The organism is Serratia rhizosphaerae (genome assembly GCF_009817885.1).
Lineage (GTDB): Bacteria > Pseudomonadota > Gammaproteobacteria > Enterobacterales > Enterobacteriaceae > Serratia_B > Serratia_B rhizosphaerae.
Window position 1 is genome coordinate 169,059 of sequence record NZ_CP041764.1, and the last position, 115,343, is coordinate 284,401.

Genomic DNA, 115,343 nt, shown 5'->3' on the forward strand with positions numbered 1-115,343 from the left:
ACTTCAATCTTGATGGCGTTTCCGAAGCGGAAAGGAAGCTGGCGGCGGAGTTAATCAAACGCGCCCTGCAATCCCTCGACCATTAATGCAGCACTAGCCACAAACCATTAAACCAGACTCAGGTTTAATGGTTTGGCCGTTCAGGCAGGGTTTGTTAGCAGCCTAGCTTCCCAATCATCTGATATAGTTATATAAAAGGTAGAATAACCACAGTTTCGGCTCGTTAAGCCGGCTTTTACTAAAAAAAAGCAATAATGTGCAAACAACCGTCAATCATCCTTAGCGTTTTACCCTGAAAACAGGCTATCATTAAGCTGCCGCACGCAGCCGCGTACCGCCATACCCCGCCAAAGGAGAACGTTATTTTGGATGCCAGCACGATCAACAACCTGTTTATCATTGGCGCTGTGTTGGTAGGAGCCAGTATCCTGCTCAGTTCATTCTCTTCACGCCTTGGCATCCCTATTCTGGTTATTTTCCTTGCGATTGGCATGCTGGCCGGCGTTGACGGCCTCGGCGGCATCCCTTTCGACAATTATCCGGTCGCTTATCTGGTCAGTAACCTGGCATTAGCCGTCATTCTGCTGGATGGCGGCATGCGTACCCGCGTCAGCTCCTTCCGCGTGGCCTTATGGCCCGCGCTGTCGCTGGCGACCGTCGGCGTGGTGATTACCGCCGGTCTGACCGGCCTGGCCGCCGCCTGGCTGTTTAACATCGATCTGATCCAAGGACTGCTGATTGGCGCCATTATCGGTTCGACCGATGCCGCCGCGGTGTTCTCACTGCTTGGCGGGAAAGGCCTGAACGAACGCGTCGGCTCCACGCTGGAAATTGAGTCCGGCAGTAACGATCCCATGGCCGTGTTCCTCACCATTACCCTGATCGCCATGATTTCCGCCGGCGAAACCATGATCAGCTGGAGCTTCCTGCTGCATCTGCTGCAACAGTTCGGCATGGGCATCGTCTTCGGTCTCGGCGGCGGCTGGCTGCTGCTGGGGTTGATCAACCGCATAAAGTTACCGGAGGGACTGTACCCTCTGCTGGCCGTCAGCGGCGGCATTCTGATTTTCGCCCTGACCACTGCGCTCAACGGCAGCGGCATTCTGGCGGTGTACCTCTGTGGGCTGATGCTGGGCAACCGCCCTATCCGCAACCGGCACGGCATTGTGCAAACATTCGACGGGCTGGCCTGGCTCAGCCAAATCGGCATGTTCCTGGTGCTGGGGCTACTGCTGACGCCGAGCAACCTGCTGCCGATCGCCATCCCCGCGCTGCTGCTCTCGCTGTGGATGATTCTGTTTGCCCGCCCGGTGTCGGTGTTTGTCGGTCTGCTGCCGTTTCGCAATTTCACCCTGCGTGAGCGCATCTTTATTTCCTGGGTGGGGCTGCGCGGCGCGGTGCCGGTGATTCTGGCGGTGTTCCCGATGATGGCCGGCTTGCCCAATGCGCATCTGTTCTTCAACGTGGCCTTTTTCGTTGTCCTGGTCTCGCTGCTGCTGCAGGGCACCACGCTGACGCTGGCGGCGAAAAAAGCCAAGGTGGTGGTTCCGCCGGCGCTGGCGCCAATCTCCCGCGTCGGGTTGGATATCCACCCTGAAAACCAATGGGAGCAGTTCGTTTACCAGCTCTCGGCAGAAAACTGGTGCGTCGGCGCCGCGCTGCGCGAGCTGAAAATGCCCCAGGGCACCCGCATCGCCGCTCTGTTCCGCGGCAAAGAACTGCTGCACCCCAGCGGCAGTACGCGACTGCGTGAACAGGACATTCTGTGCGTTATCGGCCATGAGCATGACTTACCGGCGCTGGGCAAACTGTTTAGCCAGGCACCGGCGGTGACGCTGGATGAACGCTTCTTCGGCGACTTCATTCTGCAGTCGGACGCGCGGTTAAGCGATATCTCTCAGGTTTACGGGCTGAATCTGCAGGATGATATCGATGAACAGCAAACGCTGGGCCAGTTCGTGATACAGATGATCGGCGGGGAGCCGGTGGTCGGCGACCAGGTGGAGTGGGACGGCTTAACCTGGACCATCGCGGAAATGGACGGCAATGCCGTCAGCAAGATCGGGGTAAAAATCGACGCCGATTAAATCCTTTCGCCGGTGGCACCCCCGTGCCACCGCTGCTCGCCCGTTAGCCTGAGCATGAGCACGCTTTCCCTATCGCCTTATCCGGCAAGCGCGCTGGGGAACTTCTACCCGTAAGTAAGTTCTTAATCAACAGCGGTCGGCCCGACCCTCCACGGCAAAGAATGATAAAACGATAGGATAGATATCGCGTGAATAACGGGAAAAAGTTCGTTTCTGCAATGCTGGTCTTGGCATTAGCATTGGTTGGTTTGAACCTGGGCGTTGCCGATTTGGTTCATAAACTTATAGTTGGATAATTTATCGTGGCACAGCACGGGAAAGACAAGGATATTTTAGGCAAGGTGTTGCTCAGCGTTTCGGCGCTCTGCCTCACCGCAGTGATTGCTTTTCTGGTCTGGGCGTTTGTCCTCGACTAAATCGCAGCCAATAAAAAAAACCGCCGCGGCGGTTTTTTTATTGGCAATGGCGATTAAATTTTGCAGCCTTCGCAATCTGCTTCATCCTCAAGGATATCAGGCACTTCACTGGCCTTCTCCGCCGCTTTTTTTTCTGCTTTCGCGAGTTCGGCGTCAATATCAAAATCAAAAATCTCGTCACTCATTGCAACTTCCTCATGCTTCTTTACAGGCTCAAACGCTGAGTATAATCGACCCCGGTGCCGACGCAACCCTTAGTTGGCCAACGCGACCGACGCGGCGGGCGTATGCAGCTTCTTACCGTAGGCCAAATCATACACATCGTAGAAATCGACCTCGCCCTTATGGGCTAAAATTTCGCGTATGCGCGCCTGCAACTGCGGGTTGATCGACGGTTCCGCCAGCAATTCAGCCACCGCATGGGACGGGAGTGCACGGGTAAAGTACCACTCGCCGTTATAACAGACGCGTAAATCAAGCACGCCGATATCTTCAAAGCGATACACGGGCTTGATCTCCATCAGCAGCATGGCAAACATAAACAGCACAAAGGCGGTAAAGCCAAGCAGCGCCCCAAGCCCCAAATAGGGCACCGGATACATCACGGCGATCACGGCGAAATAGCCGGCGAACATCGCCAGACACAGATAGCGGTGATTACGGGCAAATTCGCTGTTAAAACGCGGCTTGCCATCCCGCCCTTCCCGCTGGTTGATCAGCTCGATCTCTTTCACCAGAATGTGTTTTATCGCGTCCATCATTACCGCCTTAGCCTGAGAGCAAAATGGCTATCAATCGTTACCCTTCACGCTAACACAAGTACAGTTTTCCCGGGTATAGCAGTTAAGCAATTAAAAACCGGCAACTGTTATAGGCGGAGCTAACGCGGCTGCGAGGCTTTGCCCTGAGCAAACATAAACATCCGCTGCGCAACGTCATCCGCCTGTTTGATCCTGTCCTGTTGCGCGGCGTTGCCGCGTTGGATCGCGCGTGCATAGGCAATTTCATGGGCGCGATCGATCATGCCGATGACATTATCACGCAGCGATTTATCCAGATTGCCCAACAGGGTCGTCAGGATCGCCTGGTAAGCATTGGATTCCGCAGTCAGCGCCTTCTCCCGAGCTTCCAGCACAGCGATACGTTGCATCAGTTCTTGCAGTTGAGCGGATTCAGACATAGCGACCTCCGGTTATCAGACAGAAAGGCTGTCTTAATAACAGTCTAGCAAAGGATCGATACGTGAAAAAAATGGACGGACAGACAGGGTAAAGCACACCCGGAAATCCCAACGAGGAGTCGATAGTGCACATCAACCCGGGCATGCTTTACGCTGGCCACCAAAGGCCGGAGAGTTGGCGCGCTATGCAGGACTCGAACCCGCGTCTATCAATTTTGTAGCCAATTAAAGCATGTTAAAACCAATCACTCTGCCAACTGAGTTAATAGCGCACTCCCTTATGCTTGGGCGACATTATCCATAACGTCGCCATGGGTACAAGATAAATCACTGGCAGAAGATGATTTTACAGATAAATCTCAGCAAGACGGCGACGTTAGCACAACGATTCGCTTAGCAACCATCAAGGCTGTAACTAGCGCAAACGACGCTAGGCCTGGCGGGGTTTCGCCAGATACTGGCAGGTGGCAAACAGACAGAACGCATAGCCGACCAATTCACAGCCCTCTTCCACCATATTTTTTACTACCCGGTTATAGCCATCCAGCAGCAGCCCTTCCCATAACAGGTGCATGCCGAACAGGCGGGAAAACACCAGGATACACAGTAAGCCGGCGCACATCATGCCGTAGCTCGGATGGCTAAAGAAATGGGCCAGGCCATGCAGCGCCGAAGCCGCATGGCGGATCGCATATCCCAGGCACAGCACCGCAGTCAGCAGAGCAAACCACACCCAGGCGCCGTGGTGCAGATAATCAAATGCAAAATCCAGCTCGCGAATCAACATGCACAGGAAGAAACCGCCAATCAATAACCTGGCAGCACGATGCTCGGCATGACGGCGTGCGGAGACAAAGAAGCCCAGCGCAATGGCGGCAAGGAATATTTCCTGCATCAGCTCCGTCAACGACATTTCATAGACAAAGTTGTGTAGCCAATAAACATCAATAAAAATCAGCCCCATCAGCACGGCTAGCGTTGCTGAATAGAGCAGAAAGAAAGAGAGTTTTTTTACAATAATATTGAGGTTAGTACGGTACTGCATAGTCACTTCCGTTATTATATTCACGCGGTGTATGTTACCTGCCGTAACCTCTTTTACCTTGGCTATTCATGCGCTTGCTGCCGATGTTGCGTAATTATTTATACGTCCGTATTGATAAACAAAATTGCTAGATTTGATCCCCATCACATATAACGTTAAGCTATATATGGATTTTTATTAATCACACAAGTGACATATCAATGGGGAAAGTAGGTCAAATTTCAACAAAATAGTCAGTTTAATGATTGAGGGACTCCAAAGTGCCAATGGCACACTAAAATTAGAAGAGTTAATGTCTGGGCAGAAAAACGTGAACGGGAACGGTTGATTCACGTTCAACTCAATATTGTAAGGGATGATGCTATGAAGCTAAGAAGAAAACGACATAAACCGCTACATATTAACGACATAACCATTATTGACGACAGCAAGCTGAAAAAAGCCATTACCGCCGCCGCGCTCGGTAACGCGATGGAGTGGTTTGATTTCGGGGTTTACGGCTTTGTTGCCTATGCCCTTGGACAAGTGTTCTTTCCCGGCGCCTCTCCCGGCGTGCAGATGATCGCCGCGCTGGCGACCTTTTCGGTACCGTTCCTGGTACGTCCGTTGGGCGGCGTGTTCTTTGGCGCCATGGGCGATAAGTTCGGCCGCCAAAAGGTACTTTCCGTCACCATCATTATTATGGCGATCAGCACCTTCTGTATCGGGCTGATCCCGTCCTATGCCAGCATCGGCATCTGGGCGCCGATCCTGCTGCTGCTGGCCAAACTGGCACAGGGCTTCTCGGTGGGTGGTGAATATTCCGGCGCGGCCATCTTCGTCGCCGAATATTCACCGGACCGCAAACGCGGCTTTATGGGCAGCTGGCTCGATTTCGGCTCTATCGCCGGTTTCGTGCTTGGCGCCGGCGTCGTGGTGCTGATTTCCAGCATTGTCGGCGAAGCCAAGTTCCTCGACTGGGGCTGGCGTCTGCCCTTCTTCCTCGCGGCGCCGCTGGGCATCATCGGCCTGTACCTGCGTCATGCACTGGAAGAAACCCCGGCGTTCCAGCAGCACGTCGACAAAATGGAACAGGGCGACCGCGATGCGCTGCAGAATCCGCCGCGCGCTTCCTTTAAAGAGATCGCAACCAAGCAATGGCGCAGCCTGCTGGTGTGTGTGGGGCTGGTGATCGCCACCAACGTCACCTATTACATGCTGCTGACCTATATGCCGAGTTATCTGTCGCATAACCTGCACTATTCGGAAAGCCACGGCGTCCTGATTATCATCGCCATCATGATCGGCATGCTGTTTGTACAGCCGGTGATCGGCCTGACCAGCGACCGTATCGGCCGCAAACCGTTTGTTATCGGCGGCAGCATTGGCCTGATATTACTGGCCATCCCCTGCTTTATGCTGATCAACAGTAACGTGATTGGCCTGATTTTTGTCGGTCTGCTGGTTCTGGCGGTGCTGCTTAACTCCTTTACCGGGGTAATGGCCTCAACCTTGCCGGCGATGTTCCCGACGCATATCCGCTACAGCGCACTGGCCATTTCGTTCAACATCTCCGTCTTGGTGGCCGGCGCAACGCCAACCATTGCTGCCTGGCTGGTAGAATCCAGCGGCAATCTGTATATGCCGGCCTACTACCTGATGGTGGTGGCCGTTATCGGCCTGCTGACCGGTCTGTATATGAAAGAAACCGCCAACAAACCGCTGCGCGGCGCCACGCCGGCCGCTTCTGACCGCTCCGAGGCCAAAGAGCTGTTGCAGGAAACCTACGATAATATCGAGCAAAAGGTGGAAAACATCAGCGATGAGATTGACGATCTGGAAGAGCAGATCAAAGCGCTGGAGAAAAGGAAACAGGCGTTGATCGATCAGCATCCAAAGCTGGACTAATTAAAGCCAACAAAAAACCACCCCATCCGGGGTGGTTTTTTTACGTCAGTCGTCGCCCATCACCAAACAAAAAAAATAGACTCCGCCGAGCGTGTAAAATAAGGAAAAAAATATTCTTTCTTTGCAATGCTTATTGCACTTTAACGCGCATGAACACCAACGGTCTCCAGAGCAACACGGTAATATTTTTGAATATCTTCCGGCTGCCGCTCAATTTCACGCACCAGATACTTCATGATGTTATCTTTATTTACCGTGCGTTGTGACGAAATTAAATGCAACACGCTTTCACCGTAAATAACCATCAATTTATCCCGGTAGATCTTTGCATTATCTTGTGGCATTCCGTACAGACTGTAATCAACCATTGTTAAATATTCTCTCAAACCAAGCGCTGCTGAACTATCCTGCAATAGGTAGTATTATCCAGCAATTACAACAGGATAATAAAGGGCAATATTTCACTCACATAGTCGAACAATAAGAGTTTTCCTAGCAAACGGCAAGTCTATAAACCCCGGAGGCTTATGTTTAAGATTTTTCGCACCCTTGTGCTTGGCCATTATATTTAACCACAATAAAAACAATGAATTTTAATTATTACGGCAATCGCACTCCCCTATGCGCAAGCTTCATGCCAATGTTTCGCATTTTAAATATTATAAATGAGACAAAGTTCACGTTTTTTTAGCAGATTAGTCATTTTATCTTGCCTATGGACATCCAGAAAGCTAGCTTGCTACTGCCGACTTGGTAAACCATTACTTTTAACAATATGAAATAAAAGGTTATTATGTCGATTACCGTTAAAAGCAAGAAAGAAGCTAAAGTTGCCATCTCGACAGGGAAAGCAAAACGCATCAAACTCGATTATGCGGTCAGCGCTGACGATGTGTCAGAACTGACGATGATATGCCGTGAAAAAGGCGCTAATATCATCAAAGACAATGATAATTTTATCATTGCCATGAGCAACCCTAGCATGCCTAAAGTGGCCAGCTTTCCGTTCTGAGCCCTTTTATCCCTTCGCCCCGCCCGGGGCGTTGTTCCTTTCCGATCGCCTTCCTGATAATTCCCCAGCAGCAGCGTGAAACAGTCAAAAAATGCGGCCTGACTTGAAAAATTGAAGCGCTTCATTTATTTTCCCACCATCATCACCGCATGCTTCCTGCATGTGATAAAGCGCTTCACAAAGAGGTTATTATGAATTCCCTGCCAACCCGCCTGCGCCGCCTGAGAAGTTCCGAGGCGCGCCGTTCCCTGTTCCAGGAAGATGAACTGCGTCTGTCCGACCTGGTGTTACCTATCTTCGTTGAGGAAGATACCTCGGAATATCTGGAGCTGAACGCGCTGCCGGGTATCAAACGCATTCCTGAATCCAGGCTGGCTTTCGAGCTGGAGAAATACGCAAAAAGCGGCATTCGCAGCATCATGACGTTTGGGGTATCTCACCATAAAGACGACACCGGCAGCGATACCTGGCACGAAAATGGCCTGGTGTCACGTATGGCGCGTATCTGCAAAGATACCGTGCCGGAAATGATCCTGATGTCAGACACCTGTTTTTGTGAATACACCACCCACGGTCACTGTGGCGTAGTCCACAACCACACCGTCGACAATGATGCAACGCTGCTGAATCTGCAAAAACAGGCGGTGGCCGCAGCGCAGGCCGGCGCGGACTTTATCGCCCCTTCTGCCGCCGCCGACGGCCAGGTTCAGGCCATCCGTCAGGCGTTGGACGCAGCCGGCTTCAGCAATACCGGCATTATCTCCTACTCCACCAAGTTCGCCTCTTCCCTGTACGGACCGTTCCGCGAAGCCGGCGGCAGCGAACTGAAAGGCGACCGTAAAACCTACCAGATGAACCCGATGAACCGTCGGGAAGCGCTGCGCGAGTCGCTGATTGACGAGGCCGAAGGCGCTGACGCGCTGATGGTCAAACCGGCCAGCTATTATCTCGATGTTATCCGCGATATCCGCAACGCCAGCACGCTGCCGGTTGCGGCCTATCAGGTCAGCGGGGAGTACGCGATGATTAAATTCGCCGCCGCCGCGGGTGCGATCGATGAAGCCCAGGTGGTGCGCGAGTCGCTGTCGTCCATCAAACGTGCCGGCGCAGACTTTATCTTCTCTTACTTCGCCGCCGATTTAGCCCAGCAGGGCCTGTAAGCCTGATAACGGCGCGGCCCCCGGCCCCGCCGTTATTCTCCCGTTCTCGGTACGCCGAGACTCTGGCGAAAAACCAGGGAGCACGCCAGTTCGGCACTTTCGGTAAACGTCGTTTGCTCTACCATACTGATGATGCGCCGGGCGGCCAGCGCGCCGATATCGCGCGACGGTACGTCAATGGTCGTTAATGCGGGCTGCGCCAACGCAGAAAACTCAATGTTATCCATCCCGGTGACCGAAACGTCCTGCGGCACGCGCCAGCCCGCCCGCTCCAGCTCATCAAGGACGCCCAGCGCCTGCACATCTGTCATGCACAGAATAGCCGTCGGCGGTTTGCCATCGGCCAATAGCCGCCGGGCAGCCTCTCGTCCGCCGTCAATAGTGAACGGAGCTTCAACTATCCGCGACTCGTCTAACCGTAACCGGCGCTCTTTCATCGCCTGAACAATACCGTCAACGCGCTGGCGGCTTCTGTTATTGTTCGCCTGGCTGCCGCAGACCACGGCAATCTTCCTGTGACCAAGGGCGATCACCTCCTGCGCCATCCGATACGTCGCACACCAGTTATCAAAACCGATGCTGACGCCATAGGGCGGCTCATCGCGCTGCCAGGTGAGAACCAGCGGCAGCTGGCGCTGGCGCAACAGCTCATAAACCCGTTCTTCATGCGTAGAGCCCACGAGAACGATACCCTCAACGCCACGTTCCACTAATGTTTTGATTACATCAAACTCATGCTCGGCCTGATATTCATGCGTCGCTAAAATAACCTGATAATTCATCGACCACAGCGTTGACTGCAAGGTCTGTAAGGCATCGACAAAGGCCTGGTTGTACATCGTCGGGAATACGGCGCCGATGGTATAGGTGCGTCGGGAAGCCAGCGCCCGTGCAGCCCCGTTGCTCACGTAACCCAATTGCTCGACGGCGGCACGAACGCGCTGCAGCGTCGCAGGTTTAACCCTGTCGGGAATCGACAGGGCCCGTGAGGCACTGCCCAGCGAAACGCCGGCCAATTCAGCGACGTCGGAAAGTGTCGGACGCTTGACGCTGTTTTTAATTGAAGAAGACATGAAACCACTTGAACCCATGGCAGGAAGCGAAAATTATACCTCATCGGCTAAAGTGATGACCAGCCGATGAGTTCATGCCGCCGGGCATGTTATTCTCAAGGCTGCTTGGGAAAGGTAAACCATTTTTGACGGGAATAATTAAATCGTCGTACAAAGAACCAATGGAGTAAGGTTGCTGACATTCCCTGTCATACTTTGTACGACGAACGGTAACATAACATCACTCATTACAAATTGATATATAAAATCAATGGGAATTATCCCAATATTTGATCACAAGCAACCCCAACCCGTCGTACGCTATGTTCCATGCCCCCCGGCAAAAAGGACTGCGTCCCTGAAGAGCGGAATCCCGAAAGGCGGGTCACATCAAACGTATATATATCGGCTCAGTGATCAATGCTGGCAGCCCTTAATTGTTATGCATCATGTCACTACGTTGAGCATCTCCCTCATTTTCTAACTGAGCCAGTTGCCTCATTACCGTCCGTAGCCGAGCGATAAATTCACTGTCTCGCCCTGCTGTTTTTTTACTTTGCTCAAGGAAGTGATTGATCTCATCCGTTAGCGCCGGGTATTGACGGATAAACCTTATCGCATGCTCTTCAAGCGTATCCGACCAGTCGCTATCACGCTCACCGCGAAACAAACTTGTGGCGCGGATCAGTTTCTTCGCCGCCGACTGCCGTAAGCGTGCGCGTTGATTAACATCCCCCTCATGTTCAATACGTGCGATATAGTCGTTCAACACGTTGATATAGTCCCCGTTCAACGCCACGGCGATGGCCCGTGAAGGCTTAAAACGAGGAAATTGCCCGGCCAGATCCGCACCATACACACAACAACAATGATGTTTTAGCCAGTAACCCCAACTGTGCCGGTACTCTGCCGCCAATACCTCTGACAGGATACCGCAGTCAAAATCCACCTTGCTGACAACGGGATGCGCCTTCTCAAGCCTTGCACGAACAGACGCCAACGTGACGTTCTGCACCGACAACAGCGGACGATGAAAAATGATGCAAAGATCCAGATCGGACGTCCCCACTGCCGCCTCTCCCCGTGCAACACTGCCATATACGTAGATGCTATGGATAACGCCGTCCAGCGTCTCCGTCAACTGGCGTACAGCATCATCAACCACACAGGTAAATTCAGGTTGAACACTGAACGCGCCGAGCGTGGCGATATATCCGTTATGATCGACAGCCATCATCATCTTCCGGAGAGGCACTCTGCCTCAGTGAGAGAAAACCCGTGGTAACCATAACTGTATTACAGGAAAGGTAAACCGGAAGCAAAAAATGCCGTCGGCGTTCACGCGCCTGCATCTGTTGCGTGGTCTGTCCAGAACAAACGCACAGCATGATATAGACTCAGGGAGCCTTTATCATGAAGTTCGTTATTTCTTATTGATTTTTATATCCTTTATCCAATAACCGACAATACAGAAGGATTTTCGGCCATGCCGCGTAGCAAAACGACGCTGATACTCACCTGCATCTTTCTCTCCTCCGCACTCTCTGCCTGCGCCAGGGAGGAAAGCGCCCCCTTCACGCCCGATCCCCAATGCCAGTTCACCCGCTTGACGGGCAAACATATCACGGCCGTTCAACTATGTGCTGATGAAAAAACGGGGAACACGGTTACCGTGATCAAAGATGGGCAAGCCTATGATATTGAGCGCCTGGCCTATACCCGGTTTCAACGCTTCAAGTTCAGTGTCGATCCCGATGCCTTCTTCAGCAAAGTGATTGAGCCCAACCATACGGTGACGCCTTATCAGAGAGATGCGCATCCACACGGCTGATCCTGCATGCCGCCACGCAATTCTTTAGTTTATCCCGGAGGAAACGTGTTAAAAACAGCGAATGTCATCATGGCTTGCCTGATTTATATACTGCAGCCCTCTTCGGGGCATGCCGCCAGCGTATTACGTCTGAACTGCCCAGAACGGGCCATGATGACCGTCACACGCTTTAACTATGGCCTGACTACGCTGGAATGGGCTGAGCGCCACTTCCAGGTCGCTGCGGGCGTGAAGCGCAATAAAACCGCAGAAGGCTCGCCTTTTCGGGCGATCAGTTTCCGCAATGGCGACGATCTTGTCTACTTGCCGGAGAAGCACCTGCATATCTTTTTTTATGCCAACCGCGATAAACCCGTCGTCTGCGAAGATATAGACACGTTTACGACCCATGCCATCAAATTGCCGCGCTATCACTAGCGTGCCGTAGTTCAGGAACACCACATATTCAACACGTTATGATGCATAAAACTTCATTATGCCAATGCATTTTCGCAACGAATTCATTGATATAAATCAAATTTGAAAATATAGACTCTCGTATCATCGTCAGTGAAAGATTTTCCCTGGTATTGATGCCTTCCCCTCCGATTGCGAGGGGATTTTTTTCGCCCATACCCACGCTGATGATATGGTTAACGGCACCCATCTCGAAACCATGTCTACCCATGCTCATTTCACGAACGGGAAAATAATAGCCATCATTTAAGGCGGGCATCTAAAACGTCATATATTCACAGCTATTATTTATTTTTCCACCTCATAAAATAATCTCAATAAAAATAAGAGTAATCTAAAAAATAAAAAGATAAATCATTTTATCAACGATAAAACATTAATGTGTTGACATATGACACCCCGACTATAATGTGTAATCTTTAACCACATGGTTAACTAGAATCAATTAAAACCAACAAAGCCATTTGAAGTGATTTATTTATAGGGAATTATTATGAAAAAAATCACATTATGTCTCTTAACCGCAGCAATTATAGGAATATCGGGATTTTCCAGTGCGGCCAAATGGTCCGCCGCTCCCGCCGCCCCGGCAGTTAAAACCCGCCTGGCATATATAAGCTCAAATGCGTCTTTTGTGTACTGCCATTACCAAACCTATAATATAAAAACTGGTTACATTCATAATACTTATAATAGAATGTATATTGCCAGACTATTTAAAGAGTGCCCTACGCGCTAACGCTCGCAAGAACATAATATTTTTTGCAGGGGGGGATGTCCCTATCCTCCTTAATGAAAAACGCTAAATCATTTCATCCTATTCTTCTTCTCCGGCCAGGAATAATTAACCTGTCCGATCCTCCCCAACCCGGGACCTTTCATGTAAAATGAGGCCTCAGAGAACAAAACAACCAAAATTATAGTTGTTACAACCCAACCAATCGCTCAAAATCTCCATAATCCAACTTGGAGTATCAGCAATGACTGGCACCCTACTCGGGTTTGTTCTGTTGGTCAGCCCTTGCGGCTATGATGCGTGCGACGCGCTATTGGCTTCTGAAACGGTTTACCCGACCAGATCGGAATGCGTGAAAGTCAAAGACGCTATCCAGCGGCGTCTTCCTGATGTTGTGCTGTTTTGTAGCGCAGCCTATCGATATGAAAACAGATGACAGCAAGATAAGTTGACAATCCCGTCAAATATGACAGGTTGAGCAGCACTGCACTCGCTAATCTAAGGGACCACATGACCAGGCTTTACTACTCCCTGTGCTGCATCGTGTTTATCATCGGGCTCGGCATGTCTATTCTCAGCGTGGAGTTCCCCAGCAGCACGGATAGTGGCGAGATGCCATTAGCTTTTGGTGCTGGCCTGTATATCGCATTTATCGGCATTCTCGGCTTTGCCGCAAGCTTGGTAGCACAGTGCCTCTCGGCGCTGATAAGAAAGATAAACCGATAACTGTACTGCCAATGCTGTAACGTCCTACATACTTTTTAAGTGCCCTGCCCATAAAAGGTGTGGGGAGGTATCAATGCGAATGGAACGGCCATGTCGGATACTTACATGAGTCCTTCAACCTGAACGGCGGCAATATGTCAATGGCTCGCAACGTTCGGCCCCCTGCATAAGGAGAGGAGTCAACACAACGCCTGATGCCAATACGAAAATCATTTGTTGAACCGGCTAACTCTTTTCGTTCCGCATCCTGCCATCGTTCGACGTTTTTCAGGCACAAAAAAACCGCCTTTCGGCGGCTTACGACACTGCTTATTGCTTTGATTATTCTGATGTTTCCCATGGTACCCGGGGCGGGACTTGAACCCGCACAGCCATAAGCCGAGGGATTTTAAACCCCGCGTGTAGGCATGGAACTTCAAACATTTGTGGTACTTTATCCTAATAAGCCCCAAATGGTTAAGCTAGGCGCTGTGCGGGGTTGCTGAACCAATATTAGGAAAAGAAACAGACAAATTGACAACGTGAATAAAATTTCTAATACTCGCGCTGCACCAGCAAAATCTGGTGCCGGGATTAGCCTCCTGCCGATTACACCGCGACAAAATGACACGCCGCGAGCGTGTTTTTTATGTCGCACGTCTGAACACGCCTATGGCGGCTCAGGCGGAGGGGATCGAAAGATCCGCCGGTGGTGTACCGGTAAGGTTAACCTCTGTCTAGGTCGCCACCCCGAATCAGTCAACAAAGATTGACAAATGCTGAATGACTACCGGATACTGTTCGCACTAGAACACAAAAGCGGTCATTCCGCACCCGATAGCTTTGCGGCTTTTTTATGCCTGCAATACGGCGTAAATACATCCGAACAAAGGCCGGGTGGAGAGGCGTTAATACAACACCCGCAAGGGGAATATGCCCGGAGCGTCTTTTGTGGCTCTAGTTGACACCCGGTCACCATCTACTAAATGGTGACTGTAAACTAAAACACAAAAGGAATATCCCATGGTAACTCAAGTTTCTGCAGAAACCATTTCATTGACCGTTCATCAAAACATACCTGTGATCACAACAGAATTGTTAGCACAGCTGTATGGTACAGACCCTGTGCGTGTCCGCCAAAACCATAATGAGAATAAAGCCCGTTTCGTTGAAGGTAAGCACTTCTTCAAAGTGGTCGGTGATGAGCTAAAAAGTTTGCGAGTAGCTTTAAACTACTCACAAAATCCCGTATCCTCCAAAACACGCTCCCTCATCCTCTGGACAGAACGCGGCGCCGCCCGACACGCAAAAATGCTCGAAACCGATCAGGCATGGGAGGTTTTCGAAAAACTCGAGGATCATTACTTCAACCAACAAAAAAATCCTCCAGCCCCCCTCTCCCCAAAACCCTATGCCACCATCACTTATTTCGAAAACAACCTACCAGTCAACAGCCGCCTTCTCGTTCCTGGCGAAATCGTCATAACGCCCGACTCCTGCCTTGAACACGTCAGACGCGCTGGCTATGTCGTCGTTTCCGGCGATGACGTCGGCAAACTCACTCTCAATGAACTGCAGGAAATGGCCACACAGACGAGAAAAGGACGCGAACACTGGCAGAAGCAATATCAGAATTTGAAAAAGAGATCCGACAGGCTGTAAGCTTTTCACCAATAATTGACAACGTGAAAAAAATTTCTGATACTCGCCCGGCACCAGCAAAATCTGGTGCCGGGATTGGAACCCCGGATTTTCACCGCGACATAGACACGCCGCGAGCGTGTTTTTTATTGTCGTTTGCATTGCTACATCTACGCATCAATGGTGGGGCGTGCAGGGGAGCCGAAAGGCTCGCCGGTCGGTGATCCGGTAGTTCCAACCCTGTACGTCTCACCACCCAATGATTGGAACCTGACGGTGGTGATCAAAAACCTAATCACCTGAGGGCGTCATTATGACAACTCAAATCTCCGCAGAAACAATTTCGTTGACCGTTCATCAAAACACACCTGTGATCACAACCGAACTATTAGCATGTTTATACGGTGCTGAGCCGCTGCGTCTTCGTAATAATTTCAGCCGCAACAAAAATCGCTTCATCGAAGGTAAACACTATTTTTTGGTAAAAGGCGAAGAACTTGCAAAGTTGAGAGTATCTTTAAGAGACTCTCAAAATCCGATCGCTGGTAATGTTCGCGCCTTAACGCTCTGGACAGAACGCGGCGCCGCCCGACACGCAAAAATGCTCGAAACCGATCAGGCATGGGAGGTTTTCGAAAAACTCGAGGATCATTACTTCAACCAACAAAAAAATCCTCCAGCACCACCCTCCCCAAAACCCTACGCCACCATCACTTATTTCGAAAACGACCTACCAGTCAACAGCCGCCTTCTCGTTCCTGGCGAAATCGTCATAACGCCCGACTCCTGCCTTGAACACGTCAGACGCGCTGGTTATGTCGTCGTTTCCTGCGATGACGTCGGCAAACTCACTCTCAATGAGCTACAGGAGATGGCCACACAGACGAGAAAAGCACACGAACACTGGCAGAAGCAATATCAGAATTTGAAAAAGAGATCCGACTGACTGTAAGCCTTTCGCGAACAGTACAAAATTAAACCAATCAAGAAGTGAAAATAATCTCCTAAAAGTTTAATGTTGCTCTTAACAAATCAGTGTGTGGTTTGTTAATCCTGTGGATAGTATCAACACAAGTGCAGAATGCTTGTGAGTCATAGTAAATCCCTAACTTTTCCGCCTCGCTATCTCCGTGAGGCGGCTTTTTTTTTGCAATGCGTCACCACCGTTTGGTTAACGGTGTCACATTTGGTAACCCGTTCACCCGATGAGTGCAGTCCATTACCGTTCTCAGGTCAAAAAACAGACAGCCTAAACAATTATGGTTATTTTATAAAACAGAAAAATCATACATAGAAAGAAGACAAAGAAAGATAAAACCGCCAATACAAGAGAGTATTTTTTCATATCAACCTCCTTTTAATAAGTTCAACATGCTTAATCAAAAAATCAGCCAACGCAATCAATCACTAATGTAAAAAAAAACCAAAGATAAGTGGTAGCGCACCGCTTATAAAACATGATGATGTTACTCAACCCAAGAAAATCCAAAAATAAACACAAAAGCAGCTGAAATCCCCCCCCATAAAAACTACTATTCCACTGCACATACCCCGATTTGTGCACGATGTATTCACAACCCGTTGTTTCGCCCTCGGCTTCCGTAGGGCGCTTTTTTTTCGAACCGATAGTAGGATGAAGCCGTGTTGCCTTCATTTCTTATATATTGTAAATACGCTAATTGTTACAGCGGTCTTGCTTTTCATGTTCGGCCTCCCTCCACCCACCCACACAATGACGATGAATTGAATAAAAAACCCAAACATGCAATTTAAGATCACTTACTGTGAAAGTCACAAAGAGAAAATTATGCCTTCAATCTCCGTATGCATCTTGACCCACAACTCTGAACGCTTACTGCGAAAGGTGCTCCCGCCAGCATTACAAATTGCAGATGAGCTGATTATTGTTGACTCCGGAAGCACTGACTCTACATTATCAATTTGTCGAGATTTTTCTATCCATCCTAAATCACACCCCTTCGAAACTCATGGGAGACAAATGAACTTTGCAATAGGACTGGCCCGACATGATTGGATTCTATGTTTAGATAGCGACGAAATAATGGATGAGACAACGGTAAAAGCCATTACCAAATTTAAATTATCATCCCCATTGGAAAACCAAGCGTACAGGATAAAGAGAATCTGGTTTGTTTTAGGCAAACCAGTTAGGACTATCTACCCCGTATCTTCACCCGACTATCCAATCCGCCTTTTCAATCGCACTGTCGCGCGCTTTAATGATTCACCAGTAGATGATGCAGTCGAGGGTAGTATAGCTGAAACAGCCTTGATTCCAGGGAGTGTCCATCACGATACCTTTCATTCGATAGATGAGGTTTTTAACAAGTTGAATAATTACACACGTCGAGCCGTGAAATACAGACAGTTTCGTCCATCTATCGCTCGGGGAATAGCAAGCGCCATCGGTGCTTTTTTTAAATGGTATCTATTTAGTGGTTCTTGGAAGGAAGGCTGGGTTGGTATCATCACTGGTTTTTATGCAACAGCATACAGTTTCTTGAAATACTTCAGAGCATGGTGCAGCGAGCAGCAGAATAAATCAGCCAGTGAATACACCATGAAAAAACGAACAATCAGGCGAAAAAATCATTTTGAAAGTTAATTTAATTCTAATATATATTTTCCCTCACCCTGTCACTCATACAGTGACGGGTACATCACGGAAACGGGCAGTGGCAACTAGCCGAGTGGCTTACGCCACCCAATTATGAGATAAAGAGAAATAATGAGTTATCGCGGTAAGGCTTGGTTAACTGTTTTTGGAGCATGCTTTCTTTTTTGGTGGGGGGTAGTGGCTATAACCATTCTCTAACTAGCCTCACTCGAAAAATCCAAAATTAAACACAAAAATAGCTGAAATCCTCCCCCAAAAAAACCACTATGTCGCTGCACATTCCCAGATGTTTGCATGATGTATCTCCATATCCGTTTTTTCGCCCTCGGTTTCCGTAGGGCGTTTTTTTCGAATTATGGCGAGGTGAGGTTCAAGCGCGAGAACATGGTTGCAGTCGTGCCCTGCTTCATGTTCGTCCTCACCCTGCCACCCAAATCAATGACGAAGGCATCACGGTAAAGCGGCAGTGGCATGAACGAGACCGTGTTGCTTTCGTCACCCAATATGGCGGGGTAGCTTTTCAGGGAGTGAATGTTCCAGCACCCCGCCTTCCTCACTCTGTTTCCTGATACGGCATAATCTCACCGTACATCCCCGCCTCCGCGTTCCGATAAATAATCGGCCCATACGAGGTGCGGTCTGATGCCATGGCAGTAAATGGATGCCACTGGCCATTGACTAATATCTCGCAATCAAAAGCTGCCGTTACGCCCGGATAGCAGTACTGGCAATTTCGCACATTCGCTGCCAGCCTGGCGCTCTCAAGCATTACCGTGGGTGTCAGTAAGGTGGTGCCGTCAGTACGGGCCATGACTGTAACCGTTGTCTCCGCAACTTCAGCTGACGCTAAAATCCCCCATATAGCCCAGGTACCAGCGACTTGTATGCCCGATACATAGACTGAGCCATCAGGCAACAATCCCGCGTAAGACAACCTGGAGCCAGCCCACGTACCACCGGCCTCCGCGGAGTTTTCACCATTAATGACCTGCATCAGCGCTGTAGAGCCCGGGTCGCCTACATGGGGAAGTCCAACAGCACCGTCATTGCCTTGCGGAATGCCAAAATTAATCGTTTGGTTGGGGGCATCACCAGTAATCTCTACGGTGGCATCTTCGCCAGGACCCAGCGTGCTCACCGTACCGACCGTCAGCGTGTTAGGTGGTGCACCAGAGGGACCTTGAGGTCCGATTTCCCCCTGGATCCCCTGCTCTCCCTGCGGCCCTGGCGGACCTTCCGGCCCGGTGTCACCCTTCGGCCCCTGAGGGCCAGTGTCACCCTGGGGACCGGCAGGCCCTACAGCACCTGTTTCACCCGTCTCACCGACATCGCCTTTGGGTCCCTGCGCACCGGTACCACCTTTCGGACCTGGCGGTCCCCTCTCACCCTGCAGACTGGCCAGATAGTCATCTTCCGTGCCCACGTTCCCAGCATCCAGCCATACCTGGTATGCCGAGTCACCGGTTGCTCCCGTGGACCCGGTATCGCCCTTCGACCCCTGTGGACCTGTGTCACCCTGAGGCCCGACCGGCCCCACGGCGCCCCGTTCCCCTGTCGGGCCGGTTTCCCCAGTTTCTCCCTGTGGGCCCGTCGCTCCCGTATCGCCCTTGGGTCCCTGCGGTCCTGTTTCCCCTTGTGGTCCGGTACTGCCGGTATCGCCTTTGGGGCCCTGCGGACCAGTATCCCCCTGCGCACCACACTCACCCTCAGCCCCTGCCGAGAGAAACAACTGCCATGGCACCGCCGGCGGCTCGATGCCCTCTACATCCTCCGTGGCCAGGTATTCACTGCCGGCATATTCGACCAGGTCATTTTTCTGGTAAGTCACATCACCACAAAATGCCCCGCGGGGAATGAGCGCATATTCCGCCGCCGTTTTCGCTGACGCCCTCGCGCTGGCCGCCGCCAGCTCCGCTTCCAGCAACAGCAACTGCATCTCGCGCAGCGCTTGCGGTGTCGCATCGTCCGGATTGAATTCCGCCAGGTACTGATTGAGCGTGCCGTCCGGGCTGTCGGCGTAAACCTGGATAATACCCAGGTAGTCCGGGGCATTGTTTATTGTGGCGGCAACCGCATAAACGCCCGGCATCACCGACATGGCATAGCTTCCGTCCGTCGCCGTCACCGCGGCCGCGTTTGTACCGGTAATGCTCACTGACGTGGTTTTTCTTGCCGTCAGCTGGATGACCACATCCGGCAGCGGCATGCCGAACGGATCGTTAAAAATTCCCGTGATAATGGCCATTCACTCAAGCTCCACACTGATAATCAATCCTTTCGACTGCAGCCGGAACTCAACACGGCTGATTTTCCAGTCCCGATCTTCAACACTGCCAAATCCTTCCGTGGTGATTTTTCCCTCCGCCGTCATCCCCATCAGCGCCGGGGTACCCGTCAGGGTCAGGGACATGCCCCTGAGCTTTTTTTCCACATGTTTGGTGCTGCCGCCGGCAACATACTGTGCATCCTTCAGGGAGGGCTGCGGAGCGGGATAATGAAAGACAGGCTCTCCACTTCCCACCGTCAACGTCTTCTGCTTCCCGCCATCGGCACTATCGATGTACGGGATGATCATGGTGCCGCTCCCCTTCGCACTGACATCAGGGTGATCGCTGTTGTCGTGATAACGCCATTGCTCACACATGTCGGGGGTGAGGGTTCGGACCGGCAAGGGTTTGCCGCTGATGGTGGTGTCTGAATCGCGGGGGGACAGTACCCAATAGTCGTGGGTGATTTTACTGACGGCGCCACATTCGCCGGCAATGCGCGTAACAAGATTCATGTCGCTCTCACCCAGCTGATCGATATGCTCCACCGGGACATTCACCAGCCGGCTGTCGACCCGCGCTGTCAGTCCGTGCTCAGAGGCAACAGTGAGCATGAAATCGCCCAGGGTGATACCGGAAAACGAGCGGGTTTTCTGCGACTGCAGCGTGCTGTGCCCGCGTTCGTTGGTCTTCGAAAATGCCCTGGCGGTGATTTCCACAATACGTTGCCCGCCGGACGCCTGCCCGGAGCTGCGCGCATCCACCACGAATGTCCCCTTGTTCACCAGCTCACCACCAAACCCCAGCGCCACTGAAATCTTGACGCCTTTAGCCGGCAGCTTCAGGGTGGCAGAGACCACGCTGAAAGTGATTTCATCACTTTTTTTCGAGCCGGCGCCATGATCCTTCAGGGTCAGGTTGACCAGGTTCTCACGTACGATGTCGGTAATATCCTCGCCTTCAACAGACAGGGAGAAGTTGGGCTGCCAGGGCATATTGCCGGAATCGATATAGGCCATGACCTACTCCCAGAGTGAGTATTCGTTTTTTTTCTGCTGCGGCTTAACCACAGGCAGCGTGAATGTCACGCCGGCGTCAAACACCTCCGTCGTGGCCAGATCGTAATTCTGAGGGTCATAGAGCACGGCTTCGACAGTGTTGTTTACCGTGCCGTAATGGCGGACGCAGAGGGGATCCAGGCGGTCACCGTCTTTGGTTGTATATTTCATAAATCACTCATATTTAATTATAAACCTTATGGTCATCGCTAAGTTTCTTGTTCCAGGTATATTATTAATAATTTGATAACATCAACCTGAGGGCATGACATGCATTCTTTAATAAAAATTTGGGTTTTACTGGCCTTTTCTTCAACTGTAGGATTCTTTATTTTTTTCGCACTTGAGGCTTGGTTCACCGAAAACCCTTGGGAAGTTCGCAAACTCACATTAGACCTTCTTTTTAAGCTCCCCAAAGAAATGACTCGATGGATATTATTTAACACCAAAAACATTGACCAGCTATATCACTATTTAATCACTGCCGCCTCCTGCATTGCATCTACCATAATATTTTTTTTCGAAGCCATGCTTTCCATTCCCTTGGCTAAAAATAGAACTATCTCATAACCGTATTTATCACCTAACGGAGTATCCAGATGAACAAAATGTATTTATCTCTCATTATTTTATTTAGTTCTCAGCTCGCATTTGCAGATATTAACATCTCTGCTCCCCAAATAAGTCAGGATTTCAACAACAACTCCATTGCTGCCCAAAAAAGATATAAAGGGCAGACCATGAAAATCACAGGCAACGTAAGTAATATATGGGTAGACTATGATGACCAGCCAATAGTTGATCTGTACGGTAAAAACCTGTTCGAAGGCGTTGAACTTATGGTTAGTAAAGATGACGGTTATTTATTAAACATATCAAAGGATGACTATATCGAGGCGGTATGCCACTCCGCTAACAGAGGCATTATCTCAGTAAAACTCCAAGATTGTATAATAATCCATTATAGCAAGCCTGAAGTTACTCATATGCAAAAATAGTTTCTATATCAATCCCACGGCTTATCAAAGGTATTGCTGAAGGTGATTTCATCACTTTTTTCGAGCCGGCGCCATGATCCTTCAGGGTCAGGTTGACCAGGTTCTCACGTACGATGTCGGTAATATCCTCGCCTTCAACAGACAGGGAGAAGTTGGGCTGCCAGGGCATATTGCCGGAATCGATATAGGCCATGACCTACTCCCAGAGTGAGTATTCGTTTTTTTTCTGCTGCGGCTTAACCACAGGCAGCGTGAATGTCACGCCGGCGTCAAACACCTCCGTCGTGGCCAGATCGTAATTCTGAGGGTCATAGAGCACGGCTTCGACAGTGTTGTTTACCGTGCCGTAATGGCGGACGCAGAGGGTATCCAGGCGGTCGCCGTCTTTGGTTGTGTATTGCATGAGGTCACCATTTAAATTTAAATCAATGCCTGCTTATTTCACTATCACGACAAGCGGTATATTGCACAGTCCGTTCCAAACTATGCAGGGATTGTGAAATGTCAGGGTACGAAATTTTAGGTTGGTTTGTAGGCATATACATCTGGCTTTTTGCCAACCCCATCATTGCGCTAGCTCTCTACCTGCTCCCTATTATTATCGCCTTCATCAGGCTGCACAGAAACCTGCCAATAATAATGATTATCAGCCTGCTATTTGGTTGGATATTTCTTCTGTGGCTTATTCTTGTTATATGGGCTGCATTTGGTGGACAGGATGATATCCGCAGGCAGCAATAGCTCCAGATTATGGAGCCATGATATTGGCGGAGTCAAAAGTATCAGATGATCCTCCAGCATCACCAGTAAGCTCTTTAAATTTGTCGTACAACTCCTGTGCTCCAGCCTCTGAAGCCCCGCCGTCGATTACAATATTGAAATGATATTGATTGTTATGGGTGTTGTTGACATTGGCATTAGCGGACCTTGAAAATACTGGAACAACTTCACCGTCAGACATTGGTTGGTTATCCGCTTTTACTCCATTCAGTGCGTTGCGATAATAATCAAGTTGATTTTCGAACCCTTCATTGTCATCATAAAAAAAGCCTCTCGATGCAACATAGGTATTTATTAGCTTGGCCTGTAACTCTTTATTTCCCTTTACATTCTTTTTAAACCAATCATCAAGACCTTCGTTATGGGCGGTTTCCTGGGCCAACTCCATCGAGCCTGTTTGTGCCAGCTCCTGAAGCACTCGCCGCTGCCGCGCCTCGTCCGAATTGTCAGGTAAAAACCAGCCAATCATATTTGAAACAGCTGAAACCGCCCGGCCAAAATTCTCCAGGCTATCAACGACACGTTTGGGCCCACCGCCGTCCACCCAGTCGACGATCGTATTGGTGATCATTGCCTTGTTATTCTTCACCCACGTCTCGAACTGCCCTTCCCACTCTTTCAATTGGGGCCGTAGTGCGTAACCAATATCACCGGCGACACCGGCCAGTGCTGTTTCTGCCGACGTCCACATATTGCTGAGCATCTGGCTGGTATCCATCGCCGCGCGCGCCTCATCCTCAGTTATGTTGTTCAGTTCCGACGCGTTTTTCATCACCTCTTTATAGGTTAGGCCTGTGCTGATAATGTAAGTCATCAGCTTGTTAGCTTCCCCACCCATCAGTTGGTCAGCGAGCGACTCTCCCTGTTGAGCCGTCAGTTTTCCACTCTTCACCTTTTCACTGATAGTCTGCATCACCTTATCGAATTGCTGCTGTTTGGTGCCTTTCATCAGATGCTTGTTCAGCCCGATCATGGCCAGCATCGGATTTACGGTTTTATCGTTGCCTTCCTCGCCCAGTTTGTTGCTAAGCTCTTCCGTCAGGTCGCCGTAATTCTCCCCGTTCAGACCAGCCTGCTCGGCCATAATACTGCCGGCCTTATAATGCCTGTAGGACATGCCGTATTGCTTTGCACGTCGGTATTCTTCGGCAGTTTTGCGGTTGAGGGCCAGTACACCACCGCCCAATGCTGCACTGGCGCCGGCAATAGCAACGGGTGCCATGATGGCTGCTCCCGCTGCAGCAAACGGCAACCCGCCAGCCATACGCAATCCTGACTCCATCATGTTGCCCGGCGCCGCCTTCGTTTTCGCCCAGGCGTTGCGCGGTGAAGAAAGAAACGCATCTTTGTAACGGCCGCGGCGTGCTTCGCTTTGCTGCTGCTTGTGAGCCAGTTTCGTTTCCCGTTCTTGCTGGGCGTTCAGCCGTTCCAGCTCCTTACGCGCACGCTCGATGCCGGCGCCGACCTTCTTATAATCCTCAACAAGAAAAGCCATACCGGCACGGCCAGACTTCACGCCGTCCCGGATTTCCTTCTCCAGCACCTCCTGCTTGTTAATTAGCGCCTGTGTCGCACGCTCCATGTGCTTTATCTGATTGACCGTGCTGGCTGAACCCGACTTCATCTGACGCTGCCACGCCGTCTGGGTTTTCATTACCTGCGCGGTTTCGGTACCGATGCGATCAATGCCCGTCGTCATGCGGTTCAACGTGCGGGTCATCGACGGATCCACTGATGCCCCGAAGTTGATCGAGGCGTTGTATTTTTGGGATTTACCTGCCATTGGTTTTCCTGCCCTGGTCCAGTGCGCGTTTAAAGTAATGCCGCCAGGTGCTCAGCGGCAGCATCAACTGCTCACTGAAAGTCAGGCGGCACCAGTGGGTAATGCCTGGCTGGTTATTCAGGAACTGCTCTTCGGACGGTCCGCCGGCGGCAACAAAAAACGGTTAAACGCCCCCACCAGCTGGTCGTAATCGTACGCCGGCAACAACAGCAAATCGGCCTGATTTAACCCGCACAGGCTCGCAATCATGAGTGATTCCTTTTCCATCGTGCCCCCCGCTGACTTCTCGTACATCAGCTTGTCGCGTACGGTAGGCTCACGCAGGGCGATTTCGGTGACCGCTTTCCCATTAATCTCGAATGGGCGGGACAGAGTAACCACGGTGGTATTGGCTGGATAATCCATCTTGTTTTCCTCATATAAAAATGGCGCCACAGGGGCGCCGTTATTGATTACTACGTTTTTAAAGCTATAAAAACTCGCATTCCTAAAGGTATAACGGAAATCGGTATACCTTCTGCTGGTGGTGAGCAATCAAGGCGAAAAATACGGGTGTTGTTATATCGCAACACCTTCAAAAGGCGGCATCCAGAAGATGCTCTGCTTATTAGTAAATTTTGTGATTAGAAGAACTTGCCGAGTTACTCCACCCGCTTGACACTTCGTCCAGCACTGGCGTATAGTCCGCTGCGTGAGAACTCAAAACCTCTTAGCACGGATAGAACCAACCCCGTCAGTGTTGGATTTTTTATGCCTGTCATTTAGTGATGGCACAATGTGCGGCCACACACCCCGATCAAGGTCGGGAGGGCGACGAATACAATACCCGTAAGGGGAATAAGTCCGCGGTTTTGCTAAGCCGTTTTGAGCCTCCCGGCACCCCCCATAACCATAGAGATATATCTACAGGCGAACTTTTCTCTTTGAGTTCTGAGCGTTACTGATTGACCTGTCTACACTCCTAACATTTGACAAATCAGCAATATTTATCGTACGATTTACTCCGGTGCTCAAAACACCTTCTCAGAGCGGCTACCGCGCCCGAAAGATTTGCGGTTTTTTTGTGTCCAGATTTTTTGAATTATGATCGGGCGTGCGGCTAATATAATACCAGAAATGGGAATACGCCCGCCGTCTCTGAGCGGTTTTGAGCGCCCGATCACCTCAAACTCAAAATATCTCAGAGGACATACCATGATTGATCCCATCTCAGCTGTTATTCCTGAAATCATCATTCACAACGACCACGCTGTAACTACGTCTATTGCGGTTGCCAACTTCTTCGGAAAACAACACAAGCATGTTCTGGAAAAGATCAGGGCGCTAGATTGCCCCCCTTCTTTCACGACAGCCAATTTTTCGGCCATCGTTGTCACAACCCAAGCTGGCTTCGACAAACGCGAAATCGAAGCCTTCGAAATGACCAAAAACGGCTTCATCTTCCTAGTCATGGGATTCACAGGTAAAAAGGCTGCAGCATTCAAAGAGGCATATATTGCGGAGTTCGACCGCATGGAAGCCGAACTGGCCAAACGTTCCCAGCCGCCAGCACCCGTGATACCTGTTTTTCCCGCCGGCAAAGAGTTCAGTTACGTGACAAATGTTGGTGCTAATGGCGCTCCCACCTCAATAACAATCCTGCGCAATGATCAGCTCATCACTTCCATGTCAGATTGCGTTGAGATGTTGCGTCGAACAGGATTCGTGGTTATTACATGGGAAGTCATGAGCAAACTGACGACCGCCGAAACCGCACAACTCTGGATGGATGCTAAAAAACAGTACGTGAGAAATAGCCCGTTCTGATTTTGAGAATATCCCCCGGCACAAACTCATGCTTGGGTGTGAAATCCAAAATTAAACCAATAATAAGGTGAAATAATCACCAGGAAGTTTAATGTTGTTCCTGACAAGCGTGAGCGCGTTTGTCAATCCCAGTCTGACATTAAACAAGCGCGGGATGCTTGTGAGTGTTCATTATAGTTCCTGAGTTTTCCGCCTTACTCTCCGTGAGGCGGTTTTTTTTTTGCAAAAAATCATTTTACTCTACTGACAAACCCACACAAATCCAAAATTAAACACAAAAAAACTAAAATCTGCCCTTGGAATACTATATTAATACTGTGGAACACCTGAACTTCACCTGGTGACTTGAGATACTACGCATTTGAGCAAAAACCTTTTTGAATGAGGAGTGATCATAGGGGGAATGTCTGAGGAAACACTGCTTACCTTGGGAGTTTTTATCATAGTCTCCCTTATCATCCCTCTTTATTTTATCTGTCGATTTTTTATCGCCATAGCTAAACATTTTGAAAAGGAGCGTTAATATGACACCTATACCAGGCGAACCACTTATCTTTATTCTGTGCTTTGTTGTTTTTTTCTGGTTTCATATTTCCGCTCTAATTATTTTTCTTTGGTTTATTAATATAATTTAGACAGATAGTAGAAGCATTATGTTTCTTTCTTGACACGCACTCAACGAAACCTCCACCGGTTAAGCTATATCAAGATTAACAAGCCAACCCAGTAAATTTAAAACATATATGGCATTAAAATAGAACCAAATAGATACATACCCTACCCTCCAGAACCTCATCATATTCTCTCGCCATAATCATTACCCCCTCTGACAACGCTCCATCAATAGACATCCAAAAATATTTAATCTTTATTGCCAAATTTCAAAAAAAATACTATACATTACCTTGTGAGTTCAGAACCTCTAATCATTTGGAGAGATAATGAGCAAAGAAATTATTTTGAGAAAAGAAGACGTGCCAGGTCAAGATGTTCGCGTTTTCCTTGAGCTGAAAGATGGAGAGACATCTATTACTGCCGCAATGGCAACTGATGCGGACCGAGATAATGTGGTTGATAGAGTATCTATTGTCGGAGATCTTGATGGTGATAACGATCTGGATGAAGATGATAAAGCATTGCTACGCGATATGGTTAATCTATTTTTGAAAATCAAATGGTAGAACGCCATTTGAACAGTAAAATTTACTGCTGCAGTCGAAAATTTTTATGTTAACCATCCTGAATGGCACTTGTTATTCTAATAATGGCGGTGACAGAACGCCCTAGCACTGAGGTGCAGGTTAGCTTCATGATTCTGCCACCGCCACCACGTAATGACCGAGTGTTAATACATATATTTGGCCTTACATTAAAGAATTTCAAGACCCGGTATCGACTTAGTCCAGCAGCAGTGCATCCCGTACGCCGGCCATCTCGTCGACGCCGTTGATGATGCGCTTGCAGTTCAGCGTGTCGATTTCGTACATCACCGTGTTATCGACCGTCAGCTTGTAGTAGCTGAGGTTCATCACCACCGCCATCCCCACCGACTCCTGCCCGCTGTTACCATGCTCGTCAGGCGTGATACTGCCGACAATCCCCTCCAGTTCGTCCACCCAGACCGACTCCGTTGTATCTGCGTTCAGGTACACCCGACGGATTTGCGCTCGTACCTTGCGCCCCTGTGCAAAACCAAACATGGCCAGCACATCAACATCCGCCCCCACCTTAAAATCCGCCTGCATGGCCTCCATGCCGGTATCTACCGGCGCCGGCGCATCCATCCAGGTCGTACGGTAATTGCCGACCGTCACCACCACCGCCGGCGGTGTCATCGACATAACATTGGCCACGCGGATGTTGTTCTGCACCCACAAGGCTGATTTTGCGTAAATAAAACCGGTATTCATGTGTACTCCTGTCAGGCGGCCAGAGAGACCTGCCCGGTGTTTTTGTTGATGGCATATTTGATGACTATCTGCTCTGCCGGGGATTTCGGCGTCACGGCGACGTTGATATACACAATCCCCGCCGCCAGCGACTCGGCCGTATTCAGCTCCTCATCCAGCCAGGCACTGCCGCCGATAATCACGCCGCCCGTCACCTGCTGGCGCAGATAGCTGTTGATGGAGCCCAGCATCGAGACGCCCAGCGATTTGCTGATCGGCGCGTCAAGGTACTCTTTTGTCACCGACAGCTGGATAGAGTCTTCTATCGCGTCCATCGTGCGACGCACCGCCTCAAAGCGCCACTGCGGATCATCGGTGCACAGGCGGTTCCCCCAGTGCCGAAACCCGTCCAGCTGCACAAGGGTGCTGACATTTGCCTGATTGAGCTGGTTGGCCACACAGGTCTCGTCACCAATCATGAAGCTGTCAACCTGTTCAAGGCCAGTAAAGCCCAGCACCATCTGGTTGGACTTCGACCACCAGTACCCCCTGGTGCTGTCAATGCGGACCCGGTGGCCTGCCGCCGCGGCAGAATACGGGCGCGTCCGTGTCTTGCCGGTCAGGTCGCTGACCACGTTGATGCGCGGGCGCAGCAGCTCCACGCGGGCGCCGTACATCTGCCCGCGGCGCACCACCGCTTCCGGCGTGGCCATCGAGGGAGAGTCAAGGTAGGCGATGGCCCGGCAGCGCGCCGCCATGCTCTCCAGCGCCCTGCCGACACCGTCGTCCGTGCTCCATTCCGGGGCAATCAGGATGCGCGGTTGGTAATTGAGGGTCGACTGCCCCAGCTGCAACGACGCGATACCCTGCAGGATGTTGGCGCGCTGCGCCTCTTCATCCTCATCGGTATCCACACGTACCACGATGACCAGGGCACCAATCTGGTTCAGAATGTCGTTCATGTCGTCATACAGCGTACCGCCGTACCCCAGCTTTTTGGCCTGGTTACGACTGCCGGCAATCAGTGCCGGGGTATACAGCGGGAAAGGTTCATCCTCGCCGCCCTGCAGTGCCATCAGACCAAAGGGTGCCACCACGCCGGCCCCCGCCATACCATCGGGTAACGCGGCGTCAATCCCCATATCTTCGGCATCGAACATCAACGCGTTGACCGCCGCCACGACATCGGCCGCATTCGCGTCCACGACGCCTTCGGCATCGGTGCCGAGCGTGATGGTCAGTACGCCGTCCTCAAAATCGGCGCCTGTCTCGGCGCCTGCAGACGAGTCAGCCTCGCCGGCAACCGCGCGGACCTGCAGCTGATTGCCGGCGGTGCCGGCAGCGGTGGCCGTGAAAACAACCTGGTTATCGAGCAGGCTGCTGCCCGTCGACAACGTTGCCGCCGTCCCCGACTCCGCGTCGGGCGCCGTGCCGACCAGGCCAATGACCGACATATTGACGGTGGTTATCTGTTTGGGTGCGCTGTCGTCCTCAAGGGTACGAACGCCATGAAGTTCCATAAGGGTCTCCGGATATAAAAAAGCCGCACAGTGGCGGACAGGGATGATGAGGTGGGAGCGTTATTTCGAAATTGGCTGAACGTTACAGATACTGTCGCGCTTGAGGGCCTTGTCGCTGCTGCACTGGACAGACTCGTCGTGCCGGATGTACGTCAGAACGTTGGAGCAGGCGGCAATGCCGGCACTCAGCGCCAGTGCCCCCAGGATAAAAGCCGCTTTTTTCATTCACCGGCCACCTTGCATGCCGTACTGTCTGTCACCGTGACGCTGCTGCCGAGACTCTGCACGCTGACCATCGGTGGACAAGCGTTGCCGCTGTCCGACCGGTAGCTAACCAGGGTGGCACTGCAGCCGGTGAGCAGTGCAACAATCAAAGGGATTGCATATCTCATATTCACCACCAGCGGATAGCGGAAACCAGATGTGCGACACCGTACAGCACTACGTACACTGCCACAGCGCGCAGCACCCAGCCAATCGCGCTGGACATCTCTTTTGTGACAGGCGCATCTAACATCAGGCCATTTTTCATAGTCAACCTCATGAGTATTCGTTTATAATTTCTCATGCAGAATTAATATTCCTTTGCTCCAAATAAAAACCCCGCACTGCGTCAACAGTCGGGGTTTTGTCTTTTTGTATCCCTGGTGGATTATCAGCTGATACCGTAAATCTCCCGGTCGAGTACCGCCCACGTCTGCGCCCCGCACATGCCGTCAGCATCGAGGCCGTGACGCCGCTGAAAGTCGGTCAGCGCACCGATTGTCGCATTGCCGGCCACGCCGTCGGCGTCGCAGCCCAGCATCAGCTGCAGTTCCCGCACGTCGCCTCCCTGGCTGCCCATCTGAACCAGGCTACGGGCGATGCCTTCCCCGCGAGCAAGCCGCAACGCCGCTTCCGCTTCTTCGGCATACGCCGCGATGGTCTGTGCCTTGTCGGTACCGTTGATGATGTGCCGGGCGTTGACGTAATCGGTCTGGGTATCGGTCAGGTAGTCGGCGAGCTTCTTGCCGGTAAACCAGCCGTTGGCCATACCGTTAATCGCCACCTGCGCCGCCACCCACGGCGTCAGCGCAAGGTCAGGCTGCCCCACCAGCGGAACGTCATATGCCAGCGTGTTGAGGTTGACCACCACATCCTGAGCCTTTTCGTAATTATCCCGCCAGGTCAGTTGTACATAGCCCCGACCGTAATAGGTCTTCCCTGTCTCCGGGTCCGGATCGCCATAAGGATGTCCCGCGCCCTTGCCGTACTCTTCGATGGGCTGCATCGTGAAGGCGGTCTCGTGGTACGTGGTGGCCAGCACATACGCCAGCCAGCTCACCGGGATGTGGCGGCCGAGTACCGTGTTGTAAACCGCGTACGCTGCAGTGAATCCAGCCAGACAGTCGGTCTGTGCATGATTGATTTTGCCACTGAACCACACGGCACTCATACGCATACGGAGCGCTATTTCGGAAAAAACACCTTCCCGGCTTTGATATTGATCACAGTTACACATCGGCAAGTTCTCACAAAGTTGGTTTATTTGTAAAAAAACCTTCAATCCCCTAAAGATATAATTTTCAAACACAAAGTGAAATACAAAATCATTATAGCCATCACACAAAACGCCCCCAAATATTAACACCTAACCATGAAAAAACATAAATCACGCCTGCCAAATGTCATTATAAATCACAAACCAACCACATGATAAAAATCACTCACAATGACAAGCAAGCCACCAGCCACATACAATAAAAACACTTAAGCAATACATTATAAAAACATTAAAAAGGCATCTCACTTACTTTTATCTTTCGACAAAAAACAACAAAAGAAAACATCAATGAAGAAATAAAACCCACGCTATAATTAAACTTGAAACATCGAACTCAACGGTTGCCAACTCAACTAACTCGTCAATGTTATAGAAAACCATCAAGGAATACTTTTATGTCAAATAACCCTAACGCAATCATCAAGTCACTGGAGATCACAAATAATTACGCACTGGCCGACGGCATAGAAAAAAACACCATTCTTGCTCTAGTCTGCGATGACAATGACACCCCTTTACCCGGCCAGGTTGTAACTTTTGAAGTCGGCCCAGGAGCCAATATTACAAGCCAAGTGTCAACCAACGTACTAGGGCAAGCCCTTACATCATTGACCAGCACCACGGCAGGCGGTTACACAGTGACAGCCTCTGTTAACCCTGGCTACATCTGGGCTGTAGGGCCAATTATTTTTGTTGAAAGCAGGGGAAAATAACCTAATTACCTCAATAATTTTTCTTAAAATGATACCGGTGGCTGGCAGTTCAGGGTAATACCGTGACAGCCACCGTCACTGACAATAATGAAAAAATACTGTTCTGGAAAAACTTGAATGGCGTTTACGGCATTGATGATATTTCAGCATAAGCTCTCCTTAATGTGCGGAATGCACGGACAAAGGCCAGACCGGATATTCCTCATCCAGATCGTCACGTAGAATATCGAGATACTCCCTGAGATCATGGGCCTTCTCCGCATCGCCAGGGCGAGGTGTACTGTGCTCGTACATTAGAATTTCACTGGTGATAATACGGATTTCACGGACCAGAATGCTTCTGGCCCGGTTAGCGAGCAGCGTCGCATCTCGGCTGACTGTGCCGTCAGACCAAACCCAGGTACCGTCTATGGAACAATCATCCGGGAGTGAATCCAGCCCGCGCACTGACAATTTCCATGGCCACATATTGACTGGAGTCGAGTCAATCAGACGGATGATGCCGGTGTCAGGTTCGTACGCAATAAACACGGCACCAGTCAGCAGGAAGCGGGCCTGATACCAATCCACACCGTTTTCATCCCGCAGACAGATGATAGGCTTACCATCAACGTTCCCCGCATCTGTATTATAGTAGGGCTGGCAGTTGGCTAACTCTGTGAGATCCCTATGCGGCAAATCAGCAAAGATATTCACGCTGGCGACAGGCAAAGTTTGCATCTGTAGTGTTGATGCATACGGCGCCGTGTACGGTGCCCCGTTGATGATGTACTGCAGGGGGCGATAAAGCGCAAAACCGACCTGATGCCCCTCGTTCCCGTTACCACCGGTGAGAACACACCCCCATGGTGCTTCAACCAGCCCCCCATCCATGGTTAATGACCCTTGCGTTCCGAGCTGGGTCCCTGTAACAAAATTACCAGCCACCCAGTCACTGGTAGCATAAGGCGACAAATCGATGGGCTGGGGATTATTCGGGCTATACACCCGCTGACCGGCCTCATTGATCACGTCGGCATTCATCGTGCCGTTGACCTGCAGGGAGACGCTGCCGTCGGCAATGTTTCGCCAGAGCGATATCAGCCATCCCTGCGTGTCGGCATAATCGAGTTTTTGATGCGTGCCATCTGAAAATACGGACATCGACACATCATTACCGGCAGAGTCCTGAACATCCAGCGACAGCGTCTTGCCCGTCGTGGCATTGCGTACGGCGAGCCACGTCGCCGTCAGCGCCCCTGTCGCATTGCCCCCGGTAATGGAGATGAAATCCCCGGTGCTTGCCGTGGCGGCCGACCCCAGTCCAAGGTTGTCACGCGCCGCCTGCTGTGCGGTATCACCCGTCTTCGCAATTTCATCCAGATTCTTATCCTGCCGCAGGTAGAGCGTGTCGGCCTGTTTTTCGGTCAGATAGGCCGTATCCGTCACCACCAGCGTGACATCCGTGGTGGCAGAAAGCGCCAGCACGACCAGGATCTCCAGCGACACCGCAAAACCGCTGTCCGGCGCGGGTTTATCCTGGGCGGCATAATTCCCCACCGCATAGAGCGTCCCGTCTGACGCATAAATGGCCACGCCGCGGAGGGTGTAGCCGCCACTGTCCGCCGGGATGATGCACTGGGCAACAATCTCCGACGGGTCGTCAGCGCTGACCTCCAGCGCGCTGATGGCGCCGCGGTACACTTCATTCACAAAAGCGGTCAGCGCCGGATCCGGCGTAAAATCGACGCCGCCGTCACACACACCAAATTCGGACAGTTCAACCGATTCGCCTGCGGCATGCGCCGCTGCCTCCAGCTCGGCGCCGGCATCGGTCACCAGGACATAATAATCACTCATCGCGTCTCTTCGCCTTTATCGTGACAGACTGGCGGGTGAATATGCTCCCGCCGATATAACAGTTGCCATACACCTTTTCCGGGGTAACCCGGATATCGCCCAGAAAACTCCGGGCATTCTTGGCATCGCTGATGTGGCTGAATATCTTCTGCAGCTCGTCGGTACTGACGCTGTTGCCGTGAACCACCACCCGAAAGGTGTACGGCTCGCCCTGCGGGGTGTCCCCGAACCACTCGATGACATCAATCAGGCGATCGACAGACGCCAGCGCCTGCCTGACCGCGCCCGGGGTCCCGCGTTTTTTATTGACCGAGGCGGCACTTTTAATCACATCCCGTTTTTGCTGCTCCGTCCATTCGTCGTCCCACCAGGTCACACCAAACTCCCACGCCAGCCAGGGCAATAGATCGGCGGGACATTTGTCGGGATTTTTGACGTCGCGAATATCAAAAAGGACATCGCCGACGTGGCTCATGACGATTTCCAGCGCCTGCTCCGGCTGCGTGGCATTGGGCGGGAGCAGCGTGCGAAATGTCATAACCCCTCCGGGCGTATGCCCTGGGTCGACGCGGTGGATGCGGTCAGGGTAATGGCAGTACAGTACGTTGCCTCGCCGGTGCCGGCATCGAGGGTCTCCAGCGGTTCCGTCAGCGTCACGTCCTCAACACCCGGCTGCTTCAGGGCCTTATAGACCCCGGCAATCGACAGCGGCACGCCAATCCGGTGAACGCTGTCGGCATAACGCTGCATGGCCTGCTTCGCCGCCGCCATCACCGTCTGTGCATCCGGTCCGCTGCCGGTTATCAGGGTCGCCGTCACGGCATACTCTATGAGGGTGGCCGCCTTCACCACGACATAATCCGTCAGCGGACGGATAAAATCGGCGTTGAGCGCAGCACCAACGGTATCAAGCAGCGCCTGGCCGGGTACCCCGCCACCGTCATTACTCAGCACATACACCTCGACGTGGCCGGGAGAAATCGCCTTATCTTCCTGTGGCCCGTAGGCTTTGGCATCCCGCACCGCGCCGTCGGCAGACAGCGCAAAATACTCATAGGCCTGTATCGAGCCTGCCGTATTGCGTGCGTACCAGCTGAGCCGGATACGCAGGCGAAACGCGTCGTCCCCTTCCATCACCGCATCGGTCGGTGGGACAGGGGTATCGTCCGCCGGGGTGATCACCAGCCGGTAAATGCCAAAATTGGCGCCCAGCTGGTCGAGGTCTGCGCCCCTGGCATAGGCCAGCAACGTAGCCAGCACCCCGGCGTTCGTGCGGGCAACATTGACCATCTCGCGATAGCAGCTGATTTGCAGCAGTTTGACCGCCGGGTCACTGTCCAGCAGCGCAGTAAATACCGGGTCAAGGGCCTGCAGCTCGGCCAGCCGCTGTGCCAGCAGATCCTCGAAGGCCGGCATCTCGATGACGGAAGGCGGCGGTAATTGACTCAGATCGATAACGTCACTCATAGTTCGATATTCTCCAGCAGAACGGCGCGCTGCGTTTCAACGTCCGTGGCATGAATGCTGAGCCGGATGACCCCATTGCCGACCTGCAGCACGTCAATGCTGTTAATCACAATGCGCGGCTCCCAGCGGGCCAGCGCGCCGGCGGCAGCCATCACGACCCGCATGGTGGTGGTGCGATCGGCAGGATGGTCAACCAGGTCAATCAGGTTGCTGCCGTAGCCGGGCCGCATCACGCGGGTGCCGACGGGCGTGCTCAGAATGTCCTGGACGGACTGGCGGATATGGTCGAGACCGGACAGTGGCTTGCCGGTCAACCGGCTCATTCCCTGCATAACATCACCATTAAAAAGCCCGGCTCACTGGCCGGGCTTCTCCTCTGACTGCATGGTCTGGTTCGGCGGATCGGTGACACCGCCACCGTCGCCGTTTTCATTGTGGGTATGCCCATTGTGGGTGTCGCGCATCTGCTGCAGGGTGCCGTTTTTATCACTCACCTCGCCGGTCACTTCCAGATCGCCGGTCAGCACCAGCCTGCCGCCCTCGGGCAGGCTGACGTTCAGGGTATTGGCCCCCGTGCTGTACCCGACCGCGGCGCCGTTGCCGAAACGGACAAGATAATCGCCGGAGTTGTCCGACGGCGGCGCCCGATCGTCGGTAAATCCGGCCGGAAACACCAGACCGGCACGCGTTTCACCGCCGGGGCTCAGCACCAGCACCGAGGCCCCCACCGCCGGCAGCGCCCAGACGCTGACCCCGTCATCGGCCAGGCCGGCCAGCCGCAGCCAGCCGCTTTGATGAAGCTGACCGGAGACCGGGTCGCTGCCGAATGTCACCCGGCAACGCGGCGGGCTGATCTGCACCGCCACCACATTGCCGAACCGGATCATGCGCGCCACGCGCCGTGATAAATCTGCCAGTGCATAATCAGCCATCGAACACCCCGCCGATCACCTTTTTCATCGTCTTCAAAGCCTCGCGGAGTCTGGTGTCCTTGTCCCGGAATCCCAGTGACAGGGTTTCCGGCACGGTCTGCCCGTCCGCCAGCCTTTCACCGTAATACTGCAGGCTCAGGGTGATGGTCTGGTGCTTCGCCTGGCTGTTCGGGCGAAACTCATCCATCACCTGGCTGAGCTCCGTCATGACCCAAAACCCCATCACCTTGCCCGTGCCCGCCACCAGCATCAGCGGGGTTTTCGTGCTCGCCTGCAGGCGCAACTGCTCGACCGGATCATCGGAAACGTCGTTAATCAGTCCGTATTTTGTCAGCGCCATCGTCAGCAATGAGGGGTTGATCAGTGTCGCGTAGAGCTCGCAGTCGAATTTGAGCGTCGGCCTCTTTTTACCGGTGTATTGCAGCAGATCGGGCTTGCCGATACGCCCCTGGGCCGCCCAGGTCCACGAATCGCTCAGGCTCAGCTTGCTGTAGGCCAGGGTGCTGAGCTGGAAAATAAAGTCGCCCCACATCATCAGCGGCGGCAGCTGATCCAGATAGTTTTCGACCTGCTCGCGGGCATTTGCCCTGAGCACGGACAGCACATTCGTGTTCATAATATAAGGCTCGTCACGTCATCAGGGATGTTCAGCACGTTAATGCCCATGATTTTTCGCAGTCCGAGGAGCGGGTTTATCTCAAGCAGCGGCATGATACCGTCCGCCGCCACCCGGTAGTAGTTCACCGTGACCGTCATGGTGTGCCCCGTATCGGCCTTGTTATCCGTGCCCGAGTCATCCGGGCGGATGGTGTCGATGTACCCTTCGACCTCATCCTCAAGGTAATCAATGCCCCCGTCCCCCTGGTACGCCCGGCGGACGGTCAGCCTGGCTTTGATACCAGGAATAAAGCCAAAAAATAAAAAGGACGAGTAACCGTGCCCGACAAACTTGTAGGTGGCCGTCATCGGTTTGGTGCCGCGGTCTATCCCTACCGGGGCATTCATGGCGCCCGTTTTAAACCACGTCCGCTCGACCGCGATTTCAGGCGGGGTATAGGTCACCGTATCGGACAGCGCAATACCGTTCATAAAGAGACTGCAGCCGCGATAAATCGACATTTATGCCTCCTCGTCAGGCCCGCGCCGGGCCAGCAGGGTGTAATCATCCTTATGGGCGCCCCCCACGTCAGGGGAGATACCCATCCATACTTCTTTCAGCGTTGGTGCACCGGTATCATCGAACAGATCCATGCCGACGGCCACGCACTGCTCAATCGTCACACACCAGGCGTGATGCGAAGCCAGCGCCTTTTCATCCAGATAGATATTGCCGCTTTCCGCCGAGACGAACTGCGCCGGCCCCGTTCCCGGGCCGAACTGCCGCTGATGGATCCAGCCGGTAAACAGCAGTGCCGCATTTCTGATTTTTCGGTTGTAGCCCTCTGCGGCCAGTTCCCGGACAATATAAAAATTGCAGGTCAGGTTCACCGTGAGCTTTCCTCCCAGGCAGGCCTCGCTTTCCTCCCAGCGCTCTATATCAAAAAACACCGCCGGGGTCTCATAGCCATCGCCCATCTCGCTGTAGATCCCGACCGTTTTAAAGATATCCAGACTCCGGAGCGCGGCCTCTACGGCCGATATGTAGTCTTCAAAATTCAGTAATCCGTTCATCTGCGCCTCCCGGTTTTCAGATCAAAATGAACATTGCCCGCCACGCGCGCATTGAGATCCTGTTCGAAGTAACGCCAGAAGACCGGCCCGATATTGTTAAAAATATGGTCGTCGATGGCATCTTCCATTCCTTCCGCCACCGGGATGCGGGCTTCCCTGATGCGTCCGTCGTCACCGCGGATCCAGACGCTGCGATAGCCGTAACGTTTCCCGATAAAAGCCCTGTCGAACGTCGTGGGGGACAGCCCTTTCCCGGCGGGGAGAAAGGTGACTTTCCCGGTTTTTTGGGCCGCCCCCTTGTTTTTCCGCCGACTGTCGCCCATGCCGCTGAGTTTGCCCTTCAGTTCATGGAGTCGGAACGGGTTCAGCCCGTACCAGATTTTTGCTCCCCGGATCTGCAGGCCCGAAAGACTGCGCCCCTCCCGGCCGGCATTGCGCTGTTTTTTAAACGGCCTGACGCGCCGCCGGGCGATGGATTTTTTCCTGACTCCGGCCTGCGTCATCATCAGCATGACAGAATCGCGATACAGCTTGCTGACTGTCCGGGTCAGTGCGCGGTTATAAGCGCCGACGTACTGGGCCTGGGTGGCATTCAGGGCCTGTTTGAGGCTTTCCATGGCCGAAACATCGATATCAAAAACCTGGGCGTTGACCATGACACCTCCCTCAGGCCCATTCAGTAAACGCTGTACGCGCTATTATCGCTGTCGGTGACCGGATCGAGATAAACCACCAGCAATCCGGCCCCATCCGGCTGAACCTCCCTGACAGAAAAATCCGTCCAGCCGTCCCACGTGATAGCGCCGTCCGGCGTCAGCGCCTTGCCTCGCGGCACGCTCACGACATCACGCGAAGACAGGCCGTCGGCGTCAGTGGCCATGAGCGTCAGGGTTATCACCTTGCCCTGCACAAAGCCGCCATCGGGCAGATCCGTACGGGTATACGGCTCGTCAAACACGGCAAGAACGCTCCCGCCCTTGGGCAGTCTGACCGGCCGGCCAAACGTCGCTATCATCTGCCGGTCGCCGTGACGCAAATCGTCATCGTAGTTCATACCGCATCCGCGTAATTTTCATCAATGAGTGCCTCGGCCTCATCGGCATCCACCACAATCACCTGGCCGGCCGGCACCACTTCACAAACACGTTTCACCACCTCCGGACGACGCTTGTTTACGCCTTCCTTGTAGTGCCAGATGTCTACGGTCGCTTTCAGAAGAATGTGGCGAAGCGGCGCCCCGCCTTTTTCTCGTATTTCCGGCTGCAATTCAGCAGGTATTGTGGCCGCGGTAATCGGCTCGCCGACGGCGGCAATGTCCCCTTCGCCATCGTCATCATCCAGCATGCTGAGCTCCAGCCTTGCCTCACTCAGGCGAGCCTCAAGTTCGGGTTTACTGCCCTCAATACTGAGCTGGCGGCCCAACTGGCCACTCAACGCATTGAGTTCCGCGATCAGTTCTGGTTTGTTCATCATCACCTCGGACAGATGGCGGGAAACCCGCCATATAAGGAAAAAACGGCGTTACGCCAGCTGCACAACCACAAATGCGTCCGGATCCGGCAGGAACATCGCCGGCGCAGATTGCGTCATGGTCATGGTGACACCCGGGTCGCCAGTGATGGTCCAGGTTTTGGGAAAGCGAGTCCCTTCCACCAGTCCCTCACGGATCGCGTCTTCATCCATGATGGCGCCGTAGGTACGCAACCCTCGGGTCAGGGTGTTGCCCAGCACCAGGGTGTTTTCCGGCATAAAGCGCGTTTTCTCACCGGTATCCGGATCGATGTACTGTCCCTTGTAAACGACAATCATCACGTCGCCATAAAACCCCTTGTAGCTGACCACATCCCCCAAATCCTTCAGGGCCGTCTCGAGGCGGCTTCTGGAGCCGCGACGCGTATCCAGTTTCTCGCGAAACCGCTTAAAGCCGTTGAGGGTTTTCCAGGCCAAACCGTCCAGCACAATAATATCGACGGCACCGGACGCATTGTCGGCATACCGGTCGATATCGTCCGTCGGATCGAACGTGTCCGGATCCTGCGCGGACCACGCGGTACTGCCGGACTGGATGATGTTGTTTTCCGGGCTGCGCTGCATATCGATTTCCTGCGTCGGGAACCGATCGCTGGTCAGCGTATACTTGCCATACAGCACCGCCTGCACACCCTGGTACTCCTCGAGCTGCAAGATGGACATCTCTTCATCCCTGAGGTTCTGCGCAATGATGGCGGCGCGGCGCTCTGTCAGTGACAGCGGCTGCGACGGATCTTCACCCGGACGGCGCTTGATGCTCTGGCCGGAATTAACCGTATGTTTGGATTTGACATACCCCGGCTTGAAGCTGCTGGTTGTCGACCCCCGGGAGTGATCGACCTTGCCCGTCACCATCGGTGCGCAATACACCGCCATCGGCACTTCGCCCGGGATTTTATCCAGGTAGACCTCCTCGGTCTGAAAGGTGAAGGTGTCAGGGAAAAACAGCTCGAGAAAAAGCTGCCTGAATTTGAATTTCTGAGTCACCGCGCCCAGCAACTCACGCATGGTGTAGTAGGAGGTAACTGCTGTATTTTCGGACATACAAAATTCCTGTATAAAAACCGCCACAGGGGCGGTTGGAGTCGTTGACACGTGCCGGCAGGGGCCGTGACGTCTGCTGCTCAGCCAATGCTGATGGCCGTACCGACAAACGCGGTCTGTTTCTGGCCTTCCGTCAGATCCTCCGGCCAGTTAATGGCCGTCGAACGAAAAGAGCCCTTGTTGTAGTAGCTGAACCCTGTCACACCCAGCGTGCTGCTCTCGGCAAAGCAGGTCAGCCCCACGGCAGTGCCGGGGGTACCGTCCCACGCCACGAACTCGTCCCCCGAGGAGCCCGAGGAATCCACCATCACCGGTGTCAGGCGGGGAACATCCACGCCCTGCGCCAGCGTACCCACCACCGACAAGGGCAGGTCGGGGCCGAGAATAAAATCATCCTGTTCAAACGTTTCTGTCTGGCTCATGCTTATTCTCCGGTTAAACGCTCAACGGCGGCATTGAGCACGCCCATACGCGTATCGGCGTCAGTTTTTTTCGGCTCCCCGCCGCTGACCGCGTCGGGGGACTCTTTTTCCATTAGCGCATCGAGCGCCGTTTCAGTTTTCGCCTGAGCGCTGAGTGGCGAGGCTGACAGCACGGCCTTTGCTGCATCCAGCGTCATCCCCGGTACTTTTGCCAGCGCTTTAGCCTGCGGCTCCCGCCCCTTCGCCTCATCACATTCCAGAATGGACATGATGCGATGCATTTCATCGCTGGCCACCACCGCGGCATCGACCGACGCGGCCGGGGACACGGGGATATCAACCTGCGTCGATGCCTCCGCCTGCAGTCCTTCCGGCAGCTGTACTTTCTTTTCTGGTTCAGACATATACACTCCTTTCGGTTTCATCGATGCCGCCATGACCGAGACAGCATCTGCATAATTCACCACCCGGCCGGCAAGCCCGGCCTCGATGGCCGCCTCACCTTCATAGGTGTCCGCCTCGGTGGCCAGCACCGCCTCTTTCGTCAGCCCGGTGTACTCCGCCACTTTCGCGGCAAACATCTCGCGGTTCTCATCCACCCGCATCTGAATGTCCGCCCGCACGTCGTCGGGTAACTGCTGATACGGATTGCCGTCGACCTTGTGGGAGCCGGCGTAAATCAGCGTGATATCCACGCCAGCCTGCTCCAGCGCCCTTTCCAAACTGCGGTGCGCCACGACGACGCCTATCGAGCCCACCACGCCGGTCTGTGTGATCAGTCGTTGACTGCAGGCGGAGGCCAGCAGGTATCCCGCCGAGCAGGCCATGTCATTGGCCAGCGACCAGACCGGCTTTTTATCCCGGGCCCGGGCAATCAGGTCGGCGGTATCAAACGCCCCCGCCACCTCACCGCCCGGTGAGTCAATGTCCAGCAGGATCCCTTTCACCGCCGGATCATCCAGCGCCAGCTGCAGGCGGGTAATGATGCCGTCATACCCCGTCATGCCGGAAAACGGCTGCACATACCCAAATTTGTGCACCAGCGTTCCCGTGACGGGCAGTACGGCGATACCGTTTTCCACCCGGTACGATTTGGTGCGGCGCCCGCCCTCATCGTCATCCCAGCCGAACGCCAGTTTTTTCAGCGCGTCGCCGGCATAAGCCTGCCCGGTGACGGCATCCACCAGCCGGCTGGCGCCAAGACGCTCGCCGAGCACAGAAAAGAAAACCCGCGCATAGGCGGGTTCAAGTAGCAGCGGCTGATTGAAGACTCTGGCGGCCAGATGTTGGTAACTAGGCCATTGCATGTTGTTCTCCCGGTTCATCATCCGTTTGTGACGGCAGCCTGACAGCCCAGTCCGGATCGGCCAGCCCCGATTCGCGCCGACGCTCAATCTCAAACTGCTGCTGTTCGAATACGTCTTCGTAGTCCATCCCCTGCAGCGCCAGTTCATGCTGGTAGGTGCTGAGACCGGTGGTGATGCGCATCGCGCTCTCCTGCACCTCCTTCAGTCCGTCAATGGCCATGCGCCCGGCGCCAATCCACAGGGCATGGGTCCAGGAATTACGCGCTTCGTAAAAACCATACCGGGCCCTGGCCGGCAACGTGATCACGCCGCGCGCCACCGCTTCTTCAAACCAGCAGCCAAACATCAGTGACGCCTGGCGGCCGGCAATGAAGCGGCGACGGCCCATGTAGTAGCGCCAGCTGACGTTCGCACTGGCCCGTGCACTGGAGTAGCTGGTTTTGCTGTAGTCTCGCGACAGCTCCTCATACGACACGCCGGCACCGGCGGCAATGTTGCGGATAATGGAGCTTTCCAGCTCGGCAAAACCGTTGTCCGCATTCTGCGCCGTCTGCAAATCCAACTCATCCCCCAGCATCAGGTGGGGGATTTTGACCCCGCCCAGCTTGATATTGGCCCCCTGGTAATAATCAATGATGGTCTTCATCATCACGCTGATGGGGTTCTCCTCCCCCACCTGCCCGCCCGCCAGATATTCAAACGCTTTTTCGGAATCCAGCGGCGAACGAATGGTGGCGGCATACATGGCCCCTATGAAATGTCCAGAAACGAATGTTTTTATGAATCATTGGGTTGTGAGACAAACGGAGGGGGGGGACGTATGAGCTTGCAATACACATTGCAATACACAAAAAATCGCTAGATTTGGTATGGTCACCGGCTCCGGGGGAGAAAGGGCTAAACCATCGGCCTGCAGCTATGAAAAGCGCTGGAGCTTGATAAAAACGAACAAAAAAACCATGTCCGGTTATTTAATAAGTGCAATCGATATATATCAATGAGTTAACACCAATCCTAACCGGACATCACTTCAGAGAAAATCTCATAAATAGCGAGAATGTGCGCGTCGTCCGCCCGGCAGGCTTTTGAGCGCGGGAAAGGACCCGTGAAATCAAAATGGGCATCGATATCATTTGACCGGTGCCCCAGGATGCAGCCGCCAGGCCACCCGGCGTTCGCGCCCCAGCGCATTATTCCATGGGCGCTCGACCGACAGTCCGTCCTCGGCCAGGCATCATCGTCCCACAAAAAGAGATGTTCGCAGCCGGCATCCATCAGCATCTGCAGGCTGGCATTTTTCAATCCCCAAAGACTGTTCATGACGAATAACCTGCACACCGGCCGGAACGACCGCTGCCGGTATCGAACCGTCATCAACCACCACCAGCAGCGCGCCGGCCGGCAAATGCTTTATTTGCTGCTCAAGTGTGTTTTTAATACCTTTGCGCGGCTATGTGTAGCAACAGCAATGCCGATTTTGGCTGACGCTCCACACGCCGACGCGTACGGGACACCATCAATAGTGACCTGCATATATGCTCCCTGAATTTAGAAACGCTGCATATTTTGGTCGGCCCCGCCACAAACGCCAGCACGCATCACTGAATAATATGACACCGGAGGAGTATCACCAACTACATTACCAGACTGGTGTCTAAAAAGTGCATGGAACTATAACAGGATTATTTACAACACAGTCAATAAAAAATAAATTCAAAACTAAACCAATAACCAGAAAAAACATCCCCCCTGACTATTTATCTCTCCTGAAAGATCAGCTATTACAAGGTATAAAGTTTATTTCGCCTTATATTTAACACACCGAAAACCTAAAAATCAGGAGAAACATGATGAGAATGAGTGATTATTATTACATAGCTATCGTGGCTAACGGAAAAAATCAGCATACCATCCATGCTGGCAGGTGCAAGGATATACCTGATATCATATATAGGCGTGTTCTTGGGTTGTTTGATGATCCTGAGCTCGCAATACTAGAGGCCAAGCGAAAAGGATACATCCATGTCAAGGTTTGCCCCTGTCAATACTGCGCTACAAAACCATGTAATTTACAGGGCTAATATTGATACCGTCCGCACCATATAGAAGGACGCACGTAGTAACTCCCCACCAAGGGATTGATACTAAATGCGCCCTTCTCCCTACGATTCTTAGTAGGGCTTCGAAATCATTAGCTTTGACAATCAAAACATGGCATTACCGCCAGCATTGATCTCATGACTGAATTACGTATTGCAGCGCCCAGCGACCTTCCGTTTCATTCTGTTAGCAAGTAGTGTAGTGGTCAAGAAAAACTGGTCATGACCTTAGAGTTTCTCCAGAAAAAAGTTCTGATTCATTTGGCGTCAAACCACCATTACCTTGATAATGGTCTGAGTTGGCTGTAATGTTCCGTGATGTAATTCGTTATCGCTGTGCTGGCTTCGCTAGAATTAGCGTATCTATTATTCGGCACCCACTCCGTTTTCAGACTTCTAAAAAAACGCTCCATGGGGCTGTTATCCCAGCAATCCCTCCGGCGACTCAGGCTTTTCTGATCTTCCCCAGCAATAGTGGACACGCGACTAAGGACTAAGTGAGTAAACTCTCAAGCAAGAGGTGACTCACATGACAAAACCAGCATCAACCACCAAAAAGCCACGCAAGCAACATACACCTGAATTCCGCGACGAAGCCCTGAAACTGGCTGAACGCATTGGTGTGGCCGCAACCGCCCACGAACTCAGCCTTTATGAGTCGCAAATTTACACCTGGCGTAGCAAGCGGCATCAACAGGCAACGTCCTCTGAACGTGAGAGCGAACTCGCCGCTGAGAATGCCCGCCTCAAACGCCAACTGGCTGAACGGGACGAGGAGCTGGCCATTCTCCAAAAGGCCGCGACATACTTCGCCAGGCGCCTGAAATGAAGTATGTCTTTATCGAAAAGCATCAGGCTGAGTTCAGTATCAAAACCATGTGCCGGGTACTGCACGTCGCCCGCAGTGGCTGGTATGCCTGGCGTCAGCGTCGTCACCAGATAAACCGGCGTCAACAGTTCCGACTTGTCTGCGATGATGCGGTTAGACAGACCTTTGCCAAGGCAAAACAGCGTTATGGAGCGCCTCGTCTTGCTGATGAACTGCCGGAGTACAACATCAAGACTATCGCCGCCAGTCTGCGTCGTCAGGGGCTGCGGGCGAAAGCCTCGCGCCGGTTCAGCCCGGTCAGTTACCGTGAGCATGGTCTGCCACTATCCGAGAATCTGTTGAAGCAGGACTTTTACGCCAGCGGCCCGAGTCAGAAGTGGGTGGGTGACATCACGTATCTGCGCACCGATGAAGGCTGGCTGTATCTGGCGGTGGTGATTGACCTGTGGTCGCAGTCAGTCATTGGCTGGTCGATGTCCTCACGGATGACGGCACAGCTTGCCTGCGATGCACTGCAGATGGCGTTATGGCGGCGTAAACGCCCGTAAAATGTCATCGTGCACACAGACCGAGGTGGTCAGTACTGTTCAACGGATTACCAGAGCTTACTGAAACGGCATAATCTGCAGGGCAGTATGAACGCTAAAGGCTGTTGTTACGACAATGCCTGTGCGGAAAGCTTCTTTCACTCACTGAAGGTGGAATGTATCCACGGGGAGGACTTTGCCAGCCGGGAAATAATGCGAACGGCAGTGTTTAATTATATCGAGTGCGATTACAATCGCTGGCGTCGTCACAGTGCCTGTGGCGGTCTTAGCCCGAAACAGTTTGAAAACCAAAACCTCGCTTAGGGCCGTGTCCACATTACGTGGGTAGGATCATTCTTCATCTGACAGCTTCATAATAACTGCCTGAAATTCCTGCTGGTATAGTGGCTACCTTGATCCGAATGATACAGTAAATTAGCCGGTTTCCCTCGCGCTTCCCAGACCATGGACGGCGCTTTACCTGTCCGTGCAGAATCCGGGGAAAATGACATGGCACAGCAAACCGGTTTACGGGAAAGCAGTTCAAGCACAACGGCTAAATAAGCCCAGCCTAAAGGGGAAAAAATCCACTTCGCTGGGCTTCTCCACGACAATCAATATTTACTTTCAATCAAACGTGACTGTTGTCGTCGCCCGGGTACGATTTAGTTCAGCCTGAACTTCTGATGAACCTGCAGTTGTACTGGTCAGCATGGCGATAGCAGTACCACTGGCGTCAGTCACTACCGGTGTAGTGATTGTACCATTTGAACTTGAGAAGTTCACACTTTGCCCCGAAACAAGGGTGCCATCAGTCAGGCGAGCAACCAACGCCACAACTTTATTAGTATCAACACCATCAGCCTTTGCATGATTTTTAATACATGTGAGACTAACAACTACTGCATTAGGATCACTTTGTAATTTCTTTGACATAACAAGCCCCTTTTTGCTTTTCAAACAACCAGATTAGTAAAACACCTTATTAAAAGCAGCATTAACGCCCATGACCACATGAGAATATTTCAACACCACTCATCTTTGAAGCCTCCCTACCTTCCGACACTATCAATTAGCCACTGTGCACTTATTAGAAAACATCAATTAATAAAACACCCATGCAATTTAATGCAGTACAAGTGGAGCACATTTCAACAAAGCAATAAAACAAACTCAAATTCATTACCAATGAATTATAAATGGCCTTTGAATATAACAATTAACAATCAAAAACAGCCGCATCCCAGAGATAGCATTACCATGGCGGCCTACCATCCAGGCAGGCCGCACCAGAGAGACTTACCGTCAGGACTCCGTCAGGGTAAATTTATAGTTGGCGTCAGACTCACCTTCATCAGAGTAATGTGTATATGCGGTATATTCGCCATAACCATCAAAATAAAAGTGCCGCGTTATTTTCAGGACGCCGCTGTCCGGCACGGTGACGCTACCGTAGGCTACATTACTGACCTCCCCCGCGGGATTACGCAATCCCAATAGCACTCTTCTCCCCGGTTCACCCCAGGCATAATAAGTAATACTCCCTTCGGTGTAGACCTTGCTCCCGCCGTTATCAAGAAATACACCGTTTTGCGCCATCGCCCCCACTATCGGCGTACTGGCATGGGGATTGGCAATGGTCAACACAAACTCATCCGAGACTGTATGCGTTTCATCATCCGCCGTCGTCACCGTGTAATGATAAACACCGTCATAGCGGATAGGCACGGTGTAACGCCACTGCCCGGTGCCGTCTGCCTGTATGGTCGCGAGGGACGTGCCATCCCGATAAAGCCTGACCTCACTGCCCACCTCCGCAGTCCCCCTCAGAGTGGGCGCCATATCGTCCGTGGTCCCGTAGTTCTGGATATCCTGCTGCGTTTCGCCCACATCATCATAAGCACCGGTAATGCGCGGGGTTTCCAGAATGCTTATCTTGAGCTCTTTATAAGAATCATTACCGAGCGTGGCCACAACAACACAGTCTCCCCTGTCACCGACATCCGTCAATGTCACACTGGTTTGCCCATCGGCCCCCGTCACTGTCGATGCCTCGCTCAAGGCTCCCGAGGACGATTGCCAGGTCACCGTTTCGCCACCAACGGGCTCTCCCTGATTCATGACCGTCGCCGTCAGCGTCGCGCTGTCCACGCCGTTGTTCATGATGGCGTTTTTGTCCGTCGTCAGCGCAGAAAGGCTCAACGTGGCATTCTTATCGACGATTTCAACAACAAACGTTACCTGATTCTTGTTATCCAAACGCGCGGTAACAACCGCGATTCCAACATCACCCAGGTCAGTAAGCTCGTTCTCTGCCAGCCCTGAGTGATTCGTTTGTGTCGTCGCGGCACGCAGCGCGCCCAGCGTGGTTTCCCAGTAAACCGGGATGACCTTATCAGAAAGTGTATTGCCATTCCGGTCAAGAACAAGCGCGCTCAGGTCGGCAGAATCAACCCCGTCATTCACCAGAACACTATCTTGAGCGAAGTTAACAATCGTATAGGTCTCTGCAACATCCTGTACGCTTATCGTCGACGTGGCCTTGTCTCCGTTATCCAGTGCTGCAGTGACAACCGCGCTGCCAATATCTCCGTCAGCCGTCAGCGTGACCTGCGCCTGTCCGTTCACGTCCGTTTCAGAAGTGGCACTCTCCAGGGTCCCCAGCGTCGTGCTCCAGGTGACCGTTACCCCCGCCACCATCTCATTGTTCGCATCAAGAACACTGGCTGTCAGGGTCGCCGTATCCTTGCCGTCATTGTAAATAATGCCTTTGTCACTGACGAGGATATCGATGACATCTGTCGAATGCTCATCGGTGAAGTTGACTACCACACTGTCGCTACTGTCATTAATGCTCGCCGTCACCGTACTGTGGCCGGCAGTGGTGCTCGTCAACGTCGTCGTTGCCTTCCCTGTCGTGTCTGTCCTTGCCGACGCTTGAATGACCGCACCATTATCCGCCTCAAAGCGAACCTCCTGCGCAGCCAACGCCAGGTTATCTCCGTCAACCACCGTCACCGTGACCTCATTACTCTCAATACCATCCGCCCAGGCATTATCCTTGGCAACAAGCAATCCGCCGATGACGGCTTCCGGGTCGTTACCGCCCCACTCGACAAAGTTAATCGTCGTGCTCTCGGCGCTGTCATTGATGCTCGCCGTCACCTGGCATGCCCCCGCCGTCAGACTGCTCACTGAGGCTGTCGCCTTGCCGTGTTCATCCGTAATTACCGGGGTAACCTGAATGACCGCACCGTTGTCCGCCTCAAAGCGCACGCTCTGGTTCGCCAGCAACCGGTTATCGCCGTCCACCACTTCGGCCACCACCGTGTTGACGGCCACACCGTCCGCCACCGCATTATTGATGCCGATATAAACCCCGGCAATCACCGCATCCGGGTTGATGATGTCCCCTTCGCTAAAGGTGACATCGGTACTTCGGGTACTCGCATTGATGGCTGCGGTTACCGTCACGGCCCCCTCGACAGTGCTGGTCAGCGTCGTCGTTGCCTTACCATGCTCATCCGTCAGCACCGGACTGACAATCACCGCATCGTTCGTCGCCGTGAACGTCACGCTCTGATTGGCCAGCAGGACATTATTACTGTCAACCACCTCAACCATCACGCTGTTGGTCGCCTGCCCATCAGCGGCCGCCAGGTCATCCAGCGTGCGCAAGGAGGAAATCTCCGCTGTCGGGTCGTTGCCTTCGGGCTCGGTAAATACCACGCTCAACGACTCTTTACTGCTGTTTATTAACGCGGTCACCGTGGAGAGGCCCGGCCTCAGACTGGTCAGCGTCGCCACCGCCTTGCCCTGTGTATTTGTCACTACCGGAGAGTCAACAACAGCTCCGTTCGTGGCCTGAAAATCGACACTCTGCCCTGCCAACAAACGATTATCACCACTCACAATCTCGGCGGTCACTGCATTGGCATCAACGCCATTCGCGACAGCATCATCTTCGGTAACCATCAAGAAACTGATAAAAGCGGTCGGGTCATTACCTCCGTCTTCAACAAAATTCACCTCAGTTTCCAGGCTGGAGTCGTTAATACGGGCGGTGACGGTCGCCTTGCCCGGGGTCAGACTTGTCAGGGTTGTCGTGGCTTTCCCCGACATATCGGTAATCCCCGGACTGATAATCTCGGCGCCATTATCCACCGTGAAGGTCACGCTCTGGTCCGCCAGCAGCTTTCCGCCTTCCCCCACCACCTCTGCGGTGACCTTGTTCGTTGTCGTACCATCAGCGACCGCATTATTATCAGTGGTATGCAAAAACGCGAGATAGGCCGTCGGGTCATTGCCGTCGCTCTCATCGAACACCACCTCCACATCGCTGCTGCTGGCGTTGATAGTGGCCGTCACAGTGACAACCCCCGCTTCAGTGCTGGTCAGCGGCGCACTGGCCTTGCCCAGCTCATCGGTCAGGACCGGGCTCTGGATGAGGGCGCCATTATCCGCCTCAAATGTCACGCTTTGGTTCGCCAGCAGCCCGCCATCCCCGTCGGTGACCTCAGCCGTCACCTCGTTGGTTGACGCGCCATCAGCCTGGGCATTGTTCTGGGAGACGTACAAATCCTCAATCACCGCATTCGGGTTGTTGCCATCACCATCATCATTGGAGACAAAGGTCGACTCCACGGTCTTCTGGCTGTTATTGATGCTGGCTGTGACCACGTAAACACCCGCCGTTGTGCTGGTCAGTGTCGCCGTGGCTATTCCCTGCTCGTTGCTTTCTGCCTGGCCTTGAATACTGGCACCCTCCTCAACGACAAAGGTCACCATCTGGCCGGACAGAGGAACCGTATCACCGTCATTCACCTGAGCAACAACGGAATTCGTCGTCTGTCCGTCAGCAGGTGAGTTATCATTCTTAATCAGTAACGAGTGAATGGTGGCATTAGGGTTATTAATAGTAGGCATAGTCCCACTCCCGATGTGTTATTTTATTTGGCGCGCAACAAAAAGCAGCAATAGTGCTGATAACGGCCAACACGATAAATACAACCTAGCTCAGCAATGAAATTTAGCAATGGTATTTCACCAAAAAAACAAAAAAAAGGAAGACAGGGAAACAAAAATGAATACAAAAAGAATTAAAAAAACCACAAATAAGACTTTAAAGAGCATTATAAAAACAACAAAAAAAACACCAAAGCGCGCACCAATAATAACCTCACGCGCCAATATTGGGGGGGTTATTTTCACATCAACAGGTATCGCGGAGGTAAAAACTCATCATAGTAACAGAGAGCGTCGGAAATCGCCCCGAGAGCCAAACAAGCATAACCCTCCAGACGCCATTCCATATTGATAACCCCCCAACACAACCACCTGCTCCAATATTTCATTATGTTTACCTGCCAAGTAGCCACTTGTAAAAACAGCGAACCAAAACGACAGAAAACATCGATAAATCAGAAGGTTTTATCGTAAAAAACACTCACCAGACAGATATACTGATGAACTACACCGGACTAATTTTCATGCTTAACGCTTGGGTAAGGACGAGTCACCATAACGGGAACTGCCTGAGTACCACCGTGGCACAACATCAGCATCGATACCATTCCTGACCAACAAATCTCGAAGTTCAGCAATCTCTTTCAGCATCAAGCGATAATTGGTGGATATATCTTCATAGAGGTAATCATAAGCACATGAGTCATCGGATTTATTTTTCCTAAGAAACATAGCATCCCTCAACTTAAAACAGAGCATTGATAATTTAAATTGTAGCATGGCATTAGCCATTAAATGTGATAATGGACAGGTTAATTAATAACGACAACAAAAAAAACAACCAAGCCCACAAAAGCAAGCAAAAAAAACACCAACATTACCGACAGTGGAAATACCCCGCATCGCAAATCAATCACTAAAAAAAGAGATGTCATCATCAATCCATTTTTTATACTTTAACGTTCATCAACTCTAGCCGAGTAATATTTTAGGTTATAAGTTCACTTCATATCGAAGAGCGCACCTGGCAACTCCCCACCAAGGGATTGATAATGCGTATCTAAAACCAAGTGCACCCTTCGTTATGCCCCCAAGGCCATAAGGCCTGGGGGGGGGGAGCTACAGCGAAATTGATGTTACAAAAAACATACACAACATCCCTGTCATGTCACTTCGCAGTTTAAAACAATTAATTATGACATATATCATAAACCTCAGAAACCGTGGAACCATTCTGCAAAGATGCCTGATACGGGGCAGTCACATCATGACGCGAGCCGCCGGCACTGTCCCAATACCAATCGGCTGTATTGGCAATACTCGCCTTCCCGTCAGAGTCGGTGTAGACCGAACTCACCCCATTACTACCAATATATCCCCCTTTAAATGTAACCAGCCGCCCTTCCACAGGATTGCCTTGTGCATCTTTTACAATAACCCATGGCATTCCATAGACACCCGGCGCAACACACGCGGATGAATGAGTACCATCCCAGTATTCGACGATTCTCGCCGAATCGCCGAAATGAACATCTACAGTATCGACGCTATCAGCAATGCCAAATTCCGCCGTCACTGTCGACACTCCCGACGTGAAGCTTGTCAGCGTCGTACTGGCTCTACCATTCGAGTCTGTCGCCACCCTTTCGGAGGTAACTTTCGCGCCATTAGTTGCTGAAAAATATATATATTGACCGACAAGCGGATGGCCCTGGTCGCCGGGCAATACAGCAGTTACTTTGTTGAACTGCTTACCGTCTGGCATAGCATTATCTTGATCTACCACTAAATCAACCGATAAATTACCAACAAAATGTATTTTCACCTGAGCACTTTCTTTGCGAGTGGTATCCAGGGTTGCCGTGACAATTGATTCCCCCCCTACACTACTATAAATTTTTGTGGCATACCGACCATTGCTAAGAAAACCTCTATCAGGAGATGCTTTCGCACCATTAGTCGCTGCTACTTGAATGCCAACGCCCTCGGCTGGATTTCCCTCTTCGTCCGTTACATCAAAGGTAACTCCAATGCCATAATCATCAATTACTGGTGCATAATCTTCACTTATTGACGCCGTCACTGTATAAGACTTCTCCGCCACGAACGTCGTGTTTTTGCTCGTGCCCTTGCCGTTCACTTCCGCCGTCACCGAGTAAGTGCCCGCCTTCAGACTCGTCACCGTCGCCGTCGCTTTACCGTCAGCGCCCGTCGTGCCCTGCACCGTCGTGATATCGGCACCTTCCGCCACGCTGAACTTCACTTCCTGGCCACTGACCGGGTTGCTGTTCGCGTCCGTTACGATGGCCGTCACCGCATTGGTGTCACTGCCGTTCGCAACCGCTCCCGTCCCCACACTCAGGTTCGTGTCTGTGATTTCAGCCGTGCCGTCATCCGCCACGAAGTTCACGTCAACCTTCTGCTCGCTGTCACCCACACTTGCCGTCACGCTGGACGTGCCCGCCTTCGTGCTGGTCAGGGTGGTCTTCGCTACACCATCCGCCTCGGTAGAGACCTTCTCCGTCACCACCGTCGCACCGTTGCTTGCCGAGAAGCTCACCTCAACACCCGCAACCGGGTTGTTGTTCCTGTCGGTGACTTTCGCCTGCACGCTGTCCGTGGCCGTGCCGTTGGCCACAGCACCGTTATCCACCACCGTCAGGTTACCTTCCGTGATTTCAGCCGTACTCTCGTCCGCCACGAACGTCGTGTTTTTGCTCGTGCCCTTGCCGTTCACTTCCGCCGTCACCGAGTAAGTGCCCGCCTTCAGACTCGTCACCGTCGCCGTCGCTTTACCGTCAGCGCCCGTCGTGCCCTGCACCGTCGTGATATCGGCACCTTCCGCCACACTGAACTTCACTTCCTGGCCACTGACCGGGTTGCTGTTCGCGTCCGTTACGATGGCCGTCACCGCATTGGTGTCACTGCCGTTCGCAACCGCTCCCGTCCCCACACTCAGGTTCGTGTCTGTGATTTCAGCCGTGCCGTCATCCGCCACGAAGTTCACGTCAACCTTCTGCTCGCTGTCACCCACACTTGCCGTCACGCTGGACGTGCCCGCCTTCGTGCTGGTCAGGGTGGTCTTCGCTACACCATCCGCCTCGGTAGAGACCTTCTCCGTCACCACCGTCGCACCGTTGCTTGCCGAGAAGCTCACCTCAACACCCGCAACCGGGTTGTTGTTCCTGTCGGTGACTTTCGCCTGCACGCTGTCCGTGGCCGTGCCGTTGGCCACAGCACCGTTATCCACCACCGTCAGGTTACCTTCCGTGATTTCAGCCGTACTCTCGTCCGCCACGAACGTCGTGTTTTTGCTCGTGCCCTTGCCGTTCACTTCCGCCGTCACCGAGTAAGTGCCCGCCTTCAGACTCGTCACCGTCGCCGTCGCTTTACCGTCAGCGCCCGTCGTGCCCTGCACCGTCGTGATATCGGCACCTTCCGCCACACTGAACTTCACTTCCTGGCCACTGACCGGGTTGCTGTTCGCGTCCGTTACGATGGCCGTCACCGCATTGGTGTCACTGCCGTTCGCAACCGCTCCCGTCCCCACACTCAGGTTCGTGTCTGTGATTTCAGCCGTGCCGTCATCCGCCACGAAGTTCACGTCAACCTTCTGCTCGCTGTCACCCACACTTGCCGTCACGCTGGACGTGCCCGCCTTCGTGCTGGTCAGGGTGGTCTTCGCTACACCATCCGCCTCGGTAGAGACCTTCTCCGTCACCACCGTCGCACCGTTGCTTGCCGAGAAGCTCACCTCAACACCCGCAACCGGGTTGTTGTTCCTGTCGGTGACTTTCGCCTGCACGCTGTCCGTGGCCGTGCCGTTGGCCACAGCACCGTTATCCACCACCGTCAGGTTACCTTCCGTGATTTCAGCCGTACTCTCGTCCGCCACGAACGTCGTGTTTTTGCTCGTGCCCTTGCCGTTCACTTCCGCCGTCACCGAGTAAGTGCCCGCCTTCAGACTCGTCACCGTCGCCGTCGCTTTACCGTCAGCGCCCGTCGTGCCCTGCACCGTCGTGATATCGGCACCTTCCGCCACGCTGAACTTCACTTCCTGGCCACTGACCGGGTTGCTGTTCGCGTCCGTTACGATGGCCGTCACCGCATTGGTGTCACTGCCGTTCGCAACCGCTCCCGTCCCCACACTCAGGTTCGTGTCTGTGATTTCAGCCGTGCCGTCATCCGCCACGAAGTTCACGTCAACCTTCTGCTCGCTGTCACCCACACTTGCCGTCACGCTGGACGTGCCCGCCTTCGTGCTGGTCAGGGTGGTCTTCGCTACACCATCCGCCTCGGTAGAGACCTTCTCCGTCACCACCGTCGCACCGTTGCTTGCCGAGAAGCTCACCTCAACACCCGCAACCGGGTTGTTGTTCCTGTCGGTGACTTTCGCCTGCACGCTGTCCGTGGCCGTGCCGTTGGCCACAGCACCGTTATCCACCACCGTCAGGTTACCTTCCGTGATTTCAGCCGTACTCTCGTCCGCCACGAACGTCGTGTTTTTGCTCGTGCCCTTGCCGTTCACTTCCGCCGTCACCGAGTAAGTGCCCGCCTTCAGACTCGTCACCGTCGCCGTCGCTTTACCGTCAGCGCCCGTCGTGCCCTGCACCGTCGTGATATCGGCACCTTCCGCCACGCTGAACTTCACTTCCTGGCCACTGACCGGGTTGCTGTTCGCGTCCGTTACGATGGCCGTCACCGCATTGGTGTCACTGCCGTTCGCAACCGCTCCCGTCCCCACACTCAGGTTCGTGTCTGTGATTTCAGCCGTGCCGTCATCCGCCACGAAGTTCACGTCAACCTTCTGCTCGCTGTCACCCACACTTGCCGTCACGCTGGACGTGCCCGCCTTCGTGCTGGTCAGGGTGGTCTTCGCTACACCATCCGCCTCGGTAGAGACCTTCTCCGTCACCACCGTCGCACCGTTGCTTGCCGAGAAGCTCACCTCAACACCCGCAACCGGGTTGTTGTTCCTGTCGGTGACTTTCGCCTGCACGCTGTCCGTGGCCGTGCCGTTGGCCACAGCACCGTTATCCACCACCGTCAGGTTACCTTCCGTGATTTCAGCCGTACTCTCGTCCGCCACGAACGTCGTGTTTTTGCTCGTGCCCTTGCCGTTCACTTCCGCCGTCACCGAGTAAGTGCCCGCCTTCAGACTCGTCACCGTCGCCGTCGCTTTACCGTCAGCGCCCGTCGTGCCCTGCACCGTCGTGATATCGGCACCTTCCGCCACACTGAACTTCACTTCCTGGCCACTGACCGGGTTGCTGTTCGCGTCCGTTACGATGGCCGTCACCGCATTGGTGTCACTGCCGTTCGCAACCGCTCCCGTCCCCACACTCAGGTTCGTGTCTGTGATTTCAGCCGTGCCGTCATCCGCCACGAAGTTCACGTCAACCTTCTGCTCGCTGTCACCCACACTTGCCGTCACGCTGGACGTGCCCGCCTTCGTGCTGGTCAGGGTGGTCTTCGCTACACCATCCGCCTCGGTAGAGACCTTCTCCGTCACCACCGTCGCACCGTTGCTTGCCGAGAAGCTCACCTCAACACCCGCAACCGGGTTGTTGTTCCTGTCGGTGACTTTCGCCTGCACGCTGTCCGTGGCCGTGCCGTTGGCCACAGCACCGTTATCCACCACCGTCAGGTTACCTTCCGTGATTTCAGCCGTACTCTCGTCCGCCACGAAGTGGGCAGCCTTCTCGGCTGCACTATCATTAACCTTCGCGGTTACTGTATAAGCCCCTGCCTTGGCACTGGTCACCACTGCCGCCGCCTTACCTTTAGCCCCGGTGGTTCCTTTCACCGTAGTGATGTTCGCCCCCTCAGTCACAGTAAAGATAACCTCCTGATCGGCAACCGGATTACCATTTTTATCAGTCACCGTTGCCGTGGCGGTCACACCATCAGTTACCTTGCCGCTCGCAACCGTGTTGTCATGACCGATTATCAGGTTCTCATCAGTAATGGTCGCCGTGCTGTCATCCGCCACAAATGTCGTGTCCTTGCTCGCGCCCTTGCCATTCACTTCCGCCGTCACCGCATACGTGCCTGCCGTCGTGCTGCTGACTGCAGCCATCGCCTTGCCGTTGTCGCCAGTCGTGCCCTGCGTGAGGGTAATAATGGCGCCTTCGGCCACGTGAAACGTCACTACTTGGCCAGCAACCAGATTGCCATAGGCATCCGTGACTGTTGCCATAATGCCGTTTTTGGCCGTGCCATTTGCTACAGCGTTGTCTCTGAATACAACCAAGTTCTCATCCGTGATTTCCGCCGAGCTCTCGTCCGCCACGAAGCTCACGTCAACCTTCGGCTCGCTGTCACCGGCCTTCGCCGTCACCGTCGAGACGCCCGCCTTCGTGCTGGTCAGCGTCGTCTTCGCTACACCATTCGCATCGGTAGGGACCTTCTCTGTCACCACCTTGGCGTCGTTGCTTGCCGAGAAGCTCACCTCAACGCCTGCGACCGGGTTGCCGCTCGCATCCGTCACCTTCGCCTGCACGCTGTCTGTGTGCGAACCATCCGCTACAGCATTGTTATCCACCACTATCAGGTTGCCTTCCGTGATTTCAGCCGTACCGTCATCGGCCACGAAGCTCACATCAACCGTCCGCTCGCTGTCGCCCGCCTTTGCCGTCACCGTCGAGACGCCCGCCTTCGTGCTGGTCAGCGTCGTCTTCGCCACACCATCCGCATCGGTAGGGACTTTCTCTGTCACCACCTTGGCGCCATTGCCTGCCGAGAAGCTCACCTCAACGCCTGCGACCGGGTTGCCGCTCGCATCCGTCACCTTCGCCTGCACGCTGTCTGTGTGCGAACCATCCGCTACAGCATTGTTATCCACCACCGTCAGGTTGCCTTCCGTGATTTCAGCGGTGCTGTCGTCTGCCACGAACGTCGTGTTTTTGCTCGTGCCCTTGCCATTCACTTCCGCCGTCACCGTATAGGTGCCCGCCTTCAGGCTCGTCACCGTCGCCGTTGCCTTGCCTCCCTCATCGGTTGTGCCCTGCACGGTCGTGATATCGGCACCTTCCGACACGCTGAACGTCACTTCCTGGTTCGCAACCGGGTTACCGTTCGCGTCCGTTACGATGGCCGTCACCGCATTGGTGTCACTGCCGTTCGCTACCGCTCCCGTCCCCACATCCAGGTTAGCGGCCGTGATTTCGATCGTATCGCCATCAGCTTCCGATACCTTGACTTCGGTCGTACCATTATTGGATTTATTGCCATGCTTATCGTAGGCAACTGCACTGATATGATAAATATTCGCGTCCGCAGTATCGGTATAGTGGAATGAAGGGTACGTGATATTTAATGATTCTCCGTTAACACCTGCCGCTTCCGCCTTGCCCCCCGCAGCAACGAATTCCTGAGTATTCCATTCAACATGGTCAGTGCCATACTTGGCACTCACTGTAGCTCTCAGCACATCCGTGTTACCCGCTTTACCAGACATCGAATCAGGCACACCAAGCTGTATAAGGTCCTGTTTTTTATAATCAAGAACAATATCGTTGTTACGTTCGACCAGATCATACCGGTTACCTGCCAACGTGCGGCTGAAGTCAACCATAGCCGGATCGACCTGTTTTTCCCACGGCACGCCCAGACGGTAATTCAACTCAAAGTTAAATGTGGTTTCGTCATCGCCGCCTTCCCCCTGTTGATGCTCAACCCCCAGGGTGACCAACGGTATCGGGGTGTAGTTAACCCCGACAGTCACCGCCACGGGATTGTGCTTCAGCGTATTCTTGTCAATCAGGGCAACATTGTTGCCATAATATTTTTCATAAATAAGCTTACCGCCCAGTTGTGGATAAACAGGTAACCAGCCCTCAGCGCGAAGGTCAAAACCATCGGCAGGCCGTTCGTCATAATCAGCAAAGTCACGAGACTGGTGCCAATCGGTAAGCCCACGGTAACCGTTAGCAGACAGTTTCAGATAATCAGTCCACGCCTCCACACCCACACCAACACGACGGTTTCCCCCCGTCACGTCATCATCGTAAAAAGAGTTGACGCCGTACATCCAGCTCCCCTGAAAACGGCGATACCCGATGCCCAGGTTTACCGTATTACGGTCGTCTTTATGGCGGTATCCAAGTTGGGTAAACAACAAATTGGCAGACGCATCATAAATCGGAATAAGAAAATCAACGGAAGAGTCATCAAGGTGAAACTTGTCATCTACGTTTAAATCCACCTGCGCAGTACCAAACTGCGACAACCAGTCCTCGACGGCTGATGATGCCGCTCCAGCCACCATACTGCCGGCAACGTTTGCCGCGCTTTGCTTCGGGTCATCACTGCTAAGTGCGGTACCAAACGTTGATGCCGTGTTGGCCAGAAACTTTGCATCCATATCACCCACGTTTGAGGAAAGCGCCGTCCCGCTCGATATCGGTGACAAGGCACTCTGTGGTGTGGGAACATCCAGTTCATCGCCAGCGCCCAACTGTTCAAAGGGTTTACTGAATGTGCGGAATTCATTAATTTTTTTCAGTTCAGCAACACTCAAATTAAACTTTTTGGCAACAGAGGTCACAGTTTCGCCATTCTGGAGAACGTAGAGCGCAGTCTGGGATGCAAATAATTGTCTCGGTGCCGACGCCTCCGTTTTTGCCAAAGCCAGAGCAGGCGCCAAAGTACCTGTAGATATTCCGAACAGCTGAAGGCACAGGCATGCCCGAGCTGTCATTTTCAGCAGCTTTTTATTCATGCGAATTTATCATCACTATTTTGTTTAATTTATGAGGTTCGCATTCTAAATAAAACCAAAGCAAACGCGCCCGGAATGTTGTTTATTTATAAACAAACATAACAACCCACAGCATAAGGAACTGATAAATAAAATAAATACCAGATTTACCAAAAACAAAGAAATCATTGAGAGACGACAAAAAGGAGAGTATGAAATAAAATATATAAATTAACACTTACGCCACAGTGAACATAAAAGAATGGTACCTTATCTTTTACATCTTAGGGCTCTGCACACATGCTTTTTGGGACGTTATTCTTTATTTATTTGCTGGGCAGCAATCTGTACCAACTCGACTTCCCTTGAGCCTTTTCCATTAGCCGGCACTTTTCATGCCCTAAAAATCCAAAATTAAACATAAAAACAACTGAAATATACATTCTCAAAGACTATCTTAACGGCCATACAAACCCGTACAGCGGTTTGTTGCGCATTAGAGTCACTCTTTCTTGTATCCCTTAGCCCTCGCCAAGAGGGCTTTTTTTGTATTACGGCAGGGTGGGGTTCCCAAGGTACAGGTGCCTAAAACTTCACCACTTCACCCTGCCACTACACAATGATGGAGAATACCCCGATTAAGTCATATAGACACAACACCAAGCGGAGTACTGTTTTTCAATTCGCTCAAGGTTAAAACCGCCACAGGCACCACGGAAGCGCCACCAATTGTAATCCTACCTATATGTAATTTGACACTTAAAAACTCATTATTTGTAAGACTTGTACAAACAACGTCTATTTTCACATTGCTATCAACTCACCTCAACTACCTGTACTAGCGCTAATAGTTTATATCAGTAATCGATTGATAATATGCGCAACGTCTTCTGGTATATAATTAATGAAAAAGTGATCCGACGAAACGGTATGCAGAACGATATGCGCACTTGTATAGCAATCCCAAGCCTCCATGTCCGTCTTTGAAACGGTGCTGTCGTGGCTGCCGTGGATCAACACCAAAGGATAATCGATAGTCTTATCCCTCAATGCCCGTTTCATACGAAAATTAATCGACAGCTCGTTGCGTATAATAGGAAAAAATAAGCTTCTGAAATCAACGTCATCCAAAACATCGGGTTGAGTTCCGCCATAACGACGCAATACTTCGGCCATTTCATCATCATCTGAATGCATCGGATCATGCTTAAAATCCGTAATGTGCGGCGGTGCTTCTGCGGCGATAAAAATTCGCGCCGGCGGTTTATCCTGAGCGATAAAACGACTCGCCAATTCAAAGGCGAATAATCCACCATTGCTGTGACCAAGAAATGAGTACTGTTTTCCCGACATCAGGCTCGTGGCTTCTCGTTCAACCTCATCCAGAATTTTGCAGACATCATTGCACAACGCCTCTGAAAAGCGGCGCCCATTGCCGGGCAGTTGCATGGCGTACACGGACGTATTGCTATTGACGTAGTGAGAGAATGGCACGAATACCTCGGCATTTCCGGCGGCATAAGGGAAACAAAATAAAATATGCTCATCATCCCCACCGGTCCCCCTTTTTATTTGCTCAAACCACATACTGCTTCCTCTGCTTTGTAAGAATATGACTCTATCCGCCACCGCGGAGAACGGGAGCGGCGTAATCAAAATCAATACCGTAGCGGGATCAGCGGGATAGTTTATCCCGCTGATTTTCCCTCAGGTATAGCGAACACGCTGCGCCATCAAGCCAGCGTCCAATGCCCTAACCACGAAGTCATTTTTTCCGCCATCATTGCCGCGCCTTCTCCCGCGTTCATCGTCAGGTGGTTCCCCGGAATTACCTGCACCTCGAAGCGGCCCAACACCCAGGGATGCCAGAACTTGCTTTGATTTTCAGGAAAATCTGCAATCACCTCACGGTGAGAGAAAAACAGCACATCACTCATCAACGCATGCGGGTGGTAACGCTGCATCATCACGTTATGCCGTTGCCAGGTGCTCAAGTAACGAGGTAAGAACGCCGAGGAAAAGAGCGTTTCGGCCGCGGTTCCTTTGGTGATCTCAGATAAATAATGGATTTTATCCGCCATTTGGGTCATCGCCTTCCAGGCATCCCAATCAATGTCCAGCGACACCAGGCCAAATGAAAGCAGGTAGTCCAAAATCTGTTCATCCGTCATGGCCGCAGGCAGATTTCCCTGTCCTGGGGAATCAATCATCACTACCGGCAGAGACACATGTTTTTCCTCTTGGTACTGCCGCGCCATTTCAAACGCGATAATACCGCCGAACGAAGAACCGGCCAGGCAACATTCACCTCGCTCAAGATGCGGCTCCAGCAAAGCCAGATACTCTCCCGCCAATTGTTCGATGCTCTCGAAGGCGCCCGAGCCATTGAGCAGAGGTGAACGTATGGCATAAATCGTTCTGCTGCTCCCCAAGCATTGAGCCAACTCCCGGTAGAAATAGATGTCGCCGCCGATGGGGTGGATCAACACAAGTGGCATCACCCCCTCCTCCTCACCGTCGCGCAGCTTCACCAAACCGCTTTCGCCCTGAGGCTTCGCTGTCGCATGAGCCTCCAGCGATTGCGCTATTTGCACAACGCTCGGCTGTTCCATGGCCATAAGCTCAAGACGTATACCGGTCATTTTTTGCAGGCGGCCAATCAATTGCAATGCGCTCAGCGAGTCGCCACCCAGTTCGAAGAACCCGCGCTGTGGATCGACCGACTCACACCCCAGAACCTCTTTGAACAACATTGCCACCCGTTGTTGCATATCCCCTTGGTGCCCGGCTGCCTCCGCCGGAACCGGGGCCGGCCGCGAATGAGCGGGTGAATTCATCACACCGAACCAATGCCGCTGAGGCGCGAAAGGATATGCCGGTAGACGCAAAGACGTTTGCCCCGTACACCGCCAGAAACGTTCCTGGTTGATTTCCACACCTGACATATGCAGCACGCCAATGGAACGCCACAGCATCTGCGCAGTCTGCCGCTCATCCGTAGCGTTGCGCGGTGAAGAAACGACAACGACCGCATTACCCAATGCCGGATGGCGCGACGCCAGCGTACTCAGAATTTGACGCGGCCCTACTTCCAGCAATACCCAGTTGTCATCGGCACGGCGGTCAAGCAAGGTGCGCAGGCCGGCGTCATATTGCACCGTATGCCGCAGGTGCCGCACCCAATATTCGGGCTGACAAACCTGTTCCGCCGTTGCCCACTGGCCGGTCAAATTGGAGATAAACGGTAACTGCGGCTCGTTGAAGGCAATTTCTTGCAGAGCGGTCTTAAACTCTGCCAACACAGGCTCCAATAAACGCGAATGAAACGCGTGCGAAACCTTAACCGGATGGCAAGATACCCCTCGGGCGATCAAGCTCGCCTGCAAAGAGGCGATTGCCGACGCCGCGCCGGAAATGACACAGCTTCCCGAGTCATTAACGACGGCGATATCGACGCCCAACGCGGCAGCCTGTTCGCTTACGCCCTCCGCCGACTGTTTGATAGCCAGCATCGCCCCCGGTGCGGTGTGCGCCAATAGCGCACCGCGTTTGAGCATCAACTTGAGCGCATCCTCCAGTGAAAATACGCCGGCGATACATGCGGCAACATATTCTCCCAGGCTATGGCCAATCATCACCGTCGGCTTAACACCGAAGAAGCGATACCACTGCGCCAACGCATATTCATACACAAACAGCGCCACTTGAGTGACTGCGGTGTGGTGTACGCTCTCCCCGTTCGCCAATACGTCTTCCCGCGTTATTTCACCGCCCATCATCGGCTCGAGCAATGCGAGGCAACGATCGACCTCCGCTCGGAATTGCGGTTCAGCGTCATATAACGCCTGTGTCATGCCGACGAATTGTGCGCCCTGGCCCGGGAACATAAAGGCCACCTGCGCATCGAACGCAGGTCGGGCCATCGTTTCGCCCTTCTCGCGCAACCGCGCGACGACCGCTTCCCGTGAATCTTCGGATACCCACCGTTGGCATGCATAGCGGTGTCGCTGCGCCATCAGGGCATAGCCAACCGCCTCCATCGAATGCTCAGGATGCGTTGCCAAATGATCGGCCAAAGCCTCACTCATCCGTCCGAGAGCTGCGTCATCCGCCGCAGAAACGCACAGTATATTGCGCTGAGCGGACCGAGGCGCGGTTGTCGGCGTGTTCGGCGCCTGCTGAAGGATAACGTGCGCGTTGGTGCCGCCAATGCCGAAAGCGCTGACGCCGGCGGTGCGGAGCCCTGTGACGCTTTCCCAGTCGCGGGTTTCAACATTCACATAAAACGGCCCTTCAGCCAGTTTTAATGCCGGATTCTCACGCTGCATATGTAGCGTGGGAACTAACGTGCGATGCTGCAGGCACAACGCCGTTTTAATCAAGCCGGCGATGCCTGCCGCGACATCCAAATGCCCCAGGTTACTTTTCACCGAGCCTATTGCGCAGGCGTGTTCCGCCTGTTGTCCGGCGAAGGCCGCTTTCAACCCGGCAATTTCAATAGGGTCGCCCAATGGCGTGCCGGTGCCGTGTGCTTCGACATAGGAAATGTCCGCCGGCGTGACATCGGCATCGGCCAATGCCTTGGCAATCACCGCCTGTTGACGGCTCTCGCTTGGCGCAGTGAATCCCATTTTATCCCGCCCGTCATTATTTACGGCCGACCCTTTCACAACGGCATACACAGCATCACCGTCCGCCAGCGCTTGCGCCAAAGGTTTCAGCACGACAATACCTACCCCTTGTCCTTCAATGGTTCCCGACGCTTGCGCATCAAACGGACGGCAGTGACCATCAGGTGAGAAGATCATCCCTGGCTGGTACAGATAACCACCGCGCGCTAATTGGCCAATAGAGATACCGCCAGCTAATGCGACCTGACAGTCGCCCGCCTGCAAGGCGCGACAAGCCTGATGAACAGCGACCAGCGAGGATGAACAAGCCGTTTGGATCGTCATCGCCGGCCCGGTCAAATTCAACTTGTACGCCGTTTTTGTCGCCAAGAAGTGGGATTGGTTATGAATCATCAACTGGTAATGATCGATCAAATCAGACTGCGGCATGTTCGGTAGAACAACGTCTCTTTCGTAGTTGCTGTTGCCGATGGCCGCATAGACGCCGATATCACCGGCAAAGCGCTGCGGATCGCAGTTCGCATCTTCCAAAGCATGCCAGGCGCATTCCAGGAAAATTCGCTGCTGCGGATCCATCAGACGCGCTTCCTGAGCCGTACAGCCGAAGAAATCGGCGTCAAAGCGATCGATATCGTCGAGCATCCCCTGGGCGCGAACATAATGCGGATGATCCAGCAGTTCGGGGTCAACCGATGCCGCCAGCGCCTCGCGCGAGTAATGCGTAATAAACGCCTCGCCATCGCATAACCGTTGCCAGAATGCCGCCAGCGTTTGCGCGCCAGGGAAGCGGCCCGCCATCCCCACAATGGCGATATCGTCCCGGACATTGATCGGTCCAGTCGTCGGTGCCGGCGCCGCTTCATGTTGGCGACCTTCGATATGCGCGGCAATGCGGGCAATGGTCGGCAGACGGAAGAGATCTATCAGACCGATTTTTTGCTGAACCTGGTCGGGTAACATGCCATAGAGCCGGGTCAACATGATGGAGTTCCCACCCAGTTCAAAGAACGAGGTATTGACGCCCACCGCCTCGCAACCGAGCAATTCTTGCCAGATAACCTGCAACTGCTTCACCAGCGGCGTAGCGATTTCGCTCTGCGCCGCTGGAGATGCCTCACCGGCGTCAACCGACGGCAACGCACGAACATCCAGCTTGCCGTTAGCGTTCAGCGGCAAGGCAGACAACGCAATCCAATAGGCAGGCACCATATAACCCGGCAGTTGTCGACCGACGTGTTCATTCAACTGCCCGGAGTCAATTTCGCCCTGCGCCACATAATAGGCAACCAACGCCTGACCGACGTTCCCATCCCCCGCCACTTGGCATATTTGCACGGTGACCTGCAAGATCGAATCGTGCTGCAATATAACCTGCTCAATCTCGCCCTTCTCAATACGATGGCCGTGCAACTTGACTTGCTGATCCTGCCGCCCAAGGAATGCTATTTCACGATTTGGCAAAATGCGCGCGCGATCACCGCTGCGATACCATATCCCCTCAGCGAACGACAGTGAGACAAAGCGTGAGGCAGTCAGCTCAGGCTGGTTGTGATAACCCTCGGCCACGCCGCTGCCCCCGATATAGAGCTCGCCGATGGCCCCGACAGGCAAAGGTCTGCCGGCCGGATCCAACACCAGACAACGTTCTCCCGGCAGAGGGTGGCCTATCGTTAAAACGCGATCCGTCGCGGCACGCCGATAATGTTTACCGGTTGACCAAATGCAGGTTTCCGTCGGACCGTAGACATTGACGAGCGCCGTGAAAACAGCCTGGGCCTTCTGTGCCAAATGCGGCTCAAGTTTTTCACCGCCAACCAGAAGTAAACATTCCTCGTCCCCCTGCAATACCGGTAGGACAATTTCCAGCATGCTGGGCGTTGACTGGATGAAATCGAACTTACGGCAATCCAGCGCAGTGACATGATGAGTTCCCAAGGTAACGCAGCCGCCGCTCAATAACGGCAAACCGTATTCAAGACCGAAAATGTCGAAAACGGGGTTGGTCATGCTGTACGTTTTCAGTGCTTCTCTGCCCTGGAAGTACTGCTGCCAGAAACCTCGCAATGTGGCGAGCAACGCCCCATGCCCCACGCTAACCCCTTTCGGTTTACCCGTCGTGCCGGACGTGTAAAGTATGTAGGCGGTCTTCTCCGCCGCAGGTGCGAACGTCGGCATCGTGGCCTGTTTGCGCCACAGCGCTTCTCCCGCGGTGCCGAACAAGGGAATAGACGGAATACCGTACTCGGCCCCTTCATCCCCAGACATCGTCAATACGGCGATAGCCTGGCTGTCACGTAGAATGAAATCAATACGCTCCTGCGGATAGTCTTTGTCCAGCGGCACATAAGCTGCGCCCAGTCGCCCTATCGCCAACAAGGCCATGACCGTCAAGACTTTGCTGTGCAGTCGCAAGGCAATAGGCGCGTGCAGCGTCTTCTCAAGGCGGCCGGCGATGAGATTGGCGAGTTGCGTCACTTCTACGTCAAGCTGGGCGTAGCTCCAGCTGCGCTCGCCGTCACTCAGCGCCGGAGCGTCTGCCCGGCTGCATGCGTAGTGCGCCAACACCTGCGATAAGGTGGCGGCATTCCCCGGCGCAGGAAGCCACAATGGTTGCTCCGGCTCACAATAAACCGGAGCTATCGCCACCGTCTCCGCACTCGCGTCTTTCGCCATGTGGCCGACGATGTCCTTTAACAGTGCCATCGCTTGCCGCATCATCGCCGCATCAAAGTACTCCGCCGCATATTCCAGCTTAATCAGCAGAACGTCCGGCTCCTCCTCCACGCTGACGACCAATGGATAATCCCTCTGCTCATTGCGACCGACGAATTGATGACGCAGTTCGCGGTGGCGGTCTTCATCAGGCTGCGGGTAATTTTCATAAATGAACAACGAGTCAAACAGGCGCTGGCCCGCAGGCTGCAGATGAGCCAGATCGACCAGGCATCGGGTATTGGCTTCATTAATATCTTGCTGCAGCCGATGTGCCTGCTGAATCAGAGGCACATCGCTTTGATGCTCCACCTTCAACGGCAGCGTATTGAGGAACATGCCCAGCGTGTTTTCGATACCATTCAACGGCAGCATCCTTCCCGCCACCACGGTGCCCACCACGGTCACGGCAGCACCGGAGTAGAGTGCGAGCACCTTGTGCCAGGCGTATTGCAACAAGGCGTTCAGGGTCATGCCTTGGCGCTGGGCAGCTTCGAGCGCGCACCGGCGCTCTTCGGCGCTCAGTTCACAGCGGCAAATCCCCGCAGCGGAGACGCTCTTGATGGCTGCTAACGCCGATGACTCCGCATCCGGACGGCACCATCCGCTCAGATCCGGCGAGGTGTCTACCAATCTCAGGTAGTCGCGCCAGAAATCCGTGTCCCTATCGCGATACCGTTGAATGTAGCGCTGAACTGAAGCAAAGAGATCCGGTCTGTCCGCCGGCTCACGTCCGTGAGAAAACGTCAGGTAAGCGTCATGCAGCGCCCCCACCAGCAGCGGACTGCTCCAGCCATCGAGGATGGCGTGATGTACACAGAACAGGCAAGCGAAGTGGTCATCCGCCAGTTTGACCAGGCAGACACGGTACAGTCCGCTTTGTTGGAGATCGAAGCTGGCCTGCTGCTCACTTTCCTGCAGCCTGTGCAAGGCGTGTTCCCGTTCTTCAGGCGACAGATGGCTGATGTCATGGACGCGCCAAGGGAAACGCCCTTCATGATCCACGACCTGCACGATTTCACCGCGCCAATCGAACCGCAACCTCAGGCAGGAGAACTGTTGTTGCACCCATTGCCACGCCCGCTTGAACGTCTCGGGTTCGATCGCACAGTGGTAATCCCAGCGCGTAGCCACGCGATACACCCGATCGGCGTCGCCAAAGGCCAGCGAATGGTGCAACATCCCTTGCTGCAGACTATTGGCCATGAAGACCGCATCAACCGCCTGCGCATGTTGCAGCCGATCCAGATGGGGTTGCGGGAGGACGAAATCGACATCCGATTCGGTTAACCAACGCCAGGATGGCCAATTCATCGATACCAGGCCATCTTCCAACTCTCGAATAAGTCGCTGCGTCAACCAGGCCGCGTCATGCTCCCGCAGCCGGCTTTCGACCCGCAATTCAAGACGATCGCCAACGTTCAACACGACGATATCGATCAGATGCGTCCCTTCCTGGGAAGCATGGCGATGCAGCCCCACAAAGTGGTGATCCAGCGCCCAGTCTCCCGCCGCCTCCATCTTGCCCAGGTAGTTGATGCTGATGCCGTCCTCTCTCACCACGGGCAAACCACACAGGACACCGAAGTTTTCCGCCCGCTGCGACCAACGTCTCAGATTATTTTTCACCGCGAGCAAATGTTCCCTGGCATCGCATTGATAGCTAAAACGCACGGGATAACGACTGGTGAACCAGCCCATCGTCCTAGAGATATCCAGCGTTCGCTCATCCGCTTGCCGACCGTGCCCCTCAAACCATAGGCTAAAGGCGGTTTGTCCGGTCAAATCATGCAAAACGCGACCAACCGCCCAGGCCACCATGTCCTGCGGCTGCATGCCGAACATGGCGAGGTGCTGCATCAAGCGACAGGATGGCCCTTCTCCCCACGCAAGGGCATGACGCGTCGTCGCGGTTCCGCCCAGCGCTTGCAACGCATGAACTTCGCTGCCCGGCAATTGCCCCAGCCACTCTTCACGTTCATGAGAGGTAATTTGCGCACGTTGCCGCAGATGGTTCACCCATTGGCGATAGCTGCTGGCCTTCTCCGGCAGCGTTTCCTCTTGGCTCAGGCGTCGTAAATCGTCGACGATCACCTGCAGACTGACCGCATCGACAATCAGGTGATGGCAAGCGACGAACACCCTGGCCTTGCCGTCCGCGTACCCTTCAAGAACGGCGAATACGGCCAAAGGCCCGCTCTGCAGATCGAACGCCTGCTGCCAGTCGGCAAAACGCTGCAATAGCGCGGCGTCAAAATCCGGGTGGTCTTCCGGCAGCGACAATGCGCGAATGTCCAAAGCGTGGCATGGCGGCAGCGCAGCCTGCGGCTGGTAGCATTGACGCCATTCTCCCTGGGTATCTTTTTCGAAGCGCAGATTGAACGCGTCATGCTGCGCCACGAGGTGCGGCAACAGGCATTGCAGACGGGCCATTGTCATGCCAGGCGCCACCAACAGCCCGTACTGGTTCCACTGCTGCGGATGCGGCATATCATGTGCCAGGAACCATTGCTGGATGGGCAGTAGCGGAACTGCGCAGCTCAAGGCCCCCGTTTCGCGCTGAACGGTCTGGATGCCGCCAACGGTTTGACGGCCGAGCAGAGTGTCGTAGAACGATGCGATGGTGCGATACGTCAGCAACTCTTTCAGCGTGACATCCAGCTGCAATTCGCGCCTTAACCGCCCCGCCATTTGGATACTGGCGATACTGTCGATGCCCAACTGGAACAAATCCGCCTGGGTACTGAGTTCATCCGCCGGCACGTGCAGGATCTCGCCCCACAGCAGACACAGTTGATTTTCACGGTCGTCACGCGGCGGGCAGTAAGTCGTCTGCTCTTCGGCTGCGGGTAGCGGCAAGGCGTTGCGATCCAGTTTGCCATTCGCCGTCAGCGGCAAGGCATCCAAAGCGATAAGATGCGCCGGTACCATATATTCCGGCAATTGTTCAGCCAGTCGCGAACGGAGCATTTTCTCGTCAGCGTTCGCTTCGCCGACGTAATAAGCCACCAGCATCGGTGCCGGCTGCGCCATCACCAGCGCCACGGCCTGGTGGATCCCGCCGCATTGCAGAAGCCGGCTTTCAATCTCCCCGAGCTCAATGCGATGCCCGCGCAGCTTGACCTGGAAGTCGTTGCGCCCCAGGAATTCGACATAACCTGCCGCATGCCAGCGCCCTAAATCGCCCGTCTTGTATAGGCGTCCGTGACGAGGGTGCGAAATGAAACGCTCCGCCGTGAGCTGTGGATTTCGCCAATAATTTAATGCCACCCCCATCCCGCCAAGATAGAGCTCACCGGTCACGCCAACCGGACACATCTGTCCCTGCGGATCCAAAACATAAAGCGTCTGATGAGGCATCGCGGTGCCATAAGGGATGGAACGCCAGGCCGGATCGATCGCCTCTATCGGGTACCAAACGGACCAAATGCTGCCCTCGGTCGCCCCGCCCAGGCTGATGCAGTCAGCGTGCGGCCAAAGTGTGCGCAACGTCTCCGGCAGATTCAGCGGGATCCAATCACCGCTCATTAAAAACGCGCGCAGCCTTGGCAGTGAGCATCCCTGCCGTGCCACGGCATCGGCCAGCAGCCCGGCAAGCTGTGGAACGCTATTCCAGACGGTGACTTCACGCTCAGCAAGCAGCGGCAACCACCTCTCCGGATCTTTTACGCTCTCTTGAGCCGGTAAGACGATCTCCGCACCGACGCTAAGCGCGCCGAAGATGTCATAGACGGAGAGATCGAAGCTCAATTCAGACAGCGCGAACAGGGCATCTTCAGCGGTCAGCGAGAGGCGTCGATTTACCGCTTGCAGCGTATTCACTGCGCCACGGTGATCGATGGTGACCCCTTTTGGCCGCCCGGTGGAACCGGAAGTGAAAATGACATAGGCCACATCGGCGGCGCTGACGTGCGGCAAGCCGAAACACTGTGGCAAAGCGGTCGCCTCATCCAGCATATCCTCGATGACCAAAAGTTGATAACCCGCCTCGCTCAGTGTCCGGATATCCACACGCGCCGACTGTGCCCGGGTCAGCCAGAGCTGTTCTACACCGGCCTGTTGTAAAATATCGGCGATGCGCCCCGCCGGCCACTCCACATGCAACGGTAGATAGCCCTTGCCGGCCTTCATGATCGCCAGACAGGCACAGACCTGGGCGTAGCTTTTTTCCGCCAATACGGCAATCAGCGGTGCAGATGAGCCCATCCCCTGCTGTGCCAAAGCATCGCTATCTTGTTTCAATTGGCCATAGGTCATGCCGATCGCCGCTTCCCCGTCATACACCGCGATCGTTTCTCGATGCCGTGCTTGCGCCGCCAACAGATCGAACGCGCTGAACAGGGTTTCTTCACTGAGAGGCTGAGTGACGGCATGTGCCCGATGCATCATTTCTCTTTGCGCTTCAGGCAAATAGTTTTCGCATCCCACCCGTGTTTCCCAAGACTGCTGCGCTAATAGCGAGATCAGACGGCAATAGGTGCGATTCAGATGCGCAATGGTTTCTTCATCAAACAGCTGTTCGACATAAAGCCACTTGCTCATAAAGCGGCCATCGACTTCAATAGCCTGCAGGTCGATCCAAGCCTGAGAGGTTTGCGCACACCAATATCGCTGCTCGCGCGCCTCGCTGTCTTCCAGATACGCCTGTTTATCCCAATCGCCGGTTTGTTGCCCTACGACGCCAGTGAAGACCAACGGCGACACCGCCGAATGGCGATCCAGGCCGTGCAGTTTCACCAGATCGCGCTGCACATCCAACCCGCTGTACAACGCATGTTGAATGTCGTCCCACATGCGCTTATGCGTCGTCTCGATGGTGGTGAACAGGTCCTCGCCGGCATCGCGAAAGTGGAACAGGTTGGTCGAGGTAAAATCACCAAAAATGTCGTTTACGTCCTCGCAAACCGCGTAGCGGTTGAACAGCGTCATGGTAATGAGAAACTCGCTGTTGCCGGAATATCGCGCGATGAGGTAGCCATAGAGGCTCAGCAATACCGACGAGTATGAGACCTGATAATGCTGCGCTTGCCGTTTGAAATCCTGCCAAATTTGTTTGTCTATATATAGCGTATGCTCTGCAAAGCGCGGGTGTTCAACCGTGGCCGACGGCACCTTGAGCGGTAAGTTTGGCCGCAGCGGCATATCGGCCAGCTTGTCCTGCCAATAAGCGCAATCTCGTTGATACCAACGGGAGGCCTTCAGATGGGCCAGATGCTCCTGGTAGTCTTTGAAGTTCACGGTTGCCAGTGGCGGCAAGACATTTCCCCGATAAAGCGCATTAAGCAGTTGATACAGCGCCAGACGGCTTTGCACATCCAGCAAAATCAGATCGAGACTGATATGCAGCACGTCGCGATCGCGCAGCCGGCTGATTTCAAAAGTGAACAACGGGAAACGGTCGACCTGATAGACCTGATGGGACAGACGCTTGCGCACGCACGCCAGCACGGTAGCCTCATCGTCGAGGCGCAGGTCATTCACCGCCAAGGCATAATGGCCGGCCTGCGACACCGAAATGAAGCGCTGAGTCATGCTTTCCGCGTCATACACGGTGCGAAGCACCGGACAGAGGGCGATCAATCGGTTAATCGCCAGCTCCAGACGTTCGTCATCAAGACGCGGATAAACGAACTCGTTGTAGATGTGGTTGGCGACGTTACCGATCTCATAGTTTTCAAAGCGCCCAACCAGATAGGCTTTCTGAATCTCGGTCATGGCAAAGCAGTCGCCGTTTTCGACACCGCCCTGCAGAGGTAAATGCTGTAAGTCGCGTTCATCCGCAACATTGATGAAATCGCCAAGGCCGTATTGGGTTCTTCCCTGCCGTTCACAGCACGCTATCAGCGTGTCTATAGCCGCCGCCCAGGCCTCCAGCAACTGTTGATTTTGCTCGCCGGACAGACCGCTGACAACTTCGAGCTGCAACCTACCTTGCTCTATGTAGCTAAAGAGCGTAATACCGAAAGGCAAGCCGTTGTCAGGATGGCGCGTCTCACCGACCGGCGACATGACCAGCGCCCAATCCTTTTCATCCGGCGAAGTCAGCTGTCCCAGGTAGTTGAAACAAACATTGGGCAGCGGCAACCCTAGCTCACGGGCAAACGCGCCAAATCCTACGCCCTGATGAGGCACGCCGCGCAGTTGCGCTTTGGCCGCCTGTAAGCGCATTGCCGGATCGGGAGAGGATGAGAGCGCACAGGGATAAAGTGACGTGAACCACCCGACGCAACGATGAACGTCCAGAGCGGCATCAATCTCTTCGCGTCCGTGTCCTTCAACGGTTACATGGGTCAGCTCCCCGTTAAACCAGTGAGCGAGCATGCCGTCTGCACACGCTAGCAAACATTCGTCGACTTTCGCATTGAAGGCACGTAAACCCTCGGTTTGCAGCGCCTGCGTCACTTTTATTGATAACGCGAGGCGGCTGCATGCCATCGTAGCGCCGCGCTCAGCCGGCAACGCAACGGGGCGGTAATCCGCCATCCTGTCCCGCCAGTAAGACGCCTCTTCCGCGTGATTGGCACAATATTGCTCGAAGTGCTCAGTCCACTGACGATAACTCGTTCCCTTATCTCCAAGGCTTTCACCGTGGTAGGCGTTCGCCAGATCGCGGGCCAGAATGCCCCAACTGACGCTATCGAGCACCAAATGGTGGCAAGCGCAGAAAATACGGGCTCGCCCCTCGTCAAACCCCGTGACATAACCAAAACGATAAAGCGGCCCCTCGACCAGATCGATATCGCTTTGCCATTCGGTCAGCACGGCGGACAGGGCTTCTTGCCATTCCGGTTCCGAGCGTTCGGCATGATGACACCGCAGTTCGATGGCGTCCGTCATCGGTTGATAGCCTTGGCGCCAATGCGACGAATCCTCAGACGTAAACGTCAGGCGTAGCGCATCGTGATGTTGAATCAATGCGTGCAGCGCTTCGCGCAGGCGTTCGACGTCCAGCGCCGGCACATCCAGCAGAAACGCCTGGTTCCAATAACTCGGATAAGGGAATGCGCAGTCAAAGAACCAGCGTTGGACAGGCAGCAGCGGCAGCTCGCCAACCAATACGCCCTGCTCCCGTTTACCTTCAATCATCACCTGCTGCTGATGCTGAGCAAGCCGTAAATGGAGTGCATGCACAGTTTTGCTGGCGAACACGTCTTTCACCCGGATCGATACGCCCATCGCCTGGCGCAATTTGCTCACCAGCTTGATCGCCATGATACTATCCAGCCCCAACTGATACAGGTTAGCCTCACAGCTGAAATGCGCTTCATCGATCCCCATAATTTCCGCAACAATGGCGGCGATCTGCGCTTCCCTCTCCGACTGCGGTGCGACACGTTCCTGTACGACCGGCAGAGACGGTTCAGGAAGCGCACGCCGATCCAGTTTGCCATTCACCGTGATGGGCCATTCTTTCAACCAAATAAAGGTCTCCGGCACCATGTACTCGGGCAAGGCGGCGGCAAGAAAGTGTTGTAGCGTCGCCTCCGGCAACGGTGCCTGCGCCGTGTAATAGGCCACGAGGCGAGGATGGGGCTGTTGATAAACCAGCGCCACCGCCTGGCGCACCAAGTCAAACGCTTCGAGACGCTGGGCGATTTCACCCAACTCAATGCGATATCCGCGTATTTTCACCTGAAAATCATTGCGGCCAACATAAACGATTTGCCCATCATTCCGCTGATACACCAAATCACCGGTTTTATACAAACAGGCATAGTCATCCGCCCGCTCATCCCACTCGGTGCAATACGGATTGACGATGAATTTCTCCGCCGTCAGCGCCGCTTTATTCAAATAGCCGTGCGCCAGTCCAACGCCGGAAAGGTAGAGTTCACCCACCGCACCGGGCGGCAAAAGCCGCTGCCCTTTGTCCAGGACCAACACTTTCATGTTATCAATCGGCCGCCCGATCAGGACGTTATCTATATCCGGATCGTTACAGTCGAAATACAGCACATCGATGGAGGCTTCGGTTGGCCCATAAAGATTGTGCAGGGCGATATGAGGCAAACACTGCTTAATCCCTTTGACCTGGGTCAGTTTGAGCTCTTCACCGCTGCAGAACACGTAGCGCAAGCTCGGCAAGCTGACGTTTCGATCGCGTTGAATGCCCTGTAACGTCTCGGTAAAAGCCGCCAACATTGATGGCACAAAATGCAGTACGGTGATGGTTTCGCGCTCGATCAGTTCAATCAGATAATCCGCGTCCTTGTGGCCGTCCGGATCGGCAAAAACGATGTTGGCGCCGTAAAGAGAGGCCCAAATCAGTTCCCATACGGAGACGTCAAAAATGTACGGCGTTTTTTGTAACACCCGATCGGCGGCCGTCAGCGGATAGGATTTATTCATCCATTGGATACGGTTGATCAAACCGCGGTGCGTGCACATCACGCCCTTGGGCTGACCTGTGGTCCCGGAGGTATAGATGACATAGGCCAGATCGTTCGGTGATATCTGACGCGCCATGTTTTCATCGCTCAACAGCTCAAGCTCGTGGCGCAGCGATTCATCATCCAACACCACCAGCCGCCGCCCTGGCGCCGCCACCCGGTGTCGGTAGGCCTGATGGCAGATAATCACGTCGGCCCGGCTATCCTGTAGAATGTAATCGAGACGATCGTCGGGGAATGCCGGGTCGACAGGCAAATAGGCGGCCCCCAATTTCAGGATCGCCCAAATACCGACCAACAGCTCGACGCTGCGATCCAGACACAGCGCAACGCATGCGCCATGCCCCACCCCGCGTGACGATAAGGCGGCCGCCAATTGATTGGCTTGTAGATTCAACTGGCGATACGTCAATTGCCGATGCCGATCCGCACAGGCGATATTGTCCGGCGTCAGCGCTACCTGCGCTTCCAATAAAGCCGCGATATGCTCATCTTCTGAATAATCGCAGCGCGTGTCATTCCATTCAGACAGCACCTGCCGACGCTGGGCTGGCGTGATTAAATCGATTTGTTCGAGCGGCGTCTCCCAGGATAGCCGATCAAACTGGCCCAGCGCATAAACCAAAGCCTCGAGAATATTGCGAACGTAGTCCTCTTCGTAACGATTCTCCGCCGCGGTTAACGTGAAATCGATTTGACCGTCTCGTTGAGCGGCAAATAAGGACATGCCAAACTTTTCCGACAGATCGGGATAAGGCTCCAGACGATATTCCACGCCGGGGACGGCGATATCGCCGTTTTCAAAGTTATGGAAGGTAAATAGCAGCTGAACCAGTTCATTGATGCGCACCGCGCCACCGTCGATCTCCGGCGCCAAGTGCCCAATGTTCACCCACGGATGTTCCTGCAACTGCAAAATATCGTGCTGAATGCTTTTGACATTGCTCAACACGCTTTGGTCTGCGCGCAATGCGGCGATGACCGGCAGAGTGCTGATAAACGGCCCAATGGCGCGGCTGAACGCCTCGGGGCGATTCATCACTGTCAGTCCAATAGGGAAATCGCTGTCCTGGCCGCTAAAGGTCCGTAATACATGGGCGAACGTCGTAAACAACAGAGAATAGAGCGTCAGTCCCCGTTCGCCGCATGCCTGAGTCAAACGCGCGACAACCTCCGACGTCAATCCTGCCTGCACGGCAAAGGCACGATTCTCCACGCCAGAGAGATGGCGCTGTCGCAATGCCGGCGGTTCCGCCTGATTCAAACGGGCGGCCAACGATGCTCTGAACGTCTGAACATCATCTTGCCGCACCCGCCACTGTTGATATGCGGAGTAATCCAGGTACCCCGCTTCAGGCTGCGCCGATACAGACGGTGTGGCGTACGCACTCAACAGTTGATGAGCAAAATGCTGGACGGAAGGGGCATCAGACAGCATATGATGGTGAACGCACGCTAAAACGGCCTCTTGCGTCTCAGCCCGCACCAGCAGCACAAAGCGCGCAAACTGCCCTTCCGGCATAGGGAAGGTTTGTTGTGCCAACGCCCGTTTCTTACTTTCCAGCTCGGACCAGGAAATCCTTTCTACTTCCAGTGCAAACTGCTCTGGCGCCAGAAAAACGCGCTTCATATTGCTATCAATCGACTGACGCAACAGGGGCTGATGCCGTAAAAAGTTTTGCAGCGCGTTCCGCAACCGCGTGATATCCACCTGCGGCAATCCAATGAACAAGGGTACCGTATAGGTGTACGGCAAGCCGTCGATGTCGCTTTGCAGATACATGCCTTGCTGAATTGAGTCCAGCGCAAGTGGCCAGCTACTTGGCGGCAGCCTCAGAAAAGACGTTTCCTTCGCGAGCTGTTCGCTGGTCACGCCATTGTCCTGTAACAGCGTCAACAATTCGTCTTTGCGTGCCGCCACTTCAGCCTTCAGATCGGCATCAAAGCCGATATCCTTGTCGACAGAAAAACCCAACCGATCGTCCGCTTTAGCCCACAATAAAATGTTATTTTTTTTCAGGTTGTTCAATAAATCCGTCAACATCATTACAGCGCCCCTTCTTCTCTGCCGTTGCCACAAGGTTGCCCAGCGACCCACGCCGCCATTTCCTGAATCGTATTGTTGTTGTAGAGGTCTTCCAGACGCATCTCGGTTCCCGTCGCGAGGTTGATCTTGCGTACCAGTCGCATAGCCAGAAGCGAATTCCCCCCTTGAGTGAAGAAGCTTTGGTCACAACCGATTCGCTCTTCACGCTTGTCCAGAAGCTCCGCCCAAAGTCGGCGCATCCGTATCTCATCATCGCTGCGCGGAGTCAGACATTCGCTGTGCTTGACGACTTTCGGCAAGCGTGATGTATCGACCTTACCGTTGTTAGACAAGGGGATTTCCGGGATCAAAGTAACGTGCTGCGGCAACATATAGTCCGGCAAACGACGCGCCAAATGCCGTCTGATCGCCTGGGTCATCGAGACAGTGAGCGCAGGAACATCAAAGGCCGGTTCATCCTCGGCCCGCGCATACCCTATCGCCATGCTGCACAACGTGTCCTCGGCCGGCGTGACGCCAAGAATGCAGCCGCCAATTCGCCTCTGGGCGGCGAGCGCACCAAATCGCTGCATCATCCAGCCGCTGGCCTGATAATGGCACGCGTTCTTAGCACCATGGACCTGCAACAACACCTGAGACGACTGCAACACCCCGTACACGTCTGATGATTCGGCCAGCACGGAGGTCTCACCGAGGCAATAGTGTCGCCCTGACGCGCGAGCGACATAGGTGCCCCCCTCGTGTTCCATCACGCTGAAATCGACGCTGACTTGCGGTGGTGAAGTGACGGCGCAAACGCCGAGGTGGATCCGACACGCTAATGCACCCTCGTCAGGTGAAACGGCGTCAGCGGGCTTGACGTAATAAGCGACGCCCAAAGACTGGAGATGCTCAGTCAGCAAGGCCAACATGTGGCCGACTTCTATCTGCGCCAAAGCGAATGCGCGCTCGGCATATAACGCGGTGATGGTTTCCCACCGAACCACCAAGTCCAGATAAGGCCCGGTGTGTTCTCCCGACGCTTCTGCCTGGTACAAATGCTGTTCCAGCGGATGGTAGTAGTAATAACCCGCGGCATATTCTCCCATCGCCGCCGGGAGCCCGAGATACACTTGCACCGCATAGAGGCTGCTGGCCGAAGGATAGCGATATTTTGGCAACGCGCGCTGCGGCGAACGGAAAGCGGCGCATACGGCCAACAGCCCGGCCAAAGACGCAGGCGGCAGCGCGCTTCCCTCTTTCGCCATCTGTTGCGTCAACCACCCCGGCAGCGCTTCGTACAGACTGCTGATGGTTTCGGCGGATAACGCCTCCGCGGTAAACTGGCGAGTGCTCTTGCGGGCACGGTAAACCGTTTCATCCAGCGGATAGGGTATCGCTCGCGAAGGTTGCAGATCTTGACGTAACGCCGGCAGAGAAAGCACGAATGCGTCGCGGTTAGCAAAATAGAGCGGCACCGGCTGTTGCGCTTCGGGAACAACGTAAGCCATGAGGTCACCCTCGCTGAGCCGCACGATCGTCTGCCGGATCCCAGGTAATTGGCTCAAGTTATTCTCGATATCCTCCAGTTCCACGCGATAACCGTTAAGCTTGACCTGGGCATCTCTTCGGCCGAGGAACTCGATATAGCCTTCCGCCGACCAGCGGCCCAGATCGCCAGTTTTGTACAGGCGTCCATAGGTTGGATGATAAATGAAGCGTTCTCGAGTCAGCGTTTCAGCCTGCCAATATCCCTGAGCAACGCCGAGCCCACCGATATGTATTTCTCCGGTTACGCCGAAAGGACAAGCACTCCCCCACTCATCCAGCACCCACATCTGTTGATTCGGCATGGCGACGCCATAAGGAATGCTTTTCCACCTCGCGTCTACCCGATCGATTTCATGCCAAATGGACCAGATGCTGCCCTCCGTCGCGCCCCCCAGGCTCACCATCTTGCCGTCTGGTGATTGGGTTTTCAGGCGATGAGGCAAATTGAGCGGCAACCAATCGCCGCTCAACAGGAACAGCCGTAACCGGGTTAGCGCCTGCGTCGCAGGTTCGACTTCGTCAACCAGCAGGCCAGCTAATTGCGGCACCGAGTTCCAGAGGGTCACGTCATGTAGGCGCAGCGCGGCCACCCAAGCTTGCGGCGCTTTGGTCTCACGCTGGGAAGGGATCACCACACCGCCCCCCACAGCCAACAAACCAAACAGATCGTAAACGGACAGATCAAAGCTCAGCTCGGACAGCGCCAGTATCCGGTCTTCCCGGCCGACCGACCAACGTTGGTTAACAGCCAGGATGGTATTGACCGCCCCCTGGTGATCGATCGCTACCCCTTTCGCTTTACCGGTAGAGCCAGAGGTAAAAATAATGTAGGCCAGATCGTCAGCCCTGACGATCGGCCAGGCAACCTCCGTCGACGCACGTTCCTGCGCCGGCGCCACTATCTCGTCGAACACTAAAATCGTGATATCCGAAGGCAACGCCGACAGCTCATGTGCCAGGTCATGACGTTGCTGAGCAGAGAGCAGCAAGATATCGCACCGGGCTTGCTGCAGAATGTCGCGTATGCGCTCCCATGGCCATTCGATGTGCAACGGCAAATAAGCGCCGCCGCTTCTCATTATCCCAAGGGTTGAGACGGCCTGCGCATACCCTTTCTCCAGCAGAATAGCGGTAATACGTCCCTTTTCGCCCTTGGTATGCCGCAATAGCGCACGCCCCAGCGTGTTGCTGTCCTGTTCCAGCCTGGCGTAGGTAAAGTGGCGTTCGCCTTCGGTTTCGATCACCGCAATGCGCTCGGCCGTTTGCGGCGTTTCCAGACTGGAAAGGAACAACCCGTGCAGCGTTTGCTCCGACACCGTACTTTGCGTGGCATTCCAGCGCATGACCGCTTCCGCATGTTCCGCCGGCAGTTCAGGCTGCGGGAATGACATGGTTTCCCAATCGTGTTCTGCCACCCATCGAATCAGAGAACAATAGCCTTCGTGCATGGCCTTGATGGTTTTCTCATCAAACAATTGTTCGACATAATCCCACTCGGCAACGAACCCTTCATCGTTTTCGTAGGCTTTATGGTCGAGCCACACCTGAGACGTTTGGGAGATTGCGTATTGAACGCCGCGATATCCTTCATTAAGCGGCAATTCAAACATGCTCGCTTTATTGTTCATGCCAAGCACGCTGGTCAGCACCACCGGCGCGATAACCGTATTGGCGGGCAGATTCCGCCGCTGTTTCAACAAACGCTGTACGTCAATGCCGTCAAATAAATTATTATCGACGTCATTAAGCAAGGTGCGGTGGATAGCCGATAGCTGCTCGCTCATCGCAACGCCATTTTGACGTTGGTAATTGAACAGGCTTAAAACGGTAAAATCGCCAATAATTTGCTCGACCTGAGAATGTAACGGCAAACGGTTGAACAGCGTTAAATTAAGGCAAAGGCTCTCTTGACCAGACCAATAACATAACGTTCTGCTGTAGAGCTCAAGGATCAGAGCGGTCGGACTAATATTGAAGCGCTGGCATTTGTCGACGATCTTTTGCCAGCTCGACATAGGTATCGTCGCAGACAAACGCCGGAAGCTCGGCTTATCGATCCTGGCGGGATGCGCGGCCAGCGGCAATCCGGCCTCCAGCGTATAATCATCGATTTTCTGCAGCCAATATTGCTGCGCCCGCTCAAATAATGCGCTGCCGCGCAGGCGCTCGTACTGCAGCTGATAATCGCGGTAGCTGATGTCCAGCGGCGGCAGCGCCAGATTTTCGTCGTGATATAACGCAATCCACTCGCCGAATAATATTTCAAAACTGGTCATATCAATGATAATGGCATCAAAGCTGACATGCAGAAGGTATTTCCCTTGATACTCGCTCAGGAAAATATCGAATAGCGGATAACAATCTGGTTTGTAAACCTTGTGCGAGTACTCGGCGCGCAAAGCCAATAGCTCGTCTTCATTTTTCAGGGGGTGGTAGCCTATTTTGTAATGCGCTGCCGCACTTAAAAATCGCTGTTCTCCCTCTTCAAATACGGTGCGCAACGCAGGATGGCGTGCAATAAGTTGATTATAGGCACGCTCCAATTTGTCGTGATCAATATGGTCGAAAACAAATTCATTATAAATATGGGTAGAGACCTCGCTGAGATCGAAACTTTTCATTCGTCCCAGATAATAAGATTGCTGAACATTATTCAGCGGGAAAGGATGGTACAGATGGGTCTCATCACATTGTGCAATCTGGTAGTCTTGGTAAAGAAAACTGCCGCGCCCGGCGGCCACCAATGGCGTTAACCTGGCCACATTTTTTCTTTCGAAAATATCTTTAACTTTCAGATCGCACTGAAGCGTACCGTTTATGCGATTTACCAAGCGAATGGCCGACAGGCTGTTGCCTCCCAAAGCAAAAAAGTCGTCGGTAATGCCGATTCGTCCGCTTTCGCTCCCCAATACATCCTGGAATAGCTTGCACAGGCATCGCTGGAACTCGTTTCCCGGCGCTACGTAATGCGCTTTATCTTGCGCTTGTACCTGCGGCAAGGCTTTACGATCCACTTTGCCATTCATATTCAAGGGGATCTCAGGCAGGTACATATAAGCGCTGGGGAGCATGTAGTCCGGAAGCAGCGTCACCAGATAATCCTGCAGTTGCTGGCGTGCCACCGGCGATTTGGCCTGATAATAGGCAACCAGGGACGCCTGTTGTTCTTCCTTGGCCGGCTGTAAATTTACAACAACCTGCTGCATCCCGGGGTAGGTTCGCAAAACCGACTCTATTTCACCCAGTTCGATCCGATGTCCCCGCAATTTTATCTGGTTATCCCATCGGCTGAGGTATTCAAATCTGCCGTCGGGCAAACAACGCACGCGATCGCCCGTCTTGTACATGATGCGACCGAACCAGGCTGACGGCGTGCTGGAACATATGTTCGGCAAAAAGCTTGCTTGCGTCTGACGTGCATTGCCGTAGTAACCGCGCGCAACGCCCAACCCCGAAATATACATTTCCCCGATCACGCCGGGAGGAAGTAAACGCCGCCGTTCGTCCAAGATAAAGCACTGGGTATTCGCTAGCGGGCGCCCAATGGTGACGCTATCAACCCCAGGCAACAGTTCATCCGCGGTAGACCAAACCGTCGTTTCGGTTGGCCCATACACATTCCACGCACGCTCGGTGTTTTCTGACAACCAACGCGCCACCGCATGCGGCACCGCTTCCCCACCGCACAATGCCCGAACGGGTAGCGTTGTCTCGGCATATTGCTGCGCGACCTGATGCCAAAAAGAAGGCGTCCCCTGCATCAGGCTCACGGAATGACTCGCGATAAAGTGCGGCAAGTCATTATTCGCCAACAACGTCTTCTGGTCGGTTAATACCACCGTGGCGCCAAACATGAGCGGCATAAATATTTCCAGAGTTGAAATATCAAATGCCAACGTAGTGATCGCCAGAAAACGATCCTGATGCGTCACAGACATGCGTCGAGAAATATCGCTGGCGATATTCACAAAGCTGCGATGTTCTACGGCAACCCCTTTAGGCTTACCTGTCGTTCCCGAGGTGTAAATAATATAGGCCAATGCTGAAGCCTCAGCCTGGGAGGGGAATTCGTTGCAACCGTCGGCCCCAGCGAAAGGAGAAGCGGCATATTCACGCCAATCCAAATAACTCAGCCCTTGCGGCAGGCTGCCGGCTGACTGAGCATGCGCACCGATGATTAACGCCGGCTGGGCATCGGCCAAAATAGAATAGGTCCTCACTACGGGCGCATTTTTGTCGATCGGAATATAGGCGCACCCCAGCTTAAGCACGGCCATCAGGCATACTGCCAACTCCGCCTCACGCGGCATCATCAAGGCAATTTTGTCGCCTGCCGCTACCCCATATTGCCGTTGCAGATAGTCGGCCAGGCGACTGGCCTGTTGCTGCAGCATTCGATAACTGAGCGTTTCATTTTTCGTTATCACTGCAGGGTGATCGTTAAGCGCCCGTGCCTGTTGTTCAAACATCCCGACGATAGTCTGTCTCGGATATTCACATTGCGTGGCATTAATTTTCGCATAATAACGTTGGTAGCTATTTTCAGACACGCCGGTCAACGCATCTATATCCCCTTCATTACGCATGAATGTGGCGAGCGCCGCCATAAACTCATCGATATTTGCGGCTACAACGTCGAAAAATGGGTTTTCGCCGTAAAATTGCAAACTGAGCGTACAGCGCGTGCTGTTCCATACGATCCTGATCGGGGCCGCTGCCGTGTCGACATCCCCCTCATCCATGATGACATCCACGCCAACCACAGATACAAAACGGCCGTCATGATGGGATTCGTAGAATGGGTTCGCCGAGTCCCCCTGCAGTACCCGCACTAACCAAGGAGAGAGCTCGGCGTATGTTTCCGTTCCGTTGAGTAACCGTAATACTTTGCTGCTGCGTTGCCTATCTTGCAATTGCAGTACATAAAGCCCAGGCCGCCGTGCGTTGAGCAGAAACTGCAACTGGAAAGCCAACAGCAAAGCCTGTTGCGGCTGCGCAACGCCATCGATGGTCCGTTGAACCACTGCAGCATCGTTAACGGCAGACACTTCATCCCTCAGGTTGAAGCAGCCATAACGCGGTTCATCGTTTTCCAGCGCTCGCTGCTCTTGCTGTACCCTCTGCTGGGCAACCAGCCAATCCGTAACTCGGTTTGGCCCTTCGGGCAGAGCAATATCCAGATCTTTCGCCTCACGGCTGAGCATGACCGCGCCATCGATGAACAACTCGCCCAACACCGTCTGCGACAACGCTCGGCGGGCTTCCCGCCACGGCAGCTCACGCTGAGCTAACGCCCTGATATTCCCGCCTTCTTCAGCATGAATCTGGAACAACACATTTTGTCGATCGGCGAAAACGGCTAACCGGACGATGGGGCCCCTCACCGAGGCGCTTTCTTCGAGACAGAGCTCATAGTCGATACGCTGATCGCCAACGTCGGAATAGCAAAAGAGGTTGTGCTGTGAACCTGTCCAGTGCGTTCGCTCAGCGTCGCTCAGACCGATTAAGTAGACAAAGTGGCCGGCATCCAGCAAGTAACGGACAATATGGCTGCGCAACGATTCTACGGTATGGTTGACAAGAATGTTCAGAATCTTCATGGATATTACTCTTTTGGGTTATCAGGGTTTTACCGCCACGAGGATCGGCAACACGCCGCGTGAGCTGTAGTTGATATCTTTAACCGTGAACCCTGCCTGGGTTATCTGTTGTCTGATCTCTGCTTCTGAAGTGAAATTAAGGTAGGTAGCCTGAATAATGTCGCCAAAGATCGCAAACTCCTGCAAAAGGTCCGCCATTGGCGTTTCATATTTATCCCACTCACCGGTGGGCGCGTTCTTTTCCGGCGGTGGCGTGAGGAAACTGAGCAACAAGGTTCCCCCTGGTTTTAATGCCTCGAAGAACCGACGATACAAAGCCACCAGCCTGTCCGGGTCAGACTCATACATATTCAGGCCGTTACTGGTAATCACATCGAAAGCGTTTTTTTCTTTTAACTCCCAGGCATTCTGCTGCGAGAATCGGCAACGGTTCGCCATGCCAACGCGTTTGGCCTTTTCGTTGGCGTGATAAAGTGACTCCGGGTCAAGATCAATGCCGGTCAATTGCACCGCGCCATGGCCGCTGTAATCCAAATCCAATAAATCATCCATCACGCCGCACGGGATTGAAGCCAGGGTCTCCGCCTGCGTAATCAACTCAGCCAGCAAGGTCTGATAACGGTAGTAACGCTCGCGCGCCCGGCACAGCAACGAGCGATTCAGAAGCCAGTCTTCCAAAACATGTTCGGCGGGTTTTCCGGCGGGATGCTGGAAAATGTAAGACGTCCAGTAGCCATTGAGGCCGCGGTTATGCAGGAGGAAACGACCAAGCTCAAACTCCGTCAATTGATCGACCAGTTCAAGATTTCTCTCTAATGGAAGAATAAGCGAATTGCTATTTCGTAAACGCGCTTTTATTTCATCGGCCAACATTTTTGTTTCAGTCAAATAGGCCAATTTAGAATGTGTTTTATGCGAGGCGAAACTATCCATACCCATCTCCATGATTAAATTATCCAACCAATATTTTCGAATCCCTGGCGCACTATCGGCGAATTCAGAATGCCGGTGCGTTTCAAAGCCATTAGCACGTTTTTAACAATGGGGACATCAGGCGTCACTTCAAAACCGCGATAAACCTTATTGATTGACTCCCGGCTGGCTTCGCAATCATGAGTTATCTTCGATAACAGCTCAATGTTAAACTGTTTCTCTGATTCAACATTCAAATACATTTTTACGAAATCAGCGATCTGCCCGCCGATCATCGCCTGATCGTTTTCATCCAACCTCGTCCAGATATAGCCAAGTAATTCGAGAAAGAAAATATAGTGTCTGGACTCATCGTTCATATGGTCATTAACATAGTATTTAATCGATGGATGAACGCCGTCACTATTAAAGAACTCCACCAGCTCTCTCACCAGGGTCGTTTCGAAAATGCACACCGCAATGATCTCGAAAATGTCATGGCAGCGCTCAGGTAACCGTTTCATCACCTCTGTAACGGCCACATAGGCGTCAGAATCCGGGTAACTCAGCGCACCGAGATCGGCATCATGCTCTCTAAGTTGATTGATCATATGTCTGGCGATATAAACATGGTAATACTCATCGATGATGACGGTATAGGCATTCAATTTAATCTGTTCGTCGAATTTGACAGCGAGATCGCCGTAGATAATTTTATTGCATGCTGAGTTAATGAGTTTGATCTCAAGATTAACGATATCATTGAGGTATTTAAACAATGACTGAGTAAGTATTTTCGACTTCCTCTCATTGTCCATGCCGCTCATCATGTCAGCCAAAAATATCGGCTGATTCTCCTCGGGGAAAAATGCGCCAGGAATAGTAAAGTCGATAAATTTACCGGGGCGGGTTCTTATTGATGCGCGCTGTTCCCATTTATCAGTATAGGCGGCAGACAAACCGCCCTTCGAAACCATGGTTTCATTTTCCATAGATATTCTCCAGATGAAGGAATACATGTATTTAAAAAAGTCATGCCGAGCCCGGCCAAATATAAATATTTAGCCGGGGGGCACGCGAAAACGATTATTTATTCTTCAGCTTTGCTTGGGGATGCCACGATACTCAACATAGACAACAACACGACAACGCCTATCACACTCGCCATCACATAGCTCATTTCCTCCGGCCGCCCGATAAAGACGTAGCTGGCCATCCCCGTGATAGCCACAACCAGCAGCGAGCGCATGCTCATGATATAGGAGGCCGCCACACCATAAATTTCCGGGTAGACACTCATGGAACGTGCGAACAGCGTCGGATAGCAGATAGAAAAACCAAAGCAGAACAGGCTCATCAGCAGGGTGATCGCCCAAGGCGTTGTCGCCGTCAGTAGAGCTAGAATGCTGACGATGGCTAACGCCATACCGATTTTCTCAGCGCGCCGATCGCCACCAAACGCGGCGATAATACGGGCGGAAAAGAGGCTGGGGATTGAAAATGACGCCACGATAATAAAAAAGTGAACGACAAATGCCGACAGCGAGAACGCAAAGGTTTCACGGTAAAGAAAAGCACTGGAAGCGATGAATACCATATAAGCAGCGAAGAAAAGTGAAGGAATCAACGATAATCGCATGAATTGGAAACTCGCCGTCAGCCGGGCATAGCTTCCCACAATGGCTTTGAGATCGAATGGCGTTTTTTCTTTCTTCGTTTCCGGCAGGAACAACAATTCCAGCAGTACCGCCGCTGCGGTGATCACCGCGACAACCGCATAGTTTCCTCTCCACCCCCAATGCTCATTAATCCAACCACCGGCGATCGGCGCTAGCGACATGAAAATCGAGATACAGGCATTAACCAGACCGATCATGCTGTACATGGCCGCCCCTTGATAACGGTCTGCGATGATCGCGTAAGCCACTACCACCGGCGTGCAAGCCCCCAACCCCTGAATAAAGCGGGACAACATCAAAAGATCGATTGAAGTGGCGTAGGTACATCCCAGAGCACCTAACAGCATGATAGCCCCACCGATCAACATGGTTTTGCGTCGACCAATCGACTCTGACAGTGGGCCATAAATCAACGCGCCAAACACAAATCCCAAGAAGTTATAGGTGATCGTACGCTGAATATGCCCTTCAGAAACACCAAAACTGGCGGCCATATCCGGAAAGCTGGGAACAGACATATCCACTTCAATACACCCAGCCAACAAGGAAACTACAAGGATAAAAGGTAAAGGTACCCATCTTCCTGCCAACATATCCATACTCCAACAGAAGATTAAGCCAAACACTAAAAACCATGTAAAAACTAGGTGCTCGCTCGTTATATGTAAATAGCTTTAATGAATAAAGAGCGTAAAATGATGCGTTATGTGATGAATGTCGCATAAAGCGAGATCTGATAGACAGCACAACCTTAGTACCGTGTAGCTAAAATTATAAAAACGCATAATTGGTATGTAGAGCCCCAAAAAAACTAAAAGCAAAGTATTAAAAATGCTCAATGAGTTGCATCGCAGCAGTGAAAATTTCGGCGTGCTATTTAAGGTGTGATTTATTAATAAACAAGAAACTAATGAAACCTAAGGAGTCAAAATAAAAAGTTTCAATTTCTGTTCTGGATTATCACGGAAAATTATCAATACTTTAAAAACTGATTATGAATTTAATATTAGGTTCCTAACCAATAAATCCATATACTCATTGAAAATAATTTGTAACGAGTAGCCATAGTGAACTCTTAATTAACATCCATAATTGATTTAGTGGTCAACAAAAATGACCCTGACCCCGCATATGATCCAGTCATAATCAGGAATAACCGGCTTCATTCTGGCTGCATATTCTGGCAACCTGCAGATTTTTCGGCAAACTCGGAGGGCGTCATCTAGCCCAGCGCTGAATGGGGACGTCTCTGGTTATATGCCTCTATTTTGCACCTTGCATCCTCCAGAGACATGAACCAGTTCTCGTTCAGGCATTCCTGCCGCAACCTGCCGTTGAAGGACTCGACGAGAGATTGTTTTATCTTGAACCGCCTTATTGACAAACCTCTGGATATAGTATCCCTTTTAAGCTTGATGAATACATTCGCATGGCCGGATTAGCCCGAAGCATAAAGGGAAAATTTTTAATCTCGATAAACGATATATCAGACATGCAGGAATGCTTCTCAGGGCTTCATATGAGAAGTGTCAGTCTGACATATTCGCTGGGTAAAGGTGCTAAAAAAGCGAGTGAGTTACTGATCGCAAATTTTCCCATTTAATTAGATGTAATCAATTCTGGATAGTCAGAGGTCTATCTTTTACAGCTCAAAAATTAGTCCATAATTGATTGCAAAAAAGTCCGGAAAATTTCGCGGCGGCACACCTCGGGAATCAGGCATTACCTCCACCAGAACGCCATTATGTTATCAGCCCCTACAACAGTGCAGGGGCTTTGTTTTTGGGCGTAATGACGGCGTATTTCATTACGGGTACAGCTCCGGTGGGCTGGCTTTCCATCCGGGGTACCACTCTCCCCGAATCCACGCCTGAACCTCAGATAGCCGCCATCCGGCTGAGCGTGGCCCCAATTTTACGCGCCTAGGGAACTCGCCATCTTTTTCGAGTTTCCAGCGAGATGAGTTCGCAAGCGTGGTTAACCGTCGGCACTCTTTATCACGTATCATCCGGTCAATATTCGGGATGTATGCAAAATCTTTTTCCTCAACTATCGATAGCATTTTCATTTCAAACCACCTCTTTATTTAATTCCGCTACATTATTATTAAAGCCTGCAAGCGCATTAAGATAACTCACCCACATATTAAGCACCTTTAGTTTCTTATTCAAATGTCGGCTTTTATTATAAACACCAGCCACACCTTTAATTTTATGTCCTAACAGCAATTCAATAATATAAGGATCTGCCCCCATATCATTAAGCGTCGTAGAAAATGTTCTCCTGAAATCGTGAATACACCATAAACCGCTTTTATCATGCCCCAGGCGCTTGCATATACGATTTGCGGCGCTTGTAACACCTGCCCGCGAAAACTCAACACCAATGATAAAATCGCTCCGCTTTGTCGCTGCATGAAGGTTTGTTATCCACTGGCGGATGCCTACGGGAACAGGCCTTACAATTGCCTCACCATTCTTGCTGTGCTCTTTTGGCACCGTCCAGATCCAGTTTTCGAAATCCCACTCCGACCACGTAGAAAGCCTTGCCTCACGCTGGCGACAACCAAAAGCCATACATAATACAAACATTCGCTGATTAACTGCCGATGCAATATTGAGCAGATTATTACCAAAGGAAAATGACCACACATCAGCAGTTTCTTTCACATCAAGAACCCTGTCGCGTATACCAGATGAACGGCCAACATAATTTACACCAATATCCCCTAGCGGGTCGCATGATATATATTGTCTTACCCGGCAAAAACGCAATGCCTGTTTGACATCTAAAAATATTGCACCTGACATTACAGGCGCTTTTTTCTTTATTCTGTCAAAGCATGTCAGCCAGTCATGTAATTTTGATTCTTCAATCGACATGTTACCGATATATGGAAATATATGTTTATCGAAGCGTTTAATCAAATATTCATGCTCTTTTCTCGCTGTTATCGCGTGATTGTCGTACCAGTACATAATTGCATCTTTAATGGTAACGGGCCGCATGCTTCGTTTTGCTTCAATTTTTATCTGGTTGCGCGGATCCAGATGCATAGCCAGCCACTCACGGCACTGGTCACGCACCTTTCTTGCATTCGCCAGCGACATATCCGGGTATCGCCCCAGCGTCAGCCAGACCGGGGGACTGGTCCTTCCACCTGTCCTGTAATAAAAAACGAAACTCACCCCACCGGCTTTGCTCACCCTAATAGACAAGCCCCGACCATCGGCCATGATCAACTGCTTTTCCGATGGCTTGCCAGACAGGCTTTTCAGTAATTTGTCGCTCAATTTGTTTTCTGTCGCCACAGTAAAACCCTCACCGCTTACTTTTCAGTCAAGTTGCAATACACACCCGGCCCTCACCACAAAAAGCAATACACATTGCAATACACAAAAGCAGGAAAAACACGAATTATGATGAATACTCATTAAGCATTCAGGAAACGACGTGCCTTTACTGTCATGGCTTGCGGGGGAAAATGGAAAGAAACCGGACAACCCTCGAACGGCCATCATTATAAATGGCCCTGACGATAACCGACTGCAGCTGCGTCTGCTGCAGCGTATCAAGCATCTTCATGCGCTCCATGATGGAATAAAAAACGTTATCGCCGCGGGTCTGCCCATCCTCCAGAGGCTCAAAGACATGGATAAATGCCACCCGGCCGCTGCTGAGGGTGGCGGGAATACGCCGGGCCCGGCTTTCACCCTGGTTGGGATAAGGGTCATCCACCACCCAATACGCGACGGCGGCGCCCTGGCTATCAATCTCCACCCCGGCGCGGCGACTCGGAGTATCCGGGGCATTACCCGGATTTTTGATACGCTTCGGGCTTATCATCTTGAAGCGTGTGCGAAAGACAGAGCCCGGGGAAGGATCCCAGACGGGCTGCGCGCAAATTTCGCCATTAAAAGCATGCGTCGCCACCCCCTCGCGGATCATCATGGTGAAGGTACGCTTGCGCTCGATGTCAATGACACAGTGGGGATCTTCAGCATACTCCGTCCAGGCCGCTTCGATATCACGGGCCAGAGACCGGGCATCTTCGCGGCTGATCCCCAGATGCCGATAGTTGGGGCGATAGCTGAGCTTGAACAGGTTGCCGACGATATTGTCCTTATGCAGCTCAACAATATTGGTGCCCAGCGGATTATTGCGAACCAGATCGTCCGCACGGGCGTTACCGCGGTAAAATGTCGGCAAAAGCGCGGCATCGGCACTCTGTTGCGGGGTATGCCAGTCCGTCAGTTGTCCGCCGAAACCTGCCCCCGCCCCCTGGTAGCCCGCATACTGTCGCAGCGGCGTCACGCCGTCCGGAGCCAGTAAACCTGTGCTCATGCTCTGACTCCTGCCGGTGGGAGGCGACCACGACCAAGACCCAGCCGGCCCTTAAGGTCGACAATATAGGCTTTCAGCATGTCGATATTGGCCTGCGAATACTGATAGGTGCGGCTGTTGCCGGCAGAATCACTGCGGGAAATGGAGACGACCGACTTGCCTATCATTAACTGATGTAGCGCAGCTTCGGCCTCCAGCAACTGGGCCAGCAAAATCTCTTTTTTCATCTGCATATCAACCTCCTAATGCGCGGCCCATTTCTACCATGGAAACCAGCTTCTCTTTCTTGCCGTCCAGCGCATCCGTCAGCAGCTCCAGGTTTGTCTGAAAACGACTGATGCTCAGACGCAGGGCAGCCAGCCCGTAAACCAGGCAGTCCAGCGTCTCGTTACGCCGCTTCTGGTTGTCCCAGCGGTACACGATTTTGCCGTTGGTCAGCTTTGGGATGAGCACTTCTGACACAAGCTGCTTTGCTTCCGTTTCGGCAAAAATGTCATCGTCGTCGGGGAAATGAAAGGCACCGGCCACCGGGGTGTCCCCCTGAGGCTCCAGCTTCAGGCGCCCGTAGATCAAATCCTTGGCCGTATCCGTGCCCACGATAGTGAGAAATACCTTCTGTTTATTACGCACTCGCGGCATGTCGGCAATGCTGCCGCCGTACACGTTGGCTCCCTTGATCGGGATAACCCACATGGCACCAAGTTTCAGCGAGCGCTGATAGACAATGTGCGGGTCAATACCGCCGATATCCCACGCCCAACGGCTGACGCCCATCTGGGTGCCATCGGAGCGCAGGTACTGTTTCCGGATGACATCATCCACACGCTGCAGGGTCTCTTGTGCATCGTAGCGTCCGAGCACGATCACCTTGTCTATCAGCCAGCACTCTTCGCCGGCGCCCCACCCCCAGACATAGCACTCATAACGTCCGCTGGTCTGGGAGTCGATCCCGCCCGTCAGGTACACCACGCGCCCCGGAACCTGCGCCGGGTATTTTTCGCGCCGCTGCAGCAGCACATCGTGTTCAAGCTGTTCACCCACCTCTTCCGCCCAGGTTTCGCCCAGCGTGGTGTTCCAGAACCCCTTAAGCCCGTGCGGATCTTTTTTCGCGTTCAGGTAATCGCGGATGATTTGTTCCCAGGTGGTGAAGGGACTATAGGCCGTCCAGATGTGGTATGACACGGCGCGCGGCACCGCCACCTCTTCCCCCTTGGCGTCACTCCAGACCAGTCCATCCCGGGTCCGGATCCCCGTCAGCTCACACACCCACTCCCCCACAGACTGATCCAGTTCAGGTTGGCGAATGACACAACCATTGTGCTCACAGAGGTAATACACGGTCGCCGGCTTGCCTTCTTCCCACTTCAGACCAAACGCCGTATCGTCGTCACCAAACTTGAGATACTGGCATTCACCACAATGCGGGCACGGAACGTGAAAGCGCAGCATGTGATCGGACTCACTCGCCGCCTTCTCTATCTGGCATTGTCCGCGGATCTTGGGGGTGGAGCCACGGATAGACTTTGGCCAGACGGAGCCTTCGATACGTTTGTCGCCGAGCTGCGTCGGCGGACCTTCTTTTTCGATATCGGGGTCGAACGCCGACAGCTCGTCGTACATCACCACGTCGACCGATTTTTCACGGTAATTTTTGGCAGCTTTCCCGCCCAGGCACCACAGCCCGAGACCGTGCGAAAAGCGTTTCATGCTGAGGGTATTATCGCGGTGCTTTTTTCCATACCAGGGGGCCAACTGCTTCAATACCGGAACCTCACGGATGGTCGGTTCCACATGCGATTTCATAAAATTTTCAGCGTCAGCATCGGTCGGCTGAAACATCAGGCAATTTCGTGCTCTATGCTCAGTAAAATACCCCATGACCGCCAGCAACATTTTGGTATATCCAACGCGGGCAGATTTAATGAGATTGACAGTGCGAATGGCATCGGTGCCCATGCTGTTCATCACGGCCACCTGAAATGGCAGTGTTTCCCAGGCTCCAGGCAAATAGGACGATTCCTTAGGTAGAAAATAATGCTTATCAGCCCATTCAACCGCGGTTAATGGTACCGGTCTGATTAATGACCGCAATCCTTCTCGGATGGCTCTTTGCATCTCAATTATCTGATTGTCGGTAATATTCATCCAGTATCTCCGGTAGCGTTTCATCAACTCTGGCGCATTTATTTGCCGCCTTTGCCATTTGCAGCTTTAAGGAATCTATCTGCTGGGCTGTCATTGATGGAAATTGACGTTGCATGGCTAAGGGGATGTTATCCAGGATCCCCGAAATCTCTCCAGCCAATCTGGATAATGCAAAAGAGCAGAATGATGAATCGACCATTATCCTTTCTGTTACCTGATTTTTTAACCGCTGTGCAATCGCCTGCTCTTCTGTTAATTGCCACCTGGAAATCAAGAGCTTTTGTTCGTAATCATCATCACCATCAACAGAAGTATCACGGCTGCCTCTGCTCAAGTAAGCAAGGTAAAAATATCGCCAGGCGTCGATATCGTAATTTCCCCTACCTTTTGTTTTTGGGGCGCCGGGAAGTTGCTGTAATCTGCGGATCTGCCGTACATCCAAATTCAGATGCGCTGCCACCTCTTCCTGGTTGGCCATGATCAACCCTCACAACTACCAGCCTGATAAAAACGAACAAAAAAAGACCATGTCCGGTTATTTAATAAGTGCAATCGATATATATCAATGAGTTAACACCAACTCTAACCGGACATCACTTCAGAAAAAATCTCATAAATAGCGAGAATGTGCGCGTCGTTCGCCCGGCAGGCTTTTGAGCGCTGGAAAGGACCCGTGAAATCAAAATGGGCATCGATATCATTTGACCGGTGCCCCAGGATGCAGCCGCCAGGCCACCCGGCGTTCGCGCCCCAGCGCATTATTCCATGGGCGCTCGACCCGACACTCCGTCCTGGTGCTCCACCAAAGACCAGCAGGGATAAACCACCATACCGCCGTACGCATCACCCACCGCGTAGTCAGCAGCCTTGTGTTTCTCCCAACGACCGAGCATCGACCGCAGACAGGCAGGCGGCACGCTGTAACACACCCCATGGAGCAGACGCGGCAGCAGGATGTGATCGGCATGATGTTTGTCAGCATCGATAAGCTTCTGGGCTATCTGCAGCTGATACTGCGGTGGGCGCCCGGTGCCCAGGTAGAACGAGCAGAGGTGTTCGGGAAAACGCCCAAGCCATAACTGCGCCAACCTCCTAAAGCCAGCGACAGGCTGCGCATCATCTTCCATCACAATCACACGTTCGGACTGCGCAGCGGCCCATTCGATGGCCCGGCGGTGCCCGGCATTGGCGCCATGGTTACCTTCATCCATCAGCAGATGTGCATCGAGCAACCGCGCCAACACTTCAGCCTGATCACGTCGGCCATGATGGCCAATCACCACAATCTTCATTATTTATGCTTCCAGAAGGCCAGTTCTTTACCGATACCGTTGGACTTAAAAACGGTATGCACCTGTGGCCCGGTCACGATACGGTCGCCAAACGACTTCGCCACGATACCAAAGGCGATCATGTCCCCGACGGCGCAGTTAGCCTGCTCCATTTTCCAGAATCGATAGCTCTCGATGCGGTAATACAGCCGCACGATACCGTGAGCAAAGGCCATCACATCCTCACGGCTGCCGCCCAGCAGCCCGGCATTGAGCATCACATCGTTGCGGTGGGCGCTGATAAAGTCCTGGTAGACCTTTTCGGGATGGTTTCTGGCGGCCCAGTTATCGGCATACAGCGTTGGCTCTGAACCGACGTAGACCTTGCCGGTCTCCATGTTCGCCCACGGCTCCCTCAGCATTTCGACATCGGTGCCATCGGTGCACCAGACGTGGGTGTAGTCCGGGTGATCACGCAGATAGTGACAGATATGCAGCCAGCGCCGGAAATAGACGTTCATCGCCACATCAGGAACGTGCACCCGCGTGGCGCCGGCAGGCGCCGTTTTCAACTCGTCGGCCAGCACCACCGCCTCGGCGCCGCGGATGGAAGCCGCCCACGCCGACAACAAGGTGGCATCCGCCTTTATGCGGGCGCCACGCTGCGGATCGGGCCTGCTGGTCAGTAACGTGGTCAGCACCAGGTGTTTGCGTGGCCGGTAGTCCACATAGGCGGTATACCCGGCGTCCCGACGCTGACCGTAGATGCTGGCGTTACGCCTGACCAGTTTTTCGCGGTCCGGACGCGGTACCGAGCGATCAACGGCTTCGTGCTCGTCCAGGGAATAAATCAGCTTTCCCGACCCGGTAACGTCCGCAAATGCCCACGTCGTCAGCCCCGCATGGTGAATGCGCAGCGCCAGATCGCCGTGTTCGTACATGCCGCGCCCGTAAACCGGGTCAAAGCCCCCTACCGTCTCGATGGCACGGCGGTGGTAGTAGAGCATCACGCCACGCTGCCCGGTGTACGCCACATGGTGCTCATCACGATACAATACGGCCAGGTCCTTGAGCTTTCTCGGGCCGGCCAGGTCGAGAAACTGATACGCCAGGTGAGGCTCGGGTGAGTCGATGTAAGGCTGGTGCCAGTCATCGGCAATCGGCCAGGCATCATCGTCCCACAAAAAGAGATGTTCGCAGCCGGCGTTCATCAGCACCTGCAGGCTGGCATTTTTCGCCGCCACTATCCCCAAAGACTGTTCATGACGAATCACCTGCACACCGGCCGGAACAACTGCTGCCGGTATCGAACCGTCATCAACCACCACCAGCAGCGCACCGGCAGGCAAATGCTTAATATGCTGCTCAAGCGTGTTTTTTAATACCTCTGCGCGGCTATGTGTAGCAACAGCAATGCCGATTTTGGCTGTCGCCCCACTCGCAGGCGCGTACGGGACACCATCGATTGTGACCTGCATACCCAAACACCTCTTGTGCGGGTTGGAAAATGGCGTTCTGGCAAAACGATATTTCGTTACGTGCCACCCGCAACTGAAATTTTATTCACCAGAAGACAAAAGCCCCGGCGGTTAGCCAGGGCTTCATATTGATGCCTTCCGTTCTAAACGGCCCGCGGAGAGCGGGCCCGAGGGAGTGGAAACCCGGCCTCACCCAGACCGGAGGATGCGGCATAGCGATATTCAATTACTCCTGATAATACGACACATTGCCCTGCAAAGCCTCCGGGATATTAGCCATTTTGCCGGCATCACCGCCTCCCCAGACGACCACGGTATTGTCAGACTTCAGCGCACAAAAGGCCGCCTCACAAGAATAAATTGCCACAATATCGGTTAACAGTGGCTGTATATCTGTAGGAATACTGCCTCCATGAGACAGGCTTCCCCACGCAACCACATTGCCAGATACTGTCAATGCTGCAAACGCTGCCCGAGTTCCAGCCAATGCAATCAAATCAGTTCTATTGGCAATATCAGAAGAAACACTACCGCCATAACTGCCGTCCCCCCATGCAACTACACCACCAGATAACGTAAGTGCTGCAAACGCCGCCTGAGTTCCTGCGATTGCGATCAAGTCGGTACGATCGGTAACAGAAACCGGCACATTACCTCCGTCATTGCTGTTACCCCATGCGACAACGCTTCCTGATGATGTAAGTGCTGCGAAAGCATACCCAGTACTGCATATTTCCACCACATCTGAGCGCATGCCGATATCGGTCGGAACACTACCACCATAAGAACTGTCTCCCCATGCAACAACGCCGCCAGATGCCGTCAGTGCTGCAAAAGCACCCCCATTTCCTGCGATTGCCATCAAGTCAGTACGGGTGGCAATTTGGTCAGGTACATTACCACCGTGACTGCCGTTTCCCCATGCTACCACACCACCAGATACCAACAGTGCCGCAAAAGCAGACCAAGTGGCGCTTAGCGCTATCAGGTCGGTGCGATTCGAAATATCAGGTGGCACACTGTTACCATATTCGCTGTTTCCCCATGTCACCACGCCACCAGACTCAGTTAAAGCGGCATACGCTGGATTAGTACTCGCCAGAGCCACCAGGTCAGTCCGGTTAGCAATATCCGAAGAAACACTACCGCCATCACCACTCCCTCCCCATGCGACCACACCACCGGCATCAGTCAAAACAGAAAACGAATGTGCATTACAATCCAGCACTCCCATGTCGGTGCGAGTGATTATCTCCGGTGGCGCACTGCCCCCACTAGCACTGTCCCCCCATGCTATAACTTGACCTCCAATGGTCAATACGGCAAAAGCATCGCCATCGGCGGTCGATTCTTGGCTAAAACCGGCAATATTAAGAGGTGACAGCCTAATGGATTGCTGCCCTGTAGTACTTGTCACCCTCAGTATTTTTTCCGGGCACATATCATCAAAATGTGTACCTGTGACAACAGTCGGCTCATTTTCATACTGCCATTTGGCGACAAGAGGCAGACCGGTTTCCAGGTCAATAGAGACAAGGTATGACCGACTTTCCCGCCCTCTCCCGCGGCGTCGGCGCCCGCCCCGAACGGCCAGCGTGGCAGGTCCCTGGAGCGTGACGGAATACGTTTTTTCTTCACCGCTGTCCAGCGCGGCGGTCACCGTCGCCGTACCGGTATCACCGGTGTCACTGAGCTGCGTCACAGCCTCGCCACGCTCATCAGTGACCGATGCCGCCGGCGTCACCGTTCCGATATCGGTTGACCAGGACACCGCTGCCCCGGACACAACATTGCCCGTGTCACTGTTAATGACCGTCGCCGTCAGCGTGGCGATGTCCGTTCCGTCGTTGACGATGCTGTCCTTGTCACTGACCAGCGAATCAATCACAGACGTCGCGCTTTCATCGGTAAAACTGACCACCACTGTCTCTGCGCTGTCGTTAATGCTCGCCGTCACCGTGGCAACCCCCGCTTCGGTAGCGGTCAGTGTCGCTCTGGCCTTGCCCCGCTCATCGGTCAGGATCGGGCTCTGGATGAGGGCGCCATTATCCGCCTCAAATGTCACGCTTTGGTTCGCCAGCAGGACACTCCCATCTGTGACCTCAGTCGTCACCTCGTTAGTTGCCATACCGTCAGCTACGGCGTTGTCCCGTGAGACATATAGCAACTCAATCACCGCATTCGGGTTGTTACCATCACCATCACTGGGGACAAAGGTTGACCCCACCGTCATCTGACTGTCATTGATGCTCGCCGTTACCGTGGCAACCCCCGCTTCGGTAGCGGTCAGTGTCGCTCTGGCCTTGCCCAGTTCATCGGTCAGGATCGGGCTCTGGATGAGGGCGCCATTATCCGCCTCAAATGTCACGCTTTGGTTCGCCAGCAGGACACTCCCATCAGTGACCTCAGTCGTCACCTCGTTAGTTGCCATACCGTCAGCTACGGCGTTGTCCCGTGAGACATACAGCAACTCAATCACCGCATTCGGGTTGTTACCATCACCATCATCAACAGGGACAAAGGTTGACCCCACCGTCATCTGACTGTCATTGATGCTCGCCGTTACCGTGGCAACCCCCGCTTCGGTAGCGGTCAGTGTCGCTCTGGCCTTGCCCCGCTCATCGGTCAGGATCGGACTCTGGATGAGGGCACCATTATCCGCCTCAAATGTCACGCTTTGGTTCGCCAGCAGGACACTCCCATCTGTGACCTCAGTCGTCACCTCGTTAGTTGCCATACCGTCAGCTACGGCGTTGTCCCGTGAGACATATAGCAACTCAATCACCGCATTCGGGTTGTTACCATCACCATCACTGGGGACAAAGGTTGACCCCACCGTCATCTGACTGTCATTGATGCTCGCCGTTACCGTGGCAACCCCCGCTTCGGTAGCGGTCAGTGTCGCTCTGGCCTTGCCCAGTTCATCGGTCAGGATCGGGCTCTGGATGAGGGCGCCATTATCCGCCTCAAATGTCACGCTTTGGTTCGCCAGCAGGACACTCCCATCAGTGACTTCAGTCGTCACCTCGTTAGTTGCCATACCGTCAGCTACGGCGTTGTCCCGTGAGACATACAGCAACTCAATCACCGCATTCGGGTTGTTACCATCACCATCATCAACAGGGACAAAGGTCGAACCCACCGTCATCTGACTGTCATTGATGCTCGCCGTTACCGTGTAAACACCCGCCGTCGTACTGGTCAGTGTCGCAATAGCAACTCCCTGATCGTCGCTTTCTGACTGGCCTTGAATAGTGGCGCCCTCTTCAACGTCAAAGGTCACCACCTGGCCAGGCAGAGGAACCGTATCACCGTCATTCACCTGAGCAACAACGGAATTCGTCGTCTGTCCGTCAGCAGGTGAGTTATCATCCTTAATCAGTAACGAGAGAATGGTGGCATTAGGGTTATTAATATTGGGCATAGTCGCACTCCTGATATGTTGTTTTATTTGACGCGAGATAAAAGCCAGCAATAATGCTGATGATGGCCGGCGCAGTAAATAAAACTTAGTTCAGTCGTGGAGTTTGGCAATGCCATTCATCCGCAAAAAAAAGAAAACAAACAAAGAACCCAGAAATGAAATGAAAATGAATTAAAAACATCAACAATAGTTATTCTATTAATAAACAAAAACACACAAATAAAAACATCAATGTCGACATACGAATGCAATTGACTACTTTAAACAGCCCTGCACACAACTTAAATAAGAGACTTGGCCATTTTCAGCGATGGCCATATTTAGCTGGCCCCACCAAGACGTTATTCGATGAGACTAAAACGACAAGGCCCGCATAATAGCAGGCCTTGTCGTTTTGGTATTCATGTCTGTTTGTGTTCGCTTTTCATCGCTGCCGTGCGGCGCAGCTCTGCCAAGCATGAATAAATTATCTACTTTTTTTACCTGTTTTCAAGATTTATTTTCACCTTCCTGCTTCAGCGCCGCTTTCATCGACAAAAAAACAGCACCATTGAAGTGACGGACGCACCACCTGACACGGTCCTCCGCCTGTTTTCTGCTCAGCCATGGTGCCACGTCCTGCAGGTATCGCCCGATATCGCTAATCCGTTTACGGCGAGCATAAAAATCAACCCCGACAACATAGACCGGATCGTCATTGCTGAGCGCATCTAAAATGCAACGCTCAACAAAATCCCCGTCGTCTTTCTTCATCTGGGCGTCCACCAGCGATGGTTTTGGCCAGAGGATGGCCTTGGCCATCCGGAGTAATCCATCACCACGGTACCCGATTTTTCGCAGCCCCTTGATGGTCTCTGTGATTCGCTTTGCGGCATCGTCAGACCATTCCTCACCCTGCAATTCACGCCAAAATTCACCATCCAGCCTCGCCTCTTCTCGCGTTCTGCCGCCGTAACATTCCCCCCAGACCGACAGTAACGATTTAACCCAGGCGCTCTGGATGCTGGTGAGCGGTCGGTATTTTCCCAGGTAACTCTTGCGTGGCGCCGCAGCGGCTTTTTTCAGTGCCGCCTGGTGTGTTCTGCGTTGCTTAGGCGTCATACCGCCACTCTCCATTTCTGAGCACAGTATTTAAGCATCCATCACCCCCACTATTTCACCCAGCACGTAGAGAGCCTGAACCAACAGCTCCGACTCAGTGCCGAACTTCGCTTCCCATTGGCACCGGCCAGCATGAATGGCCACACCGAAGCCACCAATGTGGTGATGAATATGGTAAAGAGGTAGAGTGCGGAAATGACAGGCTCGGACAGATGTCCCGGCACCGGAACGGCAGTGATGGATTTCAGCAGGCGTTTCACCCAGCTTGAGATTGCGGCACACGCAACAACCCAGCACAGCCACGCGTTCCAGGTGTTGTTGCTCCGCCTTGGCTTTGTATTTTGCCCATGCCGAACCACCGGCATAAGCAGGAACACCGCTACTGCTGTATGCGGTGTGATTGTGTTGTGTATGCGCCATGTCAGGTTCCTGTTGACGCAGCAACTACCCAGCACGGGGGCTCAATCCCGTGACTTAATTATAGCAGCAGGACCGATGACCAAGCCAGCCAAGCTCATCACCTCTGTAAAAGAGGCAACTGAAGTCACAAACTCCCCTTCTTCAAGGGCAAAACCATCTTCAACAACCAGGCAGTCCACATACAGTAAAATCCCACCTTTGAAATCACGGATATGTGGAATAAGAGACTCAGGGACAAGCATGGCTATTGCGTCGTCTTTGTTCATAAATGACTCCAAGAGGATTTATCACTGTCATCCCTGGTAAATCCTTTCGCGCGAACCTTTATTTTGCCTAATCCCCACCGCCACTGATAGGATGCGCAGATCAAAAACCACATAATTGATCTGCTTTACCGATCAATTAGGTAAAAAAATTACTCTTATTTTCCTTTTTGAAGTCTGACAATGCGATCCAAGTCAATTAATCAGCTAAAATAAGCATGCATCTTTAATGCTTCATTGTTTATTAAAAAACAAATTAATATGTGAATAAAATATCCATACTGGACCCAAAACGCAAAAACCCGCCGAGGCGGGTTCGATATGATGGGTGCTTGAGAGTCCATGCTCAGCAATAAAGAGTGGCGGGGATCGCTCCCCGCCGTAGCTCTTACCTGGTTTCGTAAGCCATGTGAGCCACTATCTCCGTTCTGCCGCTTCGGAAGCTAACATCACAGAGGTTTCCCTTGTTGAGCAGCAAAGTCCCTAGCAGAGCTATGCTGACAACGATTAGCGCCATCAGCGCCAGTTTTTGTGGCTCCATAGCCTTCTTCTCCTTGACCTGTCGGCCGGTAAGAGGCTAGTCTTACGTTGCTAAGCATAGGAACAGCCTCGGGTTGATTGAAAAATCACTCGGGGCTTTTCTCTATCTGCCTGTTGCAAATGCTCAAGACAGATAGTCTCAAGCACCCGCAGCAATATTAATCAATCCGATATTTTATCGCAAACTATTCGCCATCTTCCCAATAGATTTCAATCAGCATTGATATTGAGACCGTTGCTAATGTGACGAAAAACAAAATGAGTTCAAGCCAGAGCATAGCCTTATCACCTATCAAAGAAATAAAAGCCTGCATTATCCACTTTCATGAGTTCAGGTAATAGCTGATGATTATTTATTAATAAACATTAATCGGATATTATTTGAAGCATTAACCATGCTAGCCCTAATACAGCACCGCAAAACACCACCAGCACGAGGATAATGGCCAGCGTAAAGCCATCCATATTTACCTCCCTGCTGGCACCATCAGTAGAACATGTCGTTTCTCGCACACCTCGGCACGAAGGGAAGCCCATGCCTGGTTAACGGGAATTAAAGCCGCCCCCTCGGCCCGGCGCCAGAACAGGGCGGCCTGGTCGTACTGCCCCACCTTCTCGTATCGCACAGCTGCAGTTGCAGCTTTCATGTATGTCATTTTCACGAAATTACCTTCCTCAGTTTTTTCGCAAGAGGTCGTTGTAACAGAGCCACCGCGGCTACTGCGCCAAATAATGCGTCAGGCAAGCTCATGCAGGCTATCTCCGTCAGGGAGTAGGCGCTGCCAGATAGCAGAAACATATCGGGCCTGGTGTATGGCATCAGCCAGTGCATTGTGCCGTTCACCCTCGAAAGGGAAATCACGTTTCGGGTCAAAGTCCACACGGCGCCCCAGGCGAACGAGGGTACGCACGTCCAAATCATTGAACCACTGCCAGCATGGCGCCCTGCCACAGCGCGCATAGGCTTCACGCAGGATAACGTTGTCAAAGGCCGCACCATTGCCCCAGACCTTCAAATAGTTCGGCTGTTCGCAGTTGCGGCTGACAAAATGGGTCAGTGAGTCAATGGCCTCCGTGATAGGCTTTGCCTCGTCACTGGTTATTGCCGCCCGGGCCTCACTGCTTTGCCTCAGCCACCAGTTGATAGTATCACCGTCGGGAACGGCGCCGGCGGCCAAATCACTCGCCAAATTTATCGTTGTATAAAATTGCGGACCTAACACACCAGTCTCAGGAACAAAGAACACGGCGCCGATGGCCACGATTGGGGCGTTTGGTTTGTTGCCCATGGTTTCCAGGTCAATCATCAAATCATTCATTGTTTGCATCTTGTTACCTTCTCTCCCGTACGCCGGCCAACGCCCGATCGAATATCTTGTGCAGCTGGCAGTAACGCAGCTCTGTGGGATGGAAATGCCATAGCGTCGTGTCAGCTTTCGTCTCTTTTTCATCCGAACGCGTATTGATATCGCTCAGCGCCAGGAACCGCTCGCTGGCCCTTATCAGCAAAAAGCGCGCTTTGCTGCCCTGACCGGTCTTCACCATCTCGACGCTTGGGGACCTGAGCATCGCGTACAAACGTCCCAGAATGGTTGCCCTGCTGAGGGTATTTTCCGGATACGCCTCATCCACCAGCTGATAAATCTCCGTCGGACTCAAATCCTTACCCTGAATTAGCGCAGCCAATTGCTTGCTCGTTATTCTCATGTTTCCCTCACTTAACCACCCGCAGGTGCCTTACGTTTCTCCGATAACTCTCCCACGTGAAACTCACCCAAATACCGTCATCCATGCTCAATGTTCGTTGCTGAATCATGCTTCCGCCCTCGCTGACCTGGCATACGAACGTGTGAGAATTGTCCGCCACTCTCGACGCGCTGATGGTTCATCTCCAGGTTTGTTGAACCCGTTTTTTTGAACGTGCTGCCAGGCCAGATCCTCTGCCGGATTTGCCGGTGGCAGCCCCTCCACGAACAACCGATCGAACGCATCATCAAAATCAATCGCCGGCACCTCACCAGTTGGCGGACTTTGGCGCTGTTGCTCCACCGCAGCGACCCGCTCAGCCCGCTGAGTGCGTTTTTTCTGCCAGGCGTTGGCGGCAACCAGATATGCTCCGAAGCCGTCAGCAGCGAACAGTCGGTTTGGTGCCAGCATGTGAGCGAGCCTCGGGTTGTTCAGCAGTTGGTCCGTGCGATGCTCAGCGACAAGTTCCAGCTCAGCTTGGGAGTAACCATCAGCCAGCCGTTCAGTGATTGCTCGCAGGGTATCGGCACGCTTAGGCGTTCTGCCGTTGATTTTTGAATTCAGAAAATCCAATACTTCCCCAGCCTGACCAGACAACGGTTCAGCCTTGCAACCCCCTATGACCAAAACACCGGAGTCCAGGTAATCACCGCAAGAATTAACATCCCGCAGCACAACCAGCCCGCCACCGATGGAATTCAGCTTGGTGATTGATTTTCGACGAGGGTTCTTCCAGTCCAACTCGACTCCGCAGCGGTGGCCAGCGTCATCGGTGACGAGAATATCAACCTTCCCACCTCGGCCATCGCCTCGGTCGTCCACTGGGTACTCCCGTCGGCAGGTCAGTCCATGATGGCTCAGAAACTCAACGACTTGGTCATGCAGCGTGGCAGCATCGGTGACCGGGAATTGGTTTCGCAGTAAGCCAGCCAAAAAATACCTAAACCACTCACTCCTGCTGTCGAGTGCGCCAGGAAGGGTTTGGGTAGGTTTTTCTTTTGAAGTACTCTCTGTAGTGATCTCTGTATGAAGAACGGCTCGTTTTGACCTCTTGCAGCGTGTCATTTTGACCTTCTGCATCGGTTCAGATTGACCCGTTGCATCAGTGCAATTTGACCCGTTGCATGGGGTCATTTTGACCTCATCAGTCAGGGCGCGGTGTTCGTAGTTAATCGCGTAAAAATTAGTCTTATCGCGGGGGTCGCTCGATAGCTTCTCGACATAGATGATTCCTTGAGCTTTCAGCGATGCAAATGCACGCTTAATCGACGATTCAGAGAGGAATGGGAATTGCTCCATCCACTCAGCGATCGTGTTGTATACCCAGCAACGACCATCATGTTCAATGCCTGATGTCGTCTCTGTGGCCCAGTAGTGGATCTGCTGAAGCAGCATGGCCTCATTGAGGCCTACGCGCATCGCCAACTCAGAAATCACCACTATGGGACGTGAGGTAAGGAGCAAACTCACGATTAGCCCTCCCGTTTCTTGTGGCCAAGAGAAAGTGATTTCAGATCGTCAGGATGGATCACCAGATAACCCCGCCGCTCTGTCAGCTCGATAAAAGTGTCCAGACTGGCAACAACCTCGCCCTTCTGTACCGGCCGTGAGTCGACGATCACCCCGTTCTCCAGGGTGATGAGTAATTCGATACGTTCAGGAAATGCAGGCGCACCCGCAGAGAGTTTTGCCTCCATCGCGTTGAAGGCGTTGATGTAGTGCTCTTTGAAAATGGCGGCGCGCTTGCCAGTAAAGCCCATTGCCAGAAAAGCAAAACCGTCTCGGGTGATTTGGTACAGTTTGTAGGTATTGCCGTTGTGCTCATAGGGAACCAGCGAAAAGTTGCTGGTTAAAAAACGTTCTGAGCATTCCAGGTTTTCAATTTTCTGGGTAACGTGCTGGTGCTGCTTGCCAAAATATTTAGCAACAGCGATAGACGTGGTAACGGCGTGACCATCGACGATGGTGATTTCAGGTTGAGTTTGGGCAGGGATAGTAGTCATGATGACAGCCTCGTGTGATAAGTTGTTTAACTCACCACCGGAGACGCCAATCACACTGGTGGTGAGACGTACAGGGTTGGCGTAACCGGTCACACGAGAACCCGGCCAGCCTTGCGGCTGCCCTGCACGCCCCACCATTGAGAGATGTAGCTGTGCCGCGCACAAAAAAACCGCTTTAGCGCGGTTGTGCGCTCGTGTGAATACCGGGACGCCAATCCCGGCAGCGGATTTTGCCGCTGCACAGGGACTATAACGCCCGGCACTCTGATGATCAAGCACTTGCGAAAACATAACAATTTTGTTATATTCCGAGCCATGACCTACACTATTGAGTACTACAGCGAAGACGTCAGGCTTGAGGTAGACCAGCTGCCGATGAGTATGCGAGTTAGGTACAAGCACCTCATTGAACGCATGGAGATCTACGGTAGTAATCTTGGTGAACCGCACACCAGCCCTTTCGGTGATAGGCTTTTTGAACTTCGAATCAAAGGCAGTGATGGTATAGCCCGTGTGTTTTACTGCACTCTCGCAGGGAAACGCATCGTTATGCTGCACAGCTTCATCAAGAAAACGCAGAAGACACCGAGCGCTGAACGTAAGAAGGCTGAAACCAGAATGAAGGAGGTAAAGCATGACTGGTAAACGCACCCCACCAACAATGACGCATAACGAAATGGTCGCAAAATGGATGGAGGATCCAGCATTTAAAGCAGAGTACGATGCCATCGAAGAGGAGTTCGCCCTGCTTGATGAAATGCTCGCTGCGCGTAAAAATGCCGGGCTAACCCAAGCACAGGTCGCAGAACGTATGGGAACCAAGGCCACGGCAATCACTCGCATGGAAGGCAATTTAGCCTCTGGCCAGAGCGGGCCATCGTTCGCCACATTGAAAAAGTTTGCACATGCAACCGGCAAAAAATTGCAGATCCGTTTCGTGTAACCTTCTGCGGCATCCATCATGGTGCCGCACCAAAAATTCATGGGATCAGTATGTAAATTCACGGCTTTACCCCTACTACTGTAAACTTGCGTTCAAACTCTCTTCGACCTATCTCACAGGTTCCACCATATCCTTCACGGCGGAATACCACCCGTAAGCGGGAATCTCTCACTACCGTCACCAGGCGCCCGCGGTCATCGCGGTATCTCATCCCAGAAATTGATACAAAACCCCGCCCCGGCACAGCTGCAGGAACCCTACCCGCTACCGCATTTTTCCAGCGTTCCATCAATTCCTGAGAAGAGCACATGGCGACCTCCAGATTCGCTACAATTACCCCATGAAACAGCGCTTAACGATTGATGCCCCGTGCCGGCAACCGGGCTTTCACTATTGGCGCTGTTCTTTTCGGCGCCTCCGGCAGATGATTGTGTTTCGCATACCACTTAGCCCTGGCGATCACCATTTCCACCGTGGCGGTCGGCGCCGTATCCAGAAAATCTATGGCGTACCGTGCCGCAATAGCGGACTCCGCAGCGCTGTATTCGGACGATAAAATTTTTATGATCTGCTTCTGCAGGTAGTCTTTACTCAGCATGTTTCCCCTCCACGCCCAACATTCAGGCGGCACGATGCTCCGAGTGTGAAAATGCATCGAGTACCGCAGTCAGTGACTCAATCGCCTCGATGGTTTCGCGGCGAATAACTTCCGGCGGTTTGCACAGAAGTGCCGCGCTGGTGGCCTCTATGCACTCACGATTGGCCACCGCCACCAGCTGGTGGGCTTCCTGTCGTTTCTTTTGCTCCGCATCGATGGCTGCGCGAACGGCATGACTCAGTCGCTCTGCCTGCCGGCGGTAATGCGGTGTGTCGGAGCGGAACGCGCGCTGCAAAATCTGTGTGTTGTTATGCAGACGACGGGCGAACTCATCTGCACCAGCAATAGCCTCAAGGCTTTCCAGCAGCTCGTCTCCGTGATGAGAAGTAATCAAACGGGTCACCGTCTTCCAGCCCCTCTCCCGAGCCCACTGCTCCAGTTCGAGCGCCAGCATTTTGATTTCCATCAGTCAGATCCCTTTCTGTGCTTGTCTTTATGCTGGTCGTAAATAGCGGGATCGTATTTAAGCGCCCCGCCCGTAATACGCTCGATACGAACAGCTCGTTTTTCGGGGACAAGTTCTCCCCATCGAGTTACGGCTGCTTGAGAAATTTTCAAGGCTCGAGCAGCCGCTGATTTTGAACCAAAAAATTTAATGACCGCTGTTGTGTGCATGCTCATCTCCTATAACAACAGTTAGTAAGTTAAATACTAACCAAAGTTATGTCAAGTTAACTTATATTATGGATATGAAAATAGAGACTTTGGGTGACCGCCTTTCTGCGCGGAGAAAAGAGCTGGGCCTGACTCAGCAACGGCTTGCTAACTTGGTTAGCAAGTCCAGTGTGAGTGTATTCAAATGGGAAAGCGGGCAGACAGAACCGAAGGGGGCAACACTTTTCGCCCTCAGCCAGGCTCTGAAGTGCTCACCAACATGGTTATTATTCGGGGATGAAGAGCAGCAGCCGACACCAGCAAGCGATCTGCCAGTCGAACTAAGCGAGCAGGAAAAGAAGGTACTCAGGCTTTTTAATTCCTTGCCAGAATCCGAAAAAGAAGCTCAAATCATGCAGTTAGAAGCAAGGGTGAAGAATTTTAATAGTCTGTTTGAAGAGATGCTTAAAGTCAGAAAGCAGCAGCAACAAAAATAATTTTAAAAAATAACTAGAGCAATCAATAGGTTGCTCTTTTCTTGAACCTGGAAACTAACTTTTGTTATAAAATGAATTGACCAGCGCACTACCTTTAGTTATGTTCAATCACACCAAGCAATCACCCCGCAGTGATTACTCAGCAAAAAAGTTCCGCCGGCCCGGCGTTAAAGGGTAATCAAGCGAACAGACAGGGCGCCCGAGACACGCGAAGAACGGGATGATTCGCAGAATAATATGATTAAGGCTTCGGAAGGTCGCCAGCAAACCAAGCAGCAACCTTTCCAGCGAAGCTTAGTTTGATGGAGGCTGATTCAGGTGAACGACAGGCAAATTTAATAGTAAACATGCAATACCTCGTTCTGGCGGCCCGCTATTTCTCCGTTTTGTCCGCGGTAACCGCCAGCTTTTTCAGGACGCAAAGGAGAGAATGATGATTAATCAGTATCTTTATGACGTGGCCTGCGGAGAACTGGCTATCGCCAGGTTCCTCGGAAATGCTGAACTGTGGCTCCAGGCTATGCATAAAGTAAAAGTCGCCACTCAATACCCCGGCGACCTTGATAAGGTTATCGGATGCCTTTATGGCCTCAATACCAGGAAAGGTAGATATGAAATATCTGGCCGGTTTTATTCTTACCTGGGCGCTCGTCGTTCGAATGCCCATCAATGGTGAGCCTGCAGATGCTGTCATCGATATTTATGACACACAATACGAATGTATTCAGGCGCGAGACAGCCAAAAAATAAATGGTGAATGTTATGAGGTTGACTCAATAATTCACAGCAAGAACGTATAAAACCTCGCAACTCGATCAATTAATGCCTTAACCAGCAGGGCTTTCTACACACTTAATTTAATAATTTGTAATACCAGTCAATTAAACCCAGAAGGATAGGTGATATTTGGAGGATATATGAAAAAATATGGCGTTGCAAAATTCCCGCAAAAAGGCGCAGCAAAAAAATTCCAACTGAAAGATCTTGCCATTGCCGTTGAAGCACCCAATAAAAAAACCGCGGTGATCCTCACGGAAGCCGAATTTATAAAATGTTATTCGGAGCATGCAGAGTATTATTTTGATGCAAAGGTCTGGGAAGATCGCCCGGGGCTTCCCCGCCCTCCTTTTAACAAATTCTGTGACGATTTTTTTATCACCGCAGCCACCTGGGATAAAACATCCGGCGAACCGCTCCCTCTGCCGGCAGACGCCACGGCGGCAACAGACGCTCCCCCTGTCATCATGAAATGGGTAAGAAACCTTGGCCAGGATGAACGCGCTGCCTGCCTCGCCATATGCGGCCCGGCACAAAGGATTACAGACTCGCAATATAGCCAGGTCATCGATTTTATCAATGATGACGAAAGAAGCCGCACCCGAGAATTGTATGACGCGATCCGCCGCGTGCCACGCGCCCTCACGTTGCTTCCGTTTCGCCAGACCGAACTTATCATCCACCTAAACAGTTCGGTAAAAGAAGCGGCGCAGTGGCCCGAGTTCCACAAGGCAATCACCGATTGGCTGGACGCCCTCACCGATGATCCAAAAACGATCTATGAAAATGTTGATGCGAAAAGCAGACCAGCCACAGAGACCGATGTAACCCTCACCGAAGGCGATACTGCAACCTATCAGATCCATGCCGATAAAACCGAACCCTCGGTGCTGACCAGCGAACAGCAACTGACTGAGTCAATGGCGCAGCCTGAAGAACATTGCGATACCAAGCAAGCTCCGGACGCCGTGAGCCAGGATATCGATGCAGCTTCATCGGCCGAACACCCCGTGGCACCATCACCCCTTCTCACCTACAAACAGCAGCTGACTCTCGCCGCCCTCCAGGGGTTGTGTGCAAATCCCGCCTGCTACGGAGCGTATGACGATCTTCCCGTCATGGCGACCACTCTGGCCAGCAGCGTGCTCCGCATGCAGGAAGAGTGATGATGGCCAGCAAGCGCCGGCTGCGGCGCAAACAGTGTGAAGGAAAGCGGCGCCATAAAGATTTTGGCTGCGCCATGAAAGAAATCCGGTTGCTGCATCAGCGCCATGGTCATCAGGGGCAGTTGCAACCATATCGCTGCCCCTTCTGCGGCATGTTTCATGTGGGGCATACTCCCGGCCGCAACGGTATCGGATCAGGTTACAGGGGGAACTGGTGAGCGAGAACGACGAGTTTATCAATGACGAAAATGAACCGCTCGTTGAAGAGCTGGTGAAAACACTGCGCGTCTACGATGACGGGTGCGACTGGACCGCATGGCTGAACTGGAAAATGAACAGCCAGCGACGCATCAGTGAAAAGCGGTTCGAACTTCCGCCGGCTCGGCCACAGGTAATGCCACCCACTCTTAAACCAAAGAAAAAGGCACGACGCCGCAAAGCGCGGCATAACACGGAGGAATAGTACGATGAAAAATGTTTTCGTCCCATGCGATGGCTGCACCCTGTGTTGTCGGGGGAATGCAATCAGCATCCACCTGGAACTCGGGGATGATACAAGCCGTTATCAGACCTTCCCCCATTATATCCCGGAACTGGCAGAGAAAGGTATTGTGATGCTGGCGCACAACCCCGATCGGTCCTGCATTTATCTGGGCGCCGACAGCTGTACCATTCACGGCGACGCGCCGGCTCTTTGCCGCGAATTCGATTGTCGGCGATTGGTCAAAGACATGGGATATACAAAAGCCAGAAAGGCTGCGAAAAAAGGATTGCTGAAGCCCGGGATCGTGACACGGGGACTGAACTTAATTCCTACGCTAAATGATTTTTGAACATCAGTTTTAACGAATGTTGATCGTTATCATAAACCTGTGACCGAGGTGAGTTATGGCTAACAATGAAAATTCATTTTTGACTCGCGAAGAAGTTGAACGAATGACGGGTTACAAACTGCCATCAAAACAACGCGCAGTATTGGATAAGTGCGGGATCCTCTATGTCACGGATAAAGACGGCTACCCGTCTACCACGTGGTACAGCTTAAACAACCCGCTATCGGTACGTAATGCAGCAATTAGCGGAGATAACAATGAACCAAATTTTGATGCTATCTAATTATGGCCAGAAAAAGAACCAAGTCAGCAGGACTCAATCTCCCTACCCGCGTTTATCCGGGAAAATCACAATATGAATACCACCCCGCCTGTGGGGGCTCGATTTCTCTTTGTCCGCTCGATGCTCCGCTTTCGCTCGTTTGGGCTCGATACGAAGCAGCATGTAGAGGCATTCAAGAGAAGGGTAATCTTGCAGGACTTATTGCTGACTTTTTTGACTCGGCGGATTTTTGTCGCCTCGGCAAAGAAACCAAAAACGATTACCGAAAATATTCAAAAAAGATAATCTCTGTTTTTGGAAAAATGGATCCTGATGCAGTGAAACCTCAACACATTCGAAAATACATGGATAAACGAGGAGTGACAGCCCCCACCCAGGCAAACAGGGAAAAAACTTTCATGTCGCGCGTGTTTGGCTGGGCGTACGAGCGCGGGATAGTAAAAATGAACCCATGCAAAGGAGTGAGGCAGTTTAAGGAGGAAGCTCGGGAACGCTATATAACTGATCGGGAATATGATGCACTGTATGTCGTGGCACCACCGCTCATACAAGCCGCCATGGAAGTAGCCTATCTATGCTGCGCCCGGCAAGGCGATATTCTGGCGCTAACGAAAGCACAAATATTGCCGGAAGGAATTTTTATCCGGCAGGGTAAAACTGGGAAAAAACAAATCAAAGCGTGGACAGAGCGGTTAAGGGCCGCCATAGAGTTAGCTGAGTCGCTGCCGCTGAAAGATGGCATGATCAGTATGTTCGTACTGCACCAGCAACGCGGTCACCGCTATACCCGCGACGGATTTAATAGCCGCTGGCAAAAAGCCAAGGATAAAGCCGCCGAGCAATTTCCTGATATCAGTTTCGACTTCACTTTTCACGATCTCAAGGCCAAAGGCATATCAGACCTCGAGGGTTCGCTCATGGAAAAACAGGCCATCTCCGGCCACAAAACCATTACGCAAACGGCGCGCTATGATCGCAAAACGCAGATTGTCCCTGTTGTCGGCGGTCAGTGATTTATGCATTTTTAGTACATAAACTAAAAATCATATTAGGAATGATATTAGGAAAGTCGATTTTTGGCACAAAAAAACCGCCTTACGGCGGCTTACGACACTGCTTTATTGCTTTGATTATTCAGTATATTTTCCCATGGTACCCGGGGCGGGACTTGAACCCGCACAGCCATAAGCCGAGGGATTTTAAATCCCTTGTGTCTACCGATTTCACCACCCGGGCTCGGGAAAGTTGGAGGCGCGTTCCGGAGTCGAACCGGACTAGACGGATTTGCAATCCGCTACATAACCGCTTTGTTAACGCGCCGTATTCTGTTTGCCTTTTCAGGCTGAAAGCTGGCAATAACCAACCGTCTAAAATTTGGAGCGGGAAACGAGGCTCGAACTCGCGACCTCAACCTTGGCAAGGTTGCGCTCTACCAACTGAGCTATTCCCGCATCATCAGAACTTACTGATTTTTTTGCTAACTTTCTGCAAATCATCGCTGCCGTCTGATGCGATGCATTCTACTTACCTGACGTGATGAGTCAACAAAATTGTTCACCCACCACGGCCGTTTGCCGATTTTTGCATCGAATCGATCACGGTTCCAGCAAATCGTTACGCGCAGCGTTCAAATATTGGAACATTGACCAGAAAGTCAGCACCGCCGCGATGTACAGCAGACCGATAGCCGCATACTCAACGCTACGGTCAGGGCGCCATAACAGCCCCACCAGCGACAACATCTGTGCGCTGGTTTTCACTTTGCCGATCCAGGAGACCGCTACGCTGCTGCGCTTGCCAATTTCCGCCATCCACTCGCGCAGCGAAGAAATAATGATTTCACGCGCAATCATCGTCGCCGCCGGCAGCGTAATCCACCAGGCGTGATAGTGTTCCGCCACCAGCACCAGCGCCATGGCGACCATCACCTTGTCGGCCACCGGATCAAGGAAGGCACCAAAGCGGGTAGTTTGCTTCCAGCGTCGGGCTAAAAAGCCGTCAAACCAGTCGGTTACCGCAGCAAACACAAAAATAATGGCGCAAACCATCGGGGCCCAGTTGAACGGCAGATAAAATGCCAGTACAAAGAATGGGATCAGAACTACGCGAAACAGGGTGAGCCAAGTCGGTATATTCAATTGCATAATGCTACGGTAACTATCTGGCTGGAGTGGAATTAAGAGTATGTTGCTACATTGCCTTCAGTGTTTCAATGCATTATAGATCTTTTCTGCCAATGCTTGTGAAATACCCGGCACTTTTGCAATTTCCTCAACGCTGGCGTTCATCAACGGTTGCAGGCCGCCCATAAATTTCAGCAGCGTTTGTCGTCGTTTCGGCCCCACCCCCTCAATCAGCTCCAGTGCGCTGGTATTTTTAACCTTGGCGCGCTTCTGGCGGTGGCCGGTGATGGCATGATTGTGAGAATCATCGCGGATATGCTGAATCACATGCAGCGCCGGAGAATCCGCCGGCAGCGAGATCCCTTCGCCTTCAGGCACAAAGAACAGTGTTTCCAGGCCGGCTTTACGATCGGCGCCTTTGGCAATGCCAATCAGCCGCGGTTTGCTTTTATCCCATGCCACATCCAGCGAATCAAACACCTCTCGCGCCATGCCGAGTTGCCCTTTGCCGCCGTCGATAAAGATCACGTCAGGAATTTTTTTCTCTTCCAGCGCCTTGCCATAACGGCGTCGCAACACCTGCGCCATCGCCGCGTAATCATCCCCCGGCGTAATGCCCGTGATGTTATAGCGACGATATTCGGAACGCAGCGGACCGTTCTCATCAAAAACCACACAGGAAGCGACGGTCTGTTCACCCATCGTATGGCTGATATCAAAACATTCCATCCGGGTAATGTTATCCATCTGCAGAACCCTCGCCAGTTCCGTCAGACGCTGATGAATCGTCGACTGCTGAGACAGTTTACTGGTTAACGCCGTCGCCGCATTGGTACGTGCCAGCTTAAGGTAACGTGCGCGGTCGCCGCGCGGCTTGCTCTGAATATGGATCTTGCGCCCCGCTACCTCGGACAGCGACGCTGCCAACAGATCTTTTTCCGGCAGCGTAAAGTCCAGCAGGATCTCCGTTGGCAAGGTACGCGACTGGCTGCCCTGCAGATAAAACTGGCCGACAAAGGTCTGCACCACTTCGCTAATGTCGGTATCGCCCGGCACTTTGGGGAAATAACTGCGGCTGCCAAGCACCTGACCCTGCCGGATAAACAGCACGTGCAGGCAGGCCATGCCGGCCTCAAAGGCGACGCCGATCACATCCATATCGTCACCGTGGCCGGAAACAAACTGCCGTTCCGTCACGCGGCGCACCGCCTGGATCTGATCGCGCACCCGCGCGGCCTCTTCGAAATTCAGCGCTTTGCTGGCGTTTTCCATGCGCTCAATCAGCTGATGCAACACTTGCTGATCCTTGCCGGATAAAAACAGCCGCACATAGTCAACCTGCTGTCGGTACTCGTTTTCGCTCACCAGACCGGCGACGCAGGGACCAAGGCAGCGGCCAATCTGATACTGCAGACAGGGACGCGAGCGGTTACGGTAAACGCTATTTTCACACTGGCGGACAGGAAACAGCTTCTGCAGCAGCGCCAATGTTTCGCGCACGGCATAAGAGTTGGGGAACGGGCCGAAATATTCGCCCTTGGCATGTTTGGCGCCGCGGTGAATAGCAAGCCGTGGATGCGTATCGGCGCTCAGAAAAATCAGCGGATAAGATTTATCATCACGCAAAAGAACATTATATCGCGGCTGATATAATTTGATGTAGTTATGTTCCAGTAACAACGCTTCTGTTTCGGTAT

At 52.9% G+C, this 115,343-nt stretch carries 94 protein-coding genes, 4 tRNA genes and 7 pseudogenes (2 of these 105 cut by a window edge); 29 read left to right on the forward strand and 76 right to left on the reverse strand.

The window, feature by feature from the left end:
• Positions 1-86, forward strand: partial view of a hypothetical protein gene (locus FO014_RS00890; protein ID WP_160027091.1) — the final stretch only. It extends 139 nt beyond the left edge of the window; 86 of the gene's 225 nt are visible here — the last part of the coding sequence; its start codon lies off the left edge, out of view; the stop codon is at positions 84-86.
• 279 nt (positions 87-365) lie between these two features.
• Positions 366-2,087 (forward strand): potassium/proton antiporter, encoded by a 1,722-nt coding sequence (locus FO014_RS00895; protein WP_160027093.1) that lies wholly within the window; start codon positions 366-368, stop codon positions 2,085-2,087.
• 469 nt (positions 2,088-2,556) lie between these two features.
• On the opposite strand, the gene FO014_RS24140 is transcribed toward FO014_RS00895, so the two are convergent.
• The 5 genes from FO014_RS24140 to FO014_RS00915 all read right to left on the reverse strand — a co-directional run bounded on the left by FO014_RS24140 (position 2,557) and on the right by FO014_RS00915 (position 4,728).
• The gene (locus FO014_RS24140) at positions 2,557-2,688 is read right to left on the reverse strand and encodes a hypothetical protein (RefSeq protein ID WP_015671916.1); all 132 of its coding nucleotides are present in this window, start codon (positions 2,686-2,688) and stop codon (positions 2,557-2,559) included.
• A 69-nt stretch (positions 2,689-2,757) separates the two neighbouring features.
• Positions 2,758-3,261, reverse strand: a complete 504-nt coding sequence (locus FO014_RS00900) for a YlaC family protein (RefSeq protein WP_160031313.1) — start codon at positions 3,259-3,261, stop codon at positions 2,758-2,760.
• 122 nt (positions 3,262-3,383) lie between these two features.
• Complete coding sequence (locus FO014_RS00905) at positions 3,384-3,683, reverse strand: hypothetical protein (RefSeq protein ID WP_160027095.1); 300 nt, start codon at positions 3,681-3,683, stop codon at positions 3,384-3,386.
• Between the two features lie 176 nt (positions 3,684-3,859).
• Positions 3,860-3,955: transfer RNA gene (locus tag FO014_RS00910), tRNA-OTHER, on the reverse strand.
• A 158-nt stretch (positions 3,956-4,113) separates the two neighbouring features.
• Entirely contained in the window at positions 4,114-4,728 is a 615-nt protein-coding gene (locus FO014_RS00915; RefSeq protein WP_160027097.1) for a V-type ATP synthase subunit I domain-containing protein, read from the reverse strand.
• Positions 4,729-5,091: 363 nt separating this feature from the next.
• On the opposite strand from FO014_RS00915, the gene proP reads away from it, so the two are divergent.
• Positions 5,092-6,615 (forward strand): glycine betaine/L-proline transporter ProP, encoded by a 1,524-nt coding sequence (gene proP / locus FO014_RS00920; protein ID WP_160027099.1) that lies wholly within the window; start codon positions 5,092-5,094, stop codon positions 6,613-6,615.
• Between the two features lie 140 nt (positions 6,616-6,755).
• Here the strand turns inward: proP and FO014_RS00925 are convergent, their stop codons facing one another.
• A complete protein-coding gene (locus FO014_RS00925) occupies positions 6,756-7,028 on the reverse strand; it encodes a hypothetical protein (RefSeq protein WP_246168046.1) in 273 nt (90 codons plus the stop codon).
• A 380-nt stretch (positions 7,029-7,408) separates the two neighbouring features.
• Here FO014_RS00925 and FO014_RS00930 point away from each other — a divergent pair, with 380 nt between their 5' ends.
• Both FO014_RS00930 and hemB read left to right on the forward strand, forming a co-directional pair.
• Entirely contained in the window at positions 7,409-7,627 is a 219-nt protein-coding gene (locus tag FO014_RS00930; RefSeq protein WP_160027101.1) for a hypothetical protein, read from the forward strand.
• 191 nt (positions 7,628-7,818) lie between these two features.
• Complete coding sequence (hemB, locus tag FO014_RS00935; RefSeq protein WP_201282902.1) at positions 7,819-8,787, forward strand: porphobilinogen synthase; 969 nt, start codon at positions 7,819-7,821, stop codon at positions 8,785-8,787.
• 32 nt (positions 8,788-8,819) lie between these two features.
• On the opposite strand, the gene FO014_RS00940 is transcribed toward hemB, so the two are convergent.
• Together FO014_RS00940 and FO014_RS00945 are read right to left on the reverse strand one after the other, a co-directional pair.
• Positions 8,820-9,860: a LacI family DNA-binding transcriptional regulator gene (locus tag FO014_RS00940; protein ID WP_160027103.1), complete on the reverse strand. Its 1,041-nt coding sequence runs from the start codon at positions 9,858-9,860 to the stop codon at positions 8,820-8,822.
• Between the two features lie 412 nt (positions 9,861-10,272).
• Positions 10,273-11,076 (reverse strand): nucleotidyltransferase domain-containing protein, encoded by an 804-nt coding sequence (locus FO014_RS00945; RefSeq protein WP_160031316.1) that lies wholly within the window; start codon positions 11,074-11,076, stop codon positions 10,273-10,275.
• Positions 11,077-11,325: 249 nt separating this feature from the next.
• On the opposite strand from FO014_RS00945, the gene FO014_RS00950 reads away from it, so the two are divergent.
• The 6 genes from FO014_RS00950 to FO014_RS00975 all read left to right on the forward strand — a co-directional run bounded on the left by FO014_RS00950 (position 11,326) and on the right by FO014_RS00975 (position 17,834).
• On the forward strand, positions 11,326-11,670 hold the full coding sequence (locus tag FO014_RS00950) for a hypothetical protein (protein ID WP_160027105.1): 345 nt from the start codon (positions 11,326-11,328) through the stop codon (positions 11,668-11,670).
• 45 nt (positions 11,671-11,715) lie between these two features.
• Entirely contained in the window at positions 11,716-12,087 is a 372-nt protein-coding gene (locus tag FO014_RS00955) for a hypothetical protein (RefSeq protein WP_160027107.1), read from the forward strand.
• Between the two features lie 1,285 nt (positions 12,088-13,372).
• Positions 13,373-13,588, forward strand: a complete 216-nt coding sequence (locus FO014_RS00960; RefSeq protein ID WP_160027109.1) for a hypothetical protein — start codon at positions 13,373-13,375, stop codon at positions 13,586-13,588.
• A 1,002-nt stretch (positions 13,589-14,590) separates the two neighbouring features.
• Entirely contained in the window at positions 14,591-15,229 is a 639-nt protein-coding gene (locus tag FO014_RS00965; RefSeq protein ID WP_160027111.1) for an ORF6N domain-containing protein, read from the forward strand.
• A gap of 292 nt (positions 15,230-15,521) precedes the next feature.
• Complete coding sequence (locus tag FO014_RS00970; protein WP_160027113.1) at positions 15,522-16,154, forward strand: ORF6N domain-containing protein; 633 nt, start codon at positions 15,522-15,524, stop codon at positions 16,152-16,154.
• Positions 16,155-17,015: 861 nt separating this feature from the next.
• Positions 17,016-17,834 (forward strand): glycosyltransferase family 2 protein, encoded by an 819-nt coding sequence (locus FO014_RS00975; RefSeq protein ID WP_160027115.1) that lies wholly within the window; start codon positions 17,016-17,018, stop codon positions 17,832-17,834.
• A 565-nt stretch (positions 17,835-18,399) separates the two neighbouring features.
• Here FO014_RS00975 and FO014_RS24145 read toward each other — a convergent pair.
• From FO014_RS24145 to FO014_RS00990, 3 genes are read right to left on the reverse strand one after another with little or no spacing between them, the layout of a single operon-like run.
• Positions 18,400-20,091: a prophage tail fiber N-terminal domain-containing protein gene (locus FO014_RS24145; protein WP_201282903.1), complete on the reverse strand. Its 1,692-nt coding sequence runs from the start codon at positions 20,089-20,091 to the stop codon at positions 18,400-18,402.
• Positions 20,092-21,132, reverse strand: coding sequence for a contractile injection system protein, VgrG/Pvc8 family (locus FO014_RS00985; protein WP_160027117.1), 1,041 nt, complete (start codon positions 21,130-21,132; stop codon positions 20,092-20,094).
• 3 nt (positions 21,133-21,135) lie between these two features.
• Entirely contained in the window at positions 21,136-21,342 is a 207-nt protein-coding gene (locus FO014_RS00990) for a tail protein X (RefSeq protein ID WP_160027119.1), read from the reverse strand.
• Between the two features lie 99 nt (positions 21,343-21,441).
• Between FO014_RS00990 and FO014_RS00995 the strand changes: the two genes are divergently transcribed.
• On the forward strand, positions 21,442-21,741 hold the full coding sequence (locus tag FO014_RS00995; protein WP_160027121.1) for a hypothetical protein: 300 nt from the start codon (positions 21,442-21,444) through the stop codon (positions 21,739-21,741).
• 29 nt (positions 21,742-21,770) lie between these two features.
• The gene (locus FO014_RS01000) at positions 21,771-22,169 is read left to right on the forward strand and encodes an OB-fold protein (protein ID WP_160027123.1); all 399 of its coding nucleotides are present in this window, start codon (positions 21,771-21,773) and stop codon (positions 22,167-22,169) included.
• Here the strand turns inward: FO014_RS01000 and FO014_RS01005 are convergent.
• Complete coding sequence (locus tag FO014_RS01005) at positions 22,150-22,362, reverse strand: hypothetical protein (protein WP_160027125.1); 213 nt, start codon at positions 22,360-22,362, stop codon at positions 22,150-22,152. The two genes, FO014_RS01000 and FO014_RS01005, sit on opposite strands and share 20 nt — an antisense overlap.
• 3 nt (positions 22,363-22,365) lie before the next feature.
• On the reverse strand, positions 22,366-22,572 hold the full coding sequence (locus FO014_RS01010; protein ID WP_160027127.1) for a tail protein X: 207 nt from the start codon (positions 22,570-22,572) through the stop codon (positions 22,366-22,368).
• A gap of 98 nt (positions 22,573-22,670) precedes the next feature.
• Between FO014_RS01010 and FO014_RS01015 the strand changes: the two genes are divergently transcribed.
• A complete protein-coding gene (locus FO014_RS01015) occupies positions 22,671-22,910 on the forward strand; it encodes a superinfection immunity protein (protein WP_160027129.1) in 240 nt (79 codons plus the stop codon).
• Positions 22,911-22,917: 7 nt separating this feature from the next.
• Here the strand turns inward: FO014_RS01015 and FO014_RS01020 are convergent, their stop codons facing one another.
• Both FO014_RS01020 and FO014_RS01025 read right to left on the reverse strand, forming a co-directional pair.
• Complete coding sequence (locus tag FO014_RS01020) at positions 22,918-24,732, reverse strand: hypothetical protein (protein ID WP_160027131.1); 1,815 nt, start codon at positions 24,730-24,732, stop codon at positions 22,918-22,920.
• A gap of 117 nt (positions 24,733-24,849) precedes the next feature.
• The gene (locus FO014_RS01025; RefSeq protein WP_160027133.1) at positions 24,850-25,137 is read right to left on the reverse strand and encodes a phage tail assembly protein; all 288 of its coding nucleotides are present in this window, start codon (positions 25,135-25,137) and stop codon (positions 24,850-24,852) included.
• A 789-nt stretch (positions 25,138-25,926) separates the two neighbouring features.
• On the opposite strand from FO014_RS01025, the gene FO014_RS24220 reads away from it, so the two are divergent.
• Entirely contained in the window at positions 25,927-26,538 is a 612-nt protein-coding gene (locus FO014_RS24220; protein WP_160027135.1) for a Rha family transcriptional regulator, read from the forward strand.
• 941 nt (positions 26,539-27,479) lie between these two features.
• Entirely contained in the window at positions 27,480-27,719 is a 240-nt protein-coding gene (locus tag FO014_RS01035) for a hypothetical protein (protein ID WP_160027137.1), read from the forward strand.
• A 216-nt stretch (positions 27,720-27,935) separates the two neighbouring features.
• Here the strand turns inward: FO014_RS01035 and FO014_RS01040 are convergent, their stop codons facing one another.
• From FO014_RS01040 to FO014_RS01060, 6 genes are all read right to left on the reverse strand, one after another.
• Entirely contained in the window at positions 27,936-28,448 is a 513-nt protein-coding gene (locus tag FO014_RS01040; protein WP_160027139.1) for a phage major tail tube protein, read from the reverse strand.
• A gap of 11 nt (positions 28,449-28,459) precedes the next feature.
• The gene (locus FO014_RS01045; RefSeq protein ID WP_160027141.1) at positions 28,460-29,947 is read right to left on the reverse strand and encodes a phage tail sheath C-terminal domain-containing protein; all 1,488 of its coding nucleotides are present in this window, start codon (positions 29,945-29,947) and stop codon (positions 28,460-28,462) included.
• Between the two features lie 60 nt (positions 29,948-30,007).
• Positions 30,008-30,172, reverse strand: a complete 165-nt coding sequence (locus FO014_RS01050; RefSeq protein ID WP_160027143.1) for a hypothetical protein — start codon at positions 30,170-30,172, stop codon at positions 30,008-30,010.
• Positions 30,169-30,339 carry a hypothetical protein gene (locus tag FO014_RS01055; RefSeq protein WP_160027145.1) on the reverse strand — a complete coding sequence of 57 codons (171 nt, stop codon included), beginning with the start codon at positions 30,337-30,339 and terminating at the stop codon, positions 30,169-30,171. The genes FO014_RS01050 and FO014_RS01055 overlap by 4 nt, the downstream gene beginning before the upstream one ends.
• A gap of 2 nt (positions 30,340-30,341) precedes the next feature.
• Positions 30,342-30,464: a hypothetical protein gene (locus FO014_RS24150; RefSeq protein WP_281354963.1), complete on the reverse strand. Its 123-nt coding sequence runs from the start codon at positions 30,462-30,464 to the stop codon at positions 30,342-30,344.
• 138 nt (positions 30,465-30,602) lie between these two features.
• A complete protein-coding gene (locus FO014_RS01060) occupies positions 30,603-31,448 on the reverse strand; it encodes a peptidoglycan-binding protein (RefSeq protein WP_160027147.1) in 846 nt (281 codons plus the stop codon).
• Between the two features lie 437 nt (positions 31,449-31,885).
• On the opposite strand from FO014_RS01060, the gene FO014_RS01065 reads away from it, so the two are divergent.
• The gene (locus FO014_RS01065) at positions 31,886-32,203 is read left to right on the forward strand and encodes an Ig-like domain-containing protein (protein ID WP_160027149.1); all 318 of its coding nucleotides are present in this window, start codon (positions 31,886-31,888) and stop codon (positions 32,201-32,203) included.
• Between the two features lie 159 nt (positions 32,204-32,362).
• Here FO014_RS01065 and FO014_RS01070 read toward each other — a convergent pair whose 3' ends face one another.
• The 17 genes and pseudogenes from FO014_RS01070 to FO014_RS01150 all read right to left on the reverse strand — a co-directional run.
• Complete coding sequence (locus FO014_RS01070) at positions 32,363-34,042, reverse strand: phage tail protein (RefSeq protein WP_160027151.1); 1,680 nt, start codon at positions 34,040-34,042, stop codon at positions 32,363-32,365.
• Positions 34,035-34,580, reverse strand: a complete 546-nt coding sequence (locus tag FO014_RS01075; protein WP_160027153.1) for a phage tail protein I — start codon at positions 34,578-34,580, stop codon at positions 34,035-34,037. Before FO014_RS01075 ends, FO014_RS01070 begins: the two co-directional genes overlap by 8 nt.
• Positions 34,577-35,509: a baseplate assembly protein gene (locus FO014_RS01080; protein WP_160027155.1), complete on the reverse strand. Its 933-nt coding sequence runs from the start codon at positions 35,507-35,509 to the stop codon at positions 34,577-34,579. The genes FO014_RS01075 and FO014_RS01080 overlap by 4 nt, the downstream gene beginning before the upstream one ends.
• Complete coding sequence (locus tag FO014_RS01085) at positions 35,506-35,841, reverse strand: GPW/gp25 family protein (RefSeq protein WP_160027157.1); 336 nt, start codon at positions 35,839-35,841, stop codon at positions 35,506-35,508. The genes FO014_RS01080 and FO014_RS01085 overlap by 4 nt, the downstream gene beginning before the upstream one ends.
• Positions 35,842-35,865: 24 nt before the next feature.
• Positions 35,866-36,441, reverse strand: coding sequence for a phage baseplate assembly protein V (locus FO014_RS01090; protein WP_160027159.1), 576 nt, complete (start codon positions 36,439-36,441; stop codon positions 35,866-35,868).
• Complete coding sequence (locus tag FO014_RS01095; protein ID WP_160027161.1) at positions 36,434-37,057, reverse strand: phage tail protein; 624 nt, start codon at positions 37,055-37,057, stop codon at positions 36,434-36,436. The genes FO014_RS01090 and FO014_RS01095 overlap by 8 nt, the downstream gene beginning before the upstream one ends.
• Positions 37,054-37,560, reverse strand: coding sequence for a phage major tail tube protein (locus tag FO014_RS01100; RefSeq protein WP_160027163.1), 507 nt, complete (start codon positions 37,558-37,560; stop codon positions 37,054-37,056). Before FO014_RS01100 ends, FO014_RS01095 begins: the two co-directional genes overlap by 4 nt.
• The gene (locus FO014_RS01105) at positions 37,561-38,112 is read right to left on the reverse strand and encodes a hypothetical protein (RefSeq protein WP_160027165.1); all 552 of its coding nucleotides are present in this window, start codon (positions 38,110-38,112) and stop codon (positions 37,561-37,563) included.
• Positions 38,109-38,768, reverse strand: coding sequence for a hypothetical protein (locus tag FO014_RS01110; RefSeq protein WP_160027167.1), 660 nt, complete (start codon positions 38,766-38,768; stop codon positions 38,109-38,111). The genes FO014_RS01105 and FO014_RS01110 overlap by 4 nt, the downstream gene beginning before the upstream one ends.
• Before the next feature lie 20 nt (positions 38,769-38,788).
• On the reverse strand, positions 38,789-39,166 hold the full coding sequence (locus FO014_RS01115) for a head-tail joining protein (protein ID WP_160027169.1): 378 nt from the start codon (positions 39,164-39,166) through the stop codon (positions 38,789-38,791).
• A complete protein-coding gene (gene gpFI / locus FO014_RS01120; RefSeq protein ID WP_160027171.1) occupies positions 39,163-39,585 on the reverse strand; it encodes a DNA-packaging protein FI in 423 nt (140 codons plus the stop codon). Before gpFI ends, FO014_RS01115 begins: the two co-directional genes overlap by 4 nt.
• 48 nt (positions 39,586-39,633) lie before the next feature.
• Positions 39,634-40,686 carry a major capsid protein gene (locus FO014_RS01125; RefSeq protein ID WP_160027173.1) on the reverse strand — a complete coding sequence of 351 codons (1,053 nt, stop codon included), beginning with the start codon at positions 40,684-40,686 and terminating at the stop codon, positions 39,634-39,636.
• Between the two features lie 80 nt (positions 40,687-40,766).
• Complete coding sequence (locus FO014_RS01130) at positions 40,767-41,108, reverse strand: head decoration protein (RefSeq protein WP_160027175.1); 342 nt, start codon at positions 41,106-41,108, stop codon at positions 40,767-40,769.
• A 2-nt stretch (positions 41,109-41,110) separates the two neighbouring features.
• Positions 41,111-42,415, reverse strand: coding sequence for a S49 family peptidase (locus tag FO014_RS01135; protein WP_160027177.1), 1,305 nt, complete (start codon positions 42,413-42,415; stop codon positions 41,111-41,113).
• A pseudogene (locus FO014_RS01140) lies at positions 42,402-43,169 on the reverse strand (phage portal protein); the annotation flags it as partial. The gene FO014_RS01135 and the pseudogene FO014_RS01140, both read right to left, overlap by 14 nt.
• Positions 43,170-43,630: 461 nt before the next feature.
• Positions 43,631-43,948 (reverse strand): annotated as a pseudogene (locus tag FO014_RS01145) (glycosyltransferase family 2 protein); the annotation flags it as partial.
• 772 nt (positions 43,949-44,720) lie between these two features.
• Positions 44,721-44,972 (reverse strand): annotated as a pseudogene (locus FO014_RS01150) (integrase core domain-containing protein); the annotation flags it as partial.
• Between the two features lie 71 nt (positions 44,973-45,043).
• On the opposite strand from FO014_RS01150, the pseudogene FO014_RS01155 reads away from it, so the two are divergent.
• Positions 45,044-46,194, forward strand: a pseudogene (locus FO014_RS01155) (IS3 family transposase).
• Positions 46,195-46,244: 50 nt separating this feature from the next.
• On the opposite strand, the pseudogene FO014_RS01160 reads toward FO014_RS01155, so the two are convergent.
• The 3 genes and pseudogenes from FO014_RS01160 to FO014_RS01170 form a co-directional block, all read right to left on the reverse strand.
• Positions 46,245-46,442, reverse strand: a pseudogene (locus FO014_RS01160) (DDE-type integrase/transposase/recombinase); the annotation flags it as partial.
• Positions 46,443-46,497: 55 nt separating this feature from the next.
• Positions 46,498-46,806 carry an Ig-like domain-containing protein gene (locus FO014_RS01165; RefSeq protein ID WP_160027183.1) on the reverse strand — a complete coding sequence of 103 codons (309 nt, stop codon included), beginning with the start codon at positions 46,804-46,806 and terminating at the stop codon, positions 46,498-46,500.
• 369 nt (positions 46,807-47,175) lie between these two features.
• A complete protein-coding gene (locus FO014_RS01170) occupies positions 47,176-50,796 on the reverse strand; it encodes an Ig-like domain-containing protein (protein ID WP_160027185.1) in 3,621 nt (1,206 codons plus the stop codon).
• A gap of 109 nt (positions 50,797-50,905) precedes the next feature.
• Between FO014_RS01170 and FO014_RS01175 the strand changes: the two genes are divergently transcribed.
• On the forward strand, positions 50,906-51,187 hold the full coding sequence (locus tag FO014_RS01175; RefSeq protein WP_160027187.1) for a hypothetical protein: 282 nt from the start codon (positions 50,906-50,908) through the stop codon (positions 51,185-51,187).
• Between the two features lie 837 nt (positions 51,188-52,024).
• Here the strand turns inward: FO014_RS01175 and FO014_RS01180 are convergent.
• The 26 genes and pseudogenes from FO014_RS01180 to FO014_RS01305 form a co-directional block, all read right to left on the reverse strand.
• Positions 52,025-59,557: an Ig-like domain-containing protein gene (locus tag FO014_RS01180; protein WP_160027189.1), complete on the reverse strand. Its 7,533-nt coding sequence runs from the start codon at positions 59,555-59,557 to the stop codon at positions 52,025-52,027.
• Between the two features lie 831 nt (positions 59,558-60,388).
• Entirely contained in the window at positions 60,389-61,123 is a 735-nt protein-coding gene (locus FO014_RS01185; RefSeq protein WP_160027191.1) for a thioesterase II family protein, read from the reverse strand.
• Between the two features lie 146 nt (positions 61,124-61,269).
• Positions 61,270-77,316 carry a non-ribosomal peptide synthetase/type I polyketide synthase gene (locus FO014_RS01190; RefSeq protein ID WP_160027193.1) on the reverse strand — a complete coding sequence of 5,349 codons (16,047 nt, stop codon included), beginning with the start codon at positions 77,314-77,316 and terminating at the stop codon, positions 61,270-61,272.
• Complete coding sequence (locus FO014_RS01195) at positions 77,316-84,446, reverse strand: non-ribosomal peptide synthetase (protein WP_160027195.1); 7,131 nt, start codon at positions 84,444-84,446, stop codon at positions 77,316-77,318. Before FO014_RS01195 ends, FO014_RS01190 begins: the two co-directional genes overlap by 1 nt.
• 21 nt (positions 84,447-84,467) lie before the next feature.
• The gene (locus tag FO014_RS01200; RefSeq protein WP_025303319.1) at positions 84,468-85,379 is read right to left on the reverse strand and encodes a class I SAM-dependent methyltransferase; all 912 of its coding nucleotides are present in this window, start codon (positions 85,377-85,379) and stop codon (positions 84,468-84,470) included.
• Between the two features lie 14 nt (positions 85,380-85,393).
• Positions 85,394-86,350 carry a diiron oxygenase gene (locus tag FO014_RS01205; RefSeq protein ID WP_025303320.1) on the reverse strand — a complete coding sequence of 319 codons (957 nt, stop codon included), beginning with the start codon at positions 86,348-86,350 and terminating at the stop codon, positions 85,394-85,396.
• Between the two features lie 98 nt (positions 86,351-86,448).
• Positions 86,449-87,630, reverse strand: a complete 1,182-nt coding sequence (locus FO014_RS01210; RefSeq protein WP_160027197.1) for an MFS transporter — start codon at positions 87,628-87,630, stop codon at positions 86,449-86,451.
• Between the two features lie 629 nt (positions 87,631-88,259).
• A pseudogene (locus FO014_RS01215) lies at positions 88,260-88,385 on the reverse strand (integrase core domain-containing protein); the annotation flags it as partial.
• Positions 88,386-88,844: 459 nt separating this feature from the next.
• Positions 88,845-89,105, reverse strand: a complete 261-nt coding sequence (locus FO014_RS01220; RefSeq protein WP_160027199.1) for a helix-turn-helix transcriptional regulator — start codon at positions 89,103-89,105, stop codon at positions 88,845-88,847.
• 1 nt (position 89,106) lies between these two features.
• The gene (locus FO014_RS01225; RefSeq protein ID WP_160027201.1) at positions 89,107-90,348 is read right to left on the reverse strand and encodes a tyrosine-type recombinase/integrase; all 1,242 of its coding nucleotides are present in this window, start codon (positions 90,346-90,348) and stop codon (positions 89,107-89,109) included.
• Positions 90,349-90,559: 211 nt separating this feature from the next.
• A pseudogene (locus FO014_RS01230) lies at positions 90,560-91,381 on the reverse strand (phage portal protein); the annotation flags it as partial.
• Positions 91,378-91,614: a gpW family protein gene (gene gpW, locus FO014_RS01235; RefSeq protein ID WP_246168050.1), complete on the reverse strand. Its 237-nt coding sequence runs from the start codon at positions 91,612-91,614 to the stop codon at positions 91,378-91,380. The gene gpW and the pseudogene FO014_RS01230, both read right to left, overlap by 4 nt.
• Position 91,615: 1 nt before the next feature.
• Complete coding sequence (locus FO014_RS01240) at positions 91,616-93,526, reverse strand: phage terminase large subunit family protein (RefSeq protein ID WP_160027205.1); 1,911 nt, start codon at positions 93,524-93,526, stop codon at positions 91,616-91,618.
• Positions 93,498-94,004: a terminase small subunit gene (locus FO014_RS01245; protein ID WP_160027207.1), complete on the reverse strand. Its 507-nt coding sequence runs from the start codon at positions 94,002-94,004 to the stop codon at positions 93,498-93,500. The genes FO014_RS01240 and FO014_RS01245 overlap by 29 nt, the downstream gene beginning before the upstream one ends.
• Before the next feature lie 280 nt (positions 94,005-94,284).
• A complete protein-coding gene (locus FO014_RS01250; protein ID WP_343039564.1) occupies positions 94,285-94,818 on the reverse strand; it encodes a hypothetical protein in 534 nt (177 codons plus the stop codon).
• Complete coding sequence (locus FO014_RS01255) at positions 94,818-96,275, reverse strand: glycosyltransferase family 2 protein (protein ID WP_160027209.1); 1,458 nt, start codon at positions 96,273-96,275, stop codon at positions 94,818-94,820. The genes FO014_RS01250 and FO014_RS01255 overlap by 1 nt, the downstream gene beginning before the upstream one ends.
• Before the next feature lie 226 nt (positions 96,276-96,501).
• Positions 96,502-99,699, reverse strand: a complete 3,198-nt coding sequence (locus FO014_RS01260; protein ID WP_160027211.1) for an Ig-like domain-containing protein — start codon at positions 99,697-99,699, stop codon at positions 96,502-96,504.
• A 489-nt stretch (positions 99,700-100,188) separates the two neighbouring features.
• Positions 100,189-100,800, reverse strand: a complete 612-nt coding sequence (locus FO014_RS01265; protein WP_160027213.1) for a hypothetical protein — start codon at positions 100,798-100,800, stop codon at positions 100,189-100,191.
• A gap of 30 nt (positions 100,801-100,830) precedes the next feature.
• A complete protein-coding gene (locus FO014_RS01270) occupies positions 100,831-101,220 on the reverse strand; it encodes a Ref family recombination enhancement nuclease (protein ID WP_160027215.1) in 390 nt (129 codons plus the stop codon).
• Positions 101,221-101,261: 41 nt separating this feature from the next.
• The gene (locus tag FO014_RS01275; RefSeq protein ID WP_160027217.1) at positions 101,262-101,486 is read right to left on the reverse strand and encodes a hypothetical protein; all 225 of its coding nucleotides are present in this window, start codon (positions 101,484-101,486) and stop codon (positions 101,262-101,264) included.
• Positions 101,487-101,871: 385 nt separating this feature from the next.
• Positions 101,872-102,024 (reverse strand): Hok/Gef family protein, encoded by a 153-nt coding sequence (locus FO014_RS24225; RefSeq protein WP_160027219.1) that lies wholly within the window; start codon positions 102,022-102,024, stop codon positions 101,872-101,874.
• A 466-nt stretch (positions 102,025-102,490) separates the two neighbouring features.
• Positions 102,491-102,679, reverse strand: a complete 189-nt coding sequence (locus tag FO014_RS24230) for an ANR family transcriptional regulator (RefSeq protein WP_425500823.1) — start codon at positions 102,677-102,679, stop codon at positions 102,491-102,493.
• An 81-nt stretch (positions 102,680-102,760) separates the two neighbouring features.
• Positions 102,761-103,342 carry a 3'-5' exonuclease gene (locus FO014_RS01290; protein WP_160031319.1) on the reverse strand — a complete coding sequence of 194 codons (582 nt, stop codon included), beginning with the start codon at positions 103,340-103,342 and terminating at the stop codon, positions 102,761-102,763.
• 13 nt (positions 103,343-103,355) lie between these two features.
• Positions 103,356-103,730 (reverse strand): hypothetical protein, encoded by a 375-nt coding sequence (locus FO014_RS01295; protein WP_160027223.1) that lies wholly within the window; start codon positions 103,728-103,730, stop codon positions 103,356-103,358.
• Between the two features lie 105 nt (positions 103,731-103,835).
• Positions 103,836-105,239, reverse strand: coding sequence for a conserved phage C-terminal domain-containing protein (locus FO014_RS01300; RefSeq protein WP_160027225.1), 1,404 nt, complete (start codon positions 105,237-105,239; stop codon positions 103,836-103,838).
• A gap of 2 nt (positions 105,240-105,241) precedes the next feature.
• Complete coding sequence (locus FO014_RS01305; RefSeq protein ID WP_160027227.1) at positions 105,242-106,063, reverse strand: Rha family phage regulatory protein; 822 nt, start codon at positions 106,061-106,063, stop codon at positions 105,242-105,244.
• Positions 106,064-106,186: 123 nt separating this feature from the next.
• Between FO014_RS01305 and FO014_RS01310 the strand changes: the two genes are divergently transcribed.
• A complete protein-coding gene (locus FO014_RS01310; RefSeq protein ID WP_246168160.1) occupies positions 106,187-106,417 on the forward strand; it encodes a type II toxin-antitoxin system RelE/ParE family toxin in 231 nt (76 codons plus the stop codon).
• Entirely contained in the window at positions 106,407-106,715 is a 309-nt protein-coding gene (locus FO014_RS01315; protein ID WP_160027228.1) for a helix-turn-helix domain-containing protein, read from the forward strand. Before FO014_RS01310 ends, FO014_RS01315 begins: the two co-directional genes overlap by 11 nt.
• Positions 106,716-106,773: 58 nt before the next feature.
• Here the strand turns inward: FO014_RS01315 and FO014_RS24190 are convergent, their stop codons facing one another.
• Genes FO014_RS24190 through FO014_RS01335 form a run of 4 tightly spaced genes read right to left on the reverse strand, consistent with a single transcriptional unit; the run spans position 106,774 to position 107,988 of the window.
• Complete coding sequence (locus tag FO014_RS24190; RefSeq protein WP_160027229.1) at positions 106,774-107,025, reverse strand: DUF4222 domain-containing protein; 252 nt, start codon at positions 107,023-107,025, stop codon at positions 106,774-106,776.
• 42 nt (positions 107,026-107,067) lie between these two features.
• Positions 107,068-107,313, reverse strand: a complete 246-nt coding sequence (locus FO014_RS01325) for a hypothetical protein (RefSeq protein WP_160027230.1) — start codon at positions 107,311-107,313, stop codon at positions 107,068-107,070.
• A 22-nt stretch (positions 107,314-107,335) separates the two neighbouring features.
• Positions 107,336-107,779 (reverse strand): toxin YdaT family protein, encoded by a 444-nt coding sequence (locus FO014_RS01330; RefSeq protein WP_160027231.1) that lies wholly within the window; start codon positions 107,777-107,779, stop codon positions 107,336-107,338.
• A complete protein-coding gene (locus FO014_RS01335) occupies positions 107,779-107,988 on the reverse strand; it encodes a Cro/CI family transcriptional regulator (protein WP_160027232.1) in 210 nt (69 codons plus the stop codon). The genes FO014_RS01330 and FO014_RS01335 overlap by 1 nt, the downstream gene beginning before the upstream one ends.
• Before the next feature lie 74 nt (positions 107,989-108,062).
• On the opposite strand from FO014_RS01335, the gene FO014_RS01340 reads away from it, so the two are divergent.
• The 8 genes from FO014_RS01340 (at position 108,063) to FO014_RS01375 (ending at position 112,536) form a co-directional block, all read left to right on the forward strand.
• Complete coding sequence (locus FO014_RS01340) at positions 108,063-108,464, forward strand: helix-turn-helix domain-containing protein (RefSeq protein WP_160031321.1); 402 nt, start codon at positions 108,063-108,065, stop codon at positions 108,462-108,464.
• A 611-nt stretch (positions 108,465-109,075) separates the two neighbouring features.
• Positions 109,076-109,264 carry a DUF1482 family protein gene (locus tag FO014_RS01345; RefSeq protein ID WP_160027233.1) on the forward strand — a complete coding sequence of 63 codons (189 nt, stop codon included), beginning with the start codon at positions 109,076-109,078 and terminating at the stop codon, positions 109,262-109,264.
• 117 nt (positions 109,265-109,381) lie between these two features.
• Positions 109,382-110,407, forward strand: coding sequence for a hypothetical protein (locus FO014_RS01350; protein WP_160027234.1), 1,026 nt, complete (start codon positions 109,382-109,384; stop codon positions 110,405-110,407).
• Positions 110,407-110,625 (forward strand): hypothetical protein, encoded by a 219-nt coding sequence (locus FO014_RS01355; protein WP_246168051.1) that lies wholly within the window; start codon positions 110,407-110,409, stop codon positions 110,623-110,625. The genes FO014_RS01350 and FO014_RS01355 overlap by 1 nt, the downstream gene beginning before the upstream one ends.
• A complete protein-coding gene (locus FO014_RS01360; RefSeq protein WP_160027235.1) occupies positions 110,622-110,870 on the forward strand; it encodes a hypothetical protein in 249 nt (82 codons plus the stop codon). Before FO014_RS01355 ends, FO014_RS01360 begins: the two co-directional genes overlap by 4 nt.
• A gap of 4 nt (positions 110,871-110,874) precedes the next feature.
• Positions 110,875-111,240, forward strand: a complete 366-nt coding sequence (locus FO014_RS01365; protein ID WP_160027236.1) for a YkgJ family cysteine cluster protein — start codon at positions 110,875-110,877, stop codon at positions 111,238-111,240.
• A 55-nt stretch (positions 111,241-111,295) separates the two neighbouring features.
• Positions 111,296-111,523, forward strand: a complete 228-nt coding sequence (locus FO014_RS01370; protein WP_160027238.1) for a DUF4224 domain-containing protein — start codon at positions 111,296-111,298, stop codon at positions 111,521-111,523.
• Between the two features lie 2 nt (positions 111,524-111,525).
• The gene (locus tag FO014_RS01375; protein ID WP_160027240.1) at positions 111,526-112,536 is read left to right on the forward strand and encodes a tyrosine-type recombinase/integrase; all 1,011 of its coding nucleotides are present in this window, start codon (positions 111,526-111,528) and stop codon (positions 112,534-112,536) included.
• 137 nt (positions 112,537-112,673) lie between these two features.
• Here FO014_RS01375 and FO014_RS01380 read toward each other — a convergent pair.
• The 5 genes from FO014_RS01380 to uvrC form a co-directional block, all read right to left on the reverse strand.
• Positions 112,674-112,759, reverse strand: a tRNA-Leu gene (locus FO014_RS01380).
• Positions 112,760-112,769: 10 nt separating this feature from the next.
• A tRNA-Cys gene (locus FO014_RS01385) sits at positions 112,770-112,843 on the reverse strand.
• Between the two features lie 55 nt (positions 112,844-112,898).
• Positions 112,899-112,974, reverse strand: a tRNA-Gly gene (locus FO014_RS01390).
• A gap of 144 nt (positions 112,975-113,118) precedes the next feature.
• The gene (pgsA, locus tag FO014_RS01395; RefSeq protein ID WP_160027242.1) at positions 113,119-113,667 is read right to left on the reverse strand and encodes a CDP-diacylglycerol--glycerol-3-phosphate 3-phosphatidyltransferase; all 549 of its coding nucleotides are present in this window, start codon (positions 113,665-113,667) and stop codon (positions 113,119-113,121) included.
• Between the two features lie 57 nt (positions 113,668-113,724).
• Positions 113,725-115,343 carry the 3' portion of an excinuclease ABC subunit UvrC gene (gene uvrC, locus FO014_RS01400; RefSeq protein WP_160027244.1) on the reverse strand. 214 nt of this gene lie beyond the right edge of the window, so only the last 1,619 of its 1,833 coding nucleotides appear in the window; the start codon falls outside the window, past its right edge — the gene reads right to left on this strand; its stop codon occupies positions 113,725-113,727.

Bases quoted from the DNA above. Each gene is read 5' to 3' on its own strand.
- FO014_RS24140 (WP_015671916.1), bottom strand. From the start codon at position 2,688: ATGAGTGACGAGATTTTTGATTTTGATATTGACGCCGAACTCGCGAAA.
- FO014_RS00900 (WP_160031313.1), bottom strand. From the start codon at position 3,261: ATGGACGCGATAAAACACATTCTGGTGAAAGAGATCGAGCTGATCAAC.
- FO014_RS00905 (WP_160027095.1), bottom strand. From the start codon at position 3,683: ATGTCTGAATCCGCTCAACTGCAAGAACTGATGCAACGTATCGCTGTG.
- FO014_RS00915 (WP_160027097.1), bottom strand. From the start codon at position 4,728: ATGCAGTACCGTACTAACCTCAATATTATTGTAAAAAAACTCTCTTTC.
- proP (WP_160027099.1), top strand. From the start codon at position 5,092: ATGAAGCTAAGAAGAAAACGACATAAACCGCTACATATTAACGACATA.
- FO014_RS00930 (WP_160027101.1), top strand. From the start codon at position 7,409: ATGTCGATTACCGTTAAAAGCAAGAAAGAAGCTAAAGTTGCCATCTCG.
- hemB (WP_201282902.1), top strand. From the start codon at position 7,819: ATGAATTCCCTGCCAACCCGCCTGCGCCGCCTGAGAAGTTCCGAGGCG.
- FO014_RS00940 (WP_160027103.1), bottom strand. From the start codon at position 9,860: ATGTCTTCTTCAATTAAAAACAGCGTCAAGCGTCCGACACTTTCCGAC.
- FO014_RS00945 (WP_160031316.1), bottom strand. From the start codon at position 11,076: ATGATGGCTGTCGATCATAACGGATATATCGCCACGCTCGGCGCGTTC.
- FO014_RS00950 (WP_160027105.1), top strand. From the start codon at position 11,326: ATGCCGCGTAGCAAAACGACGCTGATACTCACCTGCATCTTTCTCTCC.
- FO014_RS00960 (WP_160027109.1), top strand. From the start codon at position 13,373: ATGACCAGGCTTTACTACTCCCTGTGCTGCATCGTGTTTATCATCGGG.
- FO014_RS00965 (WP_160027111.1), top strand. From the start codon at position 14,591: ATGGTAACTCAAGTTTCTGCAGAAACCATTTCATTGACCGTTCATCAA.
- FO014_RS00970 (WP_160027113.1), top strand. From the start codon at position 15,522: ATGACAACTCAAATCTCCGCAGAAACAATTTCGTTGACCGTTCATCAA.
- FO014_RS00975 (WP_160027115.1), top strand. From the start codon at position 17,016: ATGCCTTCAATCTCCGTATGCATCTTGACCCACAACTCTGAACGCTTA.
- FO014_RS24145 (WP_201282903.1), bottom strand. From the start codon at position 20,091: ATGGCCATTATCACGGGAATTTTTAACGATCCGTTCGGCATGCCGCTG.
- FO014_RS00985 (WP_160027117.1), bottom strand. From the start codon at position 21,132: ATGGCCTATATCGATTCCGGCAATATGCCCTGGCAGCCCAACTTCTCC.
- FO014_RS00990 (WP_160027119.1), bottom strand. From the start codon at position 21,342: ATGAAATATACAACCAAAGACGGTGACCGCCTGGATCCCCTCTGCGTC.
- FO014_RS00995 (WP_160027121.1), top strand. From the start codon at position 21,442: ATGCATTCTTTAATAAAAATTTGGGTTTTACTGGCCTTTTCTTCAACT.
- FO014_RS01000 (WP_160027123.1), top strand. From the start codon at position 21,771: ATGAACAAAATGTATTTATCTCTCATTATTTTATTTAGTTCTCAGCTC.
- FO014_RS01005 (WP_160027125.1), bottom strand. From the start codon at position 22,362: ATGGCCTATATCGATTCCGGCAATATGCCCTGGCAGCCCAACTTCTCC.
- FO014_RS01010 (WP_160027127.1), bottom strand. From the start codon at position 22,572: ATGCAATACACAACCAAAGACGGCGACCGCCTGGATACCCTCTGCGTC.
- FO014_RS01015 (WP_160027129.1), top strand. From the start codon at position 22,671: ATGTCAGGGTACGAAATTTTAGGTTGGTTTGTAGGCATATACATCTGG.
- FO014_RS01020 (WP_160027131.1), bottom strand. From the start codon at position 24,732: ATGGCAGGTAAATCCCAAAAATACAACGCCTCGATCAACTTCGGGGCA.
- FO014_RS01025 (WP_160027133.1), bottom strand. From the start codon at position 25,137: ATGGATTATCCAGCCAATACCACCGTGGTTACTCTGTCCCGCCCATTC.
- FO014_RS24220 (WP_160027135.1), top strand. From the start codon at position 25,927: ATGATTGATCCCATCTCAGCTGTTATTCCTGAAATCATCATTCACAAC.
- FO014_RS01035 (WP_160027137.1), top strand. From the start codon at position 27,480: ATGAGCAAAGAAATTATTTTGAGAAAAGAAGACGTGCCAGGTCAAGAT.
- FO014_RS01040 (WP_160027139.1), bottom strand. From the start codon at position 28,448: ATGAATACCGGTTTTATTTACGCAAAATCAGCCTTGTGGGTGCAGAAC.
- FO014_RS01045 (WP_160027141.1), bottom strand. From the start codon at position 29,947: ATGGAACTTCATGGCGTTCGTACCCTTGAGGACGACAGCGCACCCAAA.
- FO014_RS01050 (WP_160027143.1), bottom strand. From the start codon at position 30,172: ATGAAAAAAGCGGCTTTTATCCTGGGGGCACTGGCGCTGAGTGCCGGC.
- FO014_RS01055 (WP_160027145.1), bottom strand. From the start codon at position 30,339: ATGAGATATGCAATCCCTTTGATTGTTGCACTGCTCACCGGCTGCAGT.
- FO014_RS24150 (WP_281354963.1), bottom strand. From the start codon at position 30,464: ATGTTAGATGCGCCTGTCACAAAAGAGATGTCCAGCGCGATTGGCTGG.
- FO014_RS01060 (WP_160027147.1), bottom strand. From the start codon at position 31,448: ATGTGTAACTGTGATCAATATCAAAGCCGGGAAGGTGTTTTTTCCGAA.
- FO014_RS01065 (WP_160027149.1), top strand. From the start codon at position 31,886: ATGTCAAATAACCCTAACGCAATCATCAAGTCACTGGAGATCACAAAT.
- FO014_RS01070 (WP_160027151.1), bottom strand. From the start codon at position 34,042: ATGAGTGATTATTATGTCCTGGTGACCGATGCCGGCGCCGAGCTGGAG.
- FO014_RS01075 (WP_160027153.1), bottom strand. From the start codon at position 34,580: ATGACATTTCGCACGCTGCTCCCGCCCAATGCCACGCAGCCGGAGCAG.
- FO014_RS01080 (WP_160027155.1), bottom strand. From the start codon at position 35,509: ATGAGTGACGTTATCGATCTGAGTCAATTACCGCCGCCTTCCGTCATC.
- FO014_RS01085 (WP_160027157.1), bottom strand. From the start codon at position 35,841: ATGCAGGGAATGAGCCGGTTGACCGGCAAGCCACTGTCCGGTCTCGAC.
- FO014_RS01090 (WP_160027159.1), bottom strand. From the start codon at position 36,441: ATGGCTGATTATGCACTGGCAGATTTATCACGGCGCGTGGCGCGCATG.
- FO014_RS01095 (WP_160027161.1), bottom strand. From the start codon at position 37,057: ATGAACACGAATGTGCTGTCCGTGCTCAGGGCAAATGCCCGCGAGCAG.
- FO014_RS01100 (WP_160027163.1), bottom strand. From the start codon at position 37,560: ATGTCGATTTATCGCGGCTGCAGTCTCTTTATGAACGGTATTGCGCTG.
- FO014_RS01105 (WP_160027165.1), bottom strand. From the start codon at position 38,112: ATGAACGGATTACTGAATTTTGAAGACTACATATCGGCCGTAGAGGCC.
- FO014_RS01110 (WP_160027167.1), bottom strand. From the start codon at position 38,768: ATGGTCAACGCCCAGGTTTTTGATATCGATGTTTCGGCCATGGAAAGC.
- FO014_RS01115 (WP_160027169.1), bottom strand. From the start codon at position 39,166: ATGAACTACGATGACGATTTGCGTCACGGCGACCGGCAGATGATAGCG.
- gpFI (WP_160027171.1), bottom strand. From the start codon at position 39,585: ATGATGAACAAACCAGAACTGATCGCGGAACTCAATGCGTTGAGTGGC.
- FO014_RS01125 (WP_160027173.1), bottom strand. From the start codon at position 40,686: ATGTCCGAAAATACAGCAGTTACCTCCTACTACACCATGCGTGAGTTG.
- FO014_RS01130 (WP_160027175.1), bottom strand. From the start codon at position 41,108: ATGAGCCAGACAGAAACGTTTGAACAGGATGATTTTATTCTCGGCCCC.
- FO014_RS01135 (WP_160027177.1), bottom strand. From the start codon at position 42,415: ATGCAATGGCCTAGTTACCAACATCTGGCCGCCAGAGTCTTCAATCAG.
- FO014_RS01165 (WP_160027183.1), bottom strand. From the start codon at position 46,806: ATGTCAAAGAAATTACAAAGTGATCCTAATGCAGTAGTTGTTAGTCTC.
- FO014_RS01170 (WP_160027185.1), bottom strand. From the start codon at position 50,796: ATGCCTACTATTAATAACCCTAATGCCACCATTCACTCGTTACTGATT.
- FO014_RS01175 (WP_160027187.1), top strand. From the start codon at position 50,906: ATGGTATTTCACCAAAAAAACAAAAAAAAGGAAGACAGGGAAACAAAA.
- FO014_RS01180 (WP_160027189.1), bottom strand. From the start codon at position 59,557: ATGAATAAAAAGCTGCTGAAAATGACAGCTCGGGCATGCCTGTGCCTT.
- FO014_RS01185 (WP_160027191.1), bottom strand. From the start codon at position 61,123: ATGTGGTTTGAGCAAATAAAAAGGGGGACCGGTGGGGATGATGAGCAT.
- FO014_RS01190 (WP_160027193.1), bottom strand. From the start codon at position 77,316: ATGATGTTGACGGATTTATTGAACAACCTGAAAAAAAATAACATTTTA.
- FO014_RS01195 (WP_160027195.1), bottom strand. From the start codon at position 84,446: ATGAAGATTCTGAACATTCTTGTCAACCATACCGTAGAATCGTTGCGC.
- FO014_RS01200 (WP_025303319.1), bottom strand. From the start codon at position 85,379: ATGGATAGTTTCGCCTCGCATAAAACACATTCTAAATTGGCCTATTTG.
- FO014_RS01205 (WP_025303320.1), bottom strand. From the start codon at position 86,350: ATGGAAAATGAAACCATGGTTTCGAAGGGCGGTTTGTCTGCCGCCTAT.
- FO014_RS01210 (WP_160027197.1), bottom strand. From the start codon at position 87,630: ATGTTGGCAGGAAGATGGGTACCTTTACCTTTTATCCTTGTAGTTTCC.
- FO014_RS01220 (WP_160027199.1), bottom strand. From the start codon at position 89,105: ATGAAAATGCTATCGATAGTTGAGGAAAAAGATTTTGCATACATCCCG.
- gpW (WP_246168050.1), bottom strand. From the start codon at position 91,614: ATGCAGATGAAAAAAGAGATTTTGCTGGCCCAGTTGCTGGAGGCCGAA.
- FO014_RS01240 (WP_160027205.1), bottom strand. From the start codon at position 93,526: ATGAATATTACCGACAATCAGATAATTGAGATGCAAAGAGCCATCCGA.
- FO014_RS01245 (WP_160027207.1), bottom strand. From the start codon at position 94,004: ATGGCCAACCAGGAAGAGGTGGCAGCGCATCTGAATTTGGATGTACGG.
- FO014_RS01250 (WP_343039564.1), bottom strand. From the start codon at position 94,818: ATGAAGATTGTGGTGATTGGCCATCATGGCCGACGTGATCAGGCTGAA.
- FO014_RS01255 (WP_160027209.1), bottom strand. From the start codon at position 96,275: ATGCAGGTCACAATCGATGGTGTCCCGTACGCGCCTGCGAGTGGGGCG.
- FO014_RS01260 (WP_160027211.1), bottom strand. From the start codon at position 99,699: ATGCCCAATATTAATAACCCTAATGCCACCATTCTCTCGTTACTGATT.
- FO014_RS01265 (WP_160027213.1), bottom strand. From the start codon at position 100,800: ATGACGCCTAAGCAACGCAGAACACACCAGGCGGCACTGAAAAAAGCC.
- FO014_RS01270 (WP_160027215.1), bottom strand. From the start codon at position 101,220: ATGGCGCATACACAACACAATCACACCGCATACAGCAGTAGCGGTGTT.
- FO014_RS01275 (WP_160027217.1), bottom strand. From the start codon at position 101,486: ATGAACAAAGACGACGCAATAGCCATGCTTGTCCCTGAGTCTCTTATT.
- FO014_RS24225 (WP_160027219.1), bottom strand. From the start codon at position 102,024: ATGGAGCCACAAAAACTGGCGCTGATGGCGCTAATCGTTGTCAGCATA.
- FO014_RS24230 (WP_425500823.1), bottom strand. From the start codon at position 102,679: ATGACATACATGAAAGCTGCAACTGCAGCTGTGCGATACGAGAAGGTG.
- FO014_RS01290 (WP_160031319.1), bottom strand. From the start codon at position 103,342: ATGAATGATTTGATGATTGACCTGGAAACCATGGGCAACAAACCAAAC.
- FO014_RS01295 (WP_160027223.1), bottom strand. From the start codon at position 103,730: ATGAGAATAACGAGCAAGCAATTGGCTGCGCTAATTCAGGGTAAGGAT.
- FO014_RS01305 (WP_160027227.1), bottom strand. From the start codon at position 106,063: ATGTTTTCGCAAGTGCTTGATCATCAGAGTGCCGGGCGTTATAGTCCC.
- FO014_RS01310 (WP_246168160.1), top strand. From the start codon at position 106,187: ATGGAGATCTACGGTAGTAATCTTGGTGAACCGCACACCAGCCCTTTC.
- FO014_RS01315 (WP_160027228.1), top strand. From the start codon at position 106,407: ATGACTGGTAAACGCACCCCACCAACAATGACGCATAACGAAATGGTC.
- FO014_RS24190 (WP_160027229.1), bottom strand. From the start codon at position 107,025: ATGTGCTCTTCTCAGGAATTGATGGAACGCTGGAAAAATGCGGTAGCG.
- FO014_RS01325 (WP_160027230.1), bottom strand. From the start codon at position 107,313: ATGCTGAGTAAAGACTACCTGCAGAAGCAGATCATAAAAATTTTATCG.
- FO014_RS01330 (WP_160027231.1), bottom strand. From the start codon at position 107,779: ATGGAAATCAAAATGCTGGCGCTCGAACTGGAGCAGTGGGCTCGGGAG.
- FO014_RS01335 (WP_160027232.1), bottom strand. From the start codon at position 107,988: ATGCACACAACAGCGGTCATTAAATTTTTTGGTTCAAAATCAGCGGCT.
- FO014_RS01340 (WP_160031321.1), top strand. From the start codon at position 108,063: ATGAAAATAGAGACTTTGGGTGACCGCCTTTCTGCGCGGAGAAAAGAG.
- FO014_RS01345 (WP_160027233.1), top strand. From the start codon at position 109,076: ATGAAATATCTGGCCGGTTTTATTCTTACCTGGGCGCTCGTCGTTCGA.
- FO014_RS01350 (WP_160027234.1), top strand. From the start codon at position 109,382: ATGAAAAAATATGGCGTTGCAAAATTCCCGCAAAAAGGCGCAGCAAAA.
- FO014_RS01355 (WP_246168051.1), top strand. From the start codon at position 110,407: ATGATGGCCAGCAAGCGCCGGCTGCGGCGCAAACAGTGTGAAGGAAAG.
- FO014_RS01365 (WP_160027236.1), top strand. From the start codon at position 110,875: ATGAAAAATGTTTTCGTCCCATGCGATGGCTGCACCCTGTGTTGTCGG.
- FO014_RS01370 (WP_160027238.1), top strand. From the start codon at position 111,296: ATGGCTAACAATGAAAATTCATTTTTGACTCGCGAAGAAGTTGAACGA.
- FO014_RS01375 (WP_160027240.1), top strand. From the start codon at position 111,526: ATGGCCAGAAAAAGAACCAAGTCAGCAGGACTCAATCTCCCTACCCGC.
- pgsA (WP_160027242.1), bottom strand. From the start codon at position 113,667: ATGCAATTGAATATACCGACTTGGCTCACCCTGTTTCGCGTAGTTCTG.